We start from the raw sequence: 115343 nt of genomic DNA, 5'->3' as shown, positions 1-115343 counted from the left end.
AATAGAAGGTCTGACTCTCTGATCTGAGCGCGTATATCTGATACTAAATTAATGAGAACTTCATCGCCTTTGGCGTGTCCATATATATCGTTGATCTGTTTGAAGTGGTCAACATCTATCATGATGAGAGTTGAGTCGTTATGGTAGTGAATTTTGTTGGCCAGTGCATCACTTAAAAACAAGTTGAGTTGGCGTCTATTCAATGCGCCAGTTAATGCATCCTTGCTGGATTCTTCTTTGAGCAAAGTATGTAATGCATCAATTTGCCTTAAGAGTAAGTGCACTGCACATGCCGTCAGTAAAAAGGCAAAGAAAAATCGCAATGAATCTGCAACATCATAATTTAAAAAGACATAGGTAGTAGCTGTGAGTAGCAACAGACTATTGAAGATGATGGATGTTATCAGCGGAAATGAAAAACTTATAATGATACTGACGGGAAAGATCCAGAAAATAGTGCCTGCGCCAAGTGTGAACAAGGTTAAACTCACGCAGCTAATGGCGAGTATAGCGATGATATTTTCATTAATCGGCAGTGCTCTGCCTTTGAGCAGTGCATTGCTATCAGCAAGAAAAGCGCAGATAAAAATTGCAATAAGTAACCCTAAAGCATATTCGCCAATGATGAGGTTTTTAACTGCCAAAGGGGCAAATATCACCATAATGATCAAAGACAAAGCAGGAAAAACTTTGCCCTGACCATCAAAATAGGTGTTTAAACGAAGTGAATATTTAGCGTTATATTTAGCTGGCACGCGACATACTCTCTACCATAAATTATGCACTGTCACAGCTATTAATATATATAATTTATTCGTACTTTAAAGGTTTTTTGTGTTAATTATTTGATAATTCTTTGTGCTTTGATTGATTTGAAATAGGCCTTCTAAGTATTGTGTCTAAAGTTATTGGCCTTTAAACCCCTGACCGATTATTGCGTATTACTATAAAATGGCGATTGAATCTAATGTGTTGATCCTATGAACGGTGGTTTTTGTGCTGATGCTCAATGTTTTTGTCGTGGGTGTTTTTATTGTAAAAATTCAGTTTTCGCTTGGCGCTGAGAAATAAGAGCTGCTAATTCCTGATCACTGGGTTGATTGTCGATTAATCCTTCATGTGCAAGTAGCCATTGCTTTCTAAGTACGCCACCTGCATACCCAGTCATTTTGCCGTTAGCACCAATAACACGATGGCAAGGGACAATTAAAGTAATAGGATTTCGTCCATTTGCTCCGCCAACAGCGCGCACAGCTTTGGGGTTATTGAGATGCTCCGCGAGTTCAAGATAGGACATACTTTGGCCAAAGGGTATCGATGTCAGGGCTTGCCAGACTTGCTGTTGAAAAGGCGTACCTTGCCAATCTAAATCGAGATCGAATTGAGTCAATTGCTTAGCGAAATATGCTGACAATTGCTGTTTGCATTCTTTCAAGAGCGCACTACTTTTCACCTCTGTCGTTTGGTCTCCACAAAATATCAGTTGTCGGATCCCAAGATTTGATGCTTTAACTTCAATGAGTCCCAATGGGCTTTGAAAGTAATCGGTAAATAGGTTCATAATTGACTCCATAATTGAAAAGTGAGGTAGCTACGCCATGGTGAGAGTTGCGTTTCAAGGAACTTACGTTGTGTTTTGAGCGCTTTAATCACCCCTAAATCGGAAGCTAAGAAAATATCAGGATCACTTTGCCCACGCATTTTTGCATAGGCCACAGTCCAAGGACCAATCCCCTTTATATCGAGCCACTCGTCTGGTTGTTCAGCGGAGTCTGCAAGGCAACAGTACTCGGCAAATCGGCGTAATGTTTGCCTTCGCGCATTGGGCATTTTTAAAAATTCGAGGTCGCTGTCAGCAGTGGCCTCTGGAGTGGGGAAGTAATACCCGGTATCTTTTGGCTGACCAAGTGTGTGTACTAACTGAGCTACGAGGTTTTTTGCTGCTTGTACGGACACTTGTTGACCAAGAATAGCGCGTATACCTGCTTCAAATAAACTCCAGATACCAGGTAACCTTAATCCAGGTACTAACTTAAATTCATTTGGCAATGCACGCGTTAAATCATTTTCTATTTGCAAGAGATCCGCATCTAAATCTAATATCCGACGAATATTGTTCACGACAGGTTTCAGTGACTTGAGTTCGTCAATGTCAATTTCGACATTAAAGCAATGCTTTTCTGGGTTGTGCACCGCGGTAAATTTCCCCTGACTGCCGTGCCACTGAAATGTTCTACCGTAGCTTTGCGGTGTTGTCCACTCCAGTCCTTCAATCAATCTTTTCGCCAAAAACTGCTGCATATGTTGCCAATTGAAGGGGGGCCGATAGTACAGTTCAAGGACAATATTTGAATTTGCTTTCTTTTGTTGTTGTCGCATTTGAGTGGGTGTGAACTGCAATTGGCTTTTAAAGCAATCGTTAAATCGACGAATGCTATCAAAGCCACTTGCCAATGCGACTTCTGTTATAGGTAAACGGGTTTGATGGAGAAGTTTTTTGGCAAATAAACACTGTTGGTACAAGGCGTATTTCTTTGGGGATACACCGAGATATTGGTTGAATAGTTTACGTACATAGCGGTCACTGACACCAAGCCGACAGGCCAATTGGGGCAAGGTACCGTCTTGTAACGCCCCTTGATCAATGAGTGCAATCGCTCTGTCCAGTGTCGCACCAACCCCTTTCCAAGGTGCTGAGCCCGGAGCACTGTCGGGCCTGCAACGCAGGCATGGGCGAAACCCAGCCTGAGCCGCTGACAGCGCACTAACAAAATATTGTACATTTTCTTCTTTTGGCGGATGCACAGGGCAAGTTGTTCGGCAGTATATCCCTGTGGTTTTTACGGCAATAAAAAACTTGCCATCAAATCGGGGATCTCTTGAAAGCCGTGCTTTTTTGCATACTTCTACATCTAACATCAAACTTGTCCTTCTTGGTCTATGTGGGTAATTATACGCAACCGCGCGATGATTACTGGCCAGATCCGGAACTCATTGTTGAAATGTAAGACCTGTGATGTAACGTAATACCATGCGGCGCAGTTAATTTCGCCGCATGTGTTACTTCTGTTTAGCTGATGTTGGCTTTAATTTCATCAAAGCTTTGCTCTATGAGTAATTGGCCGTTTTTAAATACTGTTTTTAATAGGTTTTCTCTGCCACCTAAATCATTTTCACGGACTGTTCTGACGCCCTTCACTGGATCGTTAACTACAGCCAAACGCCCTTTTTTACTGCGCTTGCCATGATCTGTTACAGGGTCCTTAAAGACGTCATGCCAAAGGCCTTTTACTTTGACAGCGCTGGCTTTCATGGCAAATTGCATGGTATCACGATCAAGTTTTTGGAGTAGTGCTCCGCCCATGCCAAATGCGATATTTTCCGCACTTTGCTGTTTAGTTTTCATCGCGCTTAGAATCTCTTCGATTGCGTTTTCTGCGATACCATCTCCTTGAATAACTCGCACGCAATCAGGTAACACGCGGTACCCTTTGCTATTTGTGCGGTAGCCAAATTTGTCCATCAGTTTTTCTATTGTGGTGGTGACAACTTCAACAGGTTCACCACTATCTGGTCTAATAACCAATGTACCACCACTATTTTCAACTAGGCTTTTAAGCTCTTCGCCCCAAATGTGATCAATGGCGTGCCATAAGTCATAAGAGTCACTTACTACAGCAACCAGTTTCCCTGGGCCCGAAAACTGCTTTAGCATATTCTCATAAGCTGCTTTTTCACCACTTTTCCCCCACGCGGTGATCGTACTATGCTCAGCGGCAGGAATAGAAAATCCGGGCATTGTAGCTGCGTAATTGCGTCTCGCGGCCATAATTGCACTGAGAGTGTCAGTGCCCATAAAGTTGAGTAAATGCGCAGCACCACCAATTGCAGCAGCTTCTTCAGTCGTCGCACCACGTGCACCAAAATCGTGTAGTTTGAATTCAAGTCCATCGAGGGAGTCGGCAGTTTCTCCAAGGTATCGTTTAATGATGCACTTACAGTGGTACGAGACTGTAGCAACGGTCGTTGGGTACCAAATGGCACGTAGCAATGCGGTTTCAACATAACTGGTTAGCCAAGCACATTTGGGATCGGTATTGATAACTTGCACTAAAGCATTGCTAATTGGTACCACGGATCCTTCAGGTAGCGCTTGTATTTTTATGGGTAAAAAACCTTGGTGTGTATCGACGATATGACGCCAACCCGCTTCATTAAACGGGACACCATGCGCTTCTAAAATTTCTTTGGCTTCATCGACGTCTTGGTGTGTGAGTGGTGTAGTCAAATAACTTTTGATGAACATCTGCAAACCAAAAAACAGCGCTTTATCATATTGTCCCCCGCGAGGTTCGATATAACTTGATACCTGGCTGGTGCCTTCTGGGTATTGTCTGTAATGAGATGCTTTATAACTGTCCGCATTTAGGATGATGTTTGTCATGATGGAGTTCCTCCTATCTAAAATACTCAGTAGGGTCTATCCCTACTGGATTTGGCATTTACATGCCTGTTAATTCTTGAATAATAAAGTAGTGATCTTCGAATAATTTACATGGTTCAAGCTCTGCTAGTGGCACCCACATGGCATGCTTTGCATCGTCAGCGCCTTTGACCTTTGGCAGCGCATTATTTGGTGCCAAGTCAAAATAAAATGCATGGGTGATTGTACGCCCACGCGCCGAACGATGTGGATCGTCGAACACTCTTTGTTGCTTGATTGAACCTTTTAGCACTGGCGCAGGCACTTTTAATTTTGTCTCTTCTCTGAGTTCTCTCAAACAGGCATCAATGAGCTTTACACTGCCATCAATAAACCCGCCAGGTAGTGCCCATAGCCCTTTTCCTGGGCGAGCTTTACGTTCTATTAGAAGTACATGTCCGCTTTGAACCACAACCGCATCCACAGTAACAAAGGTGGGAGGGTATGGCGCGGTTTGCCACGCTTGGCGATATTTTTCGATGAACTCATGCTCGTTCCGGATCGCATGATAGTCAGCGGTGCACATAAATTTGTCTAACATACCGCGTACGTGAAGAGGCAATTTTTGCGCATCTTCTGAACTTAAAAAGTCTTCGCTTTGTGCTGAAAATAGGTGCTTTCTTAACGGCGTAGCAGAGATAGCTTGATAGTTTTCTACAGGTACAGACTGCCACTGTGGGAACATATTGAGATAATATGAAGACTGATCTTTACTATGACCGATCAGGCCAATAAGTGGTGTTTTATGCGGCACTCTATGCTGTGCAGTGACAATACCCTTAACCGTTGTCTGCACATTGCGCACCCAAGCGTCATCGTTGTAGACGGTATCCATTAGTGGTGCAGTGTGAACTCGGCTATTTTCTTCTGCGGAAAGTGTGCCACGTATCATTAGCTCTCTTTCTGAGCTGGTCCACGGGTTTCTAACGGTTCTTGGTTGGTGGGCTGAGCCACATAATATTATTACTTGTGAAGCGCGCTTTAAACCTTCTTTGACCACACGAAGATGACCTTGGTGAAAAGGTTGAAAACGGCCTATGAATACGAGGAAATCGTATTGTTGCTCGTTACATAATGTCATTGCAGCAAACCCCTTGCTGTTATTTAAAAGCGCTATGCAGGTCTATCCCGCTCACGATAATGTCACCAGATGAATCCCATCTGATGTACCTACAATGGCATATTGTTGGCTAAATATCAAACTTTAATATTGAGAAAGGAGTGTTCTTCGGATATGCCGAGTTTATGTTTAAAGTCATTTAATTGCGTTTGTATTTGCTCGTTACTGAGTTGTTCAGTGCTGTGCTTGGCCAAGGTATCACTCAAAAAAGTGACGACTTGTTTTAAGTTTACCTCTGCTGGCGGTTTCCCCTTATGTTGTCTATCAGGTTCAGGTACTCCGGCTAGCTCACCAACTGCTTTCGCATCAAAGCCAAGTTCAGCCATTTTTACAGACAATGCGTGCGAGGGTTTTATGCCCGCTTCACGGAAGCTATCTACAATGGTTATGGCATCATTTTCGGATAGTGTTTCGGCTTCAAATTGCTGCAAAATATCTGCGACTGTATCCGATTGCTGCTCAGACTGAGTGGAGCTAGCAGGTGTGAATTGCACGTTTTGCTGATTTGAATTGGGGAGTGGAGTGACCATAATGAGTGATCCCATGTAATATTGAAAAATATAGTTTGGATGCTAATTGCGCAAATAATGTGAAAGAGGGTTGGTGTATTTTGTTCGTGTGCAAACAGTGAAATTATTTAGAGTGAAGCAAATCAGTTGATATGTAGATTACGGGATAAAAAATGCTGTTTAGATAAAACTGGTGAGGCAATGTGTATGTGTAGGCCGGTTAGTGAGCGCTTAATCATCTCAATCTCATTTTGTCTGCGGGATATTTGTAGTGCGGCGGTGATCCATATAAATCCGCAAAGCCAAAAATACGGAGACACCCGCAATGGTAGCACAAAGTGCATGATGTAATATTAAGTGGCTGACAATAAAAGTTGGTATATCTTCGATGCCATCGATTAGCAATGCTTTTAAAAGCAACGCGATGTAGGCGCTCAGGTGGCCCCACAAGGCGATTTTAAATAAGCGCTTAAATTTCAACCTGTGTGACTTAGATATACCGAGTGATGTAAGTTTAATTACCAAGAGCGACAACGCTGCAATGACAATACTGATCCCACCTAGCCCTAACAGCGAAGATTTGACTAATACAATCACTAAAATAAACGGTAATAACATCTTTGAAAATTACATAATTTAAAGGTGTGCGATGCTACGACAGTACAGTCAAATTTGTCTATCTGAAATTCTCTGAGCAGTTGTCAATTTTTCTTTGTTATTCGTGTTGACTCAAGCAGTGGAAGGGTACATAGTAGACATTCTACTTTGCAGGATAATAAGAAATTACAATGAACAAGCTAACTAATACATTACTAAATCTATCGTGGCTCCCTGTCACGTGGCTTTGTGTGTAGCGGTTAAGCAACTTCTTCTAACCGCGACGATAAATGCGGTTAGCCCTTCAAAAAGCGTTTCTCCCATTTATCGTCCTTGTCATAAAGGATAAAAAGAAATGCCCGCGCAACTGTCTTATGCTTTTGTCGTATTAATTTGGTCTACTACACCGCTGGCAATTGTCTGGAGTAGTGCTTCTATGGCTCCCACTACCAGCGTACTATTAAGAATGCTGCTGGCTTTAGTGTTAGCTGCTGTGGTGGTGACTTTCAGTAAAATCAGAATGCAATGGACGAAAAAAGCATGGCTCCTTTACACTTATTCTGGTGGCGGGATCTTGGTCGGAATGATGTTTGCGTATTTAGCGTCCCTAACAGTACCCTCAGGGGTGATTTCTTTGGTATTTGGATTAGCGCCAATAATATCGGGCATTCTAGCGCAAAAGCTGCTGGGCGAGGAAAAGTTCACAGCAATCAAAAAGTGTGCGCTTGCTTTGGCTCTGCTTGGCATGGTATTGGTATGTTTTGCACAGTTGCAACAGTTAAACATCGAGCCAATTGGGCTGATATATGTTTTATGTGCAGTTGTTAACTTTAGTCTAAGTGGTGTGTTAGTTAAGCGTGTGAAAATAGCGATCCACCCTATGGCCACAACATATGGGTCTTTGCTTTTTGCCACCCCTGGTTTTGCAATAATTTGGCTCTTAGCAGGCGCGCCTTTTGAGGTGGAAAGCTGGAGCGAGAAATCAATGTGGTCCACTTTTTATCTCGGTATTTTTGGTTCTTTCTTTGGTTTTCTTGCTTACTTTCATATTTTGCAGCATATGAAAGCGAGTACGGTAGCATTAACTACTTTAATTACGCCGGGGTTTGCAATGACTTTAGGGGCACTGATTAACAACGAGGAGATCACGATGTTGTTATTGATAGGCGCCATTACCATTATTCTGAGTCTAGCGCTCTACCAATTTGGTGGGCAGTTAAACAATTGGCTTCGCTTTAAGGCCAAGCCAGCTGACTAAAAGTTAATTATGCGCGGTAAAACGGATGTGACCGTGCAGCCGCATTTGCAGTGCAATTTATTGGGCAAATGAATTGAAATTAAAACCATATATAAATAACAGGTTTAATTCATATCCTTTTTTGTGGTAAAAATAGTAACATCGGTGAAAATTATAATTATAAGTTTAGGGACAATGAAACTAGCATTCGACGACTTTCAGTTTGATATTCAAGCACTCACATTATCTAAAGACGGGCGAAAAATTTCGTTAAAAGAAAAACCAGCACAAATACTCGCGTTATTGATCACACAACCGGATAAAATCCACAGCAAAGTTGAAATCCTTGAAGAGGTTTGGCCTGGTCGAACCGTCACAGAACAAGTTGTATTTCAGAATATTGGTCACTTAAGAGCACTATTTGGTGATGAAGCGATCAAAACATTTTCAAAAAAAGGCTATCAGTGGCAATTACCTTGTGATCCTGTGGATGGTAAAGCACCCGCTGTGTCCGAGTCCTTGGCGCCAGATAGTGCACCGATTTCAGCGGATCCATCCGTAAATACCTTGGGTGAGGATTCTGCGCAAAATACCGCAAATGCCTCAGCGAAGTTACCTTGGCAGGTAATAGTCCCTGTACTGGTTGCAGCTGCCGCTATAACAGGATACTTCGCACTAACTTAAACTTGTACAAATGAAATAATTCCCGTGGTGTGAGTGTGTATTCAAGTGCAGCATGGTTGAAGGCATATCCAAATAATATGCCTTTGCAAGTTGGCAAGCAAAGCTAAGGTAGCTGCATTAAATCGCAAACAATAAATTGAATATTTGAACTCATGAAAAGAGTTATTGTCAAAATTTAAGCCTAATACCCCTCTTTTAGGGCATACTTGACCTGTTTTTATTGGCGCTTTTAGGTTAGCCTTCCGCGAGGCTATTTTGACCAAAAGGAGTATTGTTTGACTACGATAGCATATCATCACTCGACACAAATCATTTGTGTTGATAGTTTAACCACAACCTCTCACAGTATCGTGACAGATCAAGCACAGAAGTGCCAACGTGTGTACAATGGCTTTGTTTTTGCGTCTGGCAATTGCACAGAGATATATCATTTGCTGAGCAATTGGCAGAAAAACTGCTTTGAAGCGATCAGTTGCACTTTTTTCTTTATTAATAAGCAAGACCAAGTTTTTTACGGAGAAATACGTCATGGCAAACGGTTTTTAGAACCTTTGCAAGTGAATTGGGCCATAGGCTCTGGTGCTAATTGGGCGATTGCAGCGATGGATTTTGGTAAGAGCGCTTTAGAAGCTGTACAGTATGCGTGTAAAAGGGATAAGTCAACGGGCGGAAAAGTACATACTTTTAGTTTAAGTAATACGGCAAAGTGGTTGTCTCTTGGCGCCGCATTAAAAATACAAGCGTAAAAGGTTTGATTTGTTGGTGCAGAGCGTATCCATCTTTATAGGTTTTTTCATTTAAAATGAGTAGCTTGATATGACAACACTGTATATTACTGGCGCGGGGGTGAGTGCCGAGAGTGGTATTCCTACTTTTCGTGGCGAGGATGGATTTTGGTCAATCGGTAGTCGCAATTATACGCCGCAGCAAATGGCGACACGTGCGATGTATGAGCAAAACCCAGCTGAGTTTTTGAAGTGGTATTATCATAGGTTTGTGACTTATCGCCACCATGGACCAAATGCTGCGCACTATTGGTTGGCTGACAAGCTGCTAATTACTCAAAATATAGATGGTTTGGATGGTAAAGCAGGTAATGAACAATTTATTTCTATCCATGGACGAATTGATAAAGTCACTCCTTTTCATATTCAAGGGGAGGACGTAGAAGTAGATATGGCCCCTTGGGACGAGGTTGATGAAAACAATTTAACTATGTCACTGCTCGACTTATTCAAAATCTCTAGTAAAGGGCCTGAATTAAACGTTTCACTGAAACCTCTTGTTCTATTATTCGATGAGTTTTACACCGATTTGTACGGTATAGACCGTGCGCAAAAGCGGATGTGGGATGCCAGTAAAATGGTCTTTATGGGCACTTCTTTCAGTGTCAATATTACGCAAATGGCGCTTGATATTGCACGTCAAAAAGGAATACCTATAGAAGTGGTAGACCCCGTACCCACACATATTATGCATGCAAACGTTGAATATTTTGCGATGACGGCAAAAGAGTACATTGACCGTGACAAACGCTCCCCGCTATAAAGGCTTAGCGCAGCTCACTACCAAACGTTTAATACTTAGGCAGTGGCAAGGTGCAGATAAACCTATCTTTGCTCAAATGGGTGCAGATCCAGATGTGATGCGTTATTTCCCCAATCAGTTGGATAAACGCAGCAGTGATACACTGAGTGATAAAATTTCGAGCCTGATTGATGAGCGTGGTTATGGTTTTTGGGCAGTGGCATTACAAGATGGTGAGGCGCATCGGCTGGGCTACACGCAGCCTAGTCGGTTTATAGGCTTTGTTGGCTTACACTGGCAAACGACTATAAAGCCAGAACAGCCATTTATGGAAGTTGGGTGGCGTTTACATCGGGATTACTGGGGGCGGGGTTATGCTTTAGAAGCCGCATTAGCTGCGCTAAAATTTGCTTTTAATACCTTACATTTGGATCAAGTTTACGCGTTTACTGCGATACAAAATACGCCATCCCAGCAATTAATGAAACGCTTAGGCATGCATAATACTGGCCGTGATTTTGCTCACCCTGACTTACCCAGTGGACACGCTTTGCAAACGCACTGCTTGTACCGGATCTCCTGCGAAGAGTTCAGTGCACAATCATCAATGTAAGTGATATAACGTGCTGACGTCGATCTGATAGTAACTGGCGATAATCAGTAAAACTTGACTGTCTTGTGAAAGCGCAATGTTTCTTTTTACTAAGCTGGCTTTAACATGGCTTAAGTTTGCATTTTGAGGGACAAAGTTATCTGTTTGTTCGGCTTCGATTAAAGCAAATAGTGCCGTCAGTTCATGCTCGGGTAGCTTATGGTCCTCAAGGTTGTATATAAAGTAACATTCCAAAGGTGTTAAGCCGTGCTGGTTACGTATTCTCAGCGCTTTAGCGAGCGATTCGTTGCGCTCAAACAGCAGCAATGAGCGAATAAAGTTAAAGGGTGGGGGAGATTGCTCTTCGTTGGCAAATAATGCATGTAAAAACGTATTACCTTGATGATTTGTGTGTGTGAAGGCATCTGATGCTTGCAGTGCAGGCATAAAGAAATTGATCCTATCACTATTATTTAGGCCAGCAATAATCCCCGTGGGCAGTCCATGTGCAGCGATACATTGTGCGGCGATATTTTGGTAATTGGCATAACTACTTACTTGTGATTCACCGGTTTCAAAACAAAATTTGAGTTGCGCAGCTCGCCCAGTTTCATTTTGCTGGCGGTACGCAGACAATATTTTAGCTAAGTCTTTGCTTCGGATCGCTAGAATGAGCTCTGCAATGGCTTGTTCATTCGGATTGTTATTGTTTTGTTCCTGTGCCATTGACTTACCCTTATTAGATATCTGCTTTATATATATCATAAACTTACTCTTGGAGCCGTGCTATAGAAAATTCTCTCAAATTCAGTGATGCTTGAAATGTGAATGAAGCGACCTTATAGCATAGAAACAATGTAAGGATAGAGGGGCAAGCATGAATTGGGTCTATATGTGTGCGTTCATAGCTGGTGCAATTGTATTGCTCATATTGATGTATCGCATGGTTGTCTGGGCTAAAAAAATGCCCAAAGGCGCCTTTTTATTTATGGCACTCATGCCATTAATCGCATTATTTCCAATCCCACCGCCGCAGTTTAAAAATATTGCTCAGGCGAAACAAGAACAACGTAAAAAACAACGTTCGGAAGAAGATTAATAGCATCAGTGACAATAGTGTTTGCCAAGATGAATTAAAATTCAAAAACAGTAATTTATACAAAAAGAGGGACTAGTCATGTCTGGGGAAACAAATTTAGCGGTATTGCTCGCTAGTATGGAACCTTTACTGTCGGCAGAATTATATGTTTATGCGGTAGTGTCGGAGCAGCAGTTAACTAGCTTAACACTGAATAACATCTTTGGTCTGGTTCGTGAGCAAGAAGGCATCACAGTGATTACTAGTTTGGCGTATGCACAAGAACGGGGTTTAACCTATCAGGGAGATTATCGCTGCATAACTCTCAACGTGCACTCGAGTTTAGAGGCAGTAGGTTTAACCGCTGCTTTTGCAACGGCACTGGGAGAAGACAATATCAGTGCCAATGTTGTGGCTGGGTATTATCACGACCATATATTTGTTCAAAATAACTGTGCAGACAAAGCATTATGTTGCTTACAACAACTGTCTAAAAAACATCAAGCGTAAATATTTATAAAGCTAAAAAAGGCTGCCAGTGCAGCCTAACAAGTTGGGATGAGGGAGTGTTTAAATCAGTCCATAGTTAACACAATGCGGCCTTGGATATCATTGTCTTGCATTTGTGTGAACACCTGGTTGATATTGGCCAGAGGCTGCGTCGTCACGATGGCTCGTACCTTACCTGCGGCTGCAAATTCTAAGCATTCAATCAAATCTTGACGGGTTCCTACTATACTGCCTATGACACTAATACCCTTTAACACAGTGTCAAATATTGGTATCGGCAAGGCATCATTTGGCAAGCCCACTAAAACACATTTACCACCGCGTTTCACACTTTGATAAGCACTGTCAAAGGCTGCTTTGGATGTGGCTGTGCAAATAACAGCTTGCACGCCGCCGAATTGCGACTGGATATGCTGCGCTGGATCTAAAGTCTGATAGTCTATGCAGTGATCAGCGCCTAGCTCTTTGGCCAGTGCAAGTTTACTATCACCACTGTCTACCGCGATCACATTTAGGCCCATGGCTTTTGCGTACTGAATTGCAAGATGGCCAAGACCACCCACACCAACAATAGACACCCACTGTCCAGGCTTTGCCTCGCTCACTTTGAGCGCCTTATAGGTCGTGACCCCCGCGCAAAATAGAGGTGCAGTCTCTACGAAGCCTAAATTATCGGGAATTTTAACCACATAATTGGCATCGGCTAAGCAATACTCAGCGTAGCCGCCATCTACCGAGTAACCACTATTTTGTTGACTGGGGCACAGGTTCTCATCGCCTTGAAGGCAGTGTTCACAGTGACCACATGCAGAGTGAAGCCAAGGGATCCCGACCTTATCTCCGATAGATAAATGGACGACATTATCCGCTTTACTTACTATAGTGCCGACGCCCTCGTGACCAGGAATGAGTGGCATTTTCGGTTTTACTGGCCAGTCACCATGGCACGCATGTAGATCGGTGTGACACACACCACATGCTGCTATTTTCACTAAAACAGTACCGGGTTTCACATTAGGCTGTGCGACAGTCTCAACGCACAGCGGTGCTTTAAATTCATGGGCAACAGCTGCTTTCATTGTCAATCCTTGTTGTCGTGGAGGTTATTGATTGTGTTTAAAAGCCAGTGTAGCGGGTTATTTGCTGGTGCAATTGATCGGGCGCAATAAACCGCTGTATAATCGAATCTCAAACTAGCGGCACCCTTTTCTTAACCGCTCGTTCAATAATATTAATAATAGAGCCACCATGGCAGTATCACTGGATCATCAACTGAACAAAATCACATTGACTTCGTCATAGATTAAAGGCGTGATTTGTCATATGACAATATCATGTCTTCAGCATATGGATGCGCCAGTGAAATAGGGATAAAAATGAAAGATTTAACGCAAGGGCCTATTTATAAACACCTGATTTTTATGAGCATACCAATTATGATTGGTATGTTTGTACAAACCCTCTACTTTTTGGTTGATTTATATTTTATTGGTCAATTAGGTGATGTGGCGTTAGCTGGGGTGAGCAGTGCAGGGACTTTGTTTTTCTTTGTGATGGCATTGACTCAGGTGCTCAATGTCGGTGTGGGCACGTTGGTTTCTCATGCTGTCGGAAGAAAAGACCCGCAAAAAGCTAATCTTATATTTAACCAAGGCCTGTGTATAAGCATCTTTTGTATGCTCATACTGGCCATGGTCGGTGTGAGCGCTGGACCTGTATTTTTTTCCAATATGGCCCCGGATAAGGCAACATTTGAGGCTGGGATCAGTTACTTTTATTGGTTTTTGCCGACCCTGTTGCTGCAATTTCCAATGACAGTTATTGTTGCTGCGCTGCGTGGTGCGGGAGTGGTAAAGCAGCCTATGATGATCAGCATGCTCGCGGTCGTTATTAATATCGTGTTGTCTCCGATGCTTATTACTGGTTGGGGATTCGGTATTGAGATGGGCGTTGCGGGCGCAGCTTTGGCGAGTTCACTGGCTACCACGCTTGGATTGCTGGCATTGTGCTGGTATTTTCATTTTAAAGAAAGTTACTTGCACTTTTCTATCCGCAAATGCATGCCAAAAGTAGCTGAGATAAAAGGCATTATTGGACTTGGGTTGCCCGCAGGTGGAGAGTTTTTGTTGTCGTTTGCTTATATGTCGATCATCTATTGGGTGCTTAGAGAATTTGATGCCTCAGCACAAGCTGGTTTTGGCGTCGGTGTGCGTGTAATGCAAGCTTTGTTTTTACCTGTGATGGCGGTCGCGTTTGCAGCACCAGCTGTTGCTGGCCAAAACTTTGCGGCAGGAAATACGCACCGAGTTTATCAAACCTACCATCAGACCGCGTTGCTGACCTGTGGATGTATGCTGGTTTTAAACGTGATATGTTTGTTTTACGCAGAACATTTCTTGGCTCCATTTTCAAATGATCAGAGTGTAATTCTCGTAGCAACGATATTTTTAAGTTATGTATGCTTCAATTTTATACCTGCTGGATATGTATTTGCAGCATCAGGTATGTTCCAAGCTTTAGGGAATACTTGGCCTGCTTTGATAAGCACAGCAACCAGACTGGGGTTGTTTGCATTACCGGTGATTTGGTTATCAATGCAGCCAGGCTTTAATATGGAAGTGATTTGGGTATTTTCTGTGGCAACTGTGTATGTACAAGCTTTGGTGAGTTTTATTTTGCTAAGAAAAGAGTTACGTAAAAAGTTGTCTGGCATTTCGGCTCGAACAGAGGCAGACCTTGAAGGCGAATCGCAACAACCAAGCAATGCTTGATTGTTGCGCCGGTAGGTCTTATTGCGAAGTGTCGGCACTTCTTATTTGAAATACAAACTCACTGCCTTGACCTAGTCGGCTGTTGACTTTGATTTCGGACTTGATTAACTCAATCAGCCTTGCGGTAATGGCCAGCCCTAATCCTGCATGAGATTTCTTGCATCCTCGGGTATTACTTGCTTGATACCTCGCCTCGAAAATATAGGGCAATTCTTTGGGGCTGATCCCTACACCTGTATCTTGCACCGCAATGCTATATGATTTATCTGTGGCGCAAATAGAGATGCAAATATTGCCTTTGGCTGGCGTATGGCGCAACGCGTTTTCTATCAAGTTGCTGAGAATGCGTTCAAGTTTTGCGATATCTGAGTACACAGTAAAATCGCAATTGGCAGGGTACACGCTCAATGAAATATCCGCTTTTTGTGCTTTTAATGCAAACTTAGCCAATATGTCGTAGATCAGTTCCCCTAAATTAAACACTTCAAAGCTGACATTGGACTGTCCTGACTCTAAATGAGCGAGTTCAAATATTTGATCGATTAAACTTTTTAGTTGGTTGCAGTTTTTTAGCGCGATAGCGAGGTACTCCTGTTCGTTAATTCCTTTGGGCGGCTGCTTTTCAATAAGCTCTAAATAGCCTTGCAATGACGCAAGAGGGGTGCGCAAATCGTGCGACAGGTGAGCCAGTAATTTTCGGCGTTGCTCGTCAATGGCTGTTAATTGAGACATTTGCTGGTTAATCGTCTCTAGCATACTGTTGACGCTTTGGCCGACTAGGTGGATCTCATTGTGTTTTGACGGCCAATTAATTTTATCGACGGACTGAATGTCGAAGTCGTTTTGCTCTACCGTTTGAATAAATTGGCTAAGTCGTTTTAAAGGCCGAGTCATAGTACGAAATAGCAATAATAAAATCGCAAATAGAAATACTGCCATGGCAATTAACCAAGCCGTACTTTGCGCCAGTTGTTCAGAGCTTTTAATTTGCGCACTGATAGAGTCTGCAATAGAAGAGCCTATTATCACATAGAGGTAGCCCTGCAATGTGTCTCCGTTATACACAGGTGACACGGAGAATATTTTGTTTTGCTCTACTGAGCGAGGATCTTCTCCATAGACGGGCAGTTTATCTGGTTCATTGATCAGTTGAATAAGAGGTCTTAAATCAATCGATTGCCTTTTTACTTCACCGGGTTTTGCAGAGTAGGTGAGGAGTTTACCACTCGGATCTACAAAATAAAATTCAAATGCGGGCCCCAACACCATGAGAGTGTGAAATAAGTTTTCCAGCGCTTTGTAATCGTATACCCCCTGCTTGAGCAGTGGGTTGTCTTGCGCTAGATGCTCTGCCAATCCTAAATGCAACTGTTGCTCTGCTTGAGAGCGTGAAATAGAAGACAGGTTTTGTGTCCAAAATACAAACGCAGATGCGGTGAGCATAAATACGCCGGTGATGGTCAAAGCGAGCCTGTGATAAAGTGAAAAGGTCATAACCGTTCCTGCTGCAAAGGCTTGGAATTAAGCTTATATCCAACTCCCCAAACGGTTTCGATGATCGCTTGGTCAGTGAGCTTCTCAAGTTTGGTTCGAATACGATTTATGTGAGAGTTTACAGTATGTTCGTAACCTAAGTGATCATAGCCCCAGACTGATTCTAGTAACTGTGCGCGAGAGAAAACTTGATTTGGGTGTTTGGCAAAAAATAGCATTAGCTCAAATTCGGTCGCTGTTAGGTCTAATTGCTTCTGGTGCAATGATACCTCGTGACAGTGCGGGTCCACTTGTAAATCTCCGAGTGTGATAGGTACCGATTTACTAGAAGGTACGTCATTGCACTGTTGTGCTTCCAATAACTTGATATGCCTAAGTTGCGCTTTAATGCGGGCTTGAAACTCTCGATAACTACAGGGTTTACAGATGTAGTCATCTGCGCCCATTTCTAAGCCTATGACACGATCCATTTCGCTACTTTTAGAAGTCAGCATAACAACGCTGACTTTTGGATGTAGCGTTTTAATTTCGCGGCATAAAGTTAACCCATCGACTTGTGGCAGCATGATATCTAATAACACAATCGCGTAACTTTGATTAGATAGCTGAGACATAACACCTTCTCCGGTTGCAAGGTGATCAACTTCAAGGTCAAGTTCGTTCAAATGAACTTGAAGTAAACGAGCAATGTCTAAATCGTCTTCGACAATAAGCACACGTTGATGCATAGACTAACCTCCTGCTTGTATAAAATCACAAGCAAACTCGCCCCGACTACTCGAGTACCGGGGCGAGTAGGAGGCTACTTCATTCTCATTATGGTTACTGACATCAGTGGGTTGTCAAACTTGTGGGCACTTGTTAACACAGAGTTAGTAAGACCATCGTCTTGACCGACAACACCAGGGTGCATAGCAACCTTGTTCAGTGCTTCTCGTTCGGCATTAAACCCTTCACCACCATCGGCAGGTCCTGGTATTGTGCCACTGACCTCTGAATTAGCTTCAGTGCCAGCGTCATACGCATAGGTGACTAACGAAAGCTCTTCACCTACAGCCATAGAAGACACATCTAGGGCATTAAGACCGGTAAAACCGTCATTTGTATTCACCATCATGGTAAATAATGACAATTTTTGTTCATCAAGCGATGATTGGCTAAGCATTAACTCTGCTTTTGCTCCCGGTAGTAAAACCCCTTCTCCTGATACTTTACCTTGCACCACTCCTAAGGCTAGAAGGTCACTGTTGTCACCACTTTCTGCCATCTTCTCAAGTGCTTCACTGGCTGGTTGGCCAATTTCCCAAAGCTGCCCTTCTTTGTGTAGTACCACTCCAACAGGTGATAAAGGTTGGGCATAGGTCATATTTGTGACTGTTACTTTTAACATAGCCTCGCTAGGTTCTGGGTCCGGTGTTGGGTCCGGAGTCGGATCCGGTGTTGGATCAGGCGTTGGGTCTGGTGTTGGATCCGGAGTTGGTGCCGGTGCAGGTGTCTCTACAATAGGGGTAGGATCATCGTCATTATCGCTACACGCCACTAAAGTAAGGCAAGCAATAGGAATAAGTATGTTAGACAATTTCATAGTGGTCACCTTATTTAACAGTGATAGTTACTTTAGCAACCGGGTTTAACCAGCGGTGAACTGTATTGTGTAAATCACTTTTACCGCCTGAAGCATCATCATCACCTAGGTTACCGCGGTGAATGTGGATCATCTCATTTGCTTCGTCTTCGGTTACGCCAGTGCCTAGAGTGCCTGGCGCAGCACCAGGTGATGCAGGAATACCGAGTACACCTGGTGCGCCTGAGCCATCTACCACAAGTTCATTGTTTGCTTCGGTGCCCGCATCATAAGCATTTAGATACACATGATAGGTGCCAGCTTCAGAGGGGATCTGCCAGCTATTCAGACCGATAAAACCGTCATTAGTGGGTAGCATCATAGCGACGATAGACAATTTGTCATTGCCATCACTGGTTTCAAGATCCGCCATTGTGCTGGTCACAGGGGCAAGTAGGCCTTCAGCCGGGTTGCTGACCGTGTTTGCATTGATACCGGTTAAGATGGTGTTGAGGCCATCTAAGCTACCACCTTCGGCCATCGCCTGAAGTGCTTCGGAAGCCTTTTCCCCAGTTTTAAACAGCATGGCATCGCCAGTATGTGCACTAATAAGTATCGGGGTGAAGTATATCCCTTGAGTTAGGTTTGTAACCTTAACTTCAAGAGAAGCTGCATGTGCTGCGCCTGAGCTAAGAAGTGTGCCTGCGATGAGTGATAGAATACGTGTTTTCATAATTGGCTCTTGTTGATTGTAATTGACATCAATAAGCATGCAGGGCAATTATCGCGAAAGCCTCTCCTAATTATCACAAATTTATCACAGCAAGATCATTTTTTAATATTGAGTGAAAAAGGCAGAACCAGCCCGCAGGCTGGTTTAGGGATTAAAACTTATTGGCTGGTGGCCATTGCGGGTTACTGATTTCATCTTCACCGACCGCAGTTGGCGCTTCAGCGGTAATGGTTGAGGGCGTATCTTCTTTTGGAATGCACACTTCAACAACATAGTTGATCCTGTCGTTTTGGCGGATCTCTTCCAGCGCCCCTAAAAGTTGCTCGACACTGGTTACTTTAATACCTTTGCCGCCAAATGCGTCGGGCAATTTGGCAATTTGCCAAGAGGGTAGATCATTATAGCTATATACTTGATTGAGAAGTTTGTCCTGATAATCCACAGGGGGCTTGCGAAAGGGGTTGGGGTTTACCAAGTATTGTTCAATACCGTAAATGCCATTTGCCAATACAAAAACCACGGTATTTTGCCCGTAAGCATGTTGATCGGCTACCGCTTGGCAAGTTTCGTGAAATGCCCCGTCGCCGACAACAACAATTGAGCGCTTATCTGGGTACGCACATTTTACCCCAGTGCCCGCAGGCACAGAGTAACCGATTGAGAGCCAAGCTGCTTGTGCCACAAAACCGCCACGAGCAGGGACTTTAACACGTTGAGCACCAATCAGAGGGAACCCTGCGTCGACAATTAGCACGTCATCTTCAGCCAGCCAACTGCTAATGGCTGCGAAGAAACTGTCATAACCGAGTTGATTATCGGTATTTGGAAAGCTGCAAACAGGGTTTGGTTTACGCAGTCCAGCTAGCTGTGCGGGGGCATGCTTTGCCAATACTTCAAATGCTTCGGTTAGATAGATCAAGTAATCTTTGAGCATGACGGATGGATAAAAATCGGCGCCCACATAAACACCTTTATGTGCGGATAGTACGGTATTGCTACTGCGGATATCTTGGTTCCCGGTATCTTTGCCTGTTGTCCATGCGCCTAATCCAACGAGGACGCCATCTTCACCAACGAGATCTTGTACTTCTGATGGTGTAAGTGTTACACACCCTTCAAACCACGGATGTGTTTCCGCGATAACTGATTTGCTAAGTGCAGAGGTTACGAAGTGGATTTGACCATCAGGCATTGTATGGTGACGGTTAATGACCTCTAGCAAGTTTAAAAACTCATCTTGCAGGCCAAAACGTTGCAATTCGATCCCTGCCCAAAATATGCTTTTTGGTTTTGAAAGCATAAGTTTCAAGGTTGCCTCAGCCGCTTGTTTGGCACAGCTGACGGTGAGGGTATCGTTTTGCCGCTCTCTTATCCGTCCTTGTGGCCTTTGACACGGACTACGCCAAATATCTTCAGTCACTTCAAAGTAAATAGGGCGTTGTTCACTCAGTAAGGCGGTCAAAGCTGAATCAATTTGATATGGAGCTTGAAGCGCGTTATTGACTCGCTCAGCAGCTACAGTAACTGGGCGAAACATATGAATATCGACAAATTCGTAGCCAGTAGTATGGGAATACAGCAAACCAGCACATTTTGATATCTGGTCTTCTTTATTAGTGGGAGCACCATTGATTAGTATAACAGGTACCTGTTCGACATAGGAGCCAGCTATGGTATTGAGTAAGCTAAATGCCCCCACACTGTATGTCACATATAGTGCACTTGGTCCTTTTAATCGCGCATAAGCATCTGCTGCAAAACCCGCACAGATCTCATTCGCATTGCCTTTAATCGTGATAGGTGATTGGCTATCGGCTAGGATCGTATCTAGCAAACCTGCTGTGTAATTACCAGCGACACCAAACATATGGTCGACGCCGATCTCTTCTAGCCTATCTTTAAAGTAGTCGGCAACCGTGTATTCTTTAAAATTTGTACTCATAAATCTTTCTCTGTTGAGTTCACAAAAAGCGGTTTAGCATGTCGCCCAACCGCCACTTTAGTGTGTTCGCTTACTTGGTATCGAAGTAGCTGAGATCGACCCCAATGACACTTTCAAAGTTTTGGTTGCGATCTATGGGAGCAGCACTGGCAGAGAAGTTAGATTCAATGTACTGGTTGATAAGTTTGCTGGAGTTTTCTTCATAGATAGCCTTGATGGCATCAGATGCGTGAATATTCGTCGCCTCAAAGTACACTTGGCTGAAAGGTTTTAAGCCAAAACCTTTTTCTAGTGCCAAGTCTGTAGAGCGTAATGCACCTTCAACCCATCCTTGGTAATCAGAGAATGCTTCACCACAGGTATAAAGGTTAGGTAGGGGTTCACTGAGCGTTGCCATAACCTCTTTATCATTGGCGCCCACAGCCCATTGGTGTACACCATAACCAAATTGGCGGCTCGCTGGGATATCAAACTTAGTACTGCCTTCCCAAATGCGCGCACTTGTTAAAATGGGCGCAGGAACATAATGCGTGTTGAAAATTTCTTTAAAAAATTTGGTTGCTTGTGCGACAACGGCGGTTGAGGCCGGGTATATATCATCGGGTACTTCTTGAATGTAATGTGCTTGGTCTGGGTGATGATAGGTTTCACCAATATTTTGTAAGTTACTCCAAAAGTTAATATTTAAGTAATCGCAGTATATTGTTAAAGCTGCTGGACGTTCGTACTTATCATTGCCAATTCGATCTAGTTTTGCCTCTATGTCTTTGGATGGGGTTGTAGTACGTTCTTGATACATAAGCGCTGCGGCCAACTCATCATTGACTGCATAAAAAGGGTATACTGATCCGGTTGGTAAGTCGGCAAAGTTTGGACCAAACTCAACTGCGGGTCTGCCAGTCGTGCCGCGACCCCACCAAGCAGAGTCATAATAGAGGTTAATCTTCAAAAGAGGCTGATTGCTGGCCGTTTGTAAGGTATTCCAAAGTTGCTCTGAACGTGCTTTATCCAGTTGATTGAACGCATTTGAGCGAACAAATAGCTTTTCCAGCGCAAGTCTGGGCAAACCTAGAATAACCTTTTCAGCTTGCACAGCGCCTTGATGAATTCGGCCATGCTCGTCTTTATGCGTGTAATGTAAGGTATAAAGCCCTGACTCTTCAGCGTAATCTATCTCATCGATGTTGGTTTGCAGGTGGATATTGTCGGTGCCGACCTCTTCAACCAGTGTATTGGGCAGCGTACTAAACCCATCTTTAAAGGTTTTAAACTGCACATTGGCTGGAAAGTCTTCCAATAATTGATAAGCAACACCTGCGTTCATTTGTGACAGAAAAGTACCGTTAAAGCCAAGCACCCGATACAGCATGTTGATGCACTCTTGTGAGTACCCCATATCCGTGTATAGATCCCACAATGTCCACTCATTGAGGCTTTGCCCTTGCCACTGGCATTCGAGTCTAAATGCTTGCCAAAATTCTGGGCCTCGTACTTCTGGGCGTTGTTGAAATTGAGGGTTTGCTTCTAAAATTCGGTTAAATACGACATTCACGATGTCTTTCGGGTTAACACCTTGCTCAGACTGGTCCAAATTGTATAAATGTGACCAAATAGCATAATTATCCTGCTGTGCATCCGATACGCTAAAGCTCTCTCCTCGGAAAAATAAACGATTATTTCCGCCACTGTTCATTGGAAAGGGCACAATGTCGTTTTGCAAATTAAGCTTTAAAAAGAGTGCCATTAAGTCGTCCATGCCATCAAACAAAAAGCGCATGCCACCTTGCTCTTCTTTTACTGTGATGGTTTTAGGTTCGTTTGAACGTAGGTTGTTAAATTTGATTAGATCTGAATCTAAACGGCCTCCGGTTCTGTTTGACCGTTCAAAGATTGCGAGATCTTGGCATTGTGCTTCTTGCTGTAAACGCCATGCGCTATATAGTCCTGACATACCTGCGCCGACAATGGCGACTTTTACTTTAGAAGGGAGGGGTTTATCTGTTATCTCTTTGCCAAATGTGAAATGTGTCATAGTTTTTCCTTAGCCTCAATGGTTAAGTCTACTCTGGCAGACGACTACTCCTATAAAACGACTACTGCGACTGTGCTGCAAAAGCAGATCATTAAATCTGCGATATACATCAAACCTTGCTGGTATTTGTACAAGTTCGTAAAGGCACCTTGGCACGGCTGTTTATGGTGCATTTGAACGAATTCAATTAAATGTAGCACAAAGGTTAAATTTGTGGGTTTGAAGTGAAAGGCAGGTGGTTTTTATAAGTACCTTGAAGTATATCAATTAAATTGCCTCTGAAGATTATCTTATGGAGCTTGAGTGGAGTAAGGCATTGAGGCAAACTATATGTAAAACATATGGTTATAATTCACAGCTGTGAAACCTATTTAATGGTGTGAGTGATGCGCTTTAAAGTTGATAACAAGGAAGTCGATCTTGTCCGTGGTGTTGTTGTTTGTACATTGGACACACAGCAAAAACCCATTGATATACGTGCTAAGACATTGCAAGTTTTAACCTTATTAGTTGAAAACTCAGACCGAGTTGTGACCAAGCAAGAGCTACTTGAGCAAATATGGCGTGACCTAGTTGTACAAGATCAAGTACTTGTACAATCTATCAAAGAGATCCGGGATTTGCTCGGGGCAAATACGATAAAAACGTTTCCGAAAAAAGGTTACCGCTGGGTAGCAGATATAGAGTTGGTGCAAAAGGCGGGTCAACCAAAACGCTACTTTGAAGCTAGATTTCTGGCACTAGGCTTTTTGGCTGTTACCCTGCTACTGGGGCTGAGCTACATTGTGTTCGTTAAAAAAAATACCGCCCAATTGCCAACCATAGCCTTTTTGCCTGTCGAAAATCATATGCCAGATAAGCTGCATGAGTGGGTACCTATTAAAGGGATGGATCAATTAACGCATGCACTTGCAAAACAAACCGATTTGCCCGTGAGCAATACGGATAATGTGCTACTCGCGATAGAGCACCTCCAGCAGCGAAAGATAAAAGAGCGACGATCTATCGCACAATTTGTCTTTAAACTTCAACAAAAACTAGACGCTCAATTGATAGTGCAGACAAGGCTGACAGGTTACCCTCAAGATCTGCAATTACACTACACGTTGCACGCACAACAAGGCCCCGAGCAAGGGGTGATTCTCTCGCAAAGTGTCGATGATGCATTCAATCAGCTTATTTCTGTATTGGCACAAAGGTTTGGTCAACGCGAGAGAATGAGTGACCAAAGCTACTACAGTGCCTTTAGCAACCAAGCTTTTGCCAAAGGAGTAAATGCTTACTTGCAACGTAATTTTGATGCGGCTATCACGCTGTTTCGTGGGGCATTAATTGAAGAGCCAAACATGCTAGCAGCAAGGCGGTATTTGGCAGGAAGTTTAGCTAATACGTATCAATTAGAGCAGGCAATTGCTTTGTTGCAAGGGAGTTTAGCTCTGGAAGACCTATCGATGGGCCAAAAAGAACACTTGCGGGCAAATTTGATGATTGGGTACCTGCTTATCCATTGGCCCAGAGGTGAAGACAGGGAGCAAGAGTTAGATATGGCAGAGCGATATATTGCTAATGCGAAAGGGCTTGCACAATCGAGCCAAGACAAGCTTTTTATTGCCTACTCTTACGAAGAGTTGGGAAAAATCAAGCGATTACAAGGCCATTATAGCGAGGCGACTCGTTGGCTATTGGCTGCGCTTGAGTATCATCAGAGTTTTCATGGCCAATATGGACAAACAGCTGCCTTAATTGAGTTGGCAAAAATCGCTATTGCGCAACAGGAGATCAGTGAAGCTAAGCACTATTTTGCCAGAGCAAAGCAGGTCGCTGACGAAAGCAACGCTCACCCAAATCAAATTTGGGTGTTACTTGCTCAGGCGGATATGCACCGTGATTTAGGGGATAAAACACGAGCTAGTACTTTGGCACAACAGGCCCTTGATATCGCACACCTTGCAGATAATCCTCACCTTATCGCGCGGGTGCAGGCATGGTTCGCACAAGTGCCTATTCATACAGTGAATTAGAGACTACAGTAGTCAGGTTGTTTTGGCTTCCAGTCAGGAACTGTGTCTCGTTGAGCTACATTGCTCTTTCTTAATTGCTCAACGGCTTTGACAACAGCGGTAGGTTCTACGACTTCATTTTTGACGAAATAGACCCAATCTACATCCTGATAATATTGGCGCATTTCGGTAGACTGGACCAGCTTATTTGGGTCAAACCACTGATTAAAGTTGATTGACATAGGAACCTCTGGGTAGACATCAGCACCGTGTTGGGCAAATAGATAGCCGTTTACATAGTACTTAAGGGTATTGTCAGCAACTTGGAGCACAAGGGTATTCCAACCTTGCAGAGACTCAATGTGATAATCGTATGCGTTGACTTTGGTCCACGGCGTCAGCTGAAAAGTTTCCCAAGAAGTGGCAAAGAGTGCGAGCCGCTCCGTACCCCAACCACCATTAGGTAAATACTCGAAATCCATTTCACTGTAGTTTTTGTCCATTGGCGCTTTGAGCGGGCTGATGGCATAAAATGTTTGTATTACTGCGTCACCGTCCGGGCCATATTGTGGTGCATCGTTAAAATAAACACGTGCAGCGTAGGTGCCTTCTTTGAATTTGCGGCTGTGACACACTTGGGTATGGCGAGTATTTTGAGCTGAGCCATCGGTTTTTGCAGTGATACGCATCACCGTATTGTTATGGTTGATGGAGTCGGGATGAAATGTGACACCCTCTCGCCACCAAGTCGCATTTTTAATACCAGGATGACCGACTTCATCTCTAATTTGCCAACCATTTTTTTCTGCGTCAGAAAACTGGCTGTAACTAAAGTCATCAAACATGATTTGAGGTGATTTGGCATTGGCGGTTGCACAGATACCAACTGTGCCGGCTACCAATAAGCACGCTTGAGTTTTTATTAGAATTTTATTTATCAGCATGTGTAATTACTCCGTTGTTGGGGACAAGGAGTAGCTTGTTTGAGGTTGCTAAAAAGTGCTAATTAAACTTGCTGAAATATCGAGGTTTTGTTGGTTAAATTATATTAAATTATTGATAATAAACAATATAAAAATGAGTCATACTCATCCATAAGCAGACTCATTGGGCTAGTATTTGATTGTTTAATTGCTAGCTTGTACCTCAACCTCCTGTCCATCGGTTAGACGCTCGGCGCCTCGTACCGCAATACGATCACCAACAAGCAATTGGCGCTCATCATCTGACGGTATGATCTCGACCAATTTACCTTCGCCTTTTCCGACGGTGACAGGTATTTGCTGAACGGTATTATCTTGTGACACTTTGACTATATGGATCCCTGTTTGGCGAATAATTAAAGCGTCTCTGTTAATTAACATGACTGGTTTTTTCGACTGTAGCGGCACCGTGACGTCCACCAACTGCCCAACCGCAAAGGTATGTTGGTCTGCGATTAGTTTAGCCCGCACCTCCACCGTTTGAGAGCGAGGATCTGTGGCTGGGATCACGCTGGTAATGGTGGCTGTGCTTATAGTCGGCTTGTCCAAATCACCGCTTTGTATGGGTAAAGAGATACCCGGTTTTAAGTAGTGTAGATATTTGACTGGCACATATAATCTGGTTTCTAGATTATGGATATCAACAAAATTGAGCAATTCACTTGCGCGGCTCACTTCTCTGCCTGCACGCTTGAAACGCTCGCTGACGACTCCTGTAAATGGCGCACGAATGGTCGCTCTGGTGAGTTGCTCTGCTATTACGCGCAATTCAATTTCTGCCAGCGCGATATCAGACAAAGCTAAATCGTGTTGGTTCTGAACACTATCAACTTGTGTTGCCGCTGCACTGTTGGTTTTCGCCAATTTTTTCAATCGGCTAAGTTCCTGCTTGTGAAACCTGAGGTTCACTTTGGCACGGTTTAACATTTCTTGCTGGCGTGCTCGTTCTAGCTCGAGAGGGAGAGTATCCATACGGACCAGCACTTCTCCTTCGTTTACCTGCTGACCGGGCTCTGCAACAAACAGCAGCCTGCCGGCTAATCCGGCTGTCAATACGACATCTTGCTTGCCATATAGGGTACCGTTGACTGCCAAAGAGCTAGTCAATGGCGCTTGCGTAACGGACTCCACGGCAATTGGCAGTGCGGCGGTACTGATTGAGCTATACATGAATGTGCTGCATGCCAAGGCCAATGAGAAAAATTTAACGGTGAAAGGTGTTTTACGCATTGTTACTTCCTTATTGGTTTGACACTAGATTGAGCGAGGGTTTGTGTTCACTATTTTGCTCTGGGCGAGAGTATTTACCTTTACCTAGCTGTAATAAGCTCGGCATGAGGAGCAGTGTGAACAGGGCGCTTATCGCCATTCCGCCGACTATCACTGTGGCTAGACCGCGGTAAATCTCTGCTCCTACACCTGGTACTAACGTCAGTGGCAACATACCAAACAGGCTGGTTAACGTACTCAAGTAGACCGGCCTTGCTCGCAACAGGACAGCTTGACGCACTGCATCTTGCCTAGGCATACCCGCCGCTTCTGCGATGCGAGTCTGATCGACCAACAAAATGGCATTATTCACGACCAAACCAAGCAAGATGATAAAGCCGATCATGGTCAGCAAGTCGAGCGATTGAAAAGTGAATAAGTTGAGAATATAGAGTGCTATTACGCCACCGGCCGCTGCCAATGGCATAACCATGAGCACCAATAAGCTATCTTTAGCCGATTTAAACAGCGCACTCATCAACAAAAATAAAATAAACAGAGCCAGCACAAAGTTAATGGCCATCTCTTGAATTGCAGAGTTCATTTTTTGCGCATTGCCGGAAAGAATCACACCAGCGGTTTCTGGCAGTACTTCTTTGACTTTAGGGATCACCTGTGTGCTTAAAATTTGTTGCGCTTGCTCCAAAGACATGTCTGCTGGTGGCGTTACGACCACGCTAACCGTTCTACGACCATTGACACGACGCAGCTGGCTAGGACCAACAGTACGTTCGACATGCGCCAACTCTCCAACTGTCTGAATACCAGCGTCTGGGGTGACGATAGGGAGTGATTTTAAGGCTTCTGGCGAGTCCCAGCTCGAAGCGCGTAAAATAACGTTCATGCGGTCATTTCCGTTAAAGTATTCGTTGATGAATAGTCCGCCAGTAAATGCTTGTATGGCCTGAGAGACGTCTTGACGAGAGAGTCCGGCTTGCGTGATTCGACGATCATTGGGGTGCAATCTCAATTCAGGCTCAGCCATATCTAAGCGTGGTTGTGGTTGTGCGGTTGCCTGTGGAATGGCCTCCTTGACCGCAGATAAAGCCGTTTTAGCACCAGTGATAAGATCATCCATATTTGGACCGGTGATTTCGATATCAATATTACGGCCATCTCCCCCATTGGACACTTGAATCATAGAACCGCGGAATAGGAACACCTGTGTATCGGGCAGGTCGACAAGAATTTCCTCGCGAGTCACTTTCATCAACTCTTCAACCCGTTGAGGATCTGCGGAATAAATAAACCCACCAGCGTTTGTGCCAAATAAGTAAAAATTGAAATCCTTTATGCCCGGCTGTTTTTCCCCAGTGTAATGGGGCATTAGGCGAGCTTTAACGCGTTTTAGCAATTCTTCTTCCATATAGTTTATGTTTCCGCCTGGTGGTGTAACGAGCGAAAAGAAGAAGCCATCTGTAGGTGCTTGGGGCATGAAGTCTGTTTTTGGTAACATGGTAAATGTGATTAGCATGGAACATCCCAATAGACCCACTATCCAGCCTGTTTGTTTCGCGCGTGAGTTGGTTAACTTCATAATAAAATTAGTGAGCTTATGCCAGTATGCTTGATAGGGGTCTTGTTTTGCTTTTCTATCAGGTATGTAACGATTGGCGATTGGAATGATGGTTAATGCGCTGACAAGGGATGCAATAACGGCAATTGAAAGGGTTAGGGCTAAATCAGAAAACAGTTGGCCTTCAATTCCGGCCATAAATAAAATAGGTAAAAAGATGGCTACGCTGGTCGCTGTCGAAGCAAAGAGCGCGCCGGCTACCTGAGTCGCTCCCTTTAGAGCCGCCTTGCCATTTTCGAAGCCTTCCGATTTTAGCCGAGCTATATTTTCTTGCACTATGATAGCTGCGTCGAGGACTAACCCTACAGCGAACGCGAGTCCTGCTAAAGAGATAACATTGATACTGCGATCAAATATATTGAGCGCCAAAAATGCGACCATTAAAGACACGGGTATCGTTGCGGCAATGACCATCGTTGTTTTAACACCGCGAAAGAACAGCCATAAAATGATGCAAGATAGTAGAACACCTAAACCTAAGTTGCTTTTCACTAGCAGTAGGGCGTTTCGAATATGTACAGACGCATCAAAGCTGAGCTCAATACTTAAACCTGCTTCGCTTAGCGGGCCCGCGTTGAGTTCTTTGATGGCGAGGTTAATATCATCTAACAGTGCAACGGTATTGGCGTCGTTAACGCGTGAAATACGGATATAGTAAGCGGGCTGTCCATTCCTACCACTCATACCAAGCCGATCAGAGAAAGTCTCTTTCACGGTGGCAATATCGCCTAAATAAATGGGTCGATCATTGGAGTATCCGACGCGCATTTGCAGCATATCTTGTAAGTCATATTGCCCTGTAAAACGCACTGTGTACTGTCTACGGCCAACATTGGCGAGCCCCGAAGATGTGTCTTGGGAGGCACGTAGCGTTTGCCGAATTTGATTGATACTGATCCCCAGCGCTGCCGCCTTGTGTGGGTCAAATGTTACACGTAATTCACGGTCTCGCTCACTGGCCAAATCAACTCGAGATACCCCTTGGATTTGCGATAGCCGAGGTTCAATGATCTCGTCTATTTGCTTTTGGTATTGCGCCATATCAAAGCTTAAGCCTTGTTCACCAGCATCGAGCGGTGTAACCAGCAAGGTGGCTGCAGCAGTTCCGCCGCCTCCACCAAAGCCGCCGCCAGCCGAAACAACTGGATCTAATGCATCCAGTGGCAGAGGAGGAGCTTGATTCAGGTTAGTTAAGACATCCAACATTGCCTGTTGCATATCGGTGCCAATGGCGAAAGTGAGCGAAATAAAACCGTTTCCGCGATTGATTACGGTATCAACTTCCAGTGCTCCTGGTGTATTTTTTACTGCGTTTTCTAGCGGCTCAATAATGACGGATTCTATTTCTTCAGGGGCAGCTTGTCGCCAGCCAGAAAAAATGGTGATTTGAGGTTGTTCGATATCTGGTGTAAGTTGAATTGGTAGTTTAAATATACTTAACAATCCAAACACCATGACTAAAGCCAGAATGACTATCACACTGGCTGGGTTTTTTAGGGAACTGCGCGTTAAATTCATCACAACATCCAAGTTTAACAGTACATGATGGAGTGTAACGATTGAGGGAAAAACTGCCAGTACCAAAAAATCAGCGGCTGACAAATGACACGATAAAAGGTACTTTTCTCGCGTTTGATTGCAATTTTGCAATAAGCTGTAACAATTTTTCATTGATTGAAACGTATTGCGTTGACACGCAATTTAAGAAGACTATGAGCTTACTACTAAATCGGTGAAGTTTAGGTCATACCTAGTGGGACTGAATATGTGTGTTTAGGAAGTGAAAATTCGTAGTGTATAAAAAAATTCATACTTAAAATGTATGCAGCTTATAAACTGACTTGAGATTGATGTAGGTTAAGAATATCACCATATTTCAAAGTTTATCTGTATATGTTTTGGACGCTGAATTAGAATCGCGTCATAAGTTTAGGGACGGCCTTTTGAGGTGTATTCATGCATGACTGAACGCATTGGGATGCGGATTAGGTTAATGCGAGATAACTGCTTTTCAAAGGAAAAAGTTTAAGGACAAACAGCCTAGCACTTGATGTTTTAATACAGTTAAAAGGAGTATCGTCATGTTTGTTGCCTTGAAATGGGATCATCAAATAGGGGCGCATTTTGTATCTTGGGTTGTCGTAGAGTGCTCTGCGGTTAGAGATAAATTTGGTTTGCCTCAAGCAGTACCGCCACGTCGAGATGTCGCTTACTTTGTCAATCCGCACACCGCTGAGCAAGATGCAAAAGCATTTGCGGATCATAAAAACGGTGTGACCAGTGTGTCATATAAACCGGAATACTCACCCTATCTATCTGATCATCATGGCTTTGTGCATTACCAATGGGATCATACGTACCTTGAAGAATTGATAAAACATGCGGTGTTGTATTGGGAGGATGGTTTGCATGTCAAAAACCAGCCGTTTAGGGATGATATTGCGTATTTTATTTGCCCATTAGAATCCGAGTCGGATAGCCGGTTTTTCGCCCAATATAAATTAATGCTAGAAGGACAGTGTTTGTTGCACAGTGCTTAAGGGTTGTTGAGTGAGGGTGGAGTGGGCACCCTCAATTAATTATTGTGCTGACAACACATCTTGTGCTGAAAAGGTCGGGAATTGACTGGGCTTAAAGCGATTAATGTTATTCAAAAATCGACTGTCTTTTACTGGTAAGGTGGCGGATCCATAGTCATATTGATTGAGTTTATCACGCAGTGCTTGGTTAGTTAGCCCGTCACCGCGCATATGGTACCAACTAATGATAGGAGGCGTGACAAAGCGACCATAATCATTTTCGGCAATTTCATTACTTTTTGCAAATCTCAATGCGTGAGTGAGTAGCCCATCTTTGTGATATACGATTTTTAAGTGTCCGTTTTCAAAAGGTAGCTGATCTTTTGATTTGGTGAAAAGGTCACCGTGTGCACTATAACTCCCATGAGTGACCATACCATCAAGGGTCCATACGGCAGCATATTCCCAGTCATGACGGTGCCCGCCACCTAGATAGGGAATGATTTGGTCTTTCTTAAAATACAGTGCATAGAAATGCGCGCAGTAACGACCTATCTCAGTCTCTTTGCAGGCATACCTGTGTACAGTATTTGAAGTCGACAAAAACTGTCCATCACGGCAACTTCCGCCAAGAGCACCAGATGTTTTTAGTCCTGAATTTTGTTGTCCAGTTCGGCTAATGCCAGCACTTGGCAAGCAGCCATCTGTGTCAAAATCAAATACTGGTTCGGTGTTATTGATAATATAGCTAGGTGGTAATGCAGGATCTAAGGCTGCAAAGTTGTTTGCCATTGTGCTGCTGGTGAATACAGCACAACTTATAACGAATGCGCTAGATGCAATCTTGTTAGTCATAATATTCCTTGTTTTTAGAGATTAAAAGATTACTTATGTCATTAAGCATGACATGAAGAAAAATGCTTCGAAACTAAATACTAGGCAGTGATTATGACGAATTGTATATTAAATGTTAAGTTTAGTTTTTTTGTTCTATTTCAGCGTGTGCTTTTTTTAGATAGTCTTGTTTTACAATCTCGAGTGCATCAAGCACTTGTTGGGGAGGAACCTGGTTTTGTTCTAATAACATAATTAAGTCAACGGCGAGTTTTACATGTTGCGGTGCTTGTTCAACCGTGGTGGGCTTATTCATTCTTTAAATTGTCTCTTTTTAGATACTTGCTCTATGGCAACTTCAATGGCGACCTCGACCCGTTCTTCCATTTGCTGTCGTTCAGATTGTGGTAGGTAAAATTCCATATCGACATCGTAACGGATGTAGCGAGCTGGTAACTGATTGAGGACGGTACAACAAAAGTCAGCCATTACGTTTTCGTCGTACTTTTCGTGTAGCTTGCGCTCCACAATTTGTTCGAGCATAACTTTCTCATAATAATTATGCAAATCATCATGCAGTTTCATAGTGTTAACTCCCTCATGATCCCCCTTAGTATCATTTAAAGTCTATATCATAAAAGTTGAGTACGCGACTTACCAAGTCGGTTAAATTTGTCTTAAATAGAGTCGATGTTTAGGACATCAATTTTGGCTTGATATATATGGGGATGCTGTTAAAGCATTAAAAAGTTGTTGATGGACGGTGACCAATGCATCTGTATCGCGTTGATAGCCGCCGCCAAGAGCGCACATTAACGGGATTTGGTGCTCATAACAATAGTCTAAAATAAACGTCTCGCGGTTGAAAACGCCTTGCAAGGAAATATTGAAATGACCGAGTTCGTCTTTGTCGCATATATCCGCTCCGGCATTGTATAAGATGATATCGGGCCGGTGCATACGCACGCATAAGTCCATTGCTTGTTTGAGTGTGGTTAAATAATCGCTATCTTGAGTACCTGACGGTAGCGCAAAGTCATAGTCGGAGGATTCTTTTAATCTTGGGAAGTTTTGTTCACAGTGTAGTGAACAGGTCACAATATTGGCGTGTGATTGCAGTATTGACGCTGTACCATCGCCTTGGTGCACATCGCAATCTAGGATCAACACAGAGTCGACTAGGCCTGTTTCAAGGAGTTCACAGGCGGCGATGGCTAAATCATTAAAAATACAAAACCCGCTGGCCCTGTCACCAAATGCGTGATGATAACCGCCGGCTAAATTGGCTGCAAAACCATGTTTTAGTGCGTGATTTGAAGCTGCGATGCTGGCCCCAACAGAGGTTAAGGTGCGTTCAACGAGTTGTTTTGACCAGGGAAACCCCATACGTTTTATCTCGGCGCTAGTCATCGTGCCATGGCAAAATGCTTTGATATAATCTTGGCTATGGCAACGGCTCAGCTGCTGATGGGACGCTTTTTGGGGCACAGGTTTAATATGAGACTCTAGCTCTGAATTAGCTAAGCGAGTTTTGAGTTTGTGGTATTTGCTGATAGGGAATCGATGTCGAGATGGAAGTTCTAAGCTACTATAAATCGGGTCGTAAAACAGCATGTCAGCGATTGCCTTGCTTTTCTAATTGCTGGATTTTTTCTTCTGTTGCTGATATTGCTTTACGGCAACGCCCTAAACGCGTGTGCAACGCTAAAATTTCCGCATTCAGTTTGGTATTTTGCTCTGCGTTAGCACCGTCCAGCTGGGCACGACGAATATCTATCATTTCCTGTAATCGACGTTCAAACTCATGGTTTTGAGATAGCTCTTGGTACAGTTCGTGGGAGGATTGCATGATCCGTTGTACAGCTTTTTTGTAAACCTTGGCTTTTTTCGGTTGACTGAGCTTATTTTCTTTTGCCCATACAGGAGTCGATTTTAATACCTTGATGATGGCCTGCATCTGCTCGCCAATTTGTTCAACCGCAAATTGGTATGCATGACGATTTTGCTCTGGCGGTAAGTGTTTGAGTGCCTGTTGTATTTCATCGACATAATCGGTGAGTAGCAAGCTTTTGGTGTGGAATAAATGACTATCAAACAAACTCGGTTGATTTTGAATGTAACGGTTTTTGTCAAACCATTTTGCTTTGTCAAACTGATGAGCCTGAGTAGCAAGCTGTTCAAGTTTACTTTTGAGCTTTAGAAAAGCCTGGCTCATGACATATATGCCTCAAATATTAACTTGCCAGCTAAGACTATGACCACAGTATTAAAGATAGGTTTAATTAGCTTACTGCCAAATTTTATTGCTGAATGAGCACCTATCCATGCACCAAGCATTAAAAAAGCCCCCATGGTGACGCCAAGTAAAAAGTTTACATGGCCAAGTGCAACAAACGTGATGAGCGAAATAAAATTCGACACAAAGTTCATTGAACGCGCCAGGCCACAATTTAGCAACAAACTCATTTTATACAGTAAGCTGTTGGATGCGGTCCAAAAAGTGCCCGTCCCCGGACCTGCAAGGCCATCGAAAAAGCCAAGAGACAGACCTTGCAACCACTGTTTAATTTTCAGAGCTGGGGTCTTCTTGGGTAGTGTGTTTAATTCCGTAGAACTTAGGCTACCAAATAAGCTGTAGAGTGCGACCACGATGATGATTATGGGCAGTAGCTTATTAAGTACTTCGATACTTAGTTTGTCCACAAGTAGCGTGCCGAGGATTGCGCCGATGGCTGTGGCGAGTGTGGAAGCTGCCCAAAATCTTGGGTTAAATAGCTGTTTTTTATAGTAGGTGAAGCTCGCTGTCAGTGAGCCAAAGCTGGCTGCTAACTTATTAGTTCCCAATGTAACATGAGGCGGTAGCCCAGCTGTTAACAATGCAGGTACAGTCAACATGCCACCGCCACCGGCGACAGCATCGATAAATCCAGCAGCCAAAGCAACCGCACATAAAAGTGCCCAAGTTAGCGGGTCAAAAGCGAGTTCAAGCATTATTAATCTATTTGTCTAGCAAAGGGTGGCAGCGTGTCTAGCATGGCTTTTCCGTAACGTTTGGTTACGAGACGCCTATCAAGTATCGTGATGCGACCAGAATCAGTTTCCTTGCGCAGAAGTCTACCACAGCTTTGCACTAATTTCTTTGCAGCATCCGGTACAGTAATAGATAAAAACGGATTTCCGCCCTTTGATTGAATAAATTCAGCTTGTGCTTCTTCGACTGGTGAAGTCGGCACCGCAAATGGTATTTTAGTAATTATTAGATTTTCAAGGTATTTTCCTGGCAGATCGAGACCTTCCGACAGGCTTTGTGTGCCAAACAAGATACTTCCAGCGCCTAAGTCTACGGCGGCTTTATGACGGCTGAGTAGGGCCTCTCGAGACATTTCACCCTGCACTAAGATATTTAGTTTTTGCTTACGTAGGGCAGAAACAACATGGTCCATTTGCCAGTAGGAGGCAAATAGCACTAAATTTGCTTTCTTTTTATCCAAATACTCAGGCAAGGCCTCGGCCAAAAAGTCACTAAATGTTTTGTCAGTGGGTTCGACTGTGGTTTTGGGTAGATGTAACGTCGCTTGCTGTTGGTACGCAAATGGAGAGTCTGCTTTGATAAATTTGACCCCATCTTCACCAACTAAACCGCTTTCTTTGGAGAAGTGATCAAAGCTGCCAAGTGCGGTTAAGGTCGCTGAACATAACACTGCACCAGCGCACTCTCGCCAAAGTTTGTCTTTTAAATAAAACCCAACTTCAATAGGGCAATCACATAATAAGTAGTCGTGATGGTTTTTGTATTCCATCCTTTTTATCCAGCGCGCATGCGGGGTACTTTCCCCCTTGGCGGCATAGCTAAACCATAACTTATTGAGTTGTTCTAGTCGATTAATGTACAGCCCACTTTCAACTAAAAGCGGATCCGCTAAAAATGGTTGCACGTCGCCATCGGATACATCTGTCGTGAGTGCATCATGCATTTTGTTTAATGCCCTTAGCGCATCTAGCGTCGCATCTGCGATATCTTTGGCTTGTGTTGTTAAAGACTCTGGTACGTCGCCATGAACAAATCGATAGGTGTCATTGTCGTTGTATTCAAAATTAGCCTGATCCAAACTATCACGCACAATTCTGAGAAATTTTCCAGCATCATTGACTGCATCGTTAAGTTTGAAGTTTTGACCGATCGCTTTTTGTGACACTATGGTGTTGGCCATTTTGCCACTGAACTTGAGTAACTTCTCAAGCCACTCTATGGTGCCTTTGATAGTTGCAGCCGCTGACGAAAAGTCACGGGTGATATGTGGCAGATGATGCGCTTCATCAATCACGTAAAAAGTGTCTTCCGGTTCAGGTAAAATTGTACCACCGCCAAGTTCAAGGTCCGCTAATAGCAGAGCATGGTTAATAACCAGTACGTCCATTTGCGCTATTTTTTGTCGTGCCAAATGAAAAGGGCATAAATGGTGTGATTTCATTTGCCTTTGACAAGCGTGTTTGTCGCAGGCAATCAGGTTCCATACTTTGTCTGGAATAGTGTCTTCCCAGCTATCTCGGTCTCCGGCCCACTGTTTGTTTTGATATGCATTGGCCAGCTCGCGCAAGCGTTTTTGCTCCATATCGGTCAGTGGTGAAGAAGTAGTCGGTACCAAAGACATTTGCGTGTCATCTTCGTTCACTGCTGCTATCAACTTTTGCACACAGATATAACGCTGACGGCCTTTGACTAAATCGAATTTAAAGTCGATACCACTGTGCTCTTTAAAAAAGGGCAGCTCTTTTTCGATTAGCTGCTCTTGTAATGCAACTGTTGCGGTAGATATGACTAGCTTTTTCTTTTTTGCTAACGCTAAAGGCAGCGCACCGAGACAGTATGCGAGAGATTTTCCCGTGCCCGTACCCGCTTCTATGACACATATACGCTGTGATTTGTGGTACTCACCTGCAAGAGTTTTGGCGATTTCAGCGACAAGGTAGTTTTGGCTACTGCGCGGGCGGTAGTCCGTCAATTGCTGGGCGATATTCTGATGGGCATGACGTACGGTTTTTTTTAATGAGTCTGACAACATGTGGATCGCCTAAGCAAAAAAGTATGGATATAATTACAGGGGTGTATTTTAGGCGGGGTTCACAATTGGCACAAGCAGTATATCCGGGCTTTATTTTGTCTCGGCAGCAAACTTCATATAAAGGTAAGACGCGCTTGTGTTATTGGTTAAAGACACAACAGGGTGCAATTAAGGCGTTTGTTGAACATGAAAAAAGTGTGTTTTTTGTTAAGCAAATACACCAAGACATTGTAAAAACGCGTTTAAATCAGGTTAATTGCCAATTTCAACTTGCTCAAGTGCCACTTAAACATTTTGATCAGTCCCAAATTGTAGCGCTATATTTTTCAAGTTTAAGTGACTTTTATTTAGCCAAAGAAACGCTTAACGGACATGTGCCATTATATGAAGAAGATATTCGCCATGCCGATAGGTATTTAATGGAGCGTTATATCAAAGGTAGCGTTTGGGTTACAGGCGTATCAAAACAAGGTAACGGCTACCTTGAATTACACAATGCTAAATTAAAAGCACATCCTTCCTTTATACCACAGTTAAATATGTTGTCTTTGGATATTGAGTGTAGTGGAGATGGCGTTTTATTTTCTGTCGGCCTTGTAACGCAGTCGGAAAAAGTCGTGATTATGATTGGAGATCCCGAACCGAGTGATATCAATATTATTTGGGTTGAAGATGAAATATCACTGCTGAATACGCTGCAAGAGCTTATCAATCAGCTAAACCCTGATGTACTGATTGGCTGGAACGTCATTGATTTTGATTGTGTGGTACTACACGAGCGAGCACAGGCGTTAGGTGTCTCTTTAAATATTGGCCGCGATGGTGATGCTATGCAAGTATCAAGCGGTAATTTCACCCGAGTGCTGATCCCCGGGCGGGTAGTTATCGATGGTATTGATACTATGAAAAATGCAACATACCACTTTGAAACCTTTAAATTAAGCTTTGTTGCTAAGTCAGTTTTAGGTCGAGAAAAGCTGATTGGTCAAGATGACCGATTAGAAGAGATCGTTAGGCAATTTCACGAAGATAAGACCAGCCTAGCCAAATATAATTTAGAAGACTGCATTCTTGTATGGGATATTTTCCAACAACAGTCTTTACTGGACTTTGCGATAGCCAGAACGCGATTAACCGGCCTCGAGCTTGAGCGCATGGGCGGGTCGGTCGCGGCTTTCACCAACCTATATTTACCCCCATTGCATCGTAGTGGTTACATTGCGCCAAACCTCGGCGAGCACGGGTTGAATTTCGATAGCCCAGGTGGTTATGTGATGGATTCAAAGCCAGGGCTTTACCAAAATGTTTTAGTGCTTGATTTTAAAAGCCTATATCCATCCATCATTCGCACATTTTGTATTGACCCAATGGGACTTATTGAAGGAGGCCGAAACACTTACGATGCTATTCCCGGTTTCAATAAAGGGCTGTTCTCCCGGGTACACCATCATTTACCAGAGTTGGTCGAGCAGCTTTGGGCTGCCCGCCACCGCGCCAAACAAGATGGTGAGCATATGTTGCAACAGGCCATTAAGATTATTATGAATAGTTTATATGGTGTGCTTGGCTCAAAGGGGTGTCGTTTTTATGACCCTCGGCTGTCTAGTTCAATTACGATGCGCGGTCATGAAATAATGCAAACAACACGGCGTTGGATCGAAGAGTTGGGCTACGAAGTCATATATGGCGATACAGACTCGACCTTTGTTAAAGCACCAGACACATTTTCACACCAAGCTTGCCTAGATCTGGGGAAAAGCTTGATGCATGAGATAAACACGCGCTGGGAAAAAGAGTTAAGTGAAAAATATCATTTACAGAGCTTTTTGGAGATTGAGTTTGAAACTCATTATCACCCATTCTTTATGCCAACTATTCGTGGCCAAGAGACAGGGTCAAAGAAGCGCTATGTGGGTCAAATTGAAAAAAATGGTGAGCATGAACTTGTTTTTAAAGGTATGGAAACAGTGCGTAGTGACTGGACAACCATTTCTAAAGAGTATCAGCAAGCGGTGATAAGGGCATTATTTGATGGTCAAAGTGTGACAGAGGTGACCGAGCATTACATTGCTTTGATCACGTCAGGTAGTGTTGATGATAAGCTCATTTATAAAAAACGTTTAGGCAAACCTCTGGATGCCTATGTTAAAAATATACCTCCTCATGTTCGAGCTGCGAAAGAGGCGACGAGGCTAGGATATGTCAACGGTCTTGGTAAAGGCAGCCAAATAGCTTATTTCATCAGCCAATCAGGTCCACAGTTGTACATTAAAGAACTTAAATTGCTCGATTATACCCACTATATAGAAAAGCAAATATTACCAATCTACAAAATGTTGCCGAACGTTGATGAGAATACCATTAATTTGGCAGGGCAGCGCTCTCTTGATTTGTAAATCTCAAGAAGCAACTTTTTATTGCTTTGTAATATTCGAGATTTTACCGCACAACAGTTAGTCAATCGATAAAATTGCTTTTGCAGCGATGTAAATTTCAAGTCCGATTTATGCAAACTAATTGTATTGATTTGATTTTTCAGATTAATTATTAGGCATTTAAAATAAAAATAAAAATATTTTTTTTAACGTGATTCGCGCTTGCTTTTTTTGCCTCAAGCCAAAGTTGTTTTTTTATTGCACGCTTGGGCTGTGAAATTAATTAAAAAATTAATTCATATTGGAGTAAGTGTTTATTAACTTCAAAACATTATTAAAAATAGAGGTCTTGCTGTTTAAATCTTGTTAGTGAGTGTTAACTCTCTCTTGTTTGACGTTTAACATGCGTGGCGATTAGTATCCCTGCCGAAATTTCAAAACAGGCCACTTAGAGCCAGAAATAAAGACTTATAAAACTCAAGCTTACCAAGACAAGGTAGGCCCAGGGAGAATCACATGTTGAACACTAAAGTAACTAAGGCAGTGCGTATCGCACTAGCATTGGGTGCTGCTTCTTCAGCTGCTTTTGCAGCGAATGCAGTAGCTGCAGAAGGTGCAGAAAAAGTAGAGCGTATTGAAGTCACAGGCTCACGTATCAAGCGCGTTGATATGGAAGGTGCAAGCCCAGTTGAAGTAATCACGACAGCTGATTTTGAAAATCAAGGCCGTGTATCTGTTGCTGAAGCACTACAAAGTGTTACCTCTAACAGCTTTGGCTCTGTTGCTCCAAGTTCAGGTAACAGTGGACAGTCACAAAGTACTGTTAGCCTTTTAGGTGCTGGTGCAGGTCGTACGCTAGTGTTGGTAGATGGCAAGCGTCTTGGTGGTTCTCCATCACTTAATGCCGGTGGTGCAAACCTAAGCTCAATCCCTATGGCGGCGGTAGAGCGTATTGAAATTCTTAAAGACGGCGCATCTGCTATTTATGGTTCTGACGCAATTGCAGGTGTTATCAACGTAATTCTTAAGAAAGACTTTGAAGGTGCGGCATTTGATATTCAAGTAGGTCGCCCAGAAGCTGATGGCGGCGAGACTAAGCAAATGTCACTGTCGTTTGGTGTAAGTTCAGACAAAGGTAACATTACATTTGTATATGACCACCAAGAGCGTCGCGCTATCTTCGACCGCGACCGTGACTACACCAAAGCAACATGGGAAGATAAAAACGGTGACGGTGTAATTTCACTTGGTGATGAAACGACAGGTATTAGCGTTTTTGGTGCGACTGTTGTAGATAGTAAAGGCAACCATCACGCATCACCAAAGTGTAATGAGTTGAAGAACACTGTACCTGGTTTCGTTGGTATCCTTGACCAAGGTACAGGCAATGGCGGTATCGGTAACGGCGAAGTATGTGGTTATGCATTTGCAGATGTATCAGCAAACATGGCGTCGACAAAGCGTGACTCAATCATGACTAGCCTTGCGTATGAACTAACTGATGATATCGAGCTTTACGCACGTGGTATGTTCAGCCGCAATGACTCTTTTGGTCGTTATGCACCAGCTGCGGCACCGTGGGCAAATATGTCGGCAGACAATGAACACAACCCACTTGATGAAACTGCTAAGGGTAAGTTCCGCTGGTACCAACTGGGCAACCGTGATGGTGAAGTAACCGATTATCAGCAAGACTACTTATTAGGCCTTAAAGGTATGTTTGGTGATACAGCTGAGTGGGAAGTGTCATATCACAAAGCACGCCTTGACTACCGTACTGCGGGTCGTTACTACTTAAGCTATGCAGGCCTAGCATACAATGCGCAAGAAAATATTGATATGGGTTCTGAGCAAGGTATCAATAACATGCGTGCGACAACGTATGTCGAAAGTCAAAGCGACCTAGATCACTTCTTCGCTGGTCTTGGTTTCGAGTTTGGTGAGCTTCCTGGCGGTATGATCAGTCACTATGTTGGTGGTGAGTACTTCGAAGAAGTTTTAGACTCAAAGTTTGATGCACAAAGTGATGCGAAACTAGTTGGTGGTAACGCGGGTGCTTCAGGTATGGGTGAGCGTGATGTGACTGCTTTATTCTACGAAGTAGCCTTCCCAATTCTTGATAACCTAATTGTAAGTGCGGCATACCGTTATGACGACTACAGTGACTTTGGTAGTGTAGGTAACCCAAGTGTTAAACTTGAGTACCGTCCATTTGATGACCTACTAGTTCGTGGTTCATACTCAGAAGGTTTCCGTGCGCCAACGCTTAAAGAGCTATATGGTGCTGAATCAGAGGGTAGCCCAACGACTACTGATTATGTAGCATGTAAAAATGGTCTACCGGCTGGTGCAAGTGAAGACCAAGTTCGCGAAGCGTATCTAAACTGCCCGCAAAGTGCATATAATGAGTTAAGAAAGAGTAATGAAAACCTAGGCGCAGAAGAATCTACGTATATCAACTTAGGTGTTGTGTATTCTGGTTTTGAAGATGTTGCGATTAAGGTGGATTACTTTGAGCTTGAAATTGACAATGTAATTTCATTAATCACAATCCAAGACCTTGTTCATATTGAAAACGGCAACAAGCTTGATGAAGTTTATGCTAAGTTCCCTGAGGTGAAATTAAGCCGTGCTGCGAATGGCGCGATAGAAGGCTACTCTCACACACAATATGCAAATGGCTCATTCATGTCACGTAAAGGTTTTGACATTGACTTGTCTTACAACCTAGACACAAGCTTCGGTGAGTTTAAGTTTAAGAAAGTAACAACACTATTAACAGAAGTTGGTGAAGACGTATACTTCTCTGGCCCTATGAGTGACCAAAAAGGTGCTCCAGATCAGCCAGATTGGCGTTCTCAGCTTTCAGTTAACTACTCTGCTGATAGCTTCTCTGTAAACTGGACAACTGATATTATCGCTGGCACTCATGAGAGCGATGTGGTTCAAGTTGATTCAACAGGCAACCCTTACATCGTTTACTCAGGTGACGTACCTACTTATGTTACACATAACTTGAATGTGAAATACTTCACTGAGAGCTACGGTACATTCACAGTAGGCGCACGTAACCTATTCGATAAGGGTGTTTTACTAGATAGTAAAGGCAAATGGATTGATGACGCAATGTACAATGCGGGCCATATCGGTCGCGAATTGTTTGCAGGTTACAGCATCAGCTTCTAAGTTGCTTAGTTAATTTAATCAAGCCCCGCTTTATGCGGGGCTTTTTTGTACTTGGCTGCTTAAATGTTGAGTTTCCCCTATTAAGTCTGCGTTCTGAACAAACGAGCACTGGTTCTTTCACATTGATTTTCAGCAAGTTAAAATCCATCTATGAGTCGCTTACTTGATCGCAAGGGTTTTTCTTACTGATAAGGCAGGCTCAACAATACTGACTTTTGTTAAAATCAGGTCCATGCATGTTTTTTGTATCCACTTTGAGCGCAAAGCTCATTTCGGCATATCAATAGCGTGTTGAGTGCTCTCTAATGACCCTTTTCGAATTAAGACTCGTCTATTTGTTATAGTTTCAATTTGTTTTTCTATTTGATTAAAAATAAAAGCGCTTTAGATGCATTAGCTTGACGCTTTTGCAGAATTTTTTTGACAACTGTTGGCGCGCTTCTAACGAGGAAGTAAGGCATCAGTTCGTACCTTTAATATAATTAAAACCATTTAACAGAGTCGGTGAAGGAAAGTGCTAAGGGCTGCGTTACTGGGTACGCTAACGAAATAGATGAGCTGACCGTAAAAATGTGCAGCCAGTTACCATCATCGACGCAGCTGATATCGCTATGTCAGGCGTAACCTGAATGCGGCGGGGGAATCTACTAGTGGTGGTGCTATTCAAGCTGCTGTGCAACCTGATTCGGTGCTAACAATACACTTTTACTAGTGACAAGCAGTTGCATAGTGTCTTAAGGCTCTGTTCTAGTATTGATATCAGCTCAATTTCTCCGCCGTTAGTCAAGCGTGTTGAGGCGCTTAAAAGGCGGCACAGAAAAACAACTTTTTGTCGTGATACAGGCGGCTAAAGCGTACGAAGATTTATAAGGTTCATGCCTATATAAATTCAGCTTTAGAAAATGTGTCAGTTCAACTACAGCGGCATACCAGAGTTGCTGTCTTAGAGTGAGCGTAACAACTTGTTCATCCAAGGCAGTATAGTATCTGCAAATGGTGATATAGAAGCAGTATGCAACAGCATCATAGTTTTGTATAGGACTGGTTTAAAAATGGCAACAATGAGCAAAGTCACGGCGCTTTATCTTGAGTTTGGAGTAATGGCTTCAACAAGCCGTCTTGGGAGAGAATTCGCAGACGCTGTGATTCCGGCTAGCTTCAGTGTGACGTATTCAGTAATGTAATCCAAACCAGTAAACGGTGGGTTTCTTGGGTTATATGGTCGAGGCAAAAGTTTTAGTGTTGCTACTACTCAGGCAATAGGAACTTTGGCTTCACTTCAGGTTTTTTATTTCGGTATATTTGCGCCTCTGTTAATAAGGGCTTGTATGTTTGAAAGTGACAATCTATGTGCAGTTTAATGATAATATTAGTTTGGGTAGAGTTGCACATATCGAAACGGTTACTTACCATCGCATCGTTAACTTCAACAGTGCGTTTATACATAATGACTTCATCCACGGCTTAAACGTCGAAGTTCGCAGTGGTTGTACAGGTGAAACGGTAGACGTAGGTCTCTACGTTAATACAATTGGCGACCGGACTGGCACACTTAATGGTCGTGTTATTCAAAAGCATGCTCCTGTTTTACAGCCCCCACCTTTATCACTGAATCAAGTTATTAGTCATAAGATTGGTTGCGAGCCTTGCTATGCTGACATGTACACCCGTAGCTGCTACTCACAAGCTGATTACACTCCAAAATTTCAAAGACTTGGCTCTGATTGGGTTAAAGCCTGTTACTTATTTACAAGAACGTACTAACAAATGGCCTCTTTTATGACCTTATTCATAAGTAGCCTTACCTGTTTTGTGTAAAAAAAATAGATGTCTTGTAGCTTAAGTATCTACTTGAAATAAATTTGTCTAAAAAAACCTGTATAAGGAGGTTTTTTTTCATTTGTTTTGTTGTGTTTTTTGGGATTGTTAGTTCCTTTTTTGTTTTTTTTGTTTCTATTTTGTTTTTGTGGTTGTTTGTTTTCTGGTCTCCACTCCTGTTTGATTTCATGTTGTTGGAATATTTTATTTGTAAATTGTTGTTTGCCTTTGAAATATTTCTTTTGGTTTTGCTTTGTTTATGTGGTTGTTTTTTAGTTGCCTTTTTGTTTTATTTTGGTTTTTCTACATGCTTCATCTTGATTGTTGGTTGGGCTTTCCAGAGTTACCCAAAAGGATACGCTTGCTTTCTATTTTTATTTTGTGTTATTTTTTAATTGTAGTTATTGCAATTGTTGCTCGTATTAACTGGTTTTTACAAGCTTGCATGAGTATTTACTTTGTGGTTACTATACTTGCGTTGTTACATATGAGGTACACAAAATAGTAACGTGTTTAACCTCGTATTGAAGGCAAGATTAAAATAATAGCTTTTCCAAAAAAGCCCAGGGAGAAATTGAATGTTAAATAGTAAGATCTCAAAAGCAGTTCGCTTAGCGATCGCTTTTGGTGCTGTTTCAGCGACAGCTATTGCGACAAACGCTAACGCAGCTGACGGCGAAGAAATTGAAAAAATTGAAATCACAGGTTCTAGTATCAAAGGTTCTGACCTTGCTGGTGCTCTACCTATCAACGTGATCACAGCTGAAGATATCAAAGCGACAGGTGTAACGTCTGTTCCTGATCTTGTAGCTCAAATCCCATCAATGCAGGGTTTCACAACTCCTGTATCATCTGTTGGTGGCGGCGGTGGCGGTACGTCAACTGCATCACTAAGAGGTATTGGTGAGCAATATACTCTAGTATTATTAAATGGTCGTCGTCTTGCTCCATCTGGTTCAGGCAACTCAATCGACTTAAACACAATTCCACTTGCTGCGATCGAGCGTGTTGACGTTCTAACTGATGGTGCATCAGCACTATACGGTTCAGATGCAATCGCTGGTGTAATCAACTTCATCACTAAAAAAGAAGTTGACGGTACAACAATCGCTGCACGTACTGACCGTCCAAAAGATGGCGCTGAATCAGTTAACCTAAGTGTTGTAACTGGTTTTGGTGACCTAGATTCTGACGGCTTCACAATCGTTGCTTCACTAAGCCACGACACACGTGAATCTCTACGTTCAAAAGACCGTGACTTCGCGAAGACTGGTCTACTTGAGTTCACTCATAACGGCAATCAGTACTATGACGTTCAGGGTTCTTCAAACGCTATCCCTGGTAACGCTTTTGTTGGTTTAAATGACGGTTCAAACGTTGCATTTACTCCATATGCACTTTCAAATGGTAACAAGTGTGCGCCAGATAACGCATTCGCACCAGGTAGCAACTTCTGTTCATTTGACTACACTAGTACTCTAGAAATCGTTCCAGAAGACGAGCGTACGTCACTAATGCTTCAAGGTGATTTCATCTTAACTGATGACATGAACTTATTCTCTACAGTTGCATTTACAAACTACCTAATGACGCCACGTATCGCGCCAAACCCTACTGGTAACATTAATATCGGTACAGAGAGTGTTCTATACGACAAGTACGTTGTTCCTAACTTAACTGCAGAGCAGCTTGCATCAGGTGTTGATACATTCCGTGGTCGTTGGAGAGCACTTCCAGGTGGTAACCGTACTACTGAGTGGGAAACTGATTCACTTAACACTATCGTTGGTTTAGAAGGCACAATTGCTGATACTATCGATTTCAACACAGCTGTTGTTTACTCTCGTTCAGAAAGAACTCAGACGCTAACTAACGGTTACTACAACGCTGAGAAGTTTGTTGAGAACATCCGTAGTGGTCTAATTGATATCTTCCTTACTCCTGAAGACTTTGCTCAAAATGAAGCAGCTGTAGCAGCGCTAGAAGATTCACAGTACCGTGCACTTGAAGATACAACGACTACTGAGTCTCTATCTTTTGACTTCAAAGCGTCTCAAGCTATTTTTGAACTACCTGCTGGTGAAGCTTACATCGGTTACGGTGCAGACTACCGTACAAACTCATACAAAGTTGTTCGTTCAGAAGCAAACATCAGCAACGCACGTTTTGGTGACGGCGGTGGTGACTTCGACTATGAACTAGAGCGTTCTACTTACGGTGTGTTTGCAGAATTACAAATCCCTGTTCTTGATGAGCTAAGCGCAAACGTTGCAGTTCGTTACGATAACATCGGTGCTGTTGAAGACACAATGAACGGTGGTAAAGTTAACGATTCTGAAAATGACACTACGTACAAAATCAGCTTACGTTACTCACCAACTGATAGCCTAGTATTCCGTGCTTCATACGGTACTGGTTTCAAAGCTGCATCATTACTACAGATTGCTGAGCCTGAGACATCTTTCGGTGTAACAACTGCTCCGTACAGCTGTCCACTACCAGCATCTGATTCACGTGCTCAGTTCTGTCCTCCGGGCGCACTACAGTATCAACGTTTCAACCTAGGTAGTAGCACTCTATCTCCTGAGACGTCTAAGCAAAGCTCAATTGGTTTTGTTTACTCACCAACTACTGATTTCACGTTTGAGCTAGACTACTGGCAAGTAAACATTGAAGACATGGTTCAGCGTCCTGACCAGAACTACATGTTTGCAAACCCACAACTATTTGACGAGCGTTTCGTTCTTAGAACAGACCGTTCTGACCCAACTAACACGCTTCTAAGTGTTATCACTGCACCAATCAACATTGGTGAAAGTAAGAGTGCTGGTTTTGACTGGAAAGTCATGCTAACAAATGACCTTTCATTCGGTGAACTGAAGACTATGGTTCAGGGTACTTACATGGATAAGTCAGAGTACACTCTTGCAGGTGTATTCCCGTACGAGTGGGCTAGCAGCTTAGGTCGTTACGGTGTTGACCAAGATGTTGTTTTCCGTAACATCATCAATATCCAAAATGTACTTACACACGGTGACTTCGCTCACACATTACGTATGAAGTACAGATCTGGCTGGCATGACCAAGCATCTACTGTTGGTGTAGGTACAATTGCTAATGCAGAAACTGAAGTTGTTTACAATGACCAAGGTGTAGGTTCAACTCAGTTCGTTACTGCTGACGTTCAGTTCAAAGTTCCTTCACACATGACTGTTGATTACAAAATCGACTACCGTGGTTTCGAGAACATGAACATCACTGTTGGTGTTAACAACCTATTTGATAAAGAGCCTCCAATGTCACTTGGTGATGCAGAAGGTCACTTAGTAGGTTATGAAGGTCGTTACTATGACCAGTACCTTCGTACTTACTACCTAAGCCTAGACTACACATTCTAATCTAGTGTAATTTAGAATAATAAGCCCGCTCTCAAAAGAGAGCGGGCTTTTTTTATTTCTCCTGCCATTATATCAATTCAAGTAAGTCTTTATTTTATATATTAATATTAATGTATTGCTCTTTTTTATTATAAATCAATTTATATGATTAATTAGTATTGGATTTTATATTGACAAATAACAGTATTAGTAATACTTTAAAATGGTTAACTATAATTAAATAAATATGGAGTGTTATAATGAAAGTGTTAGCATTAGTAATGGCGGTAACTCTTGCAGGCTGCGCAAGTAGTGGCGACACAACAGCTAAAAAAGATGATGGGTATCGTTGTGAACAGGTGAGCTCATTAGGCTCTATCATTCCTAAAAAGCGTTGTACAACATCGAAACAAAGAAAACTAATCCGAGAAGAGTCTAAAGAGTCTTTAAGGCAGCATCAGCGTAACGGGACGCTTTCTGGCGGTGGTGATGGAAGGTAAATTTTATGAATTTGTGAGGTCTTAATGGACCTCTCTGTTCTGCATTTGGCTCATTCCCTTCTCTGTTCTACACTCGGCTCATACCCATCTCTATAAAGCTTTTGTGGCCTAGCTATTTCACTTATTTAAATTCATTTCACAAACGTTAGGTAATAAAATCATCTCTTAACTAGCCACTTTTATTTCATAACCAAAGAAAAGAATTAAGCGTTCCTTTTGTATGTAATCCCTTTCAGGTTGTGGCTTTTTATGGAATATGTGAAAGAAAAAATATCATTTTTTCTGAACTCAAGATGTTAGGTATATTTGATCTTTAGTCATTAGATGAAAATATAGTTTAGGCTTTCTTAAAGGTGGAGGTTATGTTGTTAATATTAAAGGGTATATATAATAATATATGAAAGTTTTAATATTTTATGTGGTTCTTTAAGTTTATTTTATATCAGCGGCCTTACTCTTTTTTCCTCAGCTGCCAAAACTCTCCAAAAGGAGAGGCGATAAGTCGAACTTGCTTTCAGCTATTCATCTCCAGTAAGCTAAAATATTGAATTTTAATTACTTAAATATTTTACATTGACTTAGTTCTAGCTAAATTAACTTTCGTCTTGATGAGTCGTTTAGTGTAACCAAGTAATCAATACAGCGGTTCTTGAATCTCTATAACTTTACTTACTGGACGCAGAGGTATCTTGGTATCCTTTGCTCACAATTACCAACATACAGTTCAAGGTTCCTGCTACAAAATCGACTAATTTAGCTTTGAGGGTATACACATCACTGTTGTTATTAGCAGTGTGTTTTACAAAGATCGGCTAAACGTTACTTCGTGGTGCAGAAGGCTGCGTGGTAGCCTATGAAGGTACGTATTCTGATCAAGGCTTTAGTTCCGCTTAACTTAGCACCTGCGAGCATTAGAGAGCTGGTTTTTCTCATATATTCGCCTGTGTTTATCAATCACGGCAAGCTTTTGTTTTTATTTATTAATGTTTAATTCAGCATGCTTTTTATTAACTAATTTATATAATTTACTGGTGTCGGTTTTTTTGTTGACAGGGAATAGTGTTAGTAATAATTTTAAATGGTTAACTGTAATCGAATAAATAAGGAGTGTTATAATGAAAGTGTTAGCATTAGTAATGGCTGCAACCCTCGCAGGCTGTGCAAGTAGTGGTGACACCACTAAGAAAGGCGATGGGTATCGCTGTGAACAAGTGAGCTCTCTCGGCTCTATTATTCCTAAAAAGCGTTGCACTACCTCCAAAGAGCGAAAGTTAATCCATGATGAATCTCAAGAGTCATTGAGGCAGCATCAACGCAATGGTGTTCTTACAGGTGGTGGTTGATTGTAAGTCAGTGAGGCCAAAATAGGCCTCGATAATTCTACATTCGATTATATCCCATCTTCAAAGCTATCGTTTTTTCAATTAATATTCATATCATAAAAGTGAGGCAATAAAGTCCTTTTGCAGATAAGTCATAGACTTTCTTTTAGAAAACAAAAGCTCTAATTTGTTCTGAGAAAGTCATGTCTTTATGTGGTTAATATTAAATAGGTTAAAGGCGTAAATATAATCTTTTTAATATTTAACTTGAACTTGTTTTATTTAATATCAACAACTTTGCTTGCTTTTTTATATTGAACTTTAAAGCCAGAGAAATTTGGCAGCTCCCATTTTTTGGGGGCATCTTTTCTTTTTCCTTCAAGGTGTTCTAATAGCACACGCTTTGCTTTAAAAAAATAGGTTACCTGCATTTTTAACTCAGGGATCGTAACATTGAGAGGGTGTTTTTCAATAAACCTATCTAGTTCCCAGCTATCTACTTCCTGAAAGCTAAAGTCTTCAGCTTCAATAAGTTGTATATCTTCCTGTGATTCAACACCTAGTTCGACTAGTTTAGCCCTGATGAATTCGCACGCAGTCGGTAGATTACTTGGCCTCGCTAAGTAATCAAAGTACAGTTGGTGTGACGCAATATTTTTACTTAACTGATAATAAAGACCCTCAAATAACTCACCTTTTTTAATCAGATAGGTACATGCATCGATGAGCATCTCGCCTTTAGCAACGCTTGAGAAGACAGAGAGCTCGACACCTGCATACTGTCTAGCTGTAGTCGTAAAAATTGTACCTTGATCAATATAAGCCTCTAAAAAAATAAGCTCGCCGATCTCCTGTGAGGCTAACATTTTGATTGGCAACGGTGCAGCCAATGTTGCCATTGTCATGGCTTGTTTGCTGCCTTTTCCGGCGAGAGCGAACGTATCGAGAACTAACATGGCTTTGGTATTTTCATTAATACGTGAGGTATTGGAAGGAGAAACTTCAATTTTACCATTACCGAAGCCACCTCTGCGGTTTTGCCGCTTCACAAAGACCCATTCTGGGCGTGCTTTAGCAATTGCGGTGATGAGGGCATTACGGTCATAACTAGCTGCTTTTTCGAGACTTGGTAGTGAAAAAGCCTCTCTAAGTTGTTCACTAAACTGCTTCGCTTCCATCAGTGCTTCTGGTTCGATATGGACAATGCCATCTACTTGATCTCTAACAATAGCAATGGCCAGCTCAATATCACAATGGTTTGGCAACAGGAGGTTTAGTTGCTCTATTTGTTCGAGATGCGTGGGCAGTTGATATACTCGCGCAGGCACAGAGATAACAGCAATCAGATCGATAATAGCTTGTTTGAGCGCCCCTGAGGGCATATTCGCAATCAAAAAGCCCAGTTCTGCATCTACCGGAAGTGGGTAGAGAAGCTTACCAAGCTCAGTGGCACATTGTTTGTTATCTATTGCGCCGATATTATGTAAAGTCGTGAGAGCTCGTTGTTTAGATGCATCAGGTAATGAGTCGATAAATGGCAACGAATCTACGCCTTGTGCTGCGCACCCAGCGGCTAACACCAACTCTGTGAGTGATTCGCGTTGAATTTCAGGAGGAGTACGTTCAATAAGTGGGGCAAATTGGCCGTATAGCCGGATGCAAATACCAGCTTGTGTTCGGCCTGCACGACCTAAGCGTTGTTTTGCAGAGTCACGCCCAATTGCGTCTAAGCCTAAAACAGTTTTACCATTTCTAAGATGTGTACGTCGTTCTAGGCCTGAATCTATGACACAGGTAACATTAGGTATGGTCAAGGAAGTCTCGGCTACATTGGTGGCTAATATAATACGCTGTGACATTTGTTTCGACAGTGCGAGTTGTTGATTTTGCTTTGAGCAACCGCTGTAGAGTTGCACCACTACCGCATCAAAAGGCTTTAGTGCAGACGCACAGGCTATGATCTCCCCTTTTCCTGGCAAAAAAACTAAAATATCACCGTCAGTGTCTTCTTGTGCTTGTTGGCATGCTGTAACTACACGTTCTGTTAGCCTGTCTTTTGTTGGCATTGCACGTTGGTCTTTGGCTATAAAGTCCTCTTCAACGGGGTACATGTTTCCTTCGCTGTGTAGGATTGGTGCATTTAAATATCGGCTCAGGCTGTGTGCATTAAGCGTGGCAGAAGTGAGGATAAGCCGGTGTTGGGCATGCTGCTTGAGCAGTGCAAGTAGCAGATCCATGTCCCAACGTCGCTCATGAAATTCATCTAATACGATATGTGAATAGGCGGCCAGTTTGTCTTCAAAATACCACCTAAGCGCAACGCCAGGGGTTACAAAGACGATATCTGTATGTGTATCGAATACAGTTTCAAAACGAATTGCGTAGCCTACTTTTCCCCCTAGTTCTGTTTTGCATAAATGAGCGACATATTCCGCAAGTGATGTACAAGCGATACGTCTTGGCTCAACAACGAGTACTTTGCCCTGGGAGGCCGCCCAAATGGGGAGCTGAGTCGATTTTCCAGAGCCCGTGGCTGCGGTGACAATGACATCTTGTTCGGAAATAGTGGTTAAAAAATCGGACTGTATAGATTCAATCGGCAGTGACATAGCAATTTATATTCGATGTTTTATTTATCGATTTTATCAAAGAATGATTGAAAAGGGACAAAGGTGCACACACTTAAATAAAAAAGCACAGTAAATGAGCAAATATGATAAATCTTATGTTAATTGCCTTTTTAGTCGTGTTCGTGGTTGTCTATTGGTACCTCAACGACATAAAGCGCTATTTTTGGCACAAAAAATACCATCCACAAAAACTGTCACCAGCGGATAAAAAAGTGTTGCTTAACTACATGCCTATCTATCGCAACATGACAGACGCTGACCGCGATAGGCTTGAGCAGCATATTATTTGGTTTTTAGGTGAAAAGCGGGTGATTGGCCGTGATGGCTTAAAAGTAACAAGGCCAATGTCACTGATCATTGCAGCTGATGCATGTCTGCTGGTCTTAAACCAAGTGTGGCCATTATATCCGAATGTTAAAGAAGTACTGTTGTATCCAAGTCAGTACTACGCACCGCAATCCAATAAAGACAGCGCGGGACTGGTGAGCTATCACACGGCGGTTAGGCAAGGCGAGTCATGGCCTGGTGGGACCTTGGTACTTAGTTGGCACGATGTTTTAGAAGGAAACCGCCTTCCAGGTGATGGGCATAACTTAGTGTTTCATGAGTTTGCGCATCAGTTAGATCAACAAGCTGGCAATACGAATGGTACACCCGAGTTACCAAAGGAAATCAGCTATCAGCATTGGGCTGATGTGTTGAGTCGAGCCTATCGCCAACTTAAAACTCAACTTGCGTATCAAATGCCCCATGTGATCCATGAATATGGGGCGACCAATGAAGCCGAGTATTTCGCAGTATTAACCGAAACCTTTATTGAAAAGCCTGTAGAGCTGAAACAGGAGAATCCAGAGCTGTTTAACCTGATGGTAGCCTATTTTAGATTTGACCCCAGAGACTGGTTGGGAAGAACGATTTAGGACGGGTCATAAAATACAAAAAAGCCGCTAAGGTAGCGGCTTTTTTAGATATGTTTACAACTTATGAAAAGTTGATTTCGTTACGTTCACCACGCTCTTTGCGTCTGTTGTCACGGTTACCATCTCTGTTACCGTCACGGCGCTTGTCGCTACGTGGATCTCTGAAGCTGCGCTTACCACCGTCACGACGGTCACCACGCTCTTCGAAGCGTCTGCCACCATCACGGCGCTCACCACGCTCTTCAAAACGTCTACCACCTTCACGGCGATTACCATTGCCGCGTGCCTGATCTGCTGGGTGAGTGCTCTTAGTCATCTTCATTGGACGCTGACAAATGTGAACGCCTTGGAAGTGTGTTAGAGTCTCAGCTGGCATATCCTGAGGAAGCTGAACTGTGCTGTGCTCATCAAATAAGCGGATTTCACCGATAAACTTACTTGAGATATCGGCTTCGTTTGCAATCGCACCAACAATGTTCTTAACCTGAACACCGTGCTCACGACCAACTTCAATACGATATGTATCCATTGGACCTGTGTTACGACGGCCTTTTTTATCACCACGGTCACCACGTCTGTCATCTCGGCGATCACGATTGCCATCACGGTCACGACGCTCACGCTGTTGAACTTTAATTTCTTCAACTTTAAGTGGAGACTGTTGCTGTGCAAGGCAAAGAAGTGCGGCAGCAAGTTGTTCTTGGCTCAGTTCAAGTTTTTCACCTAGACCTTGAGCTACTTCACTGAAGAACTCGATGTCTTTGTGATCAAGTGACATGCTTAGCTTATTCTGCAGTGCTTCGATACGCTTTTGCTCAACGATTTTCGCACTTGGTAGCTCTACTTGATCAATGTCTGAACGAGTATGGCGCATGATGTTACGTAACAAGTAACGCTCGTTACCTTTGACGAACAAGATAGCTTTACCTTTACGACCTGCACGACCAGTACGGCCAATACGGTGAACGTAAGCTTCGCTGTCTTGTGGAATATCGTAGTTGATAACTAGGCTTAGGCGGTCAACATCTAGACCACGTGCAGCAACGTCTGTTGCGATAACGATGTCTAGTAAACCACTTTTCAGTCTTTCAACTGTGCGCTCACGAGCCTGTTGGTTCATGTCACCATTTAACGGTGCAGCAGAGAAACCTTCACGCTCAAGCAGTTCAGCAAGCTGAACAGTATCATTACGAGTACGTACAAACACGATAGAAGCATCGTAATCTTCAGCTTCTAAGAAACGTACAATTGCTTTGTTTTTATGTGTCGTTGCACGCCAGTAAACTTGCTCAATAGTGTCAACAGTTGAGTTACGTGGCGTGATTTTTACTTGCTCTGCGTTATCTAAGTACTTAGAACAAATAGATTGGATCTGCTTTGGCATAGTTGCAGAGAAAAGACATGTTTGCTTTTCTTCTGGTGTTTTTTCCATGATGCTTTCAACATCATCGATAAAGCCCATGCGTAGCATTTCATCGGCTTCATCTAATACCAATGCATTCAGGTTAGATAGATCAATGGTCTTACGGTTGATATGGTCGATTAAACGCCCCGGAGTTGCCACGATGATCTGTGCGCCACGGCGAAGTGCACTTAATTGCACGCCATAGCTTTGTCCACCATATAGCGCAAGTACTTCTACGCCTCTGGTGTACTTAGCATACTGCTCGAATGCCTCTGCAACTTGCAGTGCAAGTTCACGAGTCGGAGTCAGTACTAAAATTTGTGGTTGCTTAACGGATGCGTCAACATTGTTTAATAGCGGCAGTGCGAAAGCTGCCGTCTTGCCCGTACCCGTTTGCGCTAGTCCCAGCACGTCCTTTCTTTCTAGCAATAACGGTATACATTGAGCCTGGATCTCAGAAGGTGATTGATACCCTAGCTCTTCGACTGCTTTAAGGATTGCAGGAGAAAGATCTAAAGATTCAAACGTTACTGGTTCTGACATTAATGCGCCTCAACAATTTAAAAGAGGCGGCATTGTACAGTAAAGAAAAGATAATTGCTTGTATAAATTGGCACTAAATTTGTAGGTGGTTGAAATTGGTCAAAAAATAAACTGTGTTTTTTTTAGGGTTATTGATATAACCCTAAATTTGCCTTGGCATAGGCCTCAAAATCATCAAATCCACCGATGTGAGATTGGTCGACAAATATTTGTGGAACTGTGTTACAAGGCTTGCCTGCTGACTTTTCCAGATCGGCTTTACTGATCCCTTCTTTATTTATGTCAATGTATCGAAAATTAAAGTCATTACGCTCTTCTTTTAAACGTGTTGCCAATTCTTTTGCACGTACACAGTAAGGACAGCCTTCACGACCAAAAATAACAGTAAACATAGTAATAACTCTCTTAGTGATTTCAATGCCACTCAGTATAGTTGAGTGAGGCAAAATTAAAATTGATTAAAAGCTATTAACGTAATCTGTTTTTTCGATTGAAATAGGCTTCAAACTATTAGTGTTCTCTAACTTCGATACACCGTTTTAATTAAGTGGTAACCAAACTTCGTTTTAACTGGTCCATGTACTTCATACAGTGGCTTTTTAAACACGACGTCATCGAAGGCTTTAACCATATCTCCTTTGCTAAATTCTCCTAGGTCACCACCTCGCTTTTTCGAAGGGCAGGTTGAATGCTGTTTTGCCAATTTATTAAAGTCGCCACCTTTTGCTAATTTGGTTTTGATGGCTAAGCATTCTTTTTCTGTTTTAACTAAGATGTGATATGCACAGGCTTTAGGCATGATAATACTCCGAGGTGTTTAACGGACGGATCATGCAAGGCAATGGCGAAAAACGCAAGTGGCAATTACTTATTCGCCATGCCTTATTGGGAAGGTTAACACCACTTGTGCTTATCAGCGCAAGTGGCTAGGGGAATTAAAATGTCACGCTAAAACCGATTGAAGGACGCATTTCAAAATCATCATTTTCTTCTTTTATATGAAGGTCACTAACAGACTTAATTTTGTCGTAATCCAAATCGATGTAGGCCACATTGTCTTGGCCATAAGCATTCATAAGTTCGAATACTAACTTACCATCTAACCCAAATACGGAGGTTTTTCTTTCAAAGCGCACATCAAGACGATGGTAGGTTTTGAAGCGCTCTGAAAATGGATCACCATATACAGGTAAAAAGCGACCAGCGTGATCCGGGTTTTCTCGCACACCAACAATTGGTGTATATGCTTGGCCACTTCGTGCGGTGAAGTTAAAGCCACCTTGCCACAACTCATTGATGTCGTAGTTGAGCACTGCATTGAAGACCAACGGTGTATCAGCGTAATAATCTCGTGTGACATTGCGTCTTAAATCAGTACGTTCGCTTTTTGCGTAACTCAGCGCGACCCAGCCGTACCAGTTATCGGTTTTATTTTTGTTGACTAATATGTCAACACCATAAGCACGCCCCTCAACTTGGTTGCTGTACAAAAGGTGTGCATCACTACCGGAATCAATAGCAAGCGGCAGGTCTTCCATTGTTTTGTAATAGCCTTCGATTGACCATGACCATTCGTTTTCTAATTCTTGTCTAAAGCCTAGTGTGCTGTGAGTCGCAACTTGAGATTTTAATTTGGGGTTTCCAATTTCAGGCAAGATGTACTCGACATCTTGCATGCGATTGTAACGACCAACTTTTGCACTGATCACGCTGTTAGGTGAAACATAGTAATTAACCGCAAGACGAGGCGAGGTGAAGGTCTCATCTGTATAACGGTTGTGTTGGCTTTGCAAGCCAAGCTCTGTCTGCCAGTCTTCATGTGGCTGCCAGATATGAGTGATACCAACAAAACCTGAGTCCAAATCAATGGTACGTTTACCGTTGATCCGATCGCCTTTTTTCAAATCACAGTCAGGATCTATTTCAGTACAAAGATACTGAAAAGTATCGTATTCATAAGTTGTTTCATTATCGAAGTACGCAGCATCTAAAACGAAACGATGTTGATTATTGACGGTATAGTTTAAGCGCGCCTTGTAGGTATATTGTTTTTCCCCTTCTTGTTCGTAAAAGCCTGCAAGGTTCGTGGGTTGTTTACCATATTCGAGTCTGCCAGAGTGATCCAATGCACCTACACCTACTTTTAGATGAAACTTCTTATTGTAATGATCCCATAGGATACTTTGGCTGTTAAATTCTCTAATAAATCGAGCATCACCCTGAAATTCAGGTGTTTTCTGTGCGAGTTCCGCCCGCTCACTAAACCCAGCAGCGGCTGAATCTTCTGCACCCGTAAAATTAAAGGTGAGGGTATTGTTATCATTGATGTCCCATAAAAACTTGCCTTGATAGTCGTGGTCATCAGGAGCATCGTTGATAGTGACACCGCTAGGCTCTCCATCATCATCTTCCAGCTCTTCACCTTCGCTAAAAAATAGTGGCAAGGTACTTTTTCTGCCAGATACATAAAACGCGGTATTCTCAGTAGCTTGACCCTCGACAAAAAATCCAGCATTAAACATGGAGAAATCTAGCGTGGTCGTGATGGGCTGGTATTTGGGGTTTCTCAAGGTAACGTCAAAAACAGCGCCAGTTGCATTACTGTATCCGGCACCGTAACCAGCAGAATATAATTGAAAATCTTGAATTATGTGGCGGTTAAAAATAGAGCTGCCAAAATCATGAAATATATAACCTGCGGGCATGAAATCGACTTCAAACATGTTATCGCTAGGTGAAGAACCTCGCACTGCAGGCTCACTCATGGAGCCTCCCGCAGCAACAACACCGGGCAGGGCAAAAACGGCACGTAGCGGATCTCCCAAAGCACCAGGCATTTCAATCAGTTTTTCTGTGTCTTCGGTAATTTCTGAAGTAATTGAGCTGCGTTTATAGATAACTTCAATGTGTTCTATGTCATCATTTTTGGTTTGAGCATTGGCGGCCATCGCCATACACAAAACCACAGGAGATAAAGTAAAACGTTTAAGAGTATGCTGAGCAAACATCGTCGAGTCCCTTTGGCAGTGAGGAGAATTAATTTGAGGGACAGTGTACGGACTAAAAGCGTTGATTTATTGCGGGTTTGGGTAAGAAAGTGTACTAAGTAGATACACTTTCTTACAAGCGTAAGCGTATTCCAAGCTCACTAGAATAGCCAATTGAGCGTTCAATTATTTTCAGTTTTGGATCCATAACATAATAAGTTGGATAGGCTTTAACTTTGTAATCCTGTGCTGTTTTTTGATTGCCTAACAAGATTGGCATAGACAGGTTTAAGTCTTGGCTAAACTTGGTGATTTCTTCCGTACTTTGGAAATCTAGAGCAATGGCAACAGCATTAACTTTACCTTGGCGGTGCAATTTATCTATATTGGGCATGCTATAGCGGCATATGTTGCACCACGGGGCGAAAAAGTAAATTACCGAACGCTCACCTTGCAGCGCGCTGATATTGTATCGCTCTGAGGGATCTGCCAATGTTGGCAAAGAAAAGTAGGGCGCGGACTGTTTCCCATCGTCTTCTAGCATCCCTAATTCTTGATATGCCAAGGCTGCGGCGAGTACGACTACAAAAATAATAATATTAAAGAGGGACTTAATCATTATTGGCGCTTAATCTACGTTGTTAAATATGGAGACCGAGCGCCAGTATAAAAAATTGCAACAAGGTTGCAAGGGATTTATTAATTCATACAACTTCATTGCCTGGTTGTATAGCAAAGGCGTCAATCGTTATGATACTCACGATTGATAAATGTTTTCACCGAGATAACGTTTGGCTTTATTTGCTTTTAACTTAGTAAGGTCAACTAATACAAGGCCATCAATACAGTTATTGAAATCAGGGTCGGTACTGAAACTTAAGAAGTTAACACCACTTTGTTCGCACAATTCAGTATATTGTTTAAACAGTGTTGGCACTTGCGCACCCATATTTGCCAAAATATGTTTTAGCTCTGCAAAGTCTTCTTTTATATCATCACCACAAAACAGGCTTTTGCATGTATCAAGTTGTGACTGGGACAGCTTAAACTCATTGTTGGGTTGGGCTAGATTATCGAGATCTGAAAAGTAATGTTGATAATGATATACCAGCATGGCTTTTGCTTTATCTGGCAAGGTGTTGGATAAACTGACTGGGCCAAACAAGTACCTGTGTTCAGGGTATCGCTTAATAAAAGCACCGATGCCATACCAGAGGTAATCCAAGCTCTTACGGCCCCAGTATTTAGGCTGTACAAAACTTCTGCCTAGTTCCAAACCTTGTTCAAAATAAGGGGTCATAGCATCATTATACGAGAATAAGCTACTGGTATATAACCCACTAGGACCATGTTGTTTGATGACCTGTTGTGCACTGGCTAAGCGGTACGCGCCAACTAACTCTAGTTGTGTGGCGTCCCATAGCACAAGCTGTTGATAGTACATGTCATATTTGTCGGTGTCTCGCCTTTTTCCGCTGCCTTCACCAACGGCTCTAAAAGCAATTTCTCTCAATCTGCCAAGTTCTCTAAATATCGGAGAGCTCCCAGCATATTGATAGAGGTAAATTTGCATTCCATCTGATGTTTCGCCTAGGCGCTCGCATTGTTCAATGGCTTTTTTTAGCTCTTTTTTGCATTCAGGTACAGCGATGGGGGTTTGCGTTTTTAACGGCAATGTTTTTTTGCTGTTTAGCCTGTAAAGCTGTTTGCGTATAAGTGCAACGATCTCTTTGTCTTTTAAATTATCTAGGCGATATGACTCTGGAGGGATACTGGCACCAATCTCAAACTCTAGTGACTTTTGCCGTTGTTTAAACATTTCCTTAACTAATAAAAGACTCGCTAATGGTTTGTAGATCATAGAGGTGCCATAAAAGAGGGGGCTATTTTTAGCCTTGATGTAAATTGGCAAAATTGGACAGTTGGCTTTTTTCGCCATACGTAAAAAGCCTGTATTCCATTTACAATCTTTTATTCCAGTGGGGCTAAGGCGGGATACTTCTCCGGCTGGAAAAATTAACAGCGCGCCTTCTGCTTTTAAATGTTTTTGAATATTCGCGAGCTCTTGTTTGCGACTGGCATTAGATAAGTTGTCAACGGGCAATAGCAAAGAGTGCATTGGAGTAATTGACATTAGCATGCGGTTGGCGACAACCTTTAGATCTGGTCTTGCTTTTGCCAGTACTTTTATTAGCGCCAGTGCGTCCAATGATCCAATTGGGTGATTTGCGACGATAACGACGCTACCCTCACTCGGAATATGTTCAATTTGTTTGGGTTTGAAGCGTGCGTCAAAGTCTAACTCCTCCAGTACTTGCTCAACAAACTCCAATCCTTCTAAATGTGGGTAAGTGTCGGCAAATGCAACAAATTCCTGTTCATGCAACAAGTAACCTAGGCCTTTTTTTACCAACCCTTTTACTTTAGGTGAGTTCTCCAACTGAGGCAGGTTTGCTTCGATCACTTTATCGACGCTGATCATAAATATTTCTCTACGGCTGTGTTTATAGCAGATTAAAAAGCAAGTGTGACAGCCATGTTGCAAGGGTATGTCAGTTTTATGGTGATATTGCTCTATCAACAATTTACCAGTGGCAGGTATACTGTGTGTGTCTTGCAACAAGCGTAATGAAGGGAGAAGAAATGTCTGTACTAGTCTGTATTACGGGTCGAAACAATGACAAGTTGATGGCAAAGCTTAAGGGAGCTTTACCAAATGTTGATATATACCAGTGGCCGCATTGTGATAATTTGGCCGATATCGAATTTGTACTTGTTTGGAAAGCGCCTGAAGAGTTATGGCAACAGTTACCAAATTTGAAAGTGGTACAGTCATTTGGGGCTGGGGTAGATGGGATCCCAGTCGATAAACTACCTTCCGGAGTTGAAGTCGCGAGGATAGTTGATAAGCAATTGAGCCAGGATATGGCTGAGTATGTGCTTTCAAATATTCTCGCCTACAAACTTAGGTCTCAGGAGTACTGTTCAAATCAATCAACATCATTTTGGAAGCCCCGAAGAGCGAGACAAGGTAAGACTGCGGGTATACTGGGAATGGGTGAACTGGGCGCGGTAGTGGCGAAACGTTTGTCGGTAAATGGGTTAAATGTCAGAGGATGGTCTCGGACAGCAAAACAAATAGATAATATTAGGTGTTTTCACGGTGAAGAGCAGCTGAGCGATTTCCTATCTCAGCTGGATTACTTAGTGTGTTTATTGCCTTTGACGGAGGCAACGGCAGGCATATTAAATCGCACGTTGTTCAGTATGGTGTCAAGTGACTGCTTGCTGATTAACGTTGCCAGAGGGCAGCACTTAAATGAGCATGATCTTATCGAAGCATTGGATAGCGGTGAGCTTGGCCATGCTGTACTGGACGTGTTTGCAACTGAGCCTTTGCCTAAAGATCATGCGTTTTGGTCACATCCAAAAGTGACAGTGACTCCGCATGTTGCAGCGGTTACCAACTTGGATACGGTTGTTGCACAAATTACCGATAATATAAATGCCTGTTTAGAAAGAAAACCGATTAAAAATACAGTGAATACAAGTGTTGGGTACTAACTGGCATATGTGGTGTGGACCTTTCGAGTTCTGACTGAATTTATCTCAAGTGACGGTAATTAATGAATAATTTAATAGAGATAAAAATTAACTACATGATTTGTAAGTAAATGTAATTAAGAGTTATTCTAATTTACATAATTACTGTATATAAAAACATATTGAGACATCTATTTATATTCAGTATGTTAGAAAAAAAACAATAATAAAACAGGAAAAGACAATGAAAAACGGGCAAGGTGGTGTGAAACTTTCTTTTGTCGTTATTTCAGTACTCGCGTTAGGCGTGTCGGCTTGGTTTAATCAGGCACAGGCGGCTGAATCGCAACCCTGTACGTATTCTCTTCAGCAAAGATAAGAATCGTTAAATTAAGATGGGGCTGTAGCAGCCCCATTTATATTATTTACCTTTTGGCGTGTATCTCTCTGTTTTCTAACTTTTTCTCTTCGCTTTTCTTTAGCAGTGTGTATGTTGAACCACTGCCACCATGGCAAGTTAGAGCCGAATGAAATGCCAGCACACAGGGTATTTCTTGCAACCATTTATTACAATAGCTTTTTAAGATAGCGGGAAATGGTTTGCTTTTAAGCCCAATACCGTGGCGGATCAGCAAAACTCGGATATTTCTTTTCTGACAATCTACTACGAATTCAAATAGCGCCTGTCGAGCTTCAACGAATGATTTGCCATGCAGGTCAAGTGTTGCATCTATTTGGTATTTACCGAGCCTCAAATTTTTATATACACCTTCCTGAACGCCGTCTTTTTTATAACCAAGTTGATCGTGGGGGTCTAGCAGATCAACATATTCAGTAGAGAGAAAGTTAGGATCAAAGTCTAATTCTTTTTGAGCAGCTTCCCGCCTAGCGAGTTGTGCCTCTGTTGGTTGGCTTTTTTGTTTCTCTAGTTGTGCGCGATTGTCTTGTGCCAGCGGTACAACATCGCCCATGGAAGCTAAAAATAACTCTTCATCTGTCATGGCCATGACAATCCTCCAATAAGGGACATTTTTCCCGATTCTAGCTTATCAAAGATTTCTTGGATAGCCTTGAGGCAATGAATATTTGTTTGCCCGATTGGCATGTGAAAGTAGTAAATAAGCGCTTTATAGAATGCAAAAATGAATAGTTATTAATTTTTATTCAATAGATATTATTAATGAAAAATTTCTGAAGCGTTGAGCGCTTCAGAATTTGGCTATCAATTTGTATCGTAGTGCTCAAGTGTAAATACTTTGAACAAATAAAATGAGTTGATCAGTATCAAGCCAAGATTAGAAATCACTGAAGTATCCATAAGATCTAGACTAAATAACACGAATAATAAGCTACAGGCCATAACAGCCGCGGTGCGAAGCAGTGTTTTATGATTAATAAAAAGAGCTCCAAATCCCAGTACTAGTAATAAACTATTTAGTAACCAGTCAAACTCGTTAGCCATGATCTTAAATTAACTCCATATATGATTAAAAAGGGGCGCCATTATGCGCCGCTTTTTTAGTCATCTCAAACGAGTAATTTTACGTTGTTCGGATTAGTTTTTCTAATTGATTATGAGGTGTTTCAGAGCAGCAATGAATCCCTGAGTTTCGATAATTGAATATTTTTGGCAAGTGTCGGGCTTTGACACATCTTGACACAAATAAAGTGTGTTGCGATCCAGCGCCGGAATAGGTTGTAAAATAGAGTCAAATAAAATGGGCTTTACGCCTGGTAATCCTGGCCAGTAAACGCTTTGAGTGACCATACTTAACTTCTTGTAAGTGATGAGTTGAGGCTTGGGAAATAAAATAGCGGTGAGCGCGAACACGCCAATAATAATCAGCTTTGTAAGCCCTTTTTTAGGAGGGTCAACTTGCTGTTGTTGGAGTCTATGTTGTTGTTCGAGTTGTTGTTGTCTTTTTATTTGCTGGGCTGAGAGACGACGCTTTTTATTTTTGTCGGCTTGTTGCTTTTGAAAGTCGCTTTTATTCAATAGTGATTGTTTTTTTGGATTAATTGCCATGCTTAGGTGTAGCCTTTTGGTTGCAGGACTCTATAATAGTTCTATGCTATAGATGATAGCGCATTTCTAATTACTAGCCCACGGGAAAGGATATGGAACAACAAATCTCTATTCTCATTGTTGATGATGTAGGAACTGTAAGAAGCTTTTTGCATCAGACATTGATGCATTTGGGAATTGACAATGTCAAAGAAGCGTCAACTGCTAAGCAGTGTATTGCTGCTTGTGAAGAGCGACATTTCGATATTGTCTTTTTGGATATTGAATTACCAGATGGAGATGGAAAAGAACTAATAGCTGAGCTAGCTCAGATTAACCCAGACATAAATGTCGTTATGGTCTCTGCCCATTCAACGGTTGATAATGTCAAAGATGCCATTGAGCGCGGGGCTAAAGGGTTTGTCGTAAAACCTTTCTCACCGAAAAAGATTGCCGCTATGTTGAAAAAGTTTTATCCAAAACTGGAAATTGCTTAGTCAGCGTAACCAATCTTAGATAAACAGGCATAAAAAAACCGACTTACGTCGGTTTTTTTATATCCATTTCCACAGATTATAGCGCTTTGATTTTAGCAGCTAGGCGGCTCTTATGACGAGCAGCTTTGTTTTTGTGGATTAGACCTTTAGTTGCGTAGCGGTCTAGGATTGGAGTTGCAACAGCAAATGCTTGCTGTGCAGCTTCTTTATCACCAGCTTCAATAGCAGCGATAACTTTTTTGAAGTATGTACGCATCATTGAACGACGGCTTGCGTTGTGCTGACGACGCTTTTCGCTAGTGATAGCGCGTTTTTTTGCAGACTTGATGTTAGCCAAGGTATGCTCCTAACAATCTTTTAAAAATAAGCTTAGTTTAAAGGCCGAGGACTATGCCTGTTTTATGATCCAATGTCAATAAAAAATAACCTGCCCGGCCTAAGTATTTCAGTGCGGCTCACACACATACATTGACGTCTACAAACTAATTTAGACTTAATAGTGTGCAGCCCTTATACCGTCTGTTAACCATCTCCTAAACCTTTGGCCCTCGGCTATAGTAACAACAGACTACGAATCAAAAGCTAAGTGAGCTAATGATTAATGCGCGCATTGTAGCAAAACACAGAACCCAAGCCTAGCTTTAATGTCGCTTGTTATTTCTCATCAATGGAACAGGATTTACGGTTATTGTTCGATGTGGTCTGTGGCATACTTGCCGCAGACTGTTTATAGGTAGGATGGGTTTAGTGGCAAAAGGGTTATTTAAGTCGGGCATGATAGTAAGTGCCATGACAATGTTGTCTCGAATTTTAGGACTAGTGCGCGATGCTGTGGTAGCTAATTTACTCGGTGCAGGGCTTGCTGCGGATGTATTCTTGTTTGCAAACCGGATCCCAAATTTTTTTAGAAGGTTGTTTGCTGAGGGCGCTTTTGCGCAAGCATTTGTTCCTGTGCTGTCTGAAATTAAAGAAAAGCACGGAGATGATGAAGTCCGGATTTTTGTTGCACAGGCAGCAGGTACCTTAGGCACAATTTTACTAGGGGTGACCTTGCTGGGTGTTATTTTCTCTCCAGTTATCGCCGCGTTGTTTGGTGCAACTTGGTTCGTTGACTGGTGGCAAGGTGGAGAAAATGCCGCTAAATTTGTACTGGCCAGTGCCCTACTCAAACTGACAATTCCTTATTTATTTTTCATTTCTTTGGTGGCGTTATGTGGCGCAGTGCTCAACGTCTACAATCGATTTTCAGTGGCGGCGTTTACACCGGTATTGTTAAATCTCAGTATAATCAGCAGCGCCGTATTCCTTCATGAGCAATTTGAACAAGGGGCCTATGCACTCGCTATTGGAGTGTTTATTGGTGGTGTTATCCAACTGGCATTTCAAATTCCATTTATGGGGAAGTTGGGTGTGCTTTCTAAGCCAAAATTTGCATGGCGTGCGCCTCATATTGTCAAAGTACGTAAATTAATGCTACCAGCTATTTTTGGTGTATCAGTCAGTCAGATTAACTTATTGCTAGATACTATTATCGCGGCAGCTCTGATGACAGGTTCAATAGCATGGCTTTACTACTCAGACCGCTTAATTGAGTTCCCCTTAGGTTTGTTTGGCATCGCCATCGCGACGGTCATATTGCCCACTTTATCTAAATTACATGCAACAGATAAAGCTGAAAACTTTCAACACACTATGGATTGGGGAGTACGCTTTGTTTTGTTACTCGGGATCCCCGCGATGGGGGGGCTGATGGTGATCAGTCCTTTGATCATCTCGGTTTTATTTGGCCACGGAGAATTTAAAAATAGTGACGTTGATAACATCGCAGCGGTGAGCGCAGGTGTTGCTGCATATAGTGTGGGGTTAGTGAGCTTTATGCTTATTAAGGTGTTGGCTCCTGGGTTTTACGCCCGACAAGATACTAAAACGCCCGTTAAGATAGGAATCAAAGCGATGGTTTTAAACATGGTATTTAATTTAGCCTTAGCGCCTTTTATTGGGTATCTCGGCCTTGCGCTGGCGACTTCTTTGTCTGCAACGTGTAATGCTTTTTTACTTTACCATGCGCTAAAAAGGGAGGGGGTATACTCGGTATCTAGATTTACTCTATTTTTCGCCGCCAAGTCTGTTCTAGCGACGTTGGCAATGGTCGGTACGGTATATTGGCTGTCACAACAGCTGATTTGGCGAGATGAGGGTCTTTTCACACAGCTATGGGTGTTAGGCTTCTTATTGGTATGCGCAATGTTTATGTACTTCTTGGTGTTGTTTGTTTTTGGGGTCAGGCTCTCAACTATCAAGGAGATCCGGGCTGTAGAAGAATAAATCGGCGCGAATGAGGGGTTTCATGGCTCGCATTTCTAACTAACTTGGGTATAATCGGGCTTTTTGAAGACTCGAGCAAAGGCACGCGTTGTATGCAATTAATCAGGGGTATCCATAATATTCGACCACACCATTATGGATGTGTATTGACTATAGGGAACTTTGATGGTGTTCATTTGGGCCACACTGAAGTACTAAAGGGGCTCAAAGCCGACGCTAAAAAATACAACTTACCCAGCACTGTGATGTTGTTTGAGCCTCAACCTCAAGAATTTTTTGTCAAAAATAAAGCGCCAGCCCGTTTGACACGGCTGCGTGACAAGCTTGCACTGTTAGCAGAAAACGGCATTGAAAGGGTCATATGCGTAAGTTTCAATGATAAGTTTTCAAACTTAGAAGCGGAATACTTCGTTCGAGAAGTACTTGATCAACGGTTAGGTGTGAAAGCACTGACGGTTGGTGATGACTTTCGTTTTGGCAAAGCCAGAAAAGGCGACTTTGCAATGCTGTCTACGATAGGCCAAGAGCTAGGCGTGCATGTCAAAGATACTCAGAGTTTTAGGCAACAAAATAGTCGAGTGAGCAGTACACTTATTCGTACAGCACTGGCACAAGGCGATCTACATAAAGCACATGAAATGTTAGGTCATACTTACGCTATCTCTGGACGAGTTATTCACGGTTGGAAAAAAGGGCGCGAGCTTGGTTTTCGAACCGCCAATGTAGCGTTAAAAAGGCAGGTTAGCCCAGTTCAAGGGGTATTTGCCGTCAACGTCTACATTAAAGATAAGATTTACAACGGTGTTGCTAATGTGGGTACGAAACCAACTTTAAATGGTAAACGTGCTTTACTTGAAGTACATCTGTTTGATTTTGACCGGGACATTTACGGTCAATTTATCAAAGTGGAGCTAATTCATAAGCTCCGCAATGAGCAAAAATTTGAGTCACTGATGCATCTGACAAAGCAAATCTCGGCAGATGTCGATGCAGCAAGAGCAGTATTTTCTAAAATTTAGGTAGCCGAGCGGGTAGTAAGTTAAATGAGCGATTACAAACATACTTTAAATTTACCGGAAACTTCATTTCCGATGCGTGGCAATTTGGCACAACGTGAACCCAAAATGCTAAAAAAATGGTATGAACAAGACCTTTACGGTCAAATACGCATTGCGAAAAAAGGTAAAAAGCCATTTATACTTCACGATGGACCTCCTTATGCAAATGGTAATATTCATTTAGGCCATTCTGTAAATAAAATTTTAAAAGACATCATCATTAAGTCAAAGACGCTGTCAGATTTTGACGCGCCTTATGTGCCTGGTTGGGATTGTCATGGTCTACCAATTGAACTAATGGTAGAAAAAAAAGTAGGGAAGCCTGGCAAAAAAGTGTCAGTGGCTGAATTTAGAGAGAAGTGTCGTGAATACGCACGTAAACAAGTTGATGGTCAAAAGGCGGACTTTAAACGTTTAGGTGTGTTTGGTGATTGGGACAAGCCTTATCTAACCATGAATTTCGATTTCGAAGCCAATGCGATTCGTGTTTTGGGTCGTATTATTAAAAATGGCCACTTGCACAAAGGCGCAAAGCCTGTTCATTGGTGTACTGACTGTGGCTCTGCACTTGCAGAAGCAGAAGTTGAATATCAAGACAAGCAGTCTCCAGCTATCGATGTGCGTTTTGTGTTCTCTGATATCAGTGCTGTAGAAAAGGCATTTTCACTCAATGAAGGTCATGAAGGCAAAGGTGATATCAGTACTGTAATCTGGACAACGACGCCATGGACTTTACCTGCAAACAGAGCAGTCGCGGTACATGGCGGTTTAGAATATGCACTAGTACAAATTGAAGACGAAGGTAAAGAGCAGCGTTTAGTATTAGGTTCAGAGCTAGTTAAAGACGCAGTTGACCGCTTTGGATTTAAGCAATATCACGTATTGGGTTACTGTAAGGGTGATGTGCTAGAAAACCTTGAAGTGGCACACCCATTCTATGATTTTAATGTACCAGTTATTTTAGGTGATCACGTAACAACAGACTCAGGTACAGGTATCGTGCACACCGCGCCGGGCCACGGTCAAGAAGACTTTGTGGCAGGACAGGCATACAATCTAGAAGTTGCTAACCCTGTGGGTGCAAACGGTGTATATCTGCCAGATACGCCTATTTTTGCCGGCCAACATGTATTCAAAGCAAATGCCAATGTCATTGAGTTACTGACAGAAAAAGGCATGTTAATGCATCACCATGCATTAACGCATAGCTACCCGCATTGTTGGAGACACAAAACTCCAATTATTTTCCGTGCGACACCTCAGTGGTTCGTCAGCATGGATCAGGCTGACTTGCGCAAAAACTCGATGAAAGAAATTGAGCAAACTCAGTGGATCCCAGCATGGGGCGAAAACCGTATTGCAAACATGGTAGAGGGGCGTCCTGATTGGTGTATTTCGCGTCAACGTACTTGGGGCGTACCAATTGCACTATTTGTAGATAAAGATACGGGTGCACTTCATCCAGATACTGAATCGCTCATCGAGAAAGTTGCTGATTTAGTTGACGAAGCGGGTATTCAGGCTTGGTATGACTTGGAGACAAGTACCTTATTAAATGAGGCTGATGCAAAGCAATATGTAAAAGTGCAAGACACGCTGGATGTTTGGTTTGACTCAGGTGTAACCCATGCTTGTGTTGTCGATGCGCGTGAAGACTTAACTGGCCCTGCAGATTTATACCTTGAAGGTTCGGATCAACACCGCGGCTGGTTTATGTCGTCTATGATGACTTCAGTTGCGATCAATGGTCATGCGCCATACAAGCAAGTGCTAACACATGGTTTCACGGTAGATGAAAACGGCCGCAAGATGTCAAAGTCTTTGGGCAATGTTATCTCACCGCAAGATATCATGAATAAGTTAGGTGCAGACATTCTACGCTTATGGGTAGCTTCTACAGATTACACTGCGGAAATGACTGTATCTGACGAGATTTTTAAGCGTTCAGCAGATCGCTACCGCCGTATCCGTAATACTAGCCGCTATTTATTGTCGAACTTAAGTGGTTTTAACCCAGAAACCGATTCGGTAGCCATTGAAGATATGGTGGAACTTGATCGCTGGATTGTCGCTCAGGCAGCTGAGCTACAAAAAGAAATCGTAGACGCATACGATAATTATCAAATGCTGGTTGTAACACAGAAATTAATGAATTTCTGTACAGGTGAGCTAGGCTCATTCTACCTAGACGTTATCAAAGATAGACAGTACACAGCGAAGAGTGACAGTCACGCACGTCGCTCATGCCAAACTGCGCTGTACCATATTGCAGAAGCAATGACGCGCTGGATGGCGCCAATTCTAAGCTTTACAGCACAGGAACTTTGGGAAGCGTTACCAGGGCAGCGTGGTGAATTTGTCTTTACAGATGTTTGGTATGAAAACATTCAAGGTGCAACTTGTGGTCAGCTAGGTAATGACTTCTGGCAGGAACTGTTAACTGTTCGTGATGAAGTGAACCGAGTATTAGAAAGCGCTCGTAAAGAAGAAGTGATTGGTGCAACATTACAGGCTGAAGTAACACTTTATACGGGTGGTGAGCTGGCAGAGAAGCTTCAAGGTTTAGAAGATGAACTGCGTTTTGTATTGTTGACGTCAAAAGCACATGTTGAGGTTGTATCAACTCAGCCTGAGGACTCTGTTGCTTCTGAGGTAGATGGGTTATTTATCAAAGTCGCAGCGACTGATGCGGCCAAATGTGATCGCTGCTGGCATCACAGCGAAGATGTCGGTACAAATGAAGCACACCCAGAGCTGTGTGGCCGTTGTATTACCAATGTTGAAGGTGAAGGCGAACAACGCAAGTTTGCATAGGAGTTGCAAGTGACAAAATTGACCGAACGAAGTGGTCTAGTGTGGTTATGGCTGAGTCTACTGCTTTTTGCAGTAGACTTCGGCACAAAGGCAGTCGTAGTAGCGAATATGAAGCTATATGAATCTATCGAGCTGCTGCCATTTTTTAATTTCACTTACATGCACAATTATGGTGCAGCTTTTAGCTTTTTAAGTGAAGCAGGCGGATGGCAGAGATGGTTTCTCAGCGGCATCGCAGTCGTGATCAGTGTGTTATTGATCGTGTGGTTGAAAAACTTGCGTGCAAATAACTGGGTACTATGTGGTGCATATTCACTGGTATTGGCTGGTGCAATAGGCAATTTATATGATCGCGTGACATTGGGTTACGTTGTCGACTTTTTACATTTCTATTATCAAGACTGGCACTATCCCGCCTTTAACGTTGCTGATATGGCGATCGTCGGCGGTGCTGGTTTACTTCTTTTTGATGCATTTTTTGGTGATAAAACCAATACTCGGGAGACAGAGGCGTGAGTGAACAAGTCATAGGCCCAAAATCAGAAGTTCTATTCCACTATTCAATAAAGCTGGAAGATGGATCTGCTGCTGACTCAACAAAGGTAAATAATAAACCTGCGAAGTTATTTATGGGAGATGGAAGCCTCACTGAAAATTTTGAAAGCTGCTTATTGGGACTCAAAGAAGGTGACAATAAGAGCTTTAAGCTGCAACCAGAGGACGCCTTTGGTATGCCGAACCCGGACAACATTTATTATTTAGACCGTACTAAATTTGGCAGTGAAACGCCTGCTGAAGTAGGCAGTATTATCGCGTTTACTCAGCCAGATGGCACTGAATTGCCTGGCTTGATCCGTGAGGTCGCTGGTGACTCTGTAACTGTTGACTTCAACCACCCTCTGGCAGGGCAAGTGGTGACATTTGAAGTAGACATTTTAGAGGTTCATAGCTAATGGAAATTTTGTTAGCCAATCCGCGAGGCTTTTGTGCTGGAGTAGACAGAGCAATTAGCATTGTTGAAAGGGCTTTAGATATTTTTGAAAAGCCTATTTATGTACGCCATGAAGTTGTTCACAACAAATATGTTGTGAATGGCCTGAAAGACCGTGGTGCAGTGTTTGTTGAAGAGCTTCATCAAGTACCTGATGACAGTATTGTTATTTTCAGTGCGCACGGTGTATCACAGCAAGTTAGGCAAGAAGCTAAAAGACGCGAATTAAAGGTTTTTGATGCGACATGTCCACTGGTAACCAAAGTCCATATGGAAGTTACTAGAGCGAGCAGAAAAGGCACAGAGTGTATTTTAATAGGTCACAATGGTCACCCTGAAGTTGAAGGTACAATGGGGCAGTATGATAACCCTCAAGGCGGAATTTACCTTGTTGAAACGCCAGAAGATGTCGCGTCTTTGGAAGTAAAAGATGCGAGTAATCTGTTTTACTGTAGCCAAACAACGTTATCAGTTGATGATACCGCAGATGTGATCGAAGCACTTCGTATCAAATTTCCTAAGATCCACGGTCCTCGTAAAGATGATATCTGTTATGCCACGCAAAATCGCCAAGATGCAGTTCGTGACTTAGCGGATAAAGTTGATCTGTTGTTGGTGGTCGGTGCGAAAAATAGCTCAAACTCGAACCGTTTGCGCGAACTTGCAGATAAAATGGGCACCGCTGCTCACCTGATCGATGATGAAAAAAGCATTTCGCCTGATTGGTTTGAAAATGTTGAACGTGTCGGAGTGACTGCGGGGGCTTCTGCACCCGAAGTGCTTGTTCAGCAGGTCATTTCACGCTTGAAGCAACTTGGTGGTGAAACTGTTGTGGAAAACCCAGGTCAAGAAGAAAATGTGGTGTTTGCAGTGCCTGTTGAGCTGAGATAACACATGACTCCATGGGTTCATTCGGCATCGATTGACCGTGGTTTATTTAAGGCGATGCTCTCGGAGCGAGGCATTCTTGCAATGATTATTGCCTCGCAAGCAGTCGCCTTCATTTATACTCTATCGAGTGGAAAAGATTTTTGGCTGAGTTTAGGGTTAGTCAGTTTATTTACCCACGCGAACGCATTCATAACACTTGCTCTAATCGCTTTTGTCGTTAAATATTTCAAGCAACTATCTTTCAAAACTGAGTTAGGTATTGTACTTGTCTTTTTCCAATCAGTTTGTATCTTCACCAGCTTAATAGTTCAGTACACTACCTTCTCACCAGTGGAACCAATTGATTGGCAATTTGTGTTTAACAACAACGCAATTTGCGGTTTTGTCGTTATTTTGCTTTTGCACTTTATGGCAATTTACATTGATAATTTAAACACCATCGCGCATGCCGCTAATGCTGAATTAGAAGCCCTTCAAGCGCGAATACGGCCTCATTTTTTACACAATGCATTAAATACATTAGCTGAGCTTTGCCACGAAAATCCGAATGCAGCGGAGGAGGCTGCGCTTACTATGGCAAAATTAATGCAGGTTGCATTTGCCAGTGGTAAAAAACACAGTCTTAGCCAAGAGATCTCCCTTACCAAAGGATATTTGACCATTGAAAAGTATCGTTTTGAGCATCGCCTCAACGTTGAGTGGAGTGTCCAAAATGTCGATTTAGATGTGCGTGTGCCAGCTCTAATTCTCCAGCCTTTAGTGGAAAATGCGGTTGTTCATGGTATTGAGCCTGCACGTTTAGGCGGCTCAATCAAAATTAAAGTGAACTGCCGTGAAGATAAATTGCTGTTTACAGTAGATAACCCATTTAATCCAGAATCAAAGTCCCGTTCAGGGCAGGGAATTGCATTGGAAAATATTCGCCGGCGCTTAGTTATTTATTACGGTGAGCAAGCGGCTTTGAAGACATCGCAAAAAAGTGGTAGATTCTTTATAAACGTGGTGTTGCCCCTAGGAGCTTTGAATGAAATATCTGGTAGTAGACGATGAACCAATTGCACGACGACGAATACAGCGACTACTGGGTGAATTTGAAGTTTTAAAATTTGTAGGCGAAGCCCAAGATGGCCAACAAGCAATAGAGTTAGTTGAGGAGCTTGAGCCAGAACTCGTTTTTTTAGACATCTCAATGCCAGGCATGGATGGAATTGAGCTTGGAAAAATATTACGTAACAAAAATGCCAATTTAAAGCTCGTTTACGTCACCGCTTATCCAGAGCACGCGTTACAAGCTTATCAAATATATGCTTCTGGCTATTTGGTTAAACCTGTAGACAGTGCGCAAATATCTGAGCTATTAAATCATCTATTCCCTGATACATTAGCTAAATTGCAATACCAAGTTGGACACGATATTCGATGGGTGAACGTGCCTGATATCCTTATTGCGCAAACGGATGACAGGTACACCCATATTTACTTTGAAGGCGGGGATGCACTTATCGATACTCCCCTAAAAAAACTTTTGTCTGACTACCCGCATCACTTTGTACAAGTGCATAGAAATACCATTGTGAAAAAGGCAAGCATCATAAAATTAGAGAGTTGCGAGGGTGCGCACCGTGTTGTACTCCAAGGTGTTGAAGAGCCAGTCCAGGTTAGCCGTCGTGCATATGCGAGCCTTAAATCAGTGTTTTAACCACTGACCCACATTGATTGACCGTTTAGTCACATGGCTATTTGGTTATACGAAAAAAGCGATACTATGTAGGGTAGATTATACGTTGAGTTTTTTTCATGAGTAGATTGTTTCCAAAAAAAAGCCAAGCAGGATTCACCTTGTTGGAGGTGGTGGTTGCTTTTATGGTTTTGAGCTTTGGCCTGCTCGGGGCAGTTGCATTGCAAGCGAAGGCGAAACAAGCCAGCTTCGATTCGATGCAGCGTGCGGCTGCTGTGGCTTTAGCTGGCGACATTATTCAACGTATTCGCTCAAATGATACCACTGCGCTAACAGACTTGTATGGTGGTTCGTTTACCAGCCAAACTCAGTTGAATACGGATACGACTTGCTTTTCTACCTTTTGCAATAATTTAGCAATTGCCAACCTTGATAAAGAACAGTGGAAGCAAGCGATCAGAGCGAAGGAAAATACAGGCTCGCTAGATGATACAACAGTATGTATCACACCTGTTAGAGATGGGGATGGTTTTGAAGTGACTGTCACGGTTTCTTGGGTAGGGCGACAGGCCATCAAGGCAAATAATACAACGTCAAATATTAACTGTGGTACGAAAGATGATTACAGAAGACTTGTTTCTTTAACCAGCTTCGTCCTAGTAAGGAGTTAACAATGCGTCAGCGTGGCTTCACTCTGATTGAAATATTGATCTCCTTGTTTATTGGAGCGATTCTCCTCGGAGGTGTGGTAGCTACCTATGTGAGCATGCGCGTAACAACAAAAGATACAATGGCGATAGGGGAGCTGCAAGAAATAGGGCGATTATCATTGACTTTATTGCGCCGAGATCTGGAGCAAATTGGTTTTTGGGGTACGTTCTACGACAAAAGTTTCAGTGCAGATAACTCCAGTGGGCCGGCAAACCCAACAGGTGACTGTTTTGGTGGTCTCAACAACGGCAGCTTTCCTGATGTAACACCAACAAATTTTCGCCCTATTTTTGCTGATTATACCGCGAACGGAAACTCTTTGGACTGTATTACTGGCGCTAAAAAAAATACCGAAGTGTTACAGCTGAAGTTTTTAGAGGGTGAGCAAATTACCAATGGTGTTGTGAGTTCAAATAAGTACTACTTTATTGCGCAACAAGAGCAAGGTGATTTTATATCGGGCCCCAGCTTTGCTGGGTTGCCGAACGTGAATGCCACACTTTGGCCCTATAGCCACCATGTGTATTTTATCCAAGAACAGCAGATCACCATAGATAACGTACAGCTCACAATCCCGGTATTAAGCCGTAAACGACTGACCGTAAATGGGGATATGACTACCGAGACAGTTATTGAAGGTGTTGAGGACATGCGTTTTCTTTTTGGTATTGATCTAGACGGTGATAGCCGTGTTGATGGTTACCGTAGTGTAAAGCAAATGACAGCAGCTGATTGGGAGAGATCCGAAGGCGTTTTAACAGTTCAAGTAATTGTCTTAGTTAGGTCTTTGGAACCTGATCCTGGCATTAAATTAAAAAATCAAACGTACACACTGGGAAGTGATAACGACAAAGTCGTACGTACCTTTTCAGATAGTTATCGGCGAACGGTATTTTCGACGACAGTTCAGCTATATAACATGGGGTCTTCAGCATGGTAAATCAGGCTAAGCAACGTGGCATGGTACTTATTGTATCAATGGTATTAATCGTGGCAGTAACGAGTATTGCTGTGACTTTGATGAGCAGTAGCACCATTGATATCAAGATCACTAACGCGGCACAGGAGCGTGAGACTGCGGAAGCCTATTTGATGGGGGAAGTGCAGCGTCTCGTTAAAAATCAAAAGCAATTGTTTGGCGCCAGCAAGTTTCATTTGACCAATGGACAAATAGATGCAAATGACAATGGTGTACATACGTTTGATAACCAAAATTTAAACAACCCAGTTGATTACGAGTTAAGAAATTTAAATAGAGGCCAGTTGGAAGTGCCATGTCCTCGTATATATAGCTATACAGAGGGCGTTGTCTGTAATATGACTGAACTAACAAGTTCTGTTGAGTATGGTGATCAAGGTCGCCATACGGTCACAGTTGTGATTGGTATCGGTCAAGAAATCCAAGATATTAAGGCAAACCAATGATGTACTTTAAACGATTACTTTTTATCTGCCTTGTTATTAGCAGTGCCGTAAATGCCGAAGACATTGAACTGTATGTAAAACACGATGTGAGTGGTTCTGAGAAGTCACGTGTCATTGTTATTTTCGATACCTCAGGCAGCATGGCGTGGGATGTAGTTGATGGCAAACGCTGTTATGAATATCGAAATTGGAGGCTGCGTTCTACAGAATGCTTCGATACATCCAAAACATCTAAAACATGTTACAAATATATCAATGGCGCCTATCGCTCGGTGACTTGTGGTGATAGCCGGTTAAAAGTGGCGCAGGCTGCGATGACCTCTTTGGTAAACGATAATCCTGATTTTGACTTTGGCTTGATGCGTTTGTATTCCAGCTCTGGTGGGTATGTATTAAATGGTATTGGCGCAGATCCAAGTGTTGTCGTCAGTAAAATCAATGCTTTGAGGGCCAGTGGTAATACCCCTTTGGCAGAAACCTTGTGGGAAGCCTACTTATATCTGACTGGCAGAGCGGTAGATTATGGTTACAATGGGGGAGATGATAGGGACAAAACAATAGAGTCCAATGGGCGTTATAAGTCACCTTTTATTCCTGTTGTTGGTGAACCAGAACGCTGCGATACCTCGACAAATATTATCTTAATGACCGATGGCGACCCAACCAGTGATACGGGAAAAAACGGCGCTATTTCTGACGAACACTTCAGAGTATTCGGTTCTTACCCATCAACCACATCAAATAGCTATTTAAGCGCATTGGCAAAATTAATGCGTGGTACGTCTCAAAAACAAGTTGATTTATACCCGACAACGGCTGATAAACAAGACTTTGCGCGCGTATATACCATAGGTTTTGGCACAGGCATGTCTAATGCAGGTAAAGCGCTTTTAAAGCAAACTGGTGAAGTGGATGGCGGGGGGGCTTATCTCCATGCCAATACGGCATCTCAGTTGTCTGAAGCGCTGAAGCTAACTATTTCAAAAATACGCGAGCAAAGTGATAGCTTTTCATCTCCTTCGGTATCAACGAGTAGTTCGGACTTAAGCCGCAGTGGCGACTCGGTGTATTTCACGATGTTTTACCCAGAAACACATACTCGTTGGGCTGGTAACTTGAAAAAGTTAAAGGTCACAGGCGGGGTTGTACATGGTGTAGGCACAACCTCCAATGCGATTAATGATAAAGGGCAAATTGATAAGTCTGTTACGACATATTGGTCAAACCCCAGAGGCAAAGATGGCAATGTCGTACTAGAGGGCGGCGTAAACTATCAATTAACTGAGCGACAAACTACACGTAAACTCTATTCAGATTTTGGTAAAGGCGCATTATACAATTTTGACTACAATACAGCATTAAATGCACATCAAGGCTCTCTTGTTAATCTGGCTGCGAAATTTGGCAGCTCCACTTCTCAAGTACAAAATACGATGTCATGGGCAAGAGGGTTGGATGTTGATGATCAAAATGGCAACCGCATCACCAATGAAAGACGCAACGATATTTTTGGGGATCCTCTGCATTCTAGACCTGTAACAATTGACTACGGTAACAATGACTTAAGGGTCATTGTAGGCACCAATGCAGGCTTCTTGCACATGTTTAAAGATAAGGGGGATACCGTTGAAGAAAGTTGGGCGTTTATCCCAGACTCACTATTGAAAGTTTTACAACCTCTGAGAAATCGTAAGCAAGATACGAAATTATACGGTATGGATGGTCCTATTACTGTGTATTTTTGGGATAAAAACGATAGCGGGGTGGTAGATTCAGGTGAAAAAGTATGGCTGATTGCAGGCATGCGACGAGGTGGTAATGAGTATTATGGATTTGATATTACTGTGCCTGATCAGCCAACGCTGATGTGGGGCGGACCCATAAAAGGTGGAGTTGGTGATTATACCGAGTTAGCGCAATCTTGGTCTAAGCCGATTGTCTCTTTTATCACGGCACAGCCTAATAAGCCTGTGCTGATTTTTGGCGCGGGTTACGATACAAATAAAGACAACGCACTGTTCTCTGAAGACAGTAAAGGTCGAGGTATTTATATTGTTGATTTAGAAAGCGGTAAGCCAATATGGTCGTTGACACCTAGCAATGGCTTTAAAGGCAAGCACAGTATTGCTGCTGACGTCAGCGTACTCGACTCTGATTATGATGGCTTTGTAGACAGGATTTATGCCGCAGATACCGGTGGTGGTATTTGGCGAGTGGACTTACCGAGCACATCTCCGGATGATAAAGACGCGCCGTGGACACATTTTAGATTTGCCAACCTAAGTGGTGGTAATGATGATGCAAAACGTCGTTTCTTCTATCGCCCCATGATTGCTAGAACCTACTTTAGCAAGGTCACTGTAGAGATTATTGATGGTAAGCCAACAAAAGTGAGACGAGATGTACCTTATGAAGGGATATTGATCGGAAGCGGTAATCGAGCTAAGCCTACCTCCACACATGTTAAAAACTTCTTGTTTATGCTCAGAGATGAAAATACTAAAACGCAATCATTTACTTCTGAGAATACACCAGCTGTGATAAGGGCGAGTCAACTATTCAATGTTACAAACGACCCGTTTAAAGCCAATCTGAACAGCTATGAGAATTTTACGACTCAAGAAGCAGAGTTAGGTAAAGCGAAAGGTTGGAAAATTAAACTTCAATCCGGCGAAAAGTCATTGTCAGCAGCGACTGCAATTGGTGGATTGGCTTATTTTACATCTTTCTCTCCAACGACCGTTTCACAGAATCAATGTGCGATAGGGGAAGGTACAGGGTATTTGTATATTGTCCACTTGCACTACGGCATGCAGGTATTCCAATTACGCCGCTATCGCACCACTGCGACACTACCTGATACACCCAGAACACATTATGATGTGTATGAAGATCCAATCACCAAGAAAAAGACAGTAAAAGCTAAAATTATTAGCCCTACAGTGATAAAAGAAGATGCGGTTGATCCGATGTTTGGTAACAACCCCGCAGATGGCATTGATCCACAACGGCTTGAGCCACCCAATGTGTATAAAAACGCAGACGGGTCTGCAAATGTGCCAAGTGTATCGCCTTTGACGATAACTTATGAAACAAGACAATTGTTTATTTATAAGAAAGAAGATAATGATGAAAAGTGATATACGGCTTCACACTGGATTTACCTTGATAGAGCTGGTAATTGTGGTTGCTATTGTTGGTATTTTAGCAACCTTAGCTTACCCAAATTACTCTAATTATTTGAAGCGAGGAGCACGCTCTGATGCCATGACCCTGTTGCTAGATGGTGCAAACAAGCAGGAGCAGTATTTTGTAGACAATCGAGAGTATACGAGTAAATTATCTGATATTGGCATACCAACAACTAGCGAAAACGGGTACTTTACCATTACGGTTGTACTGAGTAATAACGGGTATACTTTGACTGCAACTGCGGCAAGTGGCCCTGTCAGCGGCGATACAGAGTGCACTACGCTATCAATAAACAATTTGGGTATTAAGTCTGTTACAGGAACTCAAAGCGCAGATCACTGTTGGGAGCGTTAATACAAGCATCGAGAGGTATCCTTTAGCTTTGTACGTCCGGTTGTGCTCAGGGATAGAGATTTCCCAGACTTTGTACCGTCTCTATGTGTGACACAGTATGTAAATGTGCCATTTCCTAACCCCCAAGTGGTGCCTGTGTGTTTAAACGTAATGGCGTTTCTTGGATATGTAAGGTCATCGTTGGTGGCAATTTTAGAAGTTACTCGCAATATAGTGTCTCGGTTATCTAACCATCCGAGTTTGCCTCTATCAATAAACAAAGTGAGTTCCCTGTCCCAGTAACCTCGAGAGCAGCGGTTTTCGATTAACGGACATAAAGTGATCCGTTCACCTGAATATATGGCTTTGAGTCGTGCAAAGCTAACCAGTCTGTCTAAATGCATCAAAGCGTTTTTAGGCCTATTAACAATGAGAATCTCACTCATTGAAGGAATAGCTAACATGATTACAATTGCACAGATCAGCAAAGTAATAATCAGTTCTAACATTGAAAAGCCTTGTATATTCCTTTTTTCTACCCACATCATTCATCCTCCGCGTTAGCGAATAATAAGTTATATATAGCTGGGTAGAATTTAAGGGCGAACGCGTGTACAACGCGTTAGCTAAGGCTGCCAGAAAATACTGAATTTATTATTTTTGTGTGTCTTTTTACGATAAAGTGAAGTGATATGAAAAGGTTAATCTTTCTCACCAATATTGACACCACCACGCGCTAAGTACACGTTTGGGTGGTGTCTCCGGTAAACAACGCTGTACCAGCTTGGGTAATACTCAGGCTTTGGTTTTGTGTGGTTGTTCCATTAGGGCAATATATAAAATTACCATTTTGCCCATTACCCAAGCGACCGCTGGAATCAAATTTTAGTGATGCAACTGGGTAATTCAGCGTATCGTTTTCGGTTACTTTTTCCATTACTCTCAGTATATTATCGGTATTCACTGTGAAGGTACCATTATTATCTCGATCTACAAAAATAACGATGCGATTGCTTTGCCAGTTTGCTAAACAAGTAAAGTCCCTGTTTTCCAATAGCAACTTTTCTAATACTGGGCAAACGATGACTATTTCATCACTCGCAGTTGCTTTTGCTCTAGCAAACGTAACGCTACGTTTGAGCTCAAGTAAAAAACTCTGTGCACGGTTTTCATGATAGGTGGTACTAGTGAAGAAAAATGTGAGGGAGGCCAAAATGCCTAAAATGGCAACTGTCATTAACAATTCCAGTAAGCTCATGCCTTGTTGGTGTCGCATGGAAAGCTCCTAATCTAGGCTGGTGTTGATACTTTATTTTGCGCCTTTTCAATATATTATTCAACTGCTAAGTTTGCCTTGCTTGCCCCTATTGTCTAAAATCGACGCATTACCATAGGAAGCATGATAATCATGAAGAAGATTGAAGCAATTATTAAACCATTTAAGTTAGATGATGTGAGAGAAGCCCTGTCTGATATAGGCATAACCGGTATGACTGTTTGTGAAGTTAAAGGTTTTGGGCGTCAAAAAGGCCATACAGAGTTATATCGTGGTGCAGAATATATGGTTGATTTCCTACCTAAAGTGAAATTAGACATTGTATTGGCAGAAGAAGATGTTGAGCGTGCGATTGACGTTATTTTAAAAACGGCGCAAACCGGTAAGATCGGCGATGGTAAGATATTTGTCACTGAAGTTGAGCGAGTTGTTAGGATCCGTACTGGTGAAGAAGACGAAGAAGCAATTTAATGTTGCTTTCATTGCTTGTTGATCAGGCATCAGTGATGCCTGATCAAATATATTTAACGCTGATTAAGTGCTTTTGTTTTTCTCACGTTTTCACTCAATTCTGTTAACCCTAGTTTATCGTAGCTTTTTTCCATCATATCCAGCGCTTCAAGTAAATAGCTGCTCTGAGAGTAATGCTCAACAACGTACTTACCTCTGTTTGCTGCCGCAAGGTATGCTTCGCGCTCATAGTAATAATTGGCAATTTTTAGCTCATAACGTGCCATTTTATTAAGCAACCATGCTAAGCGTTTTTTTGCTTCAGGTGTATAACTACTGTCAGGGTAGTTTTTCACCAAAGTAGATAAATCTTGAAATGCGACACGCGTTTTACTGACATCTCGGTCTGCGCGGTCTACGCCAAAGTACTCTTGGAACGCGTTTTCATCAGCTTTGATATTAACAAGGCCACGCATGTAGTACATGTAATCAAGGTTTTTATGATTTGGATTTAAGCGAATAAAACGGTCAATGGTTGCAAGCGCCTGATCTACATTCCCAGTTTGGTAGTAGGCATAGACCAAATCCATTTGTACTTGTCTTGAATACGGGCCAAACGGATAGCGGGCATTAATTGCACCAAGCAGTTGAATGGCTCTGGCATACAAGCCAGAGTCTAAAGTGCGCTTAGCATCGTCATACAAAGCCTGTACTGACTTATTTGGTACACGTTCAATCTCTTCTTGTTCTGGTGCTGAAGAACATGCGGCTAATCCTAGTATAGATGCGCTAATAAACACTGCAGCAGCGCGTTTTCCCAACTTCATTATCATTTTATTTTACTACCTTCGTTGTCTTCGGCTAGGCCAAGTCGGTAAAACCGAGTAAACTATGCATTTATGCGATTCTAACCCAGTCGAGCGAGGCTTGCACTGGTAATTTAGGTAAAGTTACACATGTCAGAGCAAATTTCTCTACAAGCCGAAGTGCCAATCGAGTTAGGCGGTAAACGTCTAGACCAAATATTAGCGCAATTGTTCCCGGATTTTTCACGTTCAAGAATAAAAACTTGGATTTTAGATGAAAAGGTGACAGTTAATGGTCAAACATTGAGCACACCGAAAGAAAAACTATTTGGTGGTGAAGTCGTAGAGATCGAAACACAAATAGAAGCAGAGCGCGAATACGAAGCGCAAGATATTGCATTAGATATTGTTTATGAAGATGAAGATATCCTAGTGATCAATAAGCCAATGGGCTTAGTCGTCCATCCAGGGGCCGGCAATCCAAATGGCACTGTGCTAAACGCATTACTATATCATCATCCAGATATTATCAACGTGCCTCGCGCCGGCATTGTGCATCGTCTAGATAAAGACACAACAGGGTTGATGGTTGTTGCCAAAACAATTCAGGCGCAAACCCACCTAGTAAAAAACCTGCAAGCACGAACTAACTTTACCCGTGAGTACGAAGCTATCTGTAATGGTACTATGACTGCGGGTGGTGTGATTGAAAAGCCGATTGGGCGTCATGCAACTAAACGTACTCATATGGCTGTACATGAAATGGGCAAACCTGCTATCACACATTACCGTGTTGCAGAAAAATTTAGAGCTCATACGCGTTTGAGATTGCGCTTGGAAACGGGTAGAACACACCAAATCCGTGTACATATGGCTTATTTGAAACACCCTCTAATAGGGGATCAGTTATATAATGGTCGCCCTTGTCCCCCGAAAAATGCGTCAGCAGAGTTTTTAGATACGCTACGGGGTTTTAAGAGACAAGCATTGCATGCGGTTAAACTAAGTATCGCGCACCCTATTACAGGTGAAAAAATGACTTGGGAAGCGCCGATCCCTGATGATATGCAAGCGCTTACTGACATGTTACGGTCTGATACTAAAGCTAACCCACAAATTGAATATTAATCATATGATATTGCCTCAATGGCCTGTGCAACATCAAGTCGGTGCTGTATCCAGCACCCGCTTGGGTGGGTACTCTTGTGCGCCTTATGACACCTTTAATCTTGCCTACCACGTTGGTGATAACAGCGAGCATGTTGCAAAGAATCGAGCTGTCTTAGAAAGTTACCTGCCAGCAGCGCCAACTTGGGTTAATCAAGTACATGGTTGTGATATACACGTAGTTGATACCAAAACAGATGCTAGCCTGCTAGTGAATGCCGATGCCCTATACACTCGGTTAAGACGTCAGCCGTTGGCCATTATGACGGCAGATTGTTTACCTATTCTACTCGCCAGTCAGTGTGGCAGAGAAGTTGCCGCAGTCCATGGTGGCTGGCGACCACTGGCTGGGGGGATCATTGCAAAAACGACGCAGCACTTTGAGGCTTCTCCTGATAAACTTGTAGCATGGCTGGGACCTGCAATTGGCCACAATGCATTTGAGGTTGGTTCTGAAGTCAAAGATACTTTTATTGCACAGTCCCCTGAGCTGTCAGAGGCTTTTAGAACCATTGGTAATGGGAAATACCTCGCAGATATTTTTTTAATTGCCCAGATGCAGTTACAAGCCCTTAATGTCAATAGCATCTATACCGATAAGCTATGTACATTCAGTAATAAAGAACAATTCTTCTCGTATCGACGTGACGGCCAATGTGGTCGTATGGCTACGGTAATTTGGCGTAAATAAATTCTCTTCGCCACTTGAACAAATTCGCTAAAGGACCCACTTAAAGAAGTAGTTAAGATTACTTAGGTGTGGAGTCTCATGCGTTTAGATAGATTTACCAGCAAGTTTCAAAGTGCGTTGTCAGACGCTCAGTCTCTAGCTTTAGGCAGAGATCATCAATTTATAGAACCTGTGCATTTAATGTATGCACTGTTACAGCAAACAGGTTCAAGCGTCAGGGCACTCTTTGCCCAAGCGGGTGTCAGCGCTGATGAACTCAATACCAAATTATCCCAATCTATAGAGCGGCTTTTTAAAGTCGAAGGGGTTGGCGGAGATGTTCAGCTGTCTAATACGCTCATTTCGCTTATCAATCTCTGTGATAAATATGCACAAAAGCGCAAGGATAAATATATTTCTAGTGAAGTATTTGTATTTGCCGCGTGTGAAGATAAAGGGGAACTGGGCGATATATTCCGAGCGTTGAATATAACCCAAGACAAGGTTGAAAAAGCGATTAAAGCTATCCGTGGCGGCCAAAAGGTCGACGACCCAAATGCAGAGGAAACACGCCAAGCACTCGAAAAATATACAATTGACCTAACGGAGCGGGCAGAGCAAGGCAAATTAGATCCTGTTATTGGTCGAGATGACGAAATTAGACGTACAATTCAGGTACTGCAACGACGTACAAAAAACAACCCTGTTCTCATCGGCGAACCCGGAGTTGGTAAAACGGCGATTGTTGAAGGCTTGGCTCAGCGTATAGTCAACGGGGAAGTGCCTGAAGGGTTAAAGCACAAACGTGTGTTATCGCTGGATCTGGGGGCGCTCGTTGCTGGAGCTAAATACCGTGGCGAATTTGAAGAACGTTTGAAGTCTGTTTTAAACGAGTTAGCCAAAGAAGAAGGCAGTGTGATTTTATTTATCGATGAGATCCACACTATGGTCGGCGCTGGTAAAACCGATGGCGCAATGGATGCTGGCAATATGTTGAAGCCTGCACTGGCACGAGGTGAGCTCCATTGTGTGGGGGCAACGACGCTGGATGAATATCGTCAATATATTGAAAAAGATGCAGCGCTGGAAAGGCGTTTCCAAAAAGTATTTGTCTCAGAGCCGACAGTCGAAGACACCATTGCCATTTTGCGCGGGTTGAAAGAGCGTTATGAATTGCACCATTCTGTTGATATTACAGATCCTGCAATCGTTGCTGCAGCAAATTTATCACACCGCTATATCAGCGATAGACAGCTTCCTGATAAAGCCATAGATCTGATCGACGAAGCGGGATCATCTATTCGTTTGCAAATTGACTCAAAACCCGAGCAGCTTGATAAGTTAGAAAGACGCATAATTCAATTGAAGCTGGAAGACAACGCGCTGGCGAAAGAAAAAGATGAAGCCAGTCAAAAACGCCGCACTGAAATGCAAACATTGATAGCACAACTGGAATCTGAGTATACAGAACTAGATGAAGTGTGGAATGCTGAGAAAGCGTCATTGCAAGGCACACAAGTGATCAAAGCCGAGCTGGAACAGGCAAGACTTGATCTGGAAGTAGCGCGCAGGGCAAGTGACTTACAACGCATGTCTGAACTGCAATACGGTAGGATCCCAGCGTTAGAGCGCAAGCTAGATTTGGCTTCTCAGGCTGAAATGCAAGAAATGAGCTTGCTGAAAAATCAAGTGTCTGAAGACGAAATTGCAGAAATTTTATCGCGCTGGACGGGGATCCCAGTCGCAAAAATGCTACAGGGGGAGCGGGAAAAGCTACTCCATATGGAAGATGAACTTCACCAAAAAGTAATTGGTCAAGACGAAGCTGTTAACGCCATTGCAAATGCAATTCGTCGTTCTCGAGCAGGTCTTGCAGATCCAAATCGTCCTATCGGCTCATTCTTATTTCTGGGCCCAACTGGGGTTGGTAAAACAGAGCTGACCAAAGCACTGGCTAATTTTATGTTTGATACTGAAGATGCCATGGTACGCATCGATATGTCAGAGTTTATGGAAAAACATTCGGTTGCACGTTTAGTAGGTGCACCGCCTGGCTATGTTGGCTATGAAGAGGGAGGATACCTTACGGAAGCTGTGCGTCGTCGGCCTTATTCAGTGGTATTGCTTGATGAAGTAGAAAAGGCACACCCAGATGTGTTCAATATTTTATTGCAAGTGCTGGATGACGGGCGATTGACCGATGGCCAAGGAAGAACCGTTGATTTCAAGAATACGGTGATCATTATGACTTCAAACTTGGGCTCAGATGTGATCCAAGAGCAAGCTGGAAGTAATGACTTTGTGGCATTAAAAAGCAAATTAATGGATGTGTTAAGTACTCAGTTTAGACCCGAGTTTATTAACCGAATTGATGAAACCGTTGTGTTTCACCCTCTGGTTACTGAGCACATAAAACAGATCGCCCGTATTCAGCTAGATAAGTTGTCGGCTCGCCTTAAAGACAATGGCTTTGCATTTGAAGTCAGTGAACCGGCGCTTGAAAAAATTGCGCAAAGCGGCTTTGATCCTGTGTTTGGTGCAAGGCCTTTGAAAAGGGCAATTCAGCAGTATATTGAAAACCCGTTAGCGCAAAGTCTGTTGCAAGGGGATTTCAACGGTAACACCATGATTGCCGTGGATATTGAAGATGATAAAATTCAATTTAATGGCCGCTAAACTGAGCTTATAAGCGTTTTTGGAGGCTGTCTCTATTTGTTATGAACCCCCTAAAGAACACGATGAAGTTGTTTGGGGGGTCTTGCTTTTATATGTTAAATTTAACAACTATTTAGTCAATCTTGATGAAAATAAATGAATAAAAAATACACACAAGCTGGCGTTGTGCATTTTGGCACCGCTGATGCGCTTCAAACCCAAATTATGCCTATGCCATCACTAGAGCCTGAGCAAGTTTTTATTCGTGTTATCTCATCTTCAGTCAATCCTATAGATGTTAAAACTCGAGCTGGTTTGGGCTATGTAGCTCAATCTAAAGCCCAAGATGCATTTTTGCCTCTAGGTTATGATCTTTACGGAGTGGTAGAGGAAACTGGCGAGCAGGTTAAAGGTGTCAAGGTTGGTGATACTGTTTTAGGTATGGCCGGGTTTCCCACTAAACCGGGTTGTTATGCAAGCCATGTTACGGCACATCACAATGAGTTAATTGTGGTCGATGCGAAAGTTTCTGAGCGCTTAGCGGGTCTGAGTCTTGCGGGATTAACTGCATTACAGGCATTAGATAAGCTTGATGTAGACGGTGGCACGCTATTTATCAATGCACCAACGGGTGGCGTTGGTCATTTGGCGCTACAATTGGCATTGCGTAAAGGCTTTGATGTTGTTGCTGTAACGTCGCGCAAGGCGATTATGAAGGCAATGAACTTTGATGTTCCGGTGATGTCATACGATGAATTCTTTATGCAAGTGAGAGCTGGCCAATTACTAGATTTAGTCGGTGGAAAGCTCGCTTGCACTATGTTGTCAAATATGAAAAGTGGCGCGGCATTTGTTACGGTACCGTCAATAACAAAAGATGAGGTTATTGCGCATGCTGCATCATGTGGTGCACATGGTGAGAGCATGTTAGTACAGGCAAATCCCAACCAGCTTGATGAACTGTATCAAGCTGTTGCAACACAACAGCTACGCATTGTTGTGAGCAAAAAATTCAAGCTAGATGAGATTGCTTTGGCTCACAAGTTTATTGAGCAAGGCGAGCACTTTGGTAAAGTAATTATTGTGGCTTGAGTATTTTAAATTTGCCCCCATTGAAGGTGGCATAACTTAAGCTTGGTCCGAGCCTCGAGGTATTTTTTTGAAACACACTAATTTAGAAAGCAAGTTAGAAACACTTGCCAACACTGCGCTTGTCCCTTCTTTATCGAGCATCCAGCGTGGTATTGAACGAGAAGCTTTACGGATCCAGCCATCCGGCAAAATTGCTAAAACGTCTCACCCAAAAGGTGTGGGGCACCCGCTCACACATAATTCAATCACGACGGATTTTTCAGAGTCTCTACTTGAGTTTATTACGCCTGTTAGCACGTCGGCTGAGCAAACGTTGTCTCAACTAAGAGATCTACAGAAATACACATTGGCAAATATGGGTGATGAAATGCTCTGGCCTATGAGTATGCCTTGTTTTATAGAAGATCAAGACGATATTGTGCTGGCACAGTTTGGCAACTCAAATATCGGCAAAATGAAAACTTTGTACCGAGAAGGGTTGAAAAATCGCTATGGTAGCATGATGCAAGCTATTGCCGGTGTACACTTTAATATGTCGTTTCCAGATGCTTTTTGGGATGCACTTAAAGCCACTGAGCAAAACCAAGATACGCTGCAAGACTTTATATCAAACAAGTACTTAGGCTTGATCCGAAACTTTAAACGAGAGCTTTGGTTAATTAGCTACTTATTTGGTGCTTCCCCAGCGCTATGTCGTTCGTTTTTGCAAGGAAAGGAAAGTGACCTACCGTTTGAAGCGTCAGGTAAAGGCACCTTGTATTTGGCAAAGGGCACGGCATTAAGGTTAGGCGATCTCGGTTATACGAACAGCGCACAGTCTTCGCTTAAAGTGATGTATAACAGCCTCCCCGAATATGTTAAAGGGTTGCAAACGGCGATCCGCTGCCGCTCAGACTTGTATGAAAGTATTGATGATTATCGTGCTTCTGAACCAAAGCAACTCAATAAAAATATTCTCCAAATTGAAAACGAATTTTATTCGCCAATTCGTCCTAAACGTAATGCTAATCCACAAGAGACGCCAACACAGGCACTTGCCCGTGGTGGCATTGAGTATATAGAGATCCGTGCTCTAGATGTGAATCCATTCTCCGATACCGGGATTAGTTTAGAGCAGATCAGGTTTTTGGATGTATTTTTGACTTATTGTCTGTTAAAAGATTCTCCAGAGATGAGTTGGGATGAGCAGCAAGTTTCTGATAAAAACCTGCAAAGTGTCATTAGTACGGGGAGAGATACAGAAACTCAGTTACAGCAAGGCGACTCTGCTGTTTCGGTGGAAGCTTGGGCAAAGAGTATCTTCAGTGATTTAATTAAGGTAGCAAGTCTATTTGATAAGGCGCATGGCAACAATGCGTATTCAGATACCATAGCTACTATGGCTGCGTGGGTAGATAACTCAGATGAAACCTTTTCAGGGAAGCTGGTAGCGGCCCTTGGTGCGCAAAGTGCTGACTCTTCTGAACAGGCTCTTGAGCTTGCGAAACAGTATAAAGAGGAACATCTGCAACGAGCGTATCAGTTTTATCAAGAGGCTGAATTAAACGCACAAGCAGCCCAATCATTCATTGATGAACAAGCGATTTGTCAAAGTGACGAATTGACATTAAAAGCGTTTTTGCAAGACTACTTCGAAAAGGCATAAAAAAACGCAGCCCATGGGGCTGCGTATAAAAATATCAGGGATGAAACAATGCTAAACTGCTGCATTCAAGTACTATGACCCTAGCAAATTGAAAAAGTTCAGGTGAGTTTAAAAAAAATGAGAAAAAAAATAATATTTTTGCCTCTACTCTTAGCATTAACTGGGTGCGCGACAGCGCCACCAAAGCAACCCAATGATATTTGTAAGATTTTTGAAGAAAAAGAAGATTGGTATTACGATGCTCGAGATGCGCAAGAAAAGTGGGGATCACCAAAGCACGTCTTGATGAGTATGATGTATCAAGAAAGCTCCTTTAGACACGATGCTGCACCGCCGATGGAGTATTTTCTAGGTTTTATTCCCATAGGGCGAGCTAGCTCTGCTTATGGTTACTCTCAGGCAAAAACCATGACTTGGAGTGATTATATTCGTGAAACAGGTAACTCAGGTGCAGATAGAGATGACTTTGAGGATGCTATCGACTTCATGGGTTGGTTTGTTTATAAAACCCATAAAGTGAATGGTGTTTCCAAGTGGGATGCTTATGCTCAATACTTAAATTATCACGAAGGGTGGGGCGGATATCGCCGCGGCACTTACAAGAAGAAGCAGTGGTTAGTGAAAGTTGCAAATAAGGTTAAGCACCGAGCTTCTCGATATGGAGCCCAACTTCGTAAGTGTGAAGATGATTTGAATAAGAGTTGGTTTGAAAGGTTGTTCTCTTAAGCAGGAAAATAACCTAAATTACTTTGAATAGAAAAACGGGTTTAGTATTGCTAAACCCGTATTTGATTAAGCTTCTTTTCGTGCTGGCTGTTGCAGTGGAAAAATTTTAACCATCTTGATCATATTTTCTTTCACTTCCATCACTTCCATTGGATAGTTTGCGATTTTTAAACTCAATTGTGACTCGGGTATGTCTTCCAAGTATTCAACAATCAAACCGCTCAGGGTTTTTGGTCCTTCAGTAGGCAGCTCCCAGCCCATCTCTTTGTTCAAGTCACGAATATTGGCGCTACCATCGACTAGCACAGAGCCATCGCTTTGGACTTTGACTTCATCGCTAGGGGTGGGCGTTTGGGTGGTGGTAAAGTCGCCAACAACTTCTTCAAGTATATCTTCAAGTGTTACTAAACCTTGAATATCGCCGTATTCATCAACCACTAATCCAATACGTTCTTTATTTTGCTGGAACTTTAACAACTGGGTGTTGAGAGAAGTACCCTCTGGAATGAAATAAATTTCACGAACAGCGCGTAACAGAGACGGTTTATCGAATTGTTCTTTGGTCAGCAGGCGCAGCGCATCGCGAGAGTGAATAAACCCGACAGCATCGTCGATTTGATCCCGGTATAAAAGCACTCTTGTATGCTGCGCATGGGTAAGCCGACGGGTAATGTCCTTCCAATCGTCATTGATGTCGATGGCATTGATTTCATTACGCGGGATCATGATATCTTCGACGGTAACCTGCTCAAGATCCAAAATAGACGTTAACATGTTGCCGTGATTTGTTGGCAGCATGGCACTTGATTCATTTACGACTGTTTTTAGCTCTTCTTTACTCAGACTGTGCTCTTCAATTTGTTCAGGAGACACACCAAACAGCTTTAACATGCCATTTGTGATCCAATTGACAGTGACGACAACGGGAAAAAGGACTTTTAACAATACTTTCAGTATCACAGAGCTTGGAAAGGCAACCTTTTCGGGATACAGAGCGGCAAGTGTTTTTGGCGTCACTTCTGCAAAAATCAAGATGACCAAAGTCAATGCAAAGGTTGCAACAACAATACCTGCATCTCCTAGTAGGCGCATACCAATGACTGTTGCTACTGCAGATGCAGCAATATTAACGAGGTTGTTACCGATAAGAATAAGGCCGATAAGGCGATCAGGTCTTTTTAGTAATTTATCGACCCGCTTGGCAGATTTGTTATTCTCTTTAACTAAGTGTCTGAGTCTATAGCGATTAATGGACATGATGCCAGTCTCAGAACTTGAGAAATAACCTGATATAAGTATCAGCACGCCGAGTATGATAAACAAGGCGCTGGTAGATATGTCGTCCAACAGAGGATCCCTTTTTTACTTTCGAACGGATATTAAGCGTCAGCACAGGAGCAGAGTCAAGTTCGACGCCTAATTTTTTGTATTAAAATTTGTCTAAAATGACTTCCTGGATAAATCGGCTTCCAAAATAAGCCAAAGTCACAATGCCAGAAGCGCCAATAACAGCAAAGACAACAGGCTTTCCACGCCAGCCAAATTGATGATGACCCAATGTGACAGCTGTAAAAATAGTCCATGCGATTAGAGAAAGCACTGTTTTGTGGATAGAAGCTTTGGCAAACATGCCATCTAAAAATACAAACCCGGCCAACAACGCCAAGGTTAAGAGTCCTGTTCCCACTGTAAGCAGTTGATAAAGTTGGGACTCTACTTGCATTAATGGGGGGAGGTGACTATTCATAATTGCAAGGTCTTTGCTTTTTAGACGTTTGTCGATGAAATAAAATTGGACAGCGTATAGCGTGGCGATGATCAGAATACAATAGGCCAACAGTGATAATGAAATATGTGTGACCAGGCCAATGTCGACATGGATATCATCCATAATAATGTGATGTGGAATAAACAAACTTGCAATCAATAGAATAGCTGCAAAGCCGTAGACAACGGGTAAAAGTAAAGTCGCGGGAAACTTCAATGAAACTGTTGTGACAGAAACCACAATGACCCAGCAAGTCAACAGCGCAATATTGATGGTACTCAAATCTTGCCCGTGTTGAGTAAACACCGAATTCACTAAAACCAGCATATGGCTCAAAATTGCAACCGTGCTTAGAATAACGGTTAGCTTCTGACTTGGGCCCTCTTTGTGGAATAAACGTGAAAGCACGTGTCCGGTTGCTAGTATATAAAACAGGCTCGCCAACAATGACAAAATGATGATCATGAACTTTGTGTCTACTTTCGTGGTCCTTTAATAGGCTATTGTATTTTAAGCCTCGCCGCTTGCATAGACTTTGTAAAAAGAATCTTTGTATAACTTGAATACTGTATTAGTTGCGCGCATATCAGTATAATGTTGCGTAATTACGAGATAGTGGAAGCGATACATGTTTGAGAACCTCCAAGAACGCTTAGGAAAAACGCTTAAAAACATCAGTGGCAGGGGCCGACTGACCGAAGACAATATTAAAGAAACACTACGCGAAGTGCGCATGGCTTTACTGGAAGCTGATGTGGCATTGCCTGTGGTACGCGAGTTTGTAAAGCAAGTTAAAGAGCGTGCTGTTGGTGTAGAAGTAACCAAAAGTCTAAGTCCTGGTCAGGTTTTCATTAAAATTGTTCGTGAAGAACTTGAGAAAGCGATGGGTGAAGCTAACGAAGAGCTTAACCTCAACGCACAGCCGCCAGCAGTTGTCATGATGGCTGGTTTACAAGGTGCTGGTAAGACGACCAGTGTCGGTAAACTTGCTAAATTTCTGAAAGAGAAAAAGAAAAAATCTGTATTGGTTGTCAGTGCCGACGTTTATCGTCCTGCCGCAATCAAACAGCTTGAGACCTTAGCTTCAGAAGTTGATGTTGAGTTTTTCCCCAGTGATATTTCACAAAAGCCTGTTGATATTGCAAACAATGCAGTAAGTCACGCCAAGAAAAAATTCATCGACGTGGTGCTGGTGGATACCGCTGGTCGTCTTCATGTCGATAGTGACATGATGGAAGAGATCAAAGCGCTACACGCGGCGATAAACCCAATTGAAACCCTATTTGTTGTTGACTCCATGACCGGTCAAGATGCGGCAAACACGGCAAAAGCATTTGATGAAGCGCTACCGCTGACAGGTGTGATCTTAACGAAAACTGATGGTGATGCTCGCGGTGGTGCTGCACTGTCAATCCGTAATATAACGGGTAAGCCAATTAAATTTATGGGTGTCGGTGAACGTACTGACGCATTAGAGCCATTCCACCCTGATCGTATCGCATCTCGTATTCTTGGTATGGGTGATGTTTTATCACTGATCGAGGAAGTCGAAGCAAAAGTTGACAAAGATAAAGCGGCTAAGGTTGCAGAAAAGGTATTTAAAGGGGATGGCTTTACCCTTGAAGACTTCGCTGAGCAGTTGAAGCAAATGAAAAACATGGGCGGCATGATGTCCATGCTTGAAAAGCTGCCTGGTATGAATAATTTACCGGATGCGGTTAAAGGGCAAGTTAACGACAAAACCTTTAATCAAATGGAAGCGATTATCAGCTCTATGACGCCGAAAGAGCGTGCCCGTCCTGAAATCATCAAAGGCTCGCGTAAAAAGCGTATTGCAGCTGGCTCAGGTACTCAGGTACAAGACATCAATAAGCTGCTAAAGCAATTTACACAAATGCAGAAAATGATGAAAAAGATGAAAGGCAAAGGCGGCATGATGAAAATGATGCGAGGCATGAAAGGTATGATGCCACCGGGTATGTTTGGCGGCGGTGGCCCTAAATTTTAATTTGCCAAAATGTGAAAAGGGAAGTGGTGACACTTCCCTTTTTGATCTAACGTTGCTCAATTTAGCTGAGTTTCAATTTAATCTTGAGCAGTTTCAGTGCTGGTGTTGAGCTCTTTTCTGGCCAACTTAGTGAGTCTGACTAACTCCATTCTAACAGCTTGACTATCCATGCACACATTTTCAAATTGAATGTAGTAGTTTTTCTCATTGGCTCGTAGGTAACAGCCATCAGGCACTATGGTCGTCATAATAACGTGTTCCGCTTCGATCTGATGGATAAGCTTGAGCATTAGTTGGTTAGCGTCAGCATGGTCGTCATTCATATGCTCAACCATTCTTTTTTCATCTTCTAACGTCCATTCAGGCTCTTGCGCGTCCCACTCATTTTGTTCTATCCAGAAGATATGACCAAAACCACCAATGTAGCGAACGCGTTTTACGTCCATACGCCATAGCTGGAAATCATGAGCTTGTCGGTAAGAAATCGCTTCCGGATATTGACGTTCATAACGCTCTAGCAGTGCGTCTGATTCCTCGGCTGGCACTGGTGCGGCATCACCGACGATAGTCACGCGTGCGTGGGCGTTTTGGTCACCTTGTTCAGCAGCGTCAAAAACCGTGGCACACATGCGGCTGTCTTCAGTTAGGTTGCGCGAGTGCTGAGCGATGCCGGCAATATAAAATACCAGCCTACCTTGGCTGTCCGTCATAAAAGGAGACACAGATCCAAAAGGGTAGCCCTGTAGGTTTTTAGAAAGGGTTGAGATCACACAGACAGATGACTGTCTTACTAGGGTGCGTGCTTCAAAAGCGGCTTGTTCACGCATTGGAGGCTCCTGTTAGCGGTTCTGAAAAAATCATAGGGATTTCAAAGCTGGGGTGCAAGTTAATTTGCATGCCAGCACGATAGATAGGCTGTAATACTTCTGGGCGCAATACGTCTTGCGGTTTTCCGTCATGGTAAATAATGCCATGATGTAGCAGTAAAATTCTATCAGCATATAAAGATGCGAGGTTCAAATCATGCAAAACGGCAATCACGGTATTGCCTTGTTCAGCAAACGATTTGGCTTTGCTCAGGGTAACGTGTTGATGGTGAAGATCGAGCGCAGATGTCGGTTCATCTAGCAACATCAGTTTACCCGTAGTTTGAGTGTTATGTGCATTTAATTGTGCAATACAACGCGCAAATTGTACGCGTTGAAATTCGCCCCCAGACAACACTGTGACATCTCTATCAGCCAAAGCTTCAAGAGACATTTGCGTAATAATATCGTTGACAACGTCCGCTTGTGCTTGCGCTGTTTCATGGTAAGGGTAGCGACCCATAGCAATCAGTTCTGCGGCACTAAATGCGAAGTTGACTCGGTTGTTTTGTAGTAGCATTGCTCGCTGGGTTGCGAGTGTTTGAGGATCAAGGACGTGAATCGACTGCTCATTCAATAATACCTCACCGCTGTAGTACAAATCATCGCATATTGCACTCAACAAGGTTGATTTACCCGCGCCATTTTCCCCCAGCAAGACAATAAATTCACCTTGATGGGCAGTAAACGAGAGATCGTGAATAATACGCTTGGTACCACGAGTAATGCTAATGTTTTTGCATTCAAGCATGTGCACCTCGCTTTTGTTTGATTAACTGGTAGATAAAAAATGGTGCGCCAAATAAAGCGGTGACTATGCCAATTGGCAATTCAGATGGCGCAACAATTAAGCGTGCAATCCAATCAGCCAAGAGCATGAGTAAGCAGCCTAAGAGCATGCTTAGTGGTAACATTTTGCGTAGGTCGGGGCCCACCAATAAGCGCGCGATATGTGGCACAACTAAGCCTACAAAGCCAATCATACCAGCCATTGCTACGGCGCCACCAACGCCCAAAGCAACCAAGAATACTACTTCGGTTTTAAGACGTTTAACGTTGACACCTAGATGTCTCGCATCTCGCTCTCCTAGCATCAACGCGTTGATTTGACGCTTTTTCAACAGCAACGTAATTGTACTGATGATGATCAATGGCGCACCATAAGTCATTGCTGACCAGCTAGCCCCCCCTAGAGAGCCCATTTGCCAGTATGTCATTAGGCGCAATGAACTGTCGTCCGCAAAAAAGCTAAACAAGCCTATAATTGCCATGGCTATGGCATTGATAGCTACGCCAGCGAGTAACAAAGTGGTGATTTGCACTTGCCCTTGATGATTCGCTAGACGATATATGACAGAGGTAATGGTTAATGCGCCTATAAATGCGGCAGGTGCAACCATAGCTTCATTTATAAAACTGACCTTAGGGGCCAGTGCTATCACAGCAATAGCTGCTACCGCTGCACCGCCAGTGACACCCATAAGGCTTGGATCGGCCAATGGGTTTCGGCAAAGAGCTTGGGTTGCAGCACCGCTGCAGGCAAGTACCGAGCCGACTAAAATGGCAAGCATGAGCCTTGGTAGTCTAATTTGTGACACAACGCTTATATGTAGGTCATTAATGTCGGTTGTCATTGAATTTGGTAGCAGCCATACGATGGGCATTTTCCAATCCCAGCCAACAGGGCCACTGCTTAGTGAAAGCCAAGCTAGGCTAAGCAGCAAAAAAATGCTTAGCCAGTACCATTTTAAATGTTGTTTTGAATTTAAAATAGGGAGCGTAATATTACTCATAGTGCCTGCTTACGGTGAAATGCGTCTAGTTTGGCAATGGCTTCAGGTAAGCGTGTGGTCATACCTAATGCCATTAATGAATCCATAACTAAAAGACGACATTCCTTCGCAGCGGGGATCAAAGCCAGTGCAGCTTGATTGCAAAACTTTTCTGGACCACCGGCTCCGTATACAACGTGGCTGGGCGCGATGATAAAATCGGGGTTGGCGACGAGCATAGACTCTCGATTAATTGGCTTAAATCCGTTATGTGTCGCAATGTTTTTAATGCCTGTGTAGTTAAACAGCACCTCAGGTACAGTTTCTTTACCTGCGACCATCACACCACGCTCACCTGCGGAGAGAATAAATAAGGCTTTGGTATTTGAAGGCTTAGGCTTCTCTGGTAGCTGGGACTTGAGCGATTTAATCAATGTAGCCGCCTGGTGCTCTTTTTTTAGCTCTTTTGCGACTTGGTTAATTAAAGTGTAAAGGTCATCAACTTTATCTGGCTTGTCATAATGATGAACCGGTACACCTGTACTTTTTATTTGTGTAAGCACTTCTGGGCGACCAGCACCTTCTAAAGTCAAAATCATGGTCGGTTTTTGCGACAAAATACCTTCGGCAGCGAGATCTCTATAGTAGCCAACTTTAGGTAGGGCAGCTGCTTTAGGAGGCCAAGTACTTGAGGTGTCTACGGCAACAACTTTGTCACCAGCATTTAGCGCATAAACGATGTCAGTAATTGTACCGCCTGCAACAACTAAACGTTCTGCGTTAGCCATAAAGCTGTTTAGCATCAGTAAAATACCGATAAAAAAGGTATGTTTCATTGTTCTTCTCACGTTTTGATACTTGAGTATTTGACCCAAAACTGCGCTGCAATTGCCTCAGTTTGAGCGACTAGCAAATCCCTTATGAGTACATGTATCCAATAACGGCAATAATACATTCTACAGAAAATAAAATCTATATGATTATAGAAATGCAAATAATTATCGTTTGCGATCGGGTGAAAATACCTTTATAGTGCACAGCGAAAATTATTCATTCTTCCTGTTTGAGGTTAAAAGATAATGTTTAAAAGAACTACTCTTTCGCTAGGTATTGCGGCAGCAGTCTTTACTGCGCCTAATGTTGTTGCTGAACAATTTGAAAAAGATAGCGAAGTAATCGTAGTATCAGGGTCGCGTATTGAGCAAAAGCTTGAAGATGTTGCGGGTACTGTAAATGTTGTCACCGAACAAGAGATTGAACGTGAGTTAGCAGTTGACTTAAATACCGCATTTAAGTATCAAACAGGGATTACAACTACGGGCTCTACAGGTGAAGCCCAAGCGCTCAATATTCGTGGTATCGGTGGAAACCGGGTGGTGTATGTCAAAGACGGTCGCCGTTTAAATGATGCTTACGCAGGGGGCGGTGGCTTACTTATCGGCCGTGGTTACTTTGACGTGGACAATGTTAAGCAAATCGAAGTTGCCAAAGGTGCTGCGTCGTCGCTATATGGTTCAGATGCGCTTGGCGGTATTGTTGTGATTTCGACAAAAAATCCGTCTGATTATTTATCGGGTAATGATACGTACGCGCAAGTTGGTCTTGGGTATTATGGCGTGAACGCAGAAAAAAGTGCGACGGCGACATTCGCCAAGCAACTGAGTAATTCTAACGCGACATCGATTCAGGTCACACGTCGAGATGGTGAAGAAACCCAAAACTATGCGGAAGATTTGCCCGGTTTTGACTACACATCAAATGCACTGCTACTCAAATCTGAATTCATAATTACTGACAATGAGCGTATCTTGGCGACAGTGGACTACTTTGACCAAGATGTTGAGCAAATTGTTACTGAAAATGCTTATGAAACAAGAGATGATAATGAAAGCATTTCATTCTCTCTAGAGTTTGATACAGCGAGTGCAACCAGTTTTTACGATAATCTAAGCGCACAAGTTTATTACACAGACTTTGAGCAATTAAGCGATCAGATCCGCGCAAATGATGGCAGCCGCAGTCGCACTGGTCCATATACTGACTTCAATGACTATCGCTTTGAGCAATCTATTTTCGGCACGCGTTTAGTCCTTGATAAGCAGCTTGAATTTGGCTCTTTGTCTCATCAATTGGTTTACGGCTTTGATTACGATAGCTATGAGACGGCTCGTCCTCGCTATAAAACACGAATTGATACACAGGGAAACAAAACCCTAGATAGAGAAGGGCAAAAGACGTTCCCTGGTGCAGACACAACTATGCTAGGTTTATTTGTTCAAGACAATATTACCTTGATACCTGATACACTTAAGCTCAATGCTGGCCTACGCATAGACCGCTATGAGATGGATGCTAAACAAAGCGAATTATACGCGGGCACAGAATTTGGAGACATCAGTGAAACGGCTCTGTCGCCAAAACTGGGCGTGGTTTACTCTGTGTCAGAAAACTTGAACGTTGTTGCTCAGTATTCTCGTGGTTTCAAAATTCCACCTCATGATCTTGCATACCAAAGTCACGGTGTTGAGCCATTTTATCAAATTCTACCGAACTCTGAGCTAGATCCAGAAACAAGCGACAGCGTTGAATTCGGCGTTAAAGGTGATTTTGAGTCGAAACAGTTCTCTGTCACGGTATTTAATTCAAAATTTGATGATTTTATCTCAAACAAAATAGTGCGTGTTGAGCCAAGCCAAATTCCAGGTATGCCTCCTAAGACTTATTATCAGTACCAAAATATTGCAGAAGTAGAGATCAAAGGACTAGAAGCTGACTTCACTATTTGGGTGAATGACAATGTGTCGTTTAATTCTGGTTTTTCCTATGTACAGGGTAAAGACAAAGAAACTAATGACTATATTAGTACTATTAGCCCGCTAAATGGTTTTGTAAAGGCACGCTATGAGTTAGACAACTGGTCCGTTACTGCGGCATTTAAAGCTGCCAAACGTATGACTAAGGTACCAGCTGATGACAAGGTCAAAACAGCGGGTTGGGGGACAGTTGATCTCTTCGCTGAATACGACTTTGGCAACTTTAGACTTAATGCGGGCGTCTTTAACTTATTGGATAAGGAATACACGCCATATGAGAGCGTCGCTGGGCAGTCGGCTGACGCAGCGCTAGGACAGTATACGCAACCAGGGCGTAATTTTGCACTAAATGCGAAATATACGTTCTAAGGTTTAATGCCTCCCTGCGAGCAAAGTAATTAATGCTTTGCTTGAGCTTTTAAACGGGTGTTTTTAACTGCACCCGTTTCTTTATTTTGGCGTGTGCGAAGCCAAACAATGAGTGCGTTTTAGGTCCAAACTGACCTAGGTATGTCAAGATTGAGAATTAAATCCAAAACATGCTTGCATTGTTGAGAAAAACTCGTACAATTCCCCAGCTTCCCGTAGTGGGAAGTTATATCTTATTAATGAAAACAGTCAATCTATGTAGAGGACGGTATGGTAACTATTCGTTTGCAACGTGGCGGCGCTAAAAAGCGTCCATTCTATCAAATCGTGGTTGCGGATAGCCGTTTCTCGCGTGACGGTCGTTTCATCGAGAAAGTAGGTTTCTTTAACCCAATCGCTTCTGGTCAGGAAGAAAAAATTCGTCTAGATCTTGCTCGTGTTGATCACTGGGTAGGTCAAGGCGCATCTCTTTCAGATCGCGTAGCTAAGTTAGTTAAAGACGCTCGTAAAGCGGCTTAATAGGCGTAAGTGTAACCATGAGTCAAGATAACACCTCGACACTTGTTGTCGGCAAATTAGGTGCCCCTTATGGTATTAAGGGTTGGCTTAAGGTGCATTCATTTACTGATGATCCCCAAGGGATCTTCGATTTCAGCCCATGGTTGATAGGGCAACAAGGTAAATGGCAAGCACTTGAAGTGAGCGACTGGCGTCGCCACAACAAGGGTTTCATCGCTAAATTTGCAAACATTAACGATAGAGATGAAGCAATGGCTTATACCAATGCTGAAATCGCCGTTAATAGTGAGCAGCTTCCTGAATTACCTGAAGGGGAGTTTTATTGGCGAGACTTAATTGGTATGACGGTTGTAACTAATAAAGGTTACAACTTAGGTCATGTCGATGACCTGATGGAGACTGGCTCAAATGATGTTTTGGTTGTGAAAGCAAACAAAAAAGATGCATTTGGCCAGACTGAGCGCTTAATTCCATTTTTGACAGATTCTGTCATTATTGAAGTTAAGCATGATGAACGTGAAATTACGGTTGATTGGGATCCTGCATTTTAATGAGTGATCAGCAAAAACTATGGGTAGGCGTTGTATCGCTGTTCCCTGAAATGTTTGATGCAGTTACTCAGCAAGGTGTAACTGGTCGAGCTGTGAAAAACGGCTTGATTGAGTTCAATTGTTGGAACCCTAGAGCGTATGCTACTGACAAACATCGTACTGTAGATGATCGTCCTTATGGCGGTGGTCCAGGTATGTTGATGATGGTAGAGCCGCTTGAAAAAGCCATACTTGATGCAAAATCTGCAGCAGGTGATGGCGCAAAAGTAATTTATATGTCTCCACAGGGACGCAAACTGGATCAAAAAGGCGCTGCTGAATTAGCACAGTCTGAAAAATTGATTCTAGTTGCGGGTCGATATGAAGGTATAGATGAACGGATCATTGAGTCTCATGTAGACGAAGAGTGGTCCGTTGGTGATTTTATTCTCAGTGGTGGCGAATTGCCCGCTATGACGCTTATCGATGCAGTTGCTCGATTAGTGCCTGGTGTACTTGGTCACAATCAGTCTGCTGAGCAGGACTCATTTTCGGATGGCCTGTTAGATTGCCCTCACTATACTCGGCCTGAAATATTGGATGGAAAGCAGGTCCCTGCTGTATTACTCAGTGGGAACCACAAAGAAATTGCAAAATGGCGCTTAAAGCAGTCATTAGGCAGGACTTGGCTACGCCGTCCGGACTTGTTGCGTAACCTAGCTCTGACTGAGGAGCAAGCAAAGCTCCTTGCTGAATTTCAGCAAGAACATGAAGCTTGTGGCTAGAAGACAGTTACTCCTAGGAATGTGAGAAATAAAATGGCAAAAGTAAACCAAAATATTATTAAAGCGCTTGAAGAAGAGCAGCTTAAAACAGACGTACCTGCGTTCGGCGCTGGTGACACAGTTGTTGTTCAAGTACGTGTTAAAGAAGGTAACAAAGAGCGTCTACAGGCCTTTGAAGGTGTTGTAATCGCTAAGCGTAACCGTGGCCTTCATTCATCTTTCACTGTTCGTAAGATCTCAAGCGGTGAAGGTGTTGAACGTGTTTTCCAAACACACAGCCCACTGGTTGACAGCGTTACAGTTAAGCGTCGTGGTGCGGTTCGTCGCGCTAAGCTTTACTACTTACGCGAGCGTTCTGGTAAATCTGCACGTATTAAAGAGAAACTTAACTAATACGCGCATACTACCTATGCTTAACAAACAGGCCGCTTTATGCGGCCTGTTTGGTTTCTCCCCTCATATTTCAATTCATTGATTGTCTGCTATCTTTTGTCTTAATACTCACCTACTGACACGTAAATTTAAAACCCATTGGTTTGTACCTTATAATTTCATGAAGTAACGAAATGTTACTTTCTTAATAAAATTCGTCCTGTTAGACTAGGTGTAATTAAATATTTACTGGTGTAAATTAAGGTTTACGGTATGGGAATGAGAGATAATTTGAGTCTAGATGAGCTGCGTGTCCAAATAGATCGCTGTGATAGTGAACTGGTTAGCTTGCTTGCTGAGCGCAGAAAACTAACAGAGCAGGTTGGGCAAATTAAGCAGCAACAGGGCGCAGCACTGCACGCTCCAGACAGAGAAGCGGTTTTAATCGCGGCACGTCGTCAGCAAGCACAAGAGAAGGGGGTGAACCCTGAGTTGGTGGAAGATATTTTGCGCAGAATGATGCGTGAAGCATACGAAAATCAGCAAAGTAAATTAGCGTGTACAGCACCCGAGCTTTCGCCAATTGTGATAGTCGGTGGTGAGGGGGCAATGGGTCAGTTATTTGCGAAGCAGTTTAGACGTTCAGGTTACGAAGTTAAAGTGCTCGATAAAGGCCATCAAGAAGATGCCGCAGATATTTTGTCCGGTGCAAAGCTCGTGCTTGTGAGTGTGCCTATAAATAGTCTAGAACAAGTTATCGAAGATTTACCTGCGCTGGATCCCGAATGCATTTTGGCGGATATTACATCTGTAAAGCAAGCCCCACTTAAAAGCCTACTCAAAAAACACCCGGGCCCTGTGGTTGGCCTACACCCAATGTTTGGCCCAGATATCTCTCACTGGGTTAAGCAAACTGTGGTAGCTTGTCACGGGCGAGATCAAGCCGCATATGATGGTTTATTGAAGCAACTTCAAATCTGGGGATGTCATATTGTCTCTATGGAAGCGAAAAAGCACGACCAAGCGATGCAAATCATTCAGGTCATGCGGCACTTGACTACATTTGTTTATGGCCAGTTTTTAGCAAAACAGTGTCACACACTGGAAGAGCTTCGCAGTTGCTCTTCACCTATCTATCAATTGGAGTTGATGATGGTTGGCCGTTTATTTGCACAGTCCCCCGAGTTATATGCCGATATAATGCTTGCTCAGTTTGACGACGTTGAAGGGTTGCTCGCCAGCTATCAGGATACCTTTGCACAAACACTTCAAAACTTGAAACAACGTGACAAAAAAGCATTGATAGAAGGGTTTGATAAAGCGCAGAGCTATTTCTCTGACAGTGCCCACACCTTCTTAGCACAGAGTAGAGGTATTTTAAATAAGGCTAATGATGCCAAAGTGCTCGACGAGCTAGCTTCATAAGCAGTGCGTTAATGCGCTACATTGGTAGCGCATATTACTCTGAAGAGACAGTGCGTACTAAGTTAGGAGGAGCGCCCAGCCCAATAGCTGGGCTTATAGCATCAGATAGGTTCCACTGCTTTGAGTGACTCACTTTGGTAGCAACCTAAAATTCTGACCGTCTGAGTATGTTCTTTGAGTGCTTCTAGTGCTTTTTGCACTTGAGGGTCTGCAATATTTGCCTGTAAGTCTACGTAAAAGACTTCTTCCCACGGATTGCCAGGAACAGGACGCGATTCAAGTTTTGTCATGTTAATGCTGTTTTCTTTGAATACCATCAATGCATCTGCAAGGGAACCGACATGCTGTTTTGTCGCCATGATAAGACTGGTTTTCGTAGGAATTTGGGTAGATACCTGAAGCGGTTTTCTTGCGACTACAATAAAGCGACTGTGGTTTTCAGCTTGATTGGCAAGTTCACTTTTGATGACTTCCAAGCCCTGTGAACGTCCAGCTTGTGCTGAGCCAATCGCCGCGCTTTGGTCACACTCCGCAGCAGCCTTGATAGCACTTGATGTAGAGTCACATGTTTCATGGGTAACGTCTGCAAGGCTTTGTAAGAAACGGCTGCACTGTGCGAAGGGTTGCGGGTGGGCATAGATTTTTTTCACATCTTTAAGCTCGATACCGGATTTGGCGAGTAGACAGTGCTCTACACTGTGAGTGACTTCCCCAACGATAGAGACTTGAGCATGCTGCATTAAGTCAAATACTTCATTAATACTGCCTGAGCTGGTGTTTTCGATTGGTAAAATACCAAAATCGGCCTTGCCTTTTTCAACTGAATTGGTGATATCTTCAAATGACTGGCAGCCCATTTCAACGACTTTCCCAGGGCGGCGACTAAAATACTTGTGACACGCCAACTGACTATATGAGCCTTGTCCACCTAGGTAGGCAACTCGATGAGTATCATTGACGGTATCGGGGTTCAAGCTTTTTTGCAGAAGTGCCTGCTGATTGAGTACAGAGTCTTCCAAAATTACCTGAAAAACATTGTTGATGTAAAATTGATCTAGCCCTAGAGACTTACCGTATCGAATTAGCTTTTCTAATAGGGCAAGCTCTCGCTCTTCATCTCTGATCGGTTTATTGTTGTTAATCTTATACTCCAATACCCCGTGACTAATACGTCTACGCTTTGCCAAAAGTACTAATAACTCAGAGTCAATCTCATTAATCTCTGTCCTCAATGCATCTAAAGTATCTTGCGTCATGGTCCTCACTCCCATTGTGCCAAAAAAAAAGCCTCCCAGATGGTGGGAGGCTTAGCTATTCGTTTTTACGCGCAAACAGTTAAGCCTCTTCACCTAAAGAAGCTAAAAAAGAAAAAATAACGGCGCGTGAAAAAGTTCATAATCTGTTCGTATCTAAAAATCAGTATTGGCAGTATTATTAACACAGATATTGAACCAATTACAACTAGGTATTTTAAATTATACTCTAATTGCATTGGCTACGAATTACGTGATCTGATATATTCAGGTCAATATATGAAAAAAAACATAACAGGGTAAAGGGTTTATCGTGGGCAACCGTCGTCCTCCTTCGCGTTTTGGTGCTAATTCTCTAAGTGTGAAATTATCAATTTTAATTTCCGCTGTGTGTGTCATTGCTGGTGTATTTGCAGCCGCGTTGATGTTGAAATCTGAGGAAAAGCATCTTGTTGAGGCTGAATTTGTCCAATTACACGGCTTAAGTGAGCAAGTATTACAGCAGTTTTCTCACTATTTAGAGCTTAAGAAGAGCCTTGCTCAACAAACTAATGCCGTTGTTTCAAAAAAGCTTCTATCAGCAACAGAGATACCGCTAAATACCGAGTTACCCCTTACTACAAGCAATGGCAGAATGCACAGCGTTGCCGCTAATGGCATGTCGGCAGCTTATATCTTGAAAGAGACCTTAAGTGAAAGCGATCAAGCTTTATTTCAAAAGTCAGAAAACCTTTGGAATATTCTGTCACCTATTTTACTTCAAGATTTTTTCAATTTTTATATTTACACGACAGAGAACTTTGTACGAATAGCACCACCTAACTCGGTCCTGTTGGACAGTGCACAAAATAGACAGGCTAATATTCACGCTCAACCGCTGTTACGAGAGGAGTTAAACCCTACCAGAGAAGCTGTTTGGTCTGATGTACATCATGATCCAATTTGGAGCAAATGGGTTGTGAGTATTTTAGTTCCGCTATATGAAGGCGATGTGTATCGAGGCTTTACAGGAAGTGATTTAGAGTTAGAAACCTTACTTTCTAGGTTACCAAAGCCGACCGCAGAGCAAAGTTACATTATTTTTGACAAACAGGGCCGGATTATATCTGCGCCAAACTTGCTCAAAGATACCGAGCGTTCCGAACTGTTAACAAAAGACGTATTACCGAGCCCAATACAACGCGTTATAGACACTGCGCTTAAGGTGAACTTACCTAGCTATCAAGATGAGTTTGTCCATGATAAAGCAGGCCATATCGCAAATGTGATGCATTTAGGGGAACTTGATTGGTATGTCGGTATGTACAAGCGCCGAGATACGGCTTTGCACGCGCTTGAAGAACTAAAGGTCAAGTTTTTCGGCTTGTTTGTTCTCTATGCTGGCTTTGTCGCCATGCTACTACATCAAGTCATTTACCATTTGATTTTGAAGCGTATTAATCAATTAGTTAAAGTGCTAATCAGTTTTGGCAGAGGTCAATGGGATCATCCAAAACTCGCAGATAGTGATGATGAAATTGGTCTATTGAATGCGTCATTCAATGACATGAGTGACGATATAAAAAAACTCGTCAATGGATTGAATCAACGTATCAATGAAAAAGAAATTGCAGAGAAGGCGGCAAATCGGTTATCCAAAGCGGTTGCCTTTTCAGGTACCGGGGTGGTGATCACCAATGAGCGATTCAAAATTGAATATGTGAATCCAAAAATGGTTGAAATGACCGGGTTTTCTGAATCTCACTTTTTGGATGCGCCACTGCTAGATATTATCTCTAGCGAGATGGCTATTTTAATCGATGATATAGATTTTGACCTCAAAAGTCGCAACTACTGGCGTGGTGATACTTTGCTGCAAAGTAGCAACAATGATCAAATTTGGGTGAGTTTGAGTATTTCTCCAATTCGGGAAAATGGTGGACGCATTTCAAGTTATGTCGCATCAGCACAAGACATTTCATTTGTAAAAGAAAGTCAAAGGAAGATGGAAGAGCTGGCCTATTTTGACACTTTAACAGGTTTAGCTAATCGTACATTTTTCCGCATGCAACTGCGTAAATCTATGGCATTGGCCTCTCGTGGACACTACGCGTTTGCGCTATTTTACTTTGACCTCGATGAATTTAAACGTATTAACGATACACTCGGCCATGATGCCGGAGATCGGTTACTCGTAGAGGTTGCCGACAGACTAAAACAGCGATTAAGAGCTGAGGACACAATTGCTCGACTAGGTGGCGACGAATTTGCTGTGTTGTTAAGTGGGATAAGCACTCGAGACAACGCAATGGATGTTGCACACACTATACAAAAAACCCTGAGCCAACCTATTTCGCTAGGTAACAACGAGGTCATTGTCAGTGCCAGTATTGGTATCACTTTGGCACCGTTTGATAGTCAAGAAGAAGAGCAATTATTAAAACACGCTGATTTGGCCATGTATGAAGCCAAAGCTAAAGGGCGAAATACCTTCCATTTTTACTCTCAAGAGCTAAATGCGGCAGCGAATGAGCGCTTGCATATAGAAAATGAATTACGACAGGCGATTAAGAGCCAACAATTTTCATTGCAGTATCAACCCCAAATAGATAGTCGAAGTGGGAAAATCGTTGGCTATGAGGCGTTAATTAGGTGGAACCACCCAACTGAAGGAGGGATCCCGCCGACTAAGTTTATCCCTATTGCGGAGGCGACGGGACTCATTGTTGAAATAGGTACGTGGGTTTTGAAAGAAGCTTGTCGATTCTCATCTGTGCTCAAATCAAAAGGGTATACTGCGGATATTTCTATTAATTTGTCTGCGAGACAGTTTAAGGATGCAAATCTAATAGAGACGATTTCTCACACATTGGATGAAGTAGGCCTACCACCTTCAATGCTTCACCTTGAGTTGACAGAAAGTATGTTAATGGGTGATGTTGAGGCAGCAATAGAACAGCTCAAGGAGATGAAAAAATTAGGTGTATCTCTATCAATTGATGATTTTGGAACAGGCTACTCGTCACTCAGTTATCTAAAGCGTTTCCCTGTCGATGTACTCAAAGTGGATAGATCTTTTGTAAAGGATATACCAGAAGATAGTAATGACATGGAAATTACTGCTGCAATCATTGCGATGGCGCAGAAGCTAAGTATGAAGGTGGTTGCTGAAGGGGTGGAAACAGCAGAGCAAGTCGCTTTTTTACAGCGGAACAATTGTCATATTGTACAAGGCTATTACTACAGCGCACCGCTGACAGAGCAACAAGTATTTGCTCAAGAGCCAAGTATTATGAGAGTAGCAGGGAATTAACCCCCTGCTATTTTGACTTTGAATCCTTGAGCAATTAATAGACCTTTTAGCTTTTCACGATCATCGCCTTGAATCTCAATCACACCATCCTTTACAGCGCCACCTTGCCCCATTTTACTTTTCAGTACTTTAGCTAATTTTTTTAGATCATGCTGCTCAGGATCAATGCCGACTACCAGCATCACGCCTTTACCTTTTCTTCCTTTGGTTTGACGTTCAATACGAATGTGGCCGTCTTTAAAAAGCTTTACTTCTTGTTGCGGTTGTTCATCTTGCTGTTTAATTCTTCCCAGCTCGGTAGAATATACTAAACGACCTTCTGACATGGCTTACTCCAAACTAGTTTTATCACCTTGGATACTAACAAAAAGTGTTTTGTGCTGTTATATTTTTTTGGCGAAATTACGTAATACGATTATATTTAAAACATAAAGATGGATAACAATACCAAATTCAAAGTAGGAGCTTGCAATGAGCCTGAGCAAAAATGCTTCAGCCGACGGAAAGACCTTAACAATTCAGATTAAAGGGAAGTTTGACTTTAATTTAGTACAATCATTTCGCCAAGCCTATGCAGAGGTGAACGCCGAAACAGAAAAAGTAGTTGTAGATTTACGTGATACGGACTACATGGATAGCTCGGCTTTAGGCATGCTATTAAATATGAAAAAGACTCTTGGTGACTCTGTCGGAAGCATACAGATCAGCAACTGTCGACCACAGTTAAAAAAGATTTTACAAATATCTCGGTTTGATAAAAAGTTTGAAATTGACTAACTGAGTTCAGTCGAATGCTTATTTTAGTGGTTGATGATCAGCCTCTTAACTGCCGATTGCTCACTGCCATGTTAGAGCAACAACACTATGATGTATTAGTTGCAAACAATGGGCAAGAAGCGCTGGACTTACTGCAGCAGCACGAGGTAGATATTGTATTGCTTGATGTCATGATGCCCGTTATGAACGGGTTTGAAACGGCACCTAAGATCAAGGAGTACGCAGGGGATGTGTACTTACCTATTATTTTTATAACCGCGCTTGAAGATCATGCAAGTTTTGAAAAGTGTCTGCGAGTTGGCGGGGATGATTTCATCCATAAGCCTTTTGACAGAATTATTCTTTCTGCGAAAATTCGTGCTCATGCCCGTACAAGAAAGCTTAGCAAAGAAGCAAACGAACAAAAGAAACAGCTTCAATATCATTACAATCAAACTGAAAGAGAGCATGAAATTGTAGAGCATATATTCAGAAATGCCCTGTCAGGCCAAGAAAGGTTTGATACGCTGTGCGACTTTCATCTCTCTCCTGCCTCAATGTTCAATGGCGACATGTTTTTAATGGCCAAAAGCCCTATTGGCGGTTTTTATTGTTTGTTGGGCGACTTTACCGGTCACGGCTTAGCGGCTGCCGTTGGGGCCCTGCCAGCCTCAAAGATTTTTTACACTATGGTACAAAAGGGAATGGCTGTAGGTGATATTGCAACGGAGCTAAACAGCTCTTTATATACCTTGCTACCTGGCCATATGTTTTGTGCCGCAGCGATTATTGAGCTGAGTAGCTCAGGTAAAAATATTTCTGCTTGGTTGGGTGGATTGCCAGACATTTATTTGATCAATGAGCAGGGTAAGGTATTAAAAACCGTTGAGTCACAGCACATGGCGCTGGGGATTTTGGACGATGAGGAATTCGAGCGAACCATTTTGCACTTTGAGGTAGAGCGTGGCACGCGGTTGGTGATGGCCACCGACGGGATCATCGAAAGTGAAGGGCCAGATGGCGAAATGTTTGGTGAAGGGCGCTTCATCGATACTTTGCAAAGTAAACATGCTATTACCACTCAGGAAGTGATAGACACGGTAAGAGGGTTTGCTCAACATGCGGAGCAACAGGATGACTTGAGTATTGCAATCGTTAACTGTTTGGCTGCCGAGGTAGAGAGTTCAAGTGAAACACATTATTCTTGTTTGCCCTTTGATGTGTCCGTTTCTTTAGACGCCCAGCAAATGAAAGTAACGGATCCTGTATTGGAAGTGGTCAATGTATTAAGCAATGTTGAGGGAGTGGATGCGCACAGGTCCAATATATTCCTGTTATTGTCGGAAGCATACAATAACTCTTTAGACCATGGCGTATTGGGGATAAGCTCTGAGCTGAAAAACCAAGAAGATGGGTTTTTAGAGTATTACACCCAACGAGCCGAGGCATTGGCTGAACTGAACAATGCATCGATTCAAATATCGGCCTCTTATTCTCCCGAGAAGCGTTCGATTACCTTTGATATTAAAGATTCTGGTAGCGGATTTATGCAGCCAGAAGTACAACACGACAATTCTCTATCTAATGAGCATGGGCGTGGTGTTCAATTGCTCTCAGAGATTGCGGATAGTGTGAGCTACAATCAAATTGGCAATGAAGTAAAGCTTGTTTACTCCCTCGATTAGTCGCCTGAGACATTGAAATTTTTTTTAACTTATTCCTTTCTACTATCCCTCAAAATAAAAAACATGCACTTTCCTATAGTCAACGGCATAATTGCGTGTTAAATTTGGTTTAGATATATAGATGTTTGGATGGCTAAATGATTTCTGCATACTTAGATAAAACAATAACCCCAGTAGAACCTTCATTGGTGAAGTTGCAACTAGACTCTCTTGAAGCATTTTTGGCAGGTAACCAAGCCAAACCGGTATGGTCTTATCAAATTCCAGAGCTTGGCGAAGGAGGAAGCTGTAGCTTGTTTGGCCATCTACAAGAAGCACCTTTTGAATTGAATTCTTATATTTCACAAAGTGACAAAAACGCAGAGCTGCTAGCTAAACTGCAAGCTATTGTGGAGTTTGTTACCTATAAAACCGGTGTCGATTGGTTTGGTATCTATCAGTCGAGATCAATAGACGGTGAAAATCAGCTCTTGAAATTGGCTTACAATGGTGCGCCAAGTCGTCCTCTCTTTCCCATAAATGAACAATTCGCAGCGACTTCAAATAACATTCAAACTGTATTGTCAGAGAAATCCCGTATTATCAATGATATTCCCGAATATATTGCAACAGGCGGTGAGTATTATACCTGTGATCCAAAAGTTCAAGCCGAGGTTTGTATTCCATTGCTAAACGACAGTTTTGAGTGTGTAGGGATCATTGATGCAGAGGCATTTAGTAAAGACTTTTTTACTCCTGACAATTTATCTGTACTGGTTGCCGCTTGCATGAAAATAACACATTACCTTCCTGAGTGAGAGGGCTCGTGTTCTCGTTAAATTGTGTTAGTATTATGGCAACTATAACCCCCACGATTGCTACGTATTATCGAGTTGAATACTTAGAGAAATGAAGGTGAGCTTGAATACGCTTGAGCGAATTTTTGCGGCCTTGTGTTTTTGCGTACTAGTTTTAATAGGAAAAAAATACACATGTTTTCAGAACTAAAACCACTTCCTACAGACCCAATTTTGGGCCTAATGGCAGCTTATAAGCAAGACGATAACCCTAAAAAGATAGATTTAGGTGTTGGTGTATATAAAGATGAGCAAGGTGCTACTCCGGTTTTAAAAGCGGTTAAAAAAGCAGAAGCATTTCGATTAGAAAACGAAACCACAAAATCGTACATTGGGTTAGCTGGTAACTTAGATTTTTGCGCTAAGATGGAAGAGTTGTTACTAAGCAATAGTCACACTACATTACTTGCCGATCGTGTGCGTACGGCGCAGACTCCTGGAGGCACAGGCTCTTTGCGTGTAGCTGCTGAGTTCATCAAGCGTTGTAATAAAGATGCGACGGTTTGGGTGACTACTCCAACTTGGGCGAACCATATTAGCCTATTTGAAGCTGCTGGCTTGACTGTAAAAGAATACCCTTACTACGACTACGAGAATAAAGGGCTACTTTTTGACGAGATGATTGATACGCTGAAGCAAGTGCCAAAAGGTGATGTTGTTTTAGTTCATGCATGTTGTCACAACCCAAGTGGTATGGATCTGAATGCCGAACAGTGGCAAATTTTTGCGGATCTTGCAAAAGAAGTTGGCTTTACGCCACTGGTAGACATTGCTTACCAGGGTTTTGGTACCAGCCTAGATGAAGATGCTAACGGTCTACGTTTGCTAGCTCAAACAGTGGAAGAGATGATCATTTGTTCTTCATGCTCTAAAAACTTTGGTCTTTACCGTGAGCGTATCGGCGCATGTTCTGTTATTTCTAAAGATGCAGCAAATGCAGATGTTGCTAACTCAGTTTTATTGAGCGTAGTACGTAGTATCTACTCAATGCCACCGGCACACGGTGCCGATATTGTAAATACGATCCTTTCAAGTGATGAGCTAACGCAAGAGTGGCATCAAGAGCTTGCTGAAATGCGTGATCGTATTAACGGTTTACGTAGTCTTGTGAAGGATAGCTTAGCGCAGAGAAATACTGGACATGATTTCTCATTCATTGAGCGTCAGCACGGTATGTTCTCATTCTTAGGTATTAATAAAGAGCAAATTAACCGCCTACGTGAGGAGTACTCAATCTATATCGTGGGTTCTAGCCGCGTAAATGTTGCGGGTATCAGCCAAAGCAATATTGATTACTTTGCTGATGCAGTGGCTGCTGTTTTAAAATAATCGCTACGACGATTATATAAAACTAAAACGCCGAACTATATCAATAGTGCGGCGTTTTTGCGTTTTTGGAACGAATAAGCCAGTAAAGGTAATATAGAATTATGCTTGCTTAATAGCAGTGACCTTATCTTCGGCGGCTTCGTCAGTAACTTCTTCGGCTTTCTTGGACGTCTTTTTATTGTCTTTTTCTGCTGATGGTTTACTGCCTTTGAGTACAGAAATAAAATCGTCTTTATACTTTGCCATTTCTAGAGCAAGTGATTCAACTTGTTGCTCGCTAAGTGGTACATCAACCTTATCTAGCATTGCTTCAAGCGCTTCTGCAACATCCAGCATTTTATCGTAGGCATCCGCCTCTTTTTTGCTAGTAAATGTCATTCGCTCTACTCCGTTTCTTTCAACCACATACTTTACTATAACAGCCATGATGACCCTCCATAAAACACTGTTTTTTTATACAGTAAACTGTATTTGTTATTAATGCAACTTAAAGGCACTTCATTAGACGATCCATATGAAAAAAACACAATGAAAATATTAGTAAGTATTTTACAAAAGTAATCGTTAAATCTTATGGTTAGATAGCTTATTAAGTATTTTTAAGCAGTGTTAGTTTCATAAAATTTTAAGGAAAATTAAATGCGAAGACATACATGGATTCTTGGACTTATAGTAGCGGTACTTTTGTTGAGTAATTTGGTTCAGGCACAAGATGTAAACCCGTCTGAACAAGCGCCATTGGTTGTAAATGTAAACACAGCGCAAGTTAACGAGCTGATCCAGCTACCCGGGATTGGTGAGGCAAAAGCGCAGGCAATTGTCTTGTCTAGGGAGCAAAATGGTAGATTTGTGGATGTGCAGGAATTAGAGAGAGTGAAGGGGATAGGCAAGGGCCTAATTGAAAAGCTAAAAGCTCACGTCGTATTTGAGTAAGTCAGTACCTCGCAGAGCCTATGTTTGGCTCTGCTTAAACTGTTCAAGCGCTTGGTCTATATTTTTTAACGCAAACTGTATTTCGATTGGCGCAGTGAGCAGTGGGTAAGCGAGGCCCGCTACTAAAAGTACAGGTAACAGTGCCCATCCTTCAAAGTATGCCAATGCCATAAAAAGAGGTGTTAACAATGTCAGCTTACATACTGCTAAAAATACCTTACTTTTCGCCGACAACATCGACAATGCAATTGCTTTAACTTTCTGTTTGTCACGTAACGACAGGGTTGAAAGTTCAGTAACCTGACTCAGTCTAAAAATCATATTTCTCTCAAATTTACTTCTTAAAAATAATCAATGGCGCAAAGATTAGAAAGCTAATCGCATACACTGCAAATACCACAGCCATCCAGCCAGGCATTGATAAACCAGCAAACGACCAGTCTATACTAGAGCAGCTGCCTGTCACAGCGAAAAACGATGGGATCCATTCGTGCAAAGGAACTGGAAAATCTGGTTCAAAGGCACACGTAAAGGCAAAAGGATCAGTCGTGGTTTGCATAGAGATGTGTTCACGTGCGAGCAGCCAGCCCCAAATAGAGGAAACACCCCAACCAGCTGTCGCCACGAGCCGGACTATGTAGTTACCTTTGCTACACAGGCCAATCAAAGCAGCAATCATAACGCCTAACATAGCTGTACGTTGATAGATACACATCACGCAAGGTTCTAAACCCATAGCATACTGAAAGTAAAGAGCGACAACCTCAAGAGTAAATGCACTCATAAACAGAAGGGCCCAAGCTGTGGTGGAACGAGAAAAGCTCGCGAGTCTATCAAACATGTATGTCTCCTTTTTTGGTCGCTATTATGGCTATCTAGTGTTAAGGCATCAAGATATTTACGATTTGCATCGCCTTAAAAAAGCTATGCGATACTAATTCATGTACTTATATCGCTGTAAATGCAGAGAGTTAGGCTGTGGGCTTGTCATTAAGTTCCCATTTTTATTTGGATTGACTTTAAGTACGAGTTACTTTGTAACAGGGGTTTCATTGTGGTGATGTATGCTGGTAAAAGCAGGAAGTGCACTCTCATGGAAAGTAGACGAGTGCTTTAGGGTGATAATTGTCAATAACGACATCATCAATTTGCAGTTGCGCTTGTTACTTTATATCCATCTGGTACAATCAGTAGATTAACGAGTTGCAGTATCATGCTCCGCCTGCTTTCGAGAGTCGCTTGCGTTGAATGTATCTGGCCTTAGGTTGTAAATTAAGTGGTGCTAAATGAGAATTTTTAAAGCCAAGAGCCCAGCGGGATTCGCTGAGGAATATATAGTTGAATCGATTTGGAATGGAGAGTTTCCACCAGGGTCTATTTTACCGGCTGAGCGTGAACTATCAGAGCTAATCGGTGTGACTCGCACAACCTTAAGAGAAGTTTTACAGCGATTGGCCCGTGATGGATGGCTAACAATCCAACATGGTAAGCCAACCAGAGTTAATAATTTTTGGGAAACGTCAGGCCTTAATATTCTAGAAGCTCTGGCTCGACTTGATGAAGACAAAGTCCCTGAGTTGACAGATCAGTTGTTGTCAGCCAGAACCAACATTAGTGCTATCTATACACGTGCGGCGATCAAGCTGAACCCAGAAAAAGTGATCGAAATACTAGCGCAATACGCAGAGTTACCAGATACAGCAGAAGCCTTTGCGGACTATGATTATCAAGTGCATCATCAGCTTGCCATTGCTGGTGGGAATAAAATTTATGTCCTTATTCTGAATGGCTTTAGAGGTTTGTACTCGAAAATCGGCTGTCATTACTTTTCAGAGCCAAAAATTCGAAAAATCACCAGAGAGTTTTATCGCGATCTAACAGAACTTGCTCAGCAGGGCGATC

At 42.7% G+C, this 115343-nt stretch carries 104 protein-coding genes (2 of these 104 only partly in view); 54 read left to right on the top strand and 50 right to left on the bottom strand.

Annotated features, from left to right (window positions below; translation table 11 throughout):
- The 7 genes from J8M00_RS07805 to J8M00_RS07775 form a co-directional block, all read right to left on the bottom strand.
- Positions 1-755, bottom strand: the 5' portion of a protein-coding gene (locus tag J8M00_RS07805; RefSeq protein ID WP_211009730.1) for a GGDEF domain-containing protein. It extends 283 nt beyond the left edge of the window; only the first 755 of its 1038 coding nucleotides appear in the window; its start codon is at positions 753-755; the stop codon falls past the left edge of the window.
- A gap of 275 nt (positions 756-1030) precedes the next feature.
- Positions 1031-1561 carry a methylated-DNA--[protein]-cysteine S-methyltransferase gene (locus J8M00_RS07800; protein WP_211009729.1) on the bottom strand — a complete coding sequence of 177 codons (531 nt, stop codon included), beginning with the start codon at positions 1559-1561 and terminating at the stop codon, positions 1031-1033.
- Positions 1558-2919 carry an AlkA N-terminal domain-containing protein gene (locus J8M00_RS07795; RefSeq protein WP_211009728.1) on the bottom strand — a complete coding sequence of 454 codons (1362 nt, stop codon included), beginning with the start codon at positions 2917-2919 and terminating at the stop codon, positions 1558-1560. Before J8M00_RS07795 ends, J8M00_RS07800 begins: the two co-directional genes overlap by 4 nt.
- A 151-nt stretch (positions 2920-3070) precedes the next feature.
- Positions 3071-4444, bottom strand: coding sequence for a nicotinate phosphoribosyltransferase (locus J8M00_RS07790; RefSeq protein ID WP_247687280.1), 1374 nt, complete (start codon positions 4442-4444; stop codon positions 3071-3073).
- 58 nt (positions 4445-4502) lie between these two features.
- Positions 4503-5564: a bifunctional nicotinamide-nucleotide adenylyltransferase/Nudix hydroxylase gene (locus J8M00_RS07785; RefSeq protein WP_211009727.1), complete on the bottom strand. Its 1062-nt coding sequence runs from the start codon at positions 5562-5564 to the stop codon at positions 4503-4505.
- Positions 5565-5680: 116 nt separating this feature from the next.
- Entirely contained in the window at positions 5681-6133 is a 453-nt protein-coding gene (locus J8M00_RS07780; RefSeq protein WP_211009726.1) for a hypothetical protein, read from the bottom strand.
- 225 nt (positions 6134-6358) lie between these two features.
- Positions 6359-6730 carry a hypothetical protein gene (locus tag J8M00_RS07775; protein ID WP_211009725.1) on the bottom strand — a complete coding sequence of 124 codons (372 nt, stop codon included), beginning with the start codon at positions 6728-6730 and terminating at the stop codon, positions 6359-6361.
- 334 nt (positions 6731-7064) lie between these two features.
- On the opposite strand from J8M00_RS07775, the gene J8M00_RS07770 reads away from it, so the two are divergent.
- The 5 genes from J8M00_RS07770 (at position 7065) to J8M00_RS07750 (ending at position 10770) form a co-directional block, all read left to right on the top strand.
- Positions 7065-7967: a DMT family transporter gene (locus J8M00_RS07770; protein WP_211009724.1), complete on the top strand. Its 903-nt coding sequence runs from the start codon at positions 7065-7067 to the stop codon at positions 7965-7967.
- A 174-nt stretch (positions 7968-8141) separates the two neighbouring features.
- Positions 8142-8630, top strand: coding sequence for a winged helix-turn-helix domain-containing protein (locus J8M00_RS07765; protein WP_211009723.1), 489 nt, complete (start codon positions 8142-8144; stop codon positions 8628-8630).
- A 275-nt stretch (positions 8631-8905) separates the two neighbouring features.
- Positions 8906-9376: a proteasome subunit alpha gene (locus tag J8M00_RS07760; RefSeq protein ID WP_211009722.1), complete on the top strand. Its 471-nt coding sequence runs from the start codon at positions 8906-8908 to the stop codon at positions 9374-9376.
- Between the two features lie 70 nt (positions 9377-9446).
- The gene (locus tag J8M00_RS07755) at positions 9447-10178 is read left to right on the top strand and encodes an SIR2 family NAD-dependent protein deacylase (RefSeq protein WP_211009721.1); all 732 of its coding nucleotides are present in this window, start codon (positions 9447-9449) and stop codon (positions 10176-10178) included.
- A complete protein-coding gene (locus J8M00_RS07750; RefSeq protein WP_211009720.1) occupies positions 10156-10770 on the top strand; it encodes a GNAT family N-acetyltransferase in 615 nt (204 codons plus the stop codon). Before J8M00_RS07755 ends, J8M00_RS07750 begins: the two co-directional genes overlap by 23 nt.
- Here J8M00_RS07750 and J8M00_RS07745 read toward each other — a convergent pair.
- Positions 10762-11475, bottom strand: coding sequence for a hypothetical protein (locus tag J8M00_RS07745; RefSeq protein ID WP_211009719.1), 714 nt, complete (start codon positions 11473-11475; stop codon positions 10762-10764). The genes J8M00_RS07750 and J8M00_RS07745 overlap by 9 nt on opposite strands.
- Positions 11476-11626: 151 nt before the next feature.
- On the opposite strand from J8M00_RS07745, the gene J8M00_RS07740 reads away from it, so the two are divergent.
- Together J8M00_RS07740 and J8M00_RS07735 are read left to right on the top strand one after the other, a co-directional pair.
- Positions 11627-11848 (top strand): hypothetical protein, encoded by a 222-nt coding sequence (locus J8M00_RS07740; RefSeq protein ID WP_247687279.1) that lies wholly within the window; start codon positions 11627-11629, stop codon positions 11846-11848.
- Positions 11849-11926: 78 nt separating this feature from the next.
- Positions 11927-12337 carry an ACT domain-containing protein gene (locus tag J8M00_RS07735; RefSeq protein ID WP_211009718.1) on the top strand — a complete coding sequence of 137 codons (411 nt, stop codon included), beginning with the start codon at positions 11927-11929 and terminating at the stop codon, positions 12335-12337.
- 65 nt (positions 12338-12402) lie between these two features.
- Here J8M00_RS07735 and adhP read toward each other — a convergent pair whose 3' ends face one another.
- A complete protein-coding gene (gene adhP / locus J8M00_RS07730; RefSeq protein ID WP_211009717.1) occupies positions 12403-13416 on the bottom strand; it encodes an alcohol dehydrogenase AdhP in 1014 nt (337 codons plus the stop codon).
- A 297-nt stretch (positions 13417-13713) separates the two neighbouring features.
- Between adhP and J8M00_RS07725 the strand changes: the two genes are divergently transcribed.
- Positions 13714-15108, top strand: coding sequence for an MATE family efflux transporter (locus tag J8M00_RS07725; RefSeq protein WP_211009716.1), 1395 nt, complete (start codon positions 13714-13716; stop codon positions 15106-15108).
- An 18-nt stretch (positions 15109-15126) separates the two neighbouring features.
- Here the strand turns inward: J8M00_RS07725 and J8M00_RS07720 are convergent, their stop codons facing one another.
- From J8M00_RS07720 to J8M00_RS07695, 6 genes are all read right to left on the bottom strand, one after another.
- Entirely contained in the window at positions 15127-16602 is a 1476-nt protein-coding gene (locus J8M00_RS07720) for a sensor histidine kinase (RefSeq protein ID WP_211009715.1), read from the bottom strand.
- The gene (locus J8M00_RS07715; protein WP_211009714.1) at positions 16599-17330 is read right to left on the bottom strand and encodes a response regulator transcription factor; all 732 of its coding nucleotides are present in this window, start codon (positions 17328-17330) and stop codon (positions 16599-16601) included. The genes J8M00_RS07720 and J8M00_RS07715 overlap by 4 nt, the downstream gene beginning before the upstream one ends.
- 74 nt (positions 17331-17404) lie before the next feature.
- Positions 17405-18187 (bottom strand): spondin domain-containing protein, encoded by a 783-nt coding sequence (locus J8M00_RS07710; RefSeq protein ID WP_211009713.1) that lies wholly within the window; start codon positions 18185-18187, stop codon positions 17405-17407.
- A 10-nt stretch (positions 18188-18197) separates the two neighbouring features.
- The gene (locus J8M00_RS07705) at positions 18198-18899 is read right to left on the bottom strand and encodes a spondin domain-containing protein (protein ID WP_211009712.1); all 702 of its coding nucleotides are present in this window, start codon (positions 18897-18899) and stop codon (positions 18198-18200) included.
- Positions 18900-19050: 151 nt separating this feature from the next.
- On the bottom strand, positions 19051-20841 hold the full coding sequence (locus J8M00_RS07700; RefSeq protein WP_211009711.1) for an alpha-keto acid decarboxylase family protein: 1791 nt from the start codon (positions 20839-20841) through the stop codon (positions 19051-19053).
- 70 nt (positions 20842-20911) lie between these two features.
- Positions 20912-22873 (bottom strand): FAD-dependent L-amino acid oxidase, encoded by a 1962-nt coding sequence (locus J8M00_RS07695; RefSeq protein WP_211009710.1) that lies wholly within the window; start codon positions 22871-22873, stop codon positions 20912-20914.
- A 386-nt stretch (positions 22874-23259) separates the two neighbouring features.
- On the opposite strand from J8M00_RS07695, the gene J8M00_RS07690 reads away from it, so the two are divergent.
- A complete protein-coding gene (locus J8M00_RS07690) occupies positions 23260-24894 on the top strand; it encodes a winged helix-turn-helix domain-containing protein (RefSeq protein ID WP_211009709.1) in 1635 nt (544 codons plus the stop codon).
- Here J8M00_RS07690 and J8M00_RS07685 read toward each other — a convergent pair.
- The 3 genes from J8M00_RS07685 to J8M00_RS07675 all read right to left on the bottom strand — a co-directional run bounded on the left by J8M00_RS07685 (position 24891) and on the right by J8M00_RS07675 (position 30219).
- A complete protein-coding gene (locus tag J8M00_RS07685; RefSeq protein WP_211009708.1) occupies positions 24891-25817 on the bottom strand; it encodes a glycoside hydrolase family 16 protein in 927 nt (308 codons plus the stop codon). The two genes, J8M00_RS07690 and J8M00_RS07685, sit on opposite strands and share 4 nt — an antisense overlap.
- A gap of 183 nt (positions 25818-26000) precedes the next feature.
- A complete protein-coding gene (locus J8M00_RS07680; RefSeq protein ID WP_247687278.1) occupies positions 26001-27086 on the bottom strand; it encodes an efflux RND transporter periplasmic adaptor subunit in 1086 nt (361 codons plus the stop codon).
- 10 nt (positions 27087-27096) lie between these two features.
- Positions 27097-30219 carry an efflux RND transporter permease subunit gene (locus tag J8M00_RS07675; protein WP_211009707.1) on the bottom strand — a complete coding sequence of 1041 codons (3123 nt, stop codon included), beginning with the start codon at positions 30217-30219 and terminating at the stop codon, positions 27097-27099.
- A gap of 563 nt (positions 30220-30782) precedes the next feature.
- Between J8M00_RS07675 and J8M00_RS07670 the strand changes: the two genes are divergently transcribed.
- A complete protein-coding gene (locus tag J8M00_RS07670) occupies positions 30783-31241 on the top strand; it encodes a hypothetical protein (RefSeq protein ID WP_211009706.1) in 459 nt (152 codons plus the stop codon).
- 39 nt (positions 31242-31280) lie between these two features.
- On the opposite strand, the gene J8M00_RS07665 is transcribed toward J8M00_RS07670, so the two are convergent.
- From J8M00_RS07665 to dinG, 7 genes are all read right to left on the bottom strand, one after another.
- On the bottom strand, positions 31281-32075 hold the full coding sequence (locus J8M00_RS07665) for an NPP1 family protein (RefSeq protein ID WP_211009705.1): 795 nt from the start codon (positions 32073-32075) through the stop codon (positions 31281-31283).
- A gap of 121 nt (positions 32076-32196) precedes the next feature.
- Complete coding sequence (locus J8M00_RS07660; RefSeq protein WP_211009704.1) at positions 32197-32370, bottom strand: YbaM family protein; 174 nt, start codon at positions 32368-32370, stop codon at positions 32197-32199.
- Complete coding sequence (locus J8M00_RS07655) at positions 32367-32639, bottom strand: late competence development ComFB family protein (RefSeq protein WP_023397007.1); 273 nt, start codon at positions 32637-32639, stop codon at positions 32367-32369. Before J8M00_RS07655 ends, J8M00_RS07660 begins: the two co-directional genes overlap by 4 nt.
- A gap of 117 nt (positions 32640-32756) precedes the next feature.
- Entirely contained in the window at positions 32757-33668 is a 912-nt protein-coding gene (locus tag J8M00_RS07650) for a histone deacetylase family protein (RefSeq protein WP_211009703.1), read from the bottom strand.
- Position 33669: 1 nt separating this feature from the next.
- Positions 33670-34269 carry a primosomal replication protein gene (locus J8M00_RS07645; protein WP_023397005.1) on the bottom strand — a complete coding sequence of 200 codons (600 nt, stop codon included), beginning with the start codon at positions 34267-34269 and terminating at the stop codon, positions 33670-33672.
- On the bottom strand, positions 34266-35045 hold the full coding sequence (locus tag J8M00_RS07640) for a sulfite exporter TauE/SafE family protein (protein WP_211009702.1): 780 nt from the start codon (positions 35043-35045) through the stop codon (positions 34266-34268). Before J8M00_RS07640 ends, J8M00_RS07645 begins: the two co-directional genes overlap by 4 nt.
- Before the next feature lie 2 nt (positions 35046-35047).
- A complete protein-coding gene (dinG, locus tag J8M00_RS07635; protein ID WP_211009701.1) occupies positions 35048-37117 on the bottom strand; it encodes an ATP-dependent DNA helicase DinG in 2070 nt (689 codons plus the stop codon).
- Positions 37118-37140: 23 nt separating this feature from the next.
- Between dinG and J8M00_RS07630 the strand changes: the two genes are divergently transcribed.
- The 6 genes from J8M00_RS07630 (at position 37141) to J8M00_RS07605 (ending at position 49716) form a co-directional block, all read left to right on the top strand.
- Complete coding sequence (locus J8M00_RS07630; protein ID WP_247687277.1) at positions 37141-39513, top strand: DNA polymerase II; 2373 nt, start codon at positions 37141-37143, stop codon at positions 39511-39513.
- Positions 39514-40008: 495 nt separating this feature from the next.
- Positions 40009-42678 carry a TonB-dependent receptor plug domain-containing protein gene (locus J8M00_RS07625; RefSeq protein WP_211009700.1) on the top strand — a complete coding sequence of 890 codons (2670 nt, stop codon included), beginning with the start codon at positions 40009-40011 and terminating at the stop codon, positions 42676-42678.
- Between the two features lie 1332 nt (positions 42679-44010).
- Complete coding sequence (locus J8M00_RS07620; RefSeq protein WP_211009699.1) at positions 44011-44442, top strand: hypothetical protein; 432 nt, start codon at positions 44011-44013, stop codon at positions 44440-44442.
- Positions 44443-45074: 632 nt separating this feature from the next.
- Complete coding sequence (locus J8M00_RS07615; RefSeq protein WP_211009698.1) at positions 45075-47894, top strand: TonB-dependent receptor domain-containing protein; 2820 nt, start codon at positions 45075-45077, stop codon at positions 47892-47894.
- A 239-nt stretch (positions 47895-48133) separates the two neighbouring features.
- A complete protein-coding gene (locus J8M00_RS07610; RefSeq protein WP_211009697.1) occupies positions 48134-48373 on the top strand; it encodes a hypothetical protein in 240 nt (79 codons plus the stop codon).
- Positions 48374-49488: 1115 nt separating this feature from the next.
- Positions 49489-49716: a hypothetical protein gene (locus J8M00_RS07605; protein WP_211009696.1), complete on the top strand. Its 228-nt coding sequence runs from the start codon at positions 49489-49491 to the stop codon at positions 49714-49716.
- A 257-nt stretch (positions 49717-49973) separates the two neighbouring features.
- Here the strand turns inward: J8M00_RS07605 and J8M00_RS07600 are convergent, their stop codons facing one another.
- Positions 49974-52304 (bottom strand): DEAD/DEAH box helicase, encoded by a 2331-nt coding sequence (locus tag J8M00_RS07600; RefSeq protein WP_211009695.1) that lies wholly within the window; start codon positions 52302-52304, stop codon positions 49974-49976.
- A gap of 104 nt (positions 52305-52408) precedes the next feature.
- On the opposite strand from J8M00_RS07600, the gene J8M00_RS07595 reads away from it, so the two are divergent.
- A complete protein-coding gene (locus J8M00_RS07595) occupies positions 52409-53245 on the top strand; it encodes a M90 family metallopeptidase (RefSeq protein ID WP_211009694.1) in 837 nt (278 codons plus the stop codon).
- A gap of 61 nt (positions 53246-53306) precedes the next feature.
- On the opposite strand, the gene J8M00_RS07590 is transcribed toward J8M00_RS07595, so the two are convergent.
- The 6 genes from J8M00_RS07590 to J8M00_RS07565 all read right to left on the bottom strand — a co-directional run bounded on the left by J8M00_RS07590 (position 53307) and on the right by J8M00_RS07565 (position 60662).
- A complete protein-coding gene (locus J8M00_RS07590; protein WP_211009693.1) occupies positions 53307-55193 on the bottom strand; it encodes a DEAD/DEAH box helicase in 1887 nt (628 codons plus the stop codon).
- Between the two features lie 128 nt (positions 55194-55321).
- A complete protein-coding gene (locus J8M00_RS07585; protein WP_211009692.1) occupies positions 55322-55585 on the bottom strand; it encodes a GrxA family glutaredoxin in 264 nt (87 codons plus the stop codon).
- Between the two features lie 128 nt (positions 55586-55713).
- Entirely contained in the window at positions 55714-55992 is a 279-nt protein-coding gene (locus J8M00_RS07580) for a peptidylprolyl isomerase (RefSeq protein ID WP_023396993.1), read from the bottom strand.
- Between the two features lie 136 nt (positions 55993-56128).
- Entirely contained in the window at positions 56129-58201 is a 2073-nt protein-coding gene (locus J8M00_RS07575) for a TonB-dependent receptor plug domain-containing protein (protein WP_211009691.1), read from the bottom strand.
- A 112-nt stretch (positions 58202-58313) separates the two neighbouring features.
- Positions 58314-58799: a TlpA family protein disulfide reductase gene (locus tag J8M00_RS07570; RefSeq protein ID WP_211009690.1), complete on the bottom strand. Its 486-nt coding sequence runs from the start codon at positions 58797-58799 to the stop codon at positions 58314-58316.
- A gap of 138 nt (positions 58800-58937) precedes the next feature.
- A complete protein-coding gene (locus J8M00_RS07565) occupies positions 58938-60662 on the bottom strand; it encodes a GNAT family N-acyltransferase (RefSeq protein WP_211009689.1) in 1725 nt (574 codons plus the stop codon).
- Between the two features lie 161 nt (positions 60663-60823).
- Here J8M00_RS07565 and J8M00_RS07560 point away from each other — a divergent pair, with 161 nt between their 5' ends.
- Both J8M00_RS07560 and J8M00_RS28430 read left to right on the top strand, forming a co-directional pair.
- Positions 60824-61744: a 2-hydroxyacid dehydrogenase gene (locus tag J8M00_RS07560; RefSeq protein WP_211009688.1), complete on the top strand. Its 921-nt coding sequence runs from the start codon at positions 60824-60826 to the stop codon at positions 61742-61744.
- 223 nt (positions 61745-61967) lie between these two features.
- Complete coding sequence (locus tag J8M00_RS28430) at positions 61968-62102, top strand: hypothetical protein (RefSeq protein WP_282099767.1); 135 nt, start codon at positions 61968-61970, stop codon at positions 62100-62102.
- Between the two features lie 46 nt (positions 62103-62148).
- Here the strand turns inward: J8M00_RS28430 and smrA are convergent, their stop codons facing one another.
- The 3 genes from smrA to J8M00_RS07550 form a co-directional block, all read right to left on the bottom strand.
- Positions 62149-62730 carry a DNA endonuclease SmrA gene (gene smrA / locus J8M00_RS07555; protein ID WP_211009687.1) on the bottom strand — a complete coding sequence of 194 codons (582 nt, stop codon included), beginning with the start codon at positions 62728-62730 and terminating at the stop codon, positions 62149-62151.
- A 215-nt stretch (positions 62731-62945) separates the two neighbouring features.
- Positions 62946-63185 carry a hypothetical protein gene (locus J8M00_RS28220; protein ID WP_247687276.1) on the bottom strand — a complete coding sequence of 80 codons (240 nt, stop codon included), beginning with the start codon at positions 63183-63185 and terminating at the stop codon, positions 62946-62948.
- Between the two features lie 102 nt (positions 63186-63287).
- Entirely contained in the window at positions 63288-63749 is a 462-nt protein-coding gene (locus tag J8M00_RS07550; protein ID WP_211009686.1) for a hypothetical protein, read from the bottom strand.
- A 92-nt stretch (positions 63750-63841) separates the two neighbouring features.
- Here J8M00_RS07550 and J8M00_RS07545 point away from each other — a divergent pair, with 92 nt between their 5' ends.
- A complete protein-coding gene (locus J8M00_RS07545) occupies positions 63842-64225 on the top strand; it encodes a response regulator (protein WP_023396984.1) in 384 nt (127 codons plus the stop codon).
- A gap of 76 nt (positions 64226-64301) precedes the next feature.
- Here J8M00_RS07545 and rpsT read toward each other — a convergent pair whose 3' ends face one another.
- Positions 64302-64562 carry a 30S ribosomal protein S20 gene (gene rpsT / locus J8M00_RS07540; protein ID WP_010382487.1) on the bottom strand — a complete coding sequence of 87 codons (261 nt, stop codon included), beginning with the start codon at positions 64560-64562 and terminating at the stop codon, positions 64302-64304.
- Positions 64563-64972: 410 nt separating this feature from the next.
- On the opposite strand from rpsT, the gene murJ reads away from it, so the two are divergent.
- The 13 genes from murJ to J8M00_RS07475 all read left to right on the top strand — a co-directional run bounded on the left by murJ (position 64973) and on the right by J8M00_RS07475 (position 79664).
- Positions 64973-66550 (top strand): murein biosynthesis integral membrane protein MurJ, encoded by a 1578-nt coding sequence (murJ, locus tag J8M00_RS07535; RefSeq protein ID WP_348772549.1) that lies wholly within the window; start codon positions 64973-64975, stop codon positions 66548-66550.
- Positions 66551-66642: 92 nt separating this feature from the next.
- Positions 66643-67569, top strand: coding sequence for a bifunctional riboflavin kinase/FAD synthetase (gene ribF, locus J8M00_RS07530; RefSeq protein WP_023398593.1), 927 nt, complete (start codon positions 66643-66645; stop codon positions 67567-67569).
- 24 nt (positions 67570-67593) lie between these two features.
- On the top strand, positions 67594-70422 hold the full coding sequence (gene ileS / locus J8M00_RS07525; protein WP_211009685.1) for an isoleucine--tRNA ligase: 2829 nt from the start codon (positions 67594-67596) through the stop codon (positions 70420-70422).
- Positions 70423-70431: 9 nt separating this feature from the next.
- A complete protein-coding gene (lspA, locus tag J8M00_RS07520; protein ID WP_211009684.1) occupies positions 70432-70938 on the top strand; it encodes a signal peptidase II in 507 nt (168 codons plus the stop codon).
- Positions 70935-71375: an FKBP-type peptidyl-prolyl cis-trans isomerase gene (fkpB, locus tag J8M00_RS07515; protein ID WP_023398596.1), complete on the top strand. Its 441-nt coding sequence runs from the start codon at positions 70935-70937 to the stop codon at positions 71373-71375. Before lspA ends, fkpB begins: the two co-directional genes overlap by 4 nt.
- Entirely contained in the window at positions 71375-72304 is a 930-nt protein-coding gene (gene ispH / locus J8M00_RS07510) for a 4-hydroxy-3-methylbut-2-enyl diphosphate reductase (RefSeq protein WP_211009683.1), read from the top strand. The genes fkpB and ispH overlap by 1 nt, the downstream gene beginning before the upstream one ends.
- Before the next feature lie 3 nt (positions 72305-72307).
- On the top strand, positions 72308-73354 hold the full coding sequence (locus J8M00_RS07505) for a sensor histidine kinase (RefSeq protein WP_211009682.1): 1047 nt from the start codon (positions 72308-72310) through the stop codon (positions 73352-73354).
- Positions 73329-74003, top strand: a complete 675-nt coding sequence (locus J8M00_RS07500) for a LytR/AlgR family response regulator transcription factor (protein WP_211009681.1) — start codon at positions 73329-73331, stop codon at positions 74001-74003. Before J8M00_RS07505 ends, J8M00_RS07500 begins: the two co-directional genes overlap by 26 nt.
- Before the next feature lie 98 nt (positions 74004-74101).
- Positions 74102-74653: a type IV pilus modification protein PilV gene (gene pilV, locus J8M00_RS07495; RefSeq protein WP_211009680.1), complete on the top strand. Its 552-nt coding sequence runs from the start codon at positions 74102-74104 to the stop codon at positions 74651-74653.
- A gap of 2 nt (positions 74654-74655) precedes the next feature.
- Entirely contained in the window at positions 74656-75633 is a 978-nt protein-coding gene (locus J8M00_RS07490; RefSeq protein WP_211009679.1) for a PilW family protein, read from the top strand.
- A complete protein-coding gene (locus tag J8M00_RS07485; protein ID WP_211009678.1) occupies positions 75627-76118 on the top strand; it encodes a pilus assembly protein PilX in 492 nt (163 codons plus the stop codon). Before J8M00_RS07490 ends, J8M00_RS07485 begins: the two co-directional genes overlap by 7 nt.
- The gene (locus J8M00_RS07480; RefSeq protein WP_348772548.1) at positions 76115-79258 is read left to right on the top strand and encodes a pilus assembly protein; all 3144 of its coding nucleotides are present in this window, start codon (positions 76115-76117) and stop codon (positions 79256-79258) included. The genes J8M00_RS07485 and J8M00_RS07480 overlap by 4 nt, the downstream gene beginning before the upstream one ends.
- On the top strand, positions 79245-79664 hold the full coding sequence (locus J8M00_RS07475; RefSeq protein WP_282099766.1) for a type IV pilin protein: 420 nt from the start codon (positions 79245-79247) through the stop codon (positions 79662-79664). Before J8M00_RS07480 ends, J8M00_RS07475 begins: the two co-directional genes overlap by 14 nt.
- Here the strand turns inward: J8M00_RS07475 and J8M00_RS07470 are convergent.
- Both J8M00_RS07470 and J8M00_RS07465 read right to left on the bottom strand, forming a co-directional pair.
- Entirely contained in the window at positions 79661-80188 is a 528-nt protein-coding gene (locus J8M00_RS07470; protein WP_282099772.1) for a GspH/FimT family pseudopilin, read from the bottom strand. The genes J8M00_RS07475 and J8M00_RS07470 overlap by 4 nt on opposite strands.
- A gap of 191 nt (positions 80189-80379) precedes the next feature.
- Positions 80380-80919, bottom strand: coding sequence for a GspH/FimT family pseudopilin (locus tag J8M00_RS07465; protein WP_211009677.1), 540 nt, complete (start codon positions 80917-80919; stop codon positions 80380-80382).
- A gap of 132 nt (positions 80920-81051) precedes the next feature.
- Here J8M00_RS07465 and J8M00_RS07460 point away from each other — a divergent pair, with 132 nt between their 5' ends.
- Positions 81052-81390 carry a P-II family nitrogen regulator gene (locus J8M00_RS07460; protein ID WP_023398607.1) on the top strand — a complete coding sequence of 113 codons (339 nt, stop codon included), beginning with the start codon at positions 81052-81054 and terminating at the stop codon, positions 81388-81390.
- Between the two features lie 53 nt (positions 81391-81443).
- Here the strand turns inward: J8M00_RS07460 and J8M00_RS07455 are convergent, their stop codons facing one another.
- On the bottom strand, positions 81444-82202 hold the full coding sequence (locus J8M00_RS07455) for an outer membrane protein assembly factor BamD (RefSeq protein WP_023398608.1): 759 nt from the start codon (positions 82200-82202) through the stop codon (positions 81444-81446).
- Positions 82203-82325: 123 nt separating this feature from the next.
- Between J8M00_RS07455 and rluD the strand changes: the two genes are divergently transcribed.
- The 6 genes from rluD (at position 82326) to J8M00_RS07425 (ending at position 90130) form a co-directional block, all read left to right on the top strand.
- Positions 82326-83303: a 23S rRNA pseudouridine(1911/1915/1917) synthase RluD gene (rluD, locus tag J8M00_RS07450; protein ID WP_211009676.1), complete on the top strand. Its 978-nt coding sequence runs from the start codon at positions 82326-82328 to the stop codon at positions 83301-83303.
- Positions 83304-83307: 4 nt separating this feature from the next.
- A complete protein-coding gene (pgeF, locus tag J8M00_RS07445; RefSeq protein ID WP_211009675.1) occupies positions 83308-84033 on the top strand; it encodes a peptidoglycan editing factor PgeF in 726 nt (241 codons plus the stop codon).
- Between the two features lie 78 nt (positions 84034-84111).
- Positions 84112-86688, top strand: coding sequence for an ATP-dependent chaperone ClpB (clpB, locus tag J8M00_RS07440; protein WP_211009674.1), 2577 nt, complete (start codon positions 84112-84114; stop codon positions 86686-86688).
- 135 nt (positions 86689-86823) lie between these two features.
- Complete coding sequence (locus tag J8M00_RS07435) at positions 86824-87759, top strand: NADP-dependent oxidoreductase (RefSeq protein ID WP_211009673.1); 936 nt, start codon at positions 86824-86826, stop codon at positions 87757-87759.
- A 67-nt stretch (positions 87760-87826) separates the two neighbouring features.
- Complete coding sequence (gshA, locus tag J8M00_RS07430; RefSeq protein WP_211009672.1) at positions 87827-89404, top strand: glutamate--cysteine ligase; 1578 nt, start codon at positions 87827-87829, stop codon at positions 89402-89404.
- Positions 89405-89521: 117 nt separating this feature from the next.
- On the top strand, positions 89522-90130 hold the full coding sequence (locus J8M00_RS07425) for a hypothetical protein (RefSeq protein ID WP_023398615.1): 609 nt from the start codon (positions 89522-89524) through the stop codon (positions 90128-90130).
- A 66-nt stretch (positions 90131-90196) separates the two neighbouring features.
- Here J8M00_RS07425 and J8M00_RS07420 read toward each other — a convergent pair whose 3' ends face one another.
- Positions 90197-91477: an HlyC/CorC family transporter gene (locus J8M00_RS07420; protein WP_211009671.1), complete on the bottom strand. Its 1281-nt coding sequence runs from the start codon at positions 91475-91477 to the stop codon at positions 90197-90199.
- An 82-nt stretch (positions 91478-91559) separates the two neighbouring features.
- Positions 91560-92363: a cytochrome C assembly family protein gene (locus tag J8M00_RS07415; protein WP_023398617.1), complete on the bottom strand. Its 804-nt coding sequence runs from the start codon at positions 92361-92363 to the stop codon at positions 91560-91562.
- 163 nt (positions 92364-92526) lie between these two features.
- On the opposite strand from J8M00_RS07415, the gene ffh reads away from it, so the two are divergent.
- Positions 92527-93906 carry a signal recognition particle protein gene (gene ffh, locus J8M00_RS07410; RefSeq protein ID WP_023398618.1) on the top strand — a complete coding sequence of 460 codons (1380 nt, stop codon included), beginning with the start codon at positions 92527-92529 and terminating at the stop codon, positions 93904-93906.
- 77 nt (positions 93907-93983) lie between these two features.
- On the opposite strand, the gene J8M00_RS07405 is transcribed toward ffh, so the two are convergent.
- The 4 genes from J8M00_RS07405 to J8M00_RS07390 are packed head-to-tail and all read right to left on the bottom strand — an operon-like array spanning position 93984 to position 97380.
- Complete coding sequence (locus tag J8M00_RS07405) at positions 93984-94733, bottom strand: HugZ family protein (protein ID WP_211009670.1); 750 nt, start codon at positions 94731-94733, stop codon at positions 93984-93986.
- Positions 94726-95523 (bottom strand): heme ABC transporter ATP-binding protein, encoded by a 798-nt coding sequence (locus J8M00_RS07400; RefSeq protein WP_211009669.1) that lies wholly within the window; start codon positions 95521-95523, stop codon positions 94726-94728. The genes J8M00_RS07405 and J8M00_RS07400 overlap by 8 nt, the downstream gene beginning before the upstream one ends.
- Entirely contained in the window at positions 95516-96565 is a 1050-nt protein-coding gene (locus tag J8M00_RS07395) for a FecCD family ABC transporter permease (protein ID WP_211009668.1), read from the bottom strand. Before J8M00_RS07395 ends, J8M00_RS07400 begins: the two co-directional genes overlap by 8 nt.
- A complete protein-coding gene (locus J8M00_RS07390; protein WP_211009667.1) occupies positions 96562-97380 on the bottom strand; it encodes a heme/hemin ABC transporter substrate-binding protein in 819 nt (272 codons plus the stop codon). The genes J8M00_RS07395 and J8M00_RS07390 overlap by 4 nt, the downstream gene beginning before the upstream one ends.
- Positions 97381-97623: 243 nt before the next feature.
- Between J8M00_RS07390 and J8M00_RS07385 the strand changes: the two genes are divergently transcribed.
- From J8M00_RS07385 to tyrA, 6 genes are all read left to right on the top strand, one after another.
- Positions 97624-99726 carry a TonB-dependent hemoglobin/transferrin/lactoferrin family receptor gene (locus tag J8M00_RS07385; RefSeq protein ID WP_211009666.1) on the top strand — a complete coding sequence of 701 codons (2103 nt, stop codon included), beginning with the start codon at positions 97624-97626 and terminating at the stop codon, positions 99724-99726.
- Between the two features lie 270 nt (positions 99727-99996).
- Complete coding sequence (gene rpsP / locus J8M00_RS07380; RefSeq protein WP_023398624.1) at positions 99997-100245, top strand: 30S ribosomal protein S16; 249 nt, start codon at positions 99997-99999, stop codon at positions 100243-100245.
- Positions 100246-100262: 17 nt separating this feature from the next.
- Positions 100263-100796 (top strand): ribosome maturation factor RimM, encoded by a 534-nt coding sequence (gene rimM, locus J8M00_RS07375; RefSeq protein WP_023398625.1) that lies wholly within the window; start codon positions 100263-100265, stop codon positions 100794-100796.
- Entirely contained in the window at positions 100796-101560 is a 765-nt protein-coding gene (gene trmD, locus J8M00_RS07370; RefSeq protein WP_211009665.1) for a tRNA (guanosine(37)-N1)-methyltransferase TrmD, read from the top strand. The genes rimM and trmD overlap by 1 nt, the downstream gene beginning before the upstream one ends.
- Positions 101561-101593: 33 nt before the next feature.
- On the top strand, positions 101594-101953 hold the full coding sequence (gene rplS, locus J8M00_RS07365) for a 50S ribosomal protein L19 (protein ID WP_023398627.1): 360 nt from the start codon (positions 101594-101596) through the stop codon (positions 101951-101953).
- Between the two features lie 258 nt (positions 101954-102211).
- On the top strand, positions 102212-103357 hold the full coding sequence (gene tyrA / locus J8M00_RS07360; RefSeq protein WP_211009664.1) for a bifunctional chorismate mutase/prephenate dehydrogenase: 1146 nt from the start codon (positions 102212-102214) through the stop codon (positions 103355-103357).
- A gap of 101 nt (positions 103358-103458) precedes the next feature.
- Here tyrA and pheA read toward each other — a convergent pair whose 3' ends face one another.
- Positions 103459-104613: a prephenate dehydratase gene (pheA, locus tag J8M00_RS07355; RefSeq protein WP_211009663.1), complete on the bottom strand. Its 1155-nt coding sequence runs from the start codon at positions 104611-104613 to the stop codon at positions 103459-103461.
- A gap of 310 nt (positions 104614-104923) precedes the next feature.
- Between pheA and J8M00_RS07350 the strand changes: the two genes are divergently transcribed.
- A complete protein-coding gene (locus J8M00_RS07350; RefSeq protein WP_211009662.1) occupies positions 104924-107902 on the top strand; it encodes an EAL domain-containing protein in 2979 nt (992 codons plus the stop codon).
- Here the strand turns inward: J8M00_RS07350 and J8M00_RS07345 are convergent.
- On the bottom strand, positions 107899-108228 hold the full coding sequence (locus J8M00_RS07345) for a stress response translation initiation inhibitor YciH (protein WP_211009661.1): 330 nt from the start codon (positions 108226-108228) through the stop codon (positions 107899-107901). The genes J8M00_RS07350 and J8M00_RS07345 overlap by 4 nt on opposite strands.
- Positions 108229-108373: 145 nt before the next feature.
- Here J8M00_RS07345 and J8M00_RS07340 point away from each other — a divergent pair, with 145 nt between their 5' ends.
- The 4 genes from J8M00_RS07340 to J8M00_RS07325 all read left to right on the top strand — a co-directional run bounded on the left by J8M00_RS07340 (position 108374) and on the right by J8M00_RS07325 (position 112508).
- The gene (locus tag J8M00_RS07340; protein WP_023398632.1) at positions 108374-108679 is read left to right on the top strand and encodes an STAS domain-containing protein; all 306 of its coding nucleotides are present in this window, start codon (positions 108374-108376) and stop codon (positions 108677-108679) included.
- A gap of 14 nt (positions 108680-108693) precedes the next feature.
- Entirely contained in the window at positions 108694-110343 is a 1650-nt protein-coding gene (locus tag J8M00_RS07335) for an ATP-binding SpoIIE family protein phosphatase (RefSeq protein WP_211009660.1), read from the top strand.
- A 137-nt stretch (positions 110344-110480) separates the two neighbouring features.
- A complete protein-coding gene (locus J8M00_RS07330; RefSeq protein WP_211009659.1) occupies positions 110481-111140 on the top strand; it encodes a GAF domain-containing protein in 660 nt (219 codons plus the stop codon).
- Positions 111141-111314: 174 nt separating this feature from the next.
- Positions 111315-112508: an amino acid aminotransferase gene (locus J8M00_RS07325; RefSeq protein ID WP_211009658.1), complete on the top strand. Its 1194-nt coding sequence runs from the start codon at positions 111315-111317 to the stop codon at positions 112506-112508.
- Between the two features lie 99 nt (positions 112509-112607).
- Here J8M00_RS07325 and J8M00_RS07320 read toward each other — a convergent pair whose 3' ends face one another.
- Entirely contained in the window at positions 112608-112934 is a 327-nt protein-coding gene (locus J8M00_RS07320) for a YebG family protein (RefSeq protein ID WP_211009657.1), read from the bottom strand.
- Positions 112935-113147: 213 nt separating this feature from the next.
- On the opposite strand from J8M00_RS07320, the gene J8M00_RS07315 reads away from it, so the two are divergent.
- A complete protein-coding gene (locus J8M00_RS07315; RefSeq protein WP_211009656.1) occupies positions 113148-113441 on the top strand; it encodes a ComEA family DNA-binding protein in 294 nt (97 codons plus the stop codon).
- Positions 113442-113459: 18 nt separating this feature from the next.
- Here J8M00_RS07315 and J8M00_RS07310 read toward each other — a convergent pair whose 3' ends face one another.
- Together J8M00_RS07310 and dsbB are read right to left on the bottom strand one after the other, a co-directional pair.
- A complete protein-coding gene (locus J8M00_RS07310; RefSeq protein ID WP_211009655.1) occupies positions 113460-113762 on the bottom strand; it encodes a hypothetical protein in 303 nt (100 codons plus the stop codon).
- 13 nt (positions 113763-113775) lie between these two features.
- Entirely contained in the window at positions 113776-114282 is a 507-nt protein-coding gene (gene dsbB, locus J8M00_RS07305; RefSeq protein WP_211009654.1) for a disulfide bond formation protein DsbB, read from the bottom strand.
- Positions 114283-114727: 445 nt separating this feature from the next.
- On the opposite strand from dsbB, the gene fadR reads away from it, so the two are divergent.
- On the top strand, positions 114728-115343 hold the 5' portion of the coding sequence (gene fadR, locus J8M00_RS07300; RefSeq protein WP_211009653.1) for a fatty acid metabolism transcriptional regulator FadR. Its footprint extends 98 nt past the window's final position; only the first 616 of its 714 coding nucleotides appear in the window; the start codon lies at positions 114728-114730; its stop codon lies beyond the right edge, outside the window.

The organism is Pseudoalteromonas luteoviolacea (assembly GCF_018100925.1).
In the GTDB taxonomy this organism is placed as follows: domain Bacteria; phylum Pseudomonadota; class Gammaproteobacteria; order Enterobacterales; family Alteromonadaceae; genus Pseudoalteromonas; species Pseudoalteromonas obscura.
Note: the sequence above shows the minus strand (reverse complement) of the source record. Positions and strands in the feature narration are given on the sequence as shown.

Coding starts and splice junctions, on each gene's coding strand:
- J8M00_RS07585 (WP_211009692.1), bottom strand. CDS start 55,585: ATGTTTACTGTTATTTTTGGTCGTGAAGGCTGTCCTTACTGTGTACGT.
- clpB (WP_211009674.1), top strand. CDS start 84,112: ATGCGTTTAGATAGATTTACCAGCAAGTTTCAAAGTGCGTTGTCAGAC.
- J8M00_RS07565 (WP_211009689.1), bottom strand. CDS start 60,662: ATGATCAGCGTCGATAAAGTGATCGAAGCAAACCTGCCTCAGTTGGAG.
- J8M00_RS07680 (WP_247687278.1), bottom strand. CDS start 27,086: ATGCGTAAAACACCTTTCACCGTTAAATTTTTCTCATTGGCCTTGGCA.
- pilV (WP_211009680.1), top strand. CDS start 74,102: ATGAGTAGATTGTTTCCAAAAAAAAGCCAAGCAGGATTCACCTTGTTG.
- J8M00_RS07505 (WP_211009682.1), top strand. CDS start 72,308: ATGACTCCATGGGTTCATTCGGCATCGATTGACCGTGGTTTATTTAAG.
- J8M00_RS07455 (WP_023398608.1), bottom strand. CDS start 82,202: ATGATAATGAAGTTGGGAAAACGCGCTGCTGCAGTGTTTATTAGCGCA.
- J8M00_RS07705 (WP_211009712.1), bottom strand. CDS start 18,899: ATGAAAACACGTATTCTATCACTCATCGCAGGCACACTTCTTAGCTCA.
- rpsP (WP_023398624.1), top strand. CDS start 99,997: ATGGTAACTATTCGTTTGCAACGTGGCGGCGCTAAAAAGCGTCCATTC.
- J8M00_RS07790 (WP_247687280.1), bottom strand. CDS start 4,444: ATGACAAACATCATCCTAAATGCGGACAGTTATAAAGCATCTCATTAC.
- J8M00_RS07545 (WP_023396984.1), top strand. CDS start 63,842: ATGGAACAACAAATCTCTATTCTCATTGTTGATGATGTAGGAACTGTA.
- J8M00_RS28430 (WP_282099767.1), top strand. CDS start 61,968: ATGAAAAACGGGCAAGGTGGTGTGAAACTTTCTTTTGTCGTTATTTCA.
- J8M00_RS07500 (WP_211009681.1), top strand. CDS start 73,329: ATGAAATATCTGGTAGTAGACGATGAACCAATTGCACGACGACGAATA.
- J8M00_RS07740 (WP_247687279.1), top strand. CDS start 11,627: ATGAATTGGGTCTATATGTGTGCGTTCATAGCTGGTGCAATTGTATTG.
- J8M00_RS07710 (WP_211009713.1), bottom strand. CDS start 18,187: ATGAAATTGTCTAACATACTTATTCCTATTGCTTGCCTTACTTTAGTG.
- rplS (WP_023398627.1), top strand. CDS start 101,594: ATGGCAAAAGTAAACCAAAATATTATTAAAGCGCTTGAAGAAGAGCAG.
- J8M00_RS07700 (WP_211009711.1), bottom strand. CDS start 20,841: ATGAGTACAAATTTTAAAGAATACACGGTTGCCGACTACTTTAAAGAT.
- J8M00_RS07690 (WP_211009709.1), top strand. CDS start 23,260: ATGCGCTTTAAAGTTGATAACAAGGAAGTCGATCTTGTCCGTGGTGTT.
- J8M00_RS07650 (WP_211009703.1), bottom strand. CDS start 33,668: ATGCTGTTTTACGACCCGATTTATAGTAGCTTAGAACTTCCATCTCGA.
- J8M00_RS07625 (WP_211009700.1), top strand. CDS start 40,009: ATGTTGAACACTAAAGTAACTAAGGCAGTGCGTATCGCACTAGCATTG.
- trmD (WP_211009665.1), top strand. CDS start 100,796: ATGAGTGATCAGCAAAAACTATGGGTAGGCGTTGTATCGCTGTTCCCT.
- rimM (WP_023398625.1), top strand. CDS start 100,263: ATGAGTCAAGATAACACCTCGACACTTGTTGTCGGCAAATTAGGTGCC.
- J8M00_RS07560 (WP_211009688.1), top strand. CDS start 60,824: ATGTCTGTACTAGTCTGTATTACGGGTCGAAACAATGACAAGTTGATG.
- J8M00_RS07755 (WP_211009721.1), top strand. CDS start 9,447: ATGACAACACTGTATATTACTGGCGCGGGGGTGAGTGCCGAGAGTGGT.
- J8M00_RS07425 (WP_023398615.1), top strand. CDS start 89,522: ATGAGAAAAAAAATAATATTTTTGCCTCTACTCTTAGCATTAACTGGG.
- J8M00_RS07725 (WP_211009716.1), top strand. CDS start 13,714: ATGAAAGATTTAACGCAAGGGCCTATTTATAAACACCTGATTTTTATG.
- J8M00_RS07660 (WP_211009704.1), bottom strand. CDS start 32,370: ATGAATAAGCCCACCACGGTTGAACAAGCACCGCAACATGTAAAACTC.
- pheA (WP_211009663.1), bottom strand. CDS start 104,613: ATGACGCAAGATACTTTAGATGCATTGAGGACAGAGATTAATGAGATT.
- J8M00_RS07550 (WP_211009686.1), bottom strand. CDS start 63,749: ATGGCAATTAATCCAAAAAAACAATCACTATTGAATAAAAGCGACTTT.
- J8M00_RS07785 (WP_211009727.1), bottom strand. CDS start 5,564: ATGACATTATGTAACGAGCAACAATACGATTTCCTCGTATTCATAGGC.
- J8M00_RS07415 (WP_023398617.1), bottom strand. CDS start 92,363: ATGATCATCATTTTGTCATTGTTGGCGAGCCTGTTTTATATACTAGCA.
- J8M00_RS07640 (WP_211009702.1), bottom strand. CDS start 35,045: ATGCTTGAACTCGCTTTTGACCCGCTAACTTGGGCACTTTTATGTGCG.
- J8M00_RS07470 (WP_282099772.1), bottom strand. CDS start 80,188: ATGTGGGTAGAAAAAAGGAATATACAAGGCTTTTCAATGTTAGAACTG.
- J8M00_RS07480 (WP_348772548.1), top strand. CDS start 76,115: ATGATGTACTTTAAACGATTACTTTTTATCTGCCTTGTTATTAGCAGT.
- J8M00_RS07685 (WP_211009708.1), bottom strand. CDS start 25,817: ATGCTGATAAATAAAATTCTAATAAAAACTCAAGCGTGCTTATTGGTA.
- J8M00_RS07605 (WP_211009696.1), top strand. CDS start 49,489: ATGAAAGTGTTAGCATTAGTAATGGCTGCAACCCTCGCAGGCTGTGCA.
- J8M00_RS07745 (WP_211009719.1), bottom strand. CDS start 11,475: ATGGCACAGGAACAAAACAATAACAATCCGAATGAACAAGCCATTGCA.
- J8M00_RS07345 (WP_211009661.1), bottom strand. CDS start 108,228: ATGTCAGAAGGTCGTTTAGTATATTCTACCGAGCTGGGAAGAATTAAA.
- J8M00_RS07580 (WP_023396993.1), bottom strand. CDS start 55,992: ATGCCTAAAGCCTGTGCATATCACATCTTAGTTAAAACAGAAAAAGAA.
- J8M00_RS07780 (WP_211009726.1), bottom strand. CDS start 6,133: ATGGTCACTCCACTCCCCAATTCAAATCAGCAAAACGTGCAATTCACA.
- J8M00_RS07475 (WP_282099766.1), top strand. CDS start 79,245: ATGATGAAAAGTGATATACGGCTTCACACTGGATTTACCTTGATAGAG.
- J8M00_RS07675 (WP_211009707.1), bottom strand. CDS start 30,219: ATGAATTTAACGCGCAGTTCCCTAAAAAACCCAGCCAGTGTGATAGTC.
- J8M00_RS07610 (WP_211009697.1), top strand. CDS start 48,134: ATGAAAGTGTTAGCATTAGTAATGGCGGTAACTCTTGCAGGCTGCGCA.
- J8M00_RS07775 (WP_211009725.1), bottom strand. CDS start 6,730: ATGTTATTACCGTTTATTTTAGTGATTGTATTAGTCAAATCTTCGCTG.
- tyrA (WP_211009664.1), top strand. CDS start 102,212: ATGAGAGATAATTTGAGTCTAGATGAGCTGCGTGTCCAAATAGATCGC.
- J8M00_RS07325 (WP_211009658.1), top strand. CDS start 111,315: ATGTTTTCAGAACTAAAACCACTTCCTACAGACCCAATTTTGGGCCTA.
- J8M00_RS07485 (WP_211009678.1), top strand. CDS start 75,627: ATGGTAAATCAGGCTAAGCAACGTGGCATGGTACTTATTGTATCAATG.
- rluD (WP_211009676.1), top strand. CDS start 82,326: ATGTCAGAGCAAATTTCTCTACAAGCCGAAGTGCCAATCGAGTTAGGC.
- J8M00_RS07655 (WP_023397007.1), bottom strand. CDS start 32,639: ATGAAACTGCATGATGATTTGCATAATTATTATGAGAAAGTTATGCTC.
- J8M00_RS07770 (WP_211009724.1), top strand. CDS start 7,065: ATGCCCGCGCAACTGTCTTATGCTTTTGTCGTATTAATTTGGTCTACT.
- J8M00_RS07460 (WP_023398607.1), top strand. CDS start 81,052: ATGAAGAAGATTGAAGCAATTATTAAACCATTTAAGTTAGATGATGTG.
- J8M00_RS07390 (WP_211009667.1), bottom strand. CDS start 97,380: ATGAAACATACCTTTTTTATCGGTATTTTACTGATGCTAAACAGCTTT.
- ispH (WP_211009683.1), top strand. CDS start 71,375: ATGGAAATTTTGTTAGCCAATCCGCGAGGCTTTTGTGCTGGAGTAGAC.
- J8M00_RS07720 (WP_211009715.1), bottom strand. CDS start 16,602: ATGACCTTTTCACTTTATCACAGGCTCGCTTTGACCATCACCGGCGTA.
- dsbB (WP_211009654.1), bottom strand. CDS start 114,282: ATGTTTGATAGACTCGCGAGCTTTTCTCGTTCCACCACAGCTTGGGCC.
- J8M00_RS07570 (WP_211009690.1), bottom strand. CDS start 58,799: ATGATTAAGTCCCTCTTTAATATTATTATTTTTGTAGTCGTACTCGCC.
- J8M00_RS07735 (WP_211009718.1), top strand. CDS start 11,927: ATGTCTGGGGAAACAAATTTAGCGGTATTGCTCGCTAGTATGGAACCT.
- J8M00_RS07395 (WP_211009668.1), bottom strand. CDS start 96,565: ATGAGTAATATTACGCTCCCTATTTTAAATTCAAAACAACATTTAAAA.
- J8M00_RS07595 (WP_211009694.1), top strand. CDS start 52,409: ATGATAAATCTTATGTTAATTGCCTTTTTAGTCGTGTTCGTGGTTGTC.
- J8M00_RS07670 (WP_211009706.1), top strand. CDS start 30,783: ATGTTTGTTGCCTTGAAATGGGATCATCAAATAGGGGCGCATTTTGTA.
- J8M00_RS07315 (WP_211009656.1), top strand. CDS start 113,148: ATGCGAAGACATACATGGATTCTTGGACTTATAGTAGCGGTACTTTTG.
- J8M00_RS07465 (WP_211009677.1), bottom strand. CDS start 80,919: ATGCGACACCAACAAGGCATGAGCTTACTGGAATTGTTAATGACAGTT.
- J8M00_RS07575 (WP_211009691.1), bottom strand. CDS start 58,201: ATGTTTGCTCAGCATACTCTTAAACGTTTTACTTTATCTCCTGTGGTT.
- J8M00_RS07695 (WP_211009710.1), bottom strand. CDS start 22,873: ATGACACATTTCACATTTGGCAAAGAGATAACAGATAAACCCCTCCCT.
- J8M00_RS07320 (WP_211009657.1), bottom strand. CDS start 112,934: ATGGCTGTTATAGTAAAGTATGTGGTTGAAAGAAACGGAGTAGAGCGA.
- J8M00_RS07330 (WP_211009659.1), top strand. CDS start 110,481: ATGATTTCTGCATACTTAGATAAAACAATAACCCCAGTAGAACCTTCA.
- ffh (WP_023398618.1), top strand. CDS start 92,527: ATGTTTGAGAACCTCCAAGAACGCTTAGGAAAAACGCTTAAAAACATC.
- J8M00_RS07765 (WP_211009723.1), top strand. CDS start 8,142: ATGAAACTAGCATTCGACGACTTTCAGTTTGATATTCAAGCACTCACA.
- pgeF (WP_211009675.1), top strand. CDS start 83,308: ATGATATTGCCTCAATGGCCTGTGCAACATCAAGTCGGTGCTGTATCC.
- J8M00_RS07665 (WP_211009705.1), bottom strand. CDS start 32,075: ATGACTAACAAGATTGCATCTAGCGCATTCGTTATAAGTTGTGCTGTA.
- dinG (WP_211009701.1), bottom strand. CDS start 37,117: ATGTTGTCAGACTCATTAAAAAAAACCGTACGTCATGCCCATCAGAAT.
- J8M00_RS07630 (WP_247687277.1), top strand. CDS start 37,141: ATGGATATAATTACAGGGGTGTATTTTAGGCGGGGTTCACAATTGGCA.
- J8M00_RS07590 (WP_211009693.1), bottom strand. CDS start 55,193: ATGTCAGAACCAGTAACGTTTGAATCTTTAGATCTTTCTCCTGCAATC.
- J8M00_RS07385 (WP_211009666.1), top strand. CDS start 97,624: ATGTTTAAAAGAACTACTCTTTCGCTAGGTATTGCGGCAGCAGTCTTT.
- J8M00_RS07310 (WP_211009655.1), bottom strand. CDS start 113,762: ATGATTTTTAGACTGAGTCAGGTTACTGAACTTTCAACCCTGTCGTTA.
- J8M00_RS07340 (WP_023398632.1), top strand. CDS start 108,374: ATGAGCCTGAGCAAAAATGCTTCAGCCGACGGAAAGACCTTAACAATT.
- J8M00_RS07435 (WP_211009673.1), top strand. CDS start 86,824: ATGAATAAAAAATACACACAAGCTGGCGTTGTGCATTTTGGCACCGCT.
- J8M00_RS07335 (WP_211009660.1), top strand. CDS start 108,694: ATGCTTATTTTAGTGGTTGATGATCAGCCTCTTAACTGCCGATTGCTC.
- J8M00_RS07800 (WP_211009729.1), bottom strand. CDS start 1,561: ATGAACCTATTTACCGATTACTTTCAAAGCCCATTGGGACTCATTGAA.
- J8M00_RS07615 (WP_211009698.1), top strand. CDS start 45,075: ATGTTAAATAGTAAGATCTCAAAAGCAGTTCGCTTAGCGATCGCTTTT.
- J8M00_RS07400 (WP_211009669.1), bottom strand. CDS start 95,523: ATGCTTGAATGCAAAAACATTAGCATTACTCGTGGTACCAAGCGTATT.
- J8M00_RS07490 (WP_211009679.1), top strand. CDS start 74,656: ATGCGTCAGCGTGGCTTCACTCTGATTGAAATATTGATCTCCTTGTTT.
- ileS (WP_211009685.1), top strand. CDS start 67,594: ATGAGCGATTACAAACATACTTTAAATTTACCGGAAACTTCATTTCCG.
- J8M00_RS07645 (WP_023397005.1), bottom strand. CDS start 34,269: ATGAGCCAGGCTTTTCTAAAGCTCAAAAGTAAACTTGAACAGCTTGCT.
- J8M00_RS28220 (WP_247687276.1), bottom strand. CDS start 63,185: ATGGCTAACGAGTTTGACTGGTTACTAAATAGTTTATTACTAGTACTG.
- J8M00_RS07600 (WP_211009695.1), bottom strand. CDS start 52,304: ATGTCACTGCCGATTGAATCTATACAGTCCGATTTTTTAACCACTATT.
- J8M00_RS07715 (WP_211009714.1), bottom strand. CDS start 17,330: ATGCATCAACGTGTGCTTATTGTCGAAGACGATTTAGACATTGCTCGT.
- J8M00_RS07795 (WP_211009728.1), bottom strand. CDS start 2,919: ATGTTAGATGTAGAAGTATGCAAAAAAGCACGGCTTTCAAGAGATCCC.
- smrA (WP_211009687.1), bottom strand. CDS start 62,730: ATGGCCATGACAGATGAAGAGTTATTTTTAGCTTCCATGGGCGATGTT.
- J8M00_RS07405 (WP_211009670.1), bottom strand. CDS start 94,733: ATGCGTGAACAAGCCGCTTTTGAAGCACGCACCCTAGTAAGACAGTCA.
- adhP (WP_211009717.1), bottom strand. CDS start 13,416: ATGAAAGCAGCTGTTGCCCATGAATTTAAAGCACCGCTGTGCGTTGAG.
- ribF (WP_023398593.1), top strand. CDS start 66,643: ATGCAATTAATCAGGGGTATCCATAATATTCGACCACACCATTATGGA.